This is a genomic window from Geomonas azotofigens, from assembly GCF_018919395.1.
GTDB classification, from domain to species: domain Bacteria; phylum Desulfobacterota; class Desulfuromonadia; order Geobacterales; family Geobacteraceae; genus Geomonas; species Geomonas azotofigens.
On record NZ_JAHLME010000001.1, the window covers coordinates 1,033,643 to 1,146,319 of the forward strand.

General features: G+C 62.2%; 109 protein-coding genes, 1 tRNA gene and 1 riboswitch (2 of these 111 only partly in view). Of the genes, 44 read left to right on the forward strand and 66 right to left on the reverse strand.

Going from position 1 to position 112,677, the window contains the following annotated elements; all coding sequences use genetic code 11:
• A protein-coding gene (gene mobF / locus KOL99_RS04445) for a MobF family relaxase (RefSeq protein WP_216509260.1) crosses the window boundary here: on the reverse strand, positions 1-847 show its start. The gene continues 2,072 nt to the left of window position 1, outside the view; 847 of the gene's 2,919 nt are visible here — the first part of the coding sequence; it begins with the start codon at positions 845-847; the stop codon falls past the left edge of the window.
• A gap of 174 nt (positions 848-1,021) precedes the next feature.
• Between mobF and KOL99_RS04450 the strand changes: the two genes are divergently transcribed.
• The 6 genes from KOL99_RS04450 (at position 1,022) to KOL99_RS04475 (ending at position 7,106) form a co-directional block, all read left to right on the forward strand.
• Positions 1,022-1,180 (forward strand): hypothetical protein, encoded by a 159-nt coding sequence (locus KOL99_RS04450; RefSeq protein ID WP_216509261.1) that lies wholly within the window; start codon positions 1,022-1,024, stop codon positions 1,178-1,180.
• A 379-nt stretch (positions 1,181-1,559) separates the two neighbouring features.
• Complete coding sequence (locus KOL99_RS04455; RefSeq protein ID WP_216509262.1) at positions 1,560-2,399, forward strand: DUF4393 domain-containing protein; 840 nt, start codon at positions 1,560-1,562, stop codon at positions 2,397-2,399.
• A gap of 169 nt (positions 2,400-2,568) precedes the next feature.
• Positions 2,569-3,318, forward strand: a complete 750-nt coding sequence (locus tag KOL99_RS04460; RefSeq protein ID WP_216509263.1) for a hypothetical protein — start codon at positions 2,569-2,571, stop codon at positions 3,316-3,318.
• A gap of 227 nt (positions 3,319-3,545) precedes the next feature.
• Positions 3,546-4,889 carry a Fic family protein gene (locus tag KOL99_RS04465; RefSeq protein ID WP_216509264.1) on the forward strand — a complete coding sequence of 448 codons (1,344 nt, stop codon included), beginning with the start codon at positions 3,546-3,548 and terminating at the stop codon, positions 4,887-4,889.
• A gap of 123 nt (positions 4,890-5,012) precedes the next feature.
• Positions 5,013-5,699 carry a hypothetical protein gene (locus KOL99_RS04470; protein ID WP_216509265.1) on the forward strand — a complete coding sequence of 229 codons (687 nt, stop codon included), beginning with the start codon at positions 5,013-5,015 and terminating at the stop codon, positions 5,697-5,699.
• 219 nt (positions 5,700-5,918) lie between these two features.
• Positions 5,919-7,106 (forward strand): DUF6932 family protein, encoded by a 1,188-nt coding sequence (locus tag KOL99_RS04475; protein ID WP_216509266.1) that lies wholly within the window; start codon positions 5,919-5,921, stop codon positions 7,104-7,106.
• Between the two features lie 83 nt (positions 7,107-7,189).
• Here KOL99_RS04475 and KOL99_RS04480 read toward each other — a convergent pair whose 3' ends face one another.
• From KOL99_RS04480 to KOL99_RS04495, 4 genes are all read right to left on the reverse strand, one after another.
• Positions 7,190-8,452: a tyrosine-type recombinase/integrase gene (locus KOL99_RS04480; protein ID WP_216509267.1), complete on the reverse strand. Its 1,263-nt coding sequence runs from the start codon at positions 8,450-8,452 to the stop codon at positions 7,190-7,192.
• A 193-nt stretch (positions 8,453-8,645) separates the two neighbouring features.
• Positions 8,646-11,423 (reverse strand): GPMC system transcriptional regulator, encoded by a 2,778-nt coding sequence (locus tag KOL99_RS04485; protein WP_216509268.1) that lies wholly within the window; start codon positions 11,421-11,423, stop codon positions 8,646-8,648.
• Between the two features lie 173 nt (positions 11,424-11,596).
• Positions 11,597-13,441 carry a TIGR04442 family protein gene (locus KOL99_RS04490; RefSeq protein ID WP_216509269.1) on the reverse strand — a complete coding sequence of 615 codons (1,845 nt, stop codon included), beginning with the start codon at positions 13,439-13,441 and terminating at the stop codon, positions 11,597-11,599.
• Positions 13,442-13,478: 37 nt separating this feature from the next.
• On the reverse strand, positions 13,479-14,234 hold the full coding sequence (locus tag KOL99_RS04495; RefSeq protein WP_216509270.1) for a GPMC system MBL fold metallohydrolase: 756 nt from the start codon (positions 14,232-14,234) through the stop codon (positions 13,479-13,481).
• Between the two features lie 157 nt (positions 14,235-14,391).
• On the opposite strand from KOL99_RS04495, the gene KOL99_RS04500 reads away from it, so the two are divergent.
• The 6 genes from KOL99_RS04500 (at position 14,392) to KOL99_RS04525 (ending at position 20,163) form a co-directional block, all read left to right on the forward strand.
• Complete coding sequence (locus tag KOL99_RS04500; RefSeq protein WP_236025762.1) at positions 14,392-15,408, forward strand: GPMC system family 4 glycosyltransferase; 1,017 nt, start codon at positions 14,392-14,394, stop codon at positions 15,406-15,408.
• 374 nt (positions 15,409-15,782) lie between these two features.
• The gene (locus tag KOL99_RS04505) at positions 15,783-17,288 is read left to right on the forward strand and encodes a methylmalonyl-CoA carboxytransferase subunit 5S (protein WP_216509272.1); all 1,506 of its coding nucleotides are present in this window, start codon (positions 15,783-15,785) and stop codon (positions 17,286-17,288) included.
• A 28-nt stretch (positions 17,289-17,316) separates the two neighbouring features.
• Positions 17,317-18,861, forward strand: a complete 1,545-nt coding sequence (locus KOL99_RS04510; RefSeq protein WP_216509273.1) for an acyl-CoA carboxylase subunit beta — start codon at positions 17,317-17,319, stop codon at positions 18,859-18,861.
• A gap of 10 nt (positions 18,862-18,871) precedes the next feature.
• Positions 18,872-19,072: a hypothetical protein gene (locus KOL99_RS04515; RefSeq protein WP_216509406.1), complete on the forward strand. Its 201-nt coding sequence runs from the start codon at positions 18,872-18,874 to the stop codon at positions 19,070-19,072.
• A 98-nt stretch (positions 19,073-19,170) separates the two neighbouring features.
• A complete protein-coding gene (locus tag KOL99_RS04520; RefSeq protein WP_216509274.1) occupies positions 19,171-19,578 on the forward strand; it encodes a biotin/lipoyl-containing protein in 408 nt (135 codons plus the stop codon).
• Positions 19,579-19,698: 120 nt separating this feature from the next.
• A complete protein-coding gene (locus KOL99_RS04525; protein WP_216509275.1) occupies positions 19,699-20,163 on the forward strand; it encodes a CHRD domain-containing protein in 465 nt (154 codons plus the stop codon).
• 116 nt (positions 20,164-20,279) lie between these two features.
• Here the strand turns inward: KOL99_RS04525 and rmuC are convergent, their stop codons facing one another.
• The 5 genes from rmuC to recC form a co-directional block, all read right to left on the reverse strand.
• Complete coding sequence (rmuC, locus tag KOL99_RS04530; RefSeq protein WP_216509276.1) at positions 20,280-21,602, reverse strand: DNA recombination protein RmuC; 1,323 nt, start codon at positions 21,600-21,602, stop codon at positions 20,280-20,282.
• Between the two features lie 2 nt (positions 21,603-21,604).
• On the reverse strand, positions 21,605-22,402 hold the full coding sequence (locus tag KOL99_RS04535; RefSeq protein WP_216509277.1) for an alpha/beta fold hydrolase: 798 nt from the start codon (positions 22,400-22,402) through the stop codon (positions 21,605-21,607).
• Between the two features lie 74 nt (positions 22,403-22,476).
• Positions 22,477-24,276, reverse strand: a complete 1,800-nt coding sequence (gene recD / locus KOL99_RS04540; RefSeq protein WP_216509278.1) for an exodeoxyribonuclease V subunit alpha — start codon at positions 24,274-24,276, stop codon at positions 22,477-22,479.
• 94 nt (positions 24,277-24,370) lie between these two features.
• Positions 24,371-27,733: an exodeoxyribonuclease V subunit beta gene (gene recB, locus KOL99_RS04545; RefSeq protein WP_216509279.1), complete on the reverse strand. Its 3,363-nt coding sequence runs from the start codon at positions 27,731-27,733 to the stop codon at positions 24,371-24,373.
• Positions 27,734-27,863: 130 nt separating this feature from the next.
• Entirely contained in the window at positions 27,864-31,091 is a 3,228-nt protein-coding gene (recC, locus tag KOL99_RS04550; RefSeq protein WP_216509280.1) for an exodeoxyribonuclease V subunit gamma, read from the reverse strand.
• 293 nt (positions 31,092-31,384) lie between these two features.
• Here recC and KOL99_RS04555 point away from each other — a divergent pair, with 293 nt between their 5' ends.
• The 3 genes from KOL99_RS04555 (at position 31,385) to KOL99_RS04565 (ending at position 34,834) form a co-directional block, all read left to right on the forward strand.
• Complete coding sequence (locus KOL99_RS04555) at positions 31,385-32,317, forward strand: polysaccharide deacetylase family protein (RefSeq protein ID WP_216509281.1); 933 nt, start codon at positions 31,385-31,387, stop codon at positions 32,315-32,317.
• 62 nt (positions 32,318-32,379) lie between these two features.
• Positions 32,380-33,417 carry an endonuclease/exonuclease/phosphatase family protein gene (locus KOL99_RS04560; RefSeq protein ID WP_216509282.1) on the forward strand — a complete coding sequence of 346 codons (1,038 nt, stop codon included), beginning with the start codon at positions 32,380-32,382 and terminating at the stop codon, positions 33,415-33,417.
• A gap of 214 nt (positions 33,418-33,631) precedes the next feature.
• A complete protein-coding gene (locus tag KOL99_RS04565) occupies positions 33,632-34,834 on the forward strand; it encodes an acetate kinase (RefSeq protein WP_216509283.1) in 1,203 nt (400 codons plus the stop codon).
• Between the two features lie 148 nt (positions 34,835-34,982).
• Here KOL99_RS04565 and metX read toward each other — a convergent pair whose 3' ends face one another.
• From metX to KOL99_RS04590, 5 genes are all read right to left on the reverse strand, one after another.
• The gene (gene metX, locus KOL99_RS04570; RefSeq protein ID WP_216509284.1) at positions 34,983-36,086 is read right to left on the reverse strand and encodes a homoserine O-acetyltransferase MetX; all 1,104 of its coding nucleotides are present in this window, start codon (positions 36,084-36,086) and stop codon (positions 34,983-34,985) included.
• A gap of 99 nt (positions 36,087-36,185) precedes the next feature.
• Positions 36,186-36,284, reverse strand: a riboswitch (SAM riboswitch).
• An 86-nt stretch (positions 36,285-36,370) separates the two neighbouring features.
• Entirely contained in the window at positions 36,371-36,541 is a 171-nt protein-coding gene (locus KOL99_RS04575; protein ID WP_216509285.1) for a hypothetical protein, read from the reverse strand.
• The gene (locus KOL99_RS04580) at positions 36,538-37,401 is read right to left on the reverse strand and encodes an NAD(P)-dependent oxidoreductase (protein ID WP_216509286.1); all 864 of its coding nucleotides are present in this window, start codon (positions 37,399-37,401) and stop codon (positions 36,538-36,540) included. Before KOL99_RS04580 ends, KOL99_RS04575 begins: the two co-directional genes overlap by 4 nt.
• A gap of 42 nt (positions 37,402-37,443) precedes the next feature.
• On the reverse strand, positions 37,444-39,162 hold the full coding sequence (gene pabB / locus KOL99_RS04585; RefSeq protein WP_216509287.1) for an aminodeoxychorismate synthase component I: 1,719 nt from the start codon (positions 39,160-39,162) through the stop codon (positions 37,444-37,446).
• Positions 39,159-40,016, reverse strand: a complete 858-nt coding sequence (locus KOL99_RS04590) for a TIGR02757 family protein (protein ID WP_216509288.1) — start codon at positions 40,014-40,016, stop codon at positions 39,159-39,161. Before KOL99_RS04590 ends, pabB begins: the two co-directional genes overlap by 4 nt.
• A 112-nt stretch (positions 40,017-40,128) precedes the next feature.
• Between KOL99_RS04590 and KOL99_RS04595 the strand changes: the two genes are divergently transcribed.
• Positions 40,129-40,500 carry a pyridoxamine 5'-phosphate oxidase family protein gene (locus tag KOL99_RS04595; RefSeq protein ID WP_216509289.1) on the forward strand — a complete coding sequence of 124 codons (372 nt, stop codon included), beginning with the start codon at positions 40,129-40,131 and terminating at the stop codon, positions 40,498-40,500.
• Position 40,501: 1 nt separating this feature from the next.
• Here the strand turns inward: KOL99_RS04595 and dtd are convergent, their stop codons facing one another.
• The 5 genes from dtd to dapF are packed head-to-tail and all read right to left on the reverse strand — an operon-like array spanning position 40,502 to position 43,627.
• Positions 40,502-40,951 carry a D-aminoacyl-tRNA deacylase gene (gene dtd, locus KOL99_RS04600; protein WP_216509290.1) on the reverse strand — a complete coding sequence of 150 codons (450 nt, stop codon included), beginning with the start codon at positions 40,949-40,951 and terminating at the stop codon, positions 40,502-40,504.
• Positions 40,948-41,466: an O-acetyl-ADP-ribose deacetylase gene (locus tag KOL99_RS04605; RefSeq protein ID WP_216509291.1), complete on the reverse strand. Its 519-nt coding sequence runs from the start codon at positions 41,464-41,466 to the stop codon at positions 40,948-40,950. Before KOL99_RS04605 ends, dtd begins: the two co-directional genes overlap by 4 nt.
• 24 nt (positions 41,467-41,490) lie before the next feature.
• Positions 41,491-42,342, reverse strand: coding sequence for a deoxyribonuclease IV (locus KOL99_RS04610; RefSeq protein WP_216509292.1), 852 nt, complete (start codon positions 42,340-42,342; stop codon positions 41,491-41,493).
• A complete protein-coding gene (locus KOL99_RS04615; protein WP_216509293.1) occupies positions 42,342-42,779 on the reverse strand; it encodes an HIT family protein in 438 nt (145 codons plus the stop codon). The genes KOL99_RS04610 and KOL99_RS04615 overlap by 1 nt, the downstream gene beginning before the upstream one ends.
• Before the next feature lie 11 nt (positions 42,780-42,790).
• On the reverse strand, positions 42,791-43,627 hold the full coding sequence (dapF, locus tag KOL99_RS04620) for a diaminopimelate epimerase (protein ID WP_216509294.1): 837 nt from the start codon (positions 43,625-43,627) through the stop codon (positions 42,791-42,793).
• Between the two features lie 134 nt (positions 43,628-43,761).
• Between dapF and KOL99_RS04625 the strand changes: the two genes are divergently transcribed.
• From KOL99_RS04625 to larE, 3 genes are all read left to right on the forward strand, one after another.
• A complete protein-coding gene (locus KOL99_RS04625) occupies positions 43,762-43,971 on the forward strand; it encodes a hypothetical protein (RefSeq protein ID WP_216509295.1) in 210 nt (69 codons plus the stop codon).
• A 112-nt stretch (positions 43,972-44,083) separates the two neighbouring features.
• On the forward strand, positions 44,084-44,542 hold the full coding sequence (locus tag KOL99_RS04630) for an RrF2 family transcriptional regulator (RefSeq protein ID WP_216509296.1): 459 nt from the start codon (positions 44,084-44,086) through the stop codon (positions 44,540-44,542).
• A gap of 96 nt (positions 44,543-44,638) precedes the next feature.
• A complete protein-coding gene (gene larE, locus KOL99_RS04635) occupies positions 44,639-45,445 on the forward strand; it encodes an ATP-dependent sacrificial sulfur transferase LarE (RefSeq protein WP_216509297.1) in 807 nt (268 codons plus the stop codon).
• A 4-nt stretch (positions 45,446-45,449) separates the two neighbouring features.
• Here larE and KOL99_RS04640 read toward each other — a convergent pair whose 3' ends face one another.
• Positions 45,450-45,872 (reverse strand): Hsp20/alpha crystallin family protein, encoded by a 423-nt coding sequence (locus KOL99_RS04640; RefSeq protein WP_216509298.1) that lies wholly within the window; start codon positions 45,870-45,872, stop codon positions 45,450-45,452.
• A gap of 103 nt (positions 45,873-45,975) precedes the next feature.
• Positions 45,976-46,149, reverse strand: coding sequence for a hypothetical protein (locus tag KOL99_RS04645; protein ID WP_183345018.1), 174 nt, complete (start codon positions 46,147-46,149; stop codon positions 45,976-45,978).
• A gap of 184 nt (positions 46,150-46,333) precedes the next feature.
• Between KOL99_RS04645 and KOL99_RS04650 the strand changes: the two genes are divergently transcribed.
• Genes KOL99_RS04650 through KOL99_RS04660 form a run of 3 tightly spaced genes read left to right on the forward strand, consistent with a single transcriptional unit; the run spans position 46,334 to position 50,224 of the window.
• The gene (locus KOL99_RS04650) at positions 46,334-46,507 is read left to right on the forward strand and encodes a DUF4177 domain-containing protein (protein WP_183345020.1); all 174 of its coding nucleotides are present in this window, start codon (positions 46,334-46,336) and stop codon (positions 46,505-46,507) included.
• Complete coding sequence (polA, locus tag KOL99_RS04655; protein ID WP_216509299.1) at positions 46,508-49,186, forward strand: DNA polymerase I; 2,679 nt, start codon at positions 46,508-46,510, stop codon at positions 49,184-49,186.
• A 48-nt stretch (positions 49,187-49,234) separates the two neighbouring features.
• The gene (locus KOL99_RS04660; RefSeq protein ID WP_216509300.1) at positions 49,235-50,224 is read left to right on the forward strand and encodes a PilZ-like domain-containing protein; all 990 of its coding nucleotides are present in this window, start codon (positions 49,235-49,237) and stop codon (positions 50,222-50,224) included.
• Here the strand turns inward: KOL99_RS04660 and KOL99_RS04665 are convergent.
• Positions 50,208-51,059 carry an HDOD domain-containing protein gene (locus KOL99_RS04665; RefSeq protein WP_216509301.1) on the reverse strand — a complete coding sequence of 284 codons (852 nt, stop codon included), beginning with the start codon at positions 51,057-51,059 and terminating at the stop codon, positions 50,208-50,210. The genes KOL99_RS04660 and KOL99_RS04665 overlap by 17 nt on opposite strands.
• Position 51,060: 1 nt before the next feature.
• A complete protein-coding gene (locus tag KOL99_RS04670; protein WP_216509302.1) occupies positions 51,061-52,977 on the reverse strand; it encodes a GspE/PulE family protein in 1,917 nt (638 codons plus the stop codon).
• A gap of 245 nt (positions 52,978-53,222) precedes the next feature.
• Between KOL99_RS04670 and KOL99_RS04675 the strand changes: the two genes are divergently transcribed.
• The 3 genes from KOL99_RS04675 (at position 53,223) to KOL99_RS04685 (ending at position 55,538) form a co-directional block, all read left to right on the forward strand.
• Positions 53,223-53,945 carry a Smr/MutS family protein gene (locus tag KOL99_RS04675; protein WP_216509303.1) on the forward strand — a complete coding sequence of 241 codons (723 nt, stop codon included), beginning with the start codon at positions 53,223-53,225 and terminating at the stop codon, positions 53,943-53,945.
• Between the two features lie 201 nt (positions 53,946-54,146).
• Positions 54,147-55,049, forward strand: a complete 903-nt coding sequence (locus tag KOL99_RS04680; protein WP_216509304.1) for an ROK family protein — start codon at positions 54,147-54,149, stop codon at positions 55,047-55,049.
• A 90-nt stretch (positions 55,050-55,139) separates the two neighbouring features.
• Positions 55,140-55,538, forward strand: a complete 399-nt coding sequence (locus KOL99_RS04685; protein ID WP_216509305.1) for an FKBP-type peptidyl-prolyl cis-trans isomerase — start codon at positions 55,140-55,142, stop codon at positions 55,536-55,538.
• 130 nt (positions 55,539-55,668) lie between these two features.
• On the opposite strand, the gene KOL99_RS04690 is transcribed toward KOL99_RS04685, so the two are convergent.
• Positions 55,669-56,826, reverse strand: coding sequence for a DUF2235 domain-containing protein (locus tag KOL99_RS04690; RefSeq protein WP_216509306.1), 1,158 nt, complete (start codon positions 56,824-56,826; stop codon positions 55,669-55,671).
• 40 nt (positions 56,827-56,866) lie between these two features.
• Positions 56,867-57,163 carry an MTH1187 family thiamine-binding protein gene (locus tag KOL99_RS04695; RefSeq protein ID WP_216509307.1) on the reverse strand — a complete coding sequence of 99 codons (297 nt, stop codon included), beginning with the start codon at positions 57,161-57,163 and terminating at the stop codon, positions 56,867-56,869.
• A 209-nt stretch (positions 57,164-57,372) separates the two neighbouring features.
• On the opposite strand from KOL99_RS04695, the gene KOL99_RS04700 reads away from it, so the two are divergent.
• The 4 genes from KOL99_RS04700 (at position 57,373) to KOL99_RS04715 (ending at position 60,306) form a co-directional block, all read left to right on the forward strand.
• On the forward strand, positions 57,373-58,314 hold the full coding sequence (locus KOL99_RS04700; protein WP_216509308.1) for an NAD(P)H-binding protein: 942 nt from the start codon (positions 57,373-57,375) through the stop codon (positions 58,312-58,314).
• Positions 58,315-58,436: 122 nt separating this feature from the next.
• Complete coding sequence (locus tag KOL99_RS04705; protein ID WP_216509309.1) at positions 58,437-58,829, forward strand: response regulator; 393 nt, start codon at positions 58,437-58,439, stop codon at positions 58,827-58,829.
• Between the two features lie 19 nt (positions 58,830-58,848).
• Complete coding sequence (locus tag KOL99_RS04710; protein WP_216509310.1) at positions 58,849-59,568, forward strand: PilZ domain-containing protein; 720 nt, start codon at positions 58,849-58,851, stop codon at positions 59,566-59,568.
• Positions 59,569-59,595: 27 nt separating this feature from the next.
• Positions 59,596-60,306 carry a cytidylate kinase-like family protein gene (locus KOL99_RS04715; protein ID WP_216509311.1) on the forward strand — a complete coding sequence of 237 codons (711 nt, stop codon included), beginning with the start codon at positions 59,596-59,598 and terminating at the stop codon, positions 60,304-60,306.
• Positions 60,307-60,445: 139 nt separating this feature from the next.
• Here the strand turns inward: KOL99_RS04715 and KOL99_RS04720 are convergent, their stop codons facing one another.
• From KOL99_RS04720 to KOL99_RS04820, 21 genes are all read right to left on the reverse strand, one after another.
• Positions 60,446-60,850, reverse strand: coding sequence for a pyridoxamine 5'-phosphate oxidase family protein (locus tag KOL99_RS04720; RefSeq protein WP_216509312.1), 405 nt, complete (start codon positions 60,848-60,850; stop codon positions 60,446-60,448).
• A gap of 85 nt (positions 60,851-60,935) precedes the next feature.
• On the reverse strand, positions 60,936-61,361 hold the full coding sequence (locus tag KOL99_RS04725) for a MarR family winged helix-turn-helix transcriptional regulator (protein ID WP_216509313.1): 426 nt from the start codon (positions 61,359-61,361) through the stop codon (positions 60,936-60,938).
• A gap of 99 nt (positions 61,362-61,460) precedes the next feature.
• The gene (locus KOL99_RS04730; protein WP_216509314.1) at positions 61,461-63,518 is read right to left on the reverse strand and encodes a PocR ligand-binding domain-containing protein; all 2,058 of its coding nucleotides are present in this window, start codon (positions 63,516-63,518) and stop codon (positions 61,461-61,463) included.
• 161 nt (positions 63,519-63,679) lie between these two features.
• Positions 63,680-64,279, reverse strand: coding sequence for a response regulator (locus KOL99_RS04735; RefSeq protein ID WP_216509315.1), 600 nt, complete (start codon positions 64,277-64,279; stop codon positions 63,680-63,682).
• 29 nt (positions 64,280-64,308) lie between these two features.
• A complete protein-coding gene (locus KOL99_RS04740; protein ID WP_328759662.1) occupies positions 64,309-66,144 on the reverse strand; it encodes a PAS domain-containing hybrid sensor histidine kinase/response regulator in 1,836 nt (611 codons plus the stop codon).
• Between the two features lie 268 nt (positions 66,145-66,412).
• A complete protein-coding gene (gene modA, locus KOL99_RS04745; protein WP_216509317.1) occupies positions 66,413-67,153 on the reverse strand; it encodes a molybdate ABC transporter substrate-binding protein in 741 nt (246 codons plus the stop codon).
• A 515-nt stretch (positions 67,154-67,668) separates the two neighbouring features.
• Positions 67,669-68,088, reverse strand: a complete 420-nt coding sequence (locus tag KOL99_RS04750; RefSeq protein ID WP_216509318.1) for a c-type cytochrome — start codon at positions 68,086-68,088, stop codon at positions 67,669-67,671.
• Positions 68,089-68,093: 5 nt separating this feature from the next.
• Positions 68,094-68,624 carry a HyaD/HybD family hydrogenase maturation endopeptidase gene (locus KOL99_RS04755; protein ID WP_328759663.1) on the reverse strand — a complete coding sequence of 177 codons (531 nt, stop codon included), beginning with the start codon at positions 68,622-68,624 and terminating at the stop codon, positions 68,094-68,096.
• A 4-nt stretch (positions 68,625-68,628) separates the two neighbouring features.
• Positions 68,629-69,294: a Ni/Fe-hydrogenase, b-type cytochrome subunit gene (cybH, locus tag KOL99_RS04760; RefSeq protein WP_216509319.1), complete on the reverse strand. Its 666-nt coding sequence runs from the start codon at positions 69,292-69,294 to the stop codon at positions 68,629-68,631.
• A 12-nt stretch (positions 69,295-69,306) separates the two neighbouring features.
• The gene (locus tag KOL99_RS04765) at positions 69,307-71,004 is read right to left on the reverse strand and encodes a nickel-dependent hydrogenase large subunit (RefSeq protein WP_216509320.1); all 1,698 of its coding nucleotides are present in this window, start codon (positions 71,002-71,004) and stop codon (positions 69,307-69,309) included.
• Position 71,005: 1 nt separating this feature from the next.
• The gene (locus KOL99_RS04770) at positions 71,006-72,145 is read right to left on the reverse strand and encodes a hydrogenase small subunit (protein ID WP_216509321.1); all 1,140 of its coding nucleotides are present in this window, start codon (positions 72,143-72,145) and stop codon (positions 71,006-71,008) included.
• Positions 72,146-72,414: 269 nt separating this feature from the next.
• The gene (locus tag KOL99_RS04775; protein ID WP_216509322.1) at positions 72,415-73,050 is read right to left on the reverse strand and encodes a response regulator; all 636 of its coding nucleotides are present in this window, start codon (positions 73,048-73,050) and stop codon (positions 72,415-72,417) included.
• Between the two features lies 1 nt (position 73,051).
• A complete protein-coding gene (locus KOL99_RS04780; RefSeq protein WP_216509323.1) occupies positions 73,052-74,758 on the reverse strand; it encodes a sensor histidine kinase in 1,707 nt (568 codons plus the stop codon).
• A gap of 363 nt (positions 74,759-75,121) precedes the next feature.
• The gene (locus KOL99_RS04785; RefSeq protein WP_216509324.1) at positions 75,122-75,664 is read right to left on the reverse strand and encodes a C-GCAxxG-C-C family protein; all 543 of its coding nucleotides are present in this window, start codon (positions 75,662-75,664) and stop codon (positions 75,122-75,124) included.
• 120 nt (positions 75,665-75,784) lie between these two features.
• Entirely contained in the window at positions 75,785-76,915 is a 1,131-nt protein-coding gene (locus tag KOL99_RS04790; protein ID WP_216509325.1) for an ABC transporter permease, read from the reverse strand.
• A gap of 9 nt (positions 76,916-76,924) precedes the next feature.
• Positions 76,925-78,061 carry an ABC transporter permease gene (locus KOL99_RS04795; RefSeq protein WP_216509326.1) on the reverse strand — a complete coding sequence of 379 codons (1,137 nt, stop codon included), beginning with the start codon at positions 78,059-78,061 and terminating at the stop codon, positions 76,925-76,927.
• A complete protein-coding gene (locus tag KOL99_RS04800; protein WP_236025764.1) occupies positions 78,058-79,074 on the reverse strand; it encodes an ABC transporter ATP-binding protein in 1,017 nt (338 codons plus the stop codon). The genes KOL99_RS04795 and KOL99_RS04800 overlap by 4 nt, the downstream gene beginning before the upstream one ends.
• Positions 79,071-80,084, reverse strand: coding sequence for an ABC transporter ATP-binding protein (locus KOL99_RS04805; protein WP_236025765.1), 1,014 nt, complete (start codon positions 80,082-80,084; stop codon positions 79,071-79,073). The genes KOL99_RS04800 and KOL99_RS04805 overlap by 4 nt, the downstream gene beginning before the upstream one ends.
• A gap of 1 nt (position 80,085) precedes the next feature.
• A complete protein-coding gene (locus KOL99_RS04810) occupies positions 80,086-81,084 on the reverse strand; it encodes an HlyD family secretion protein (protein ID WP_216509327.1) in 999 nt (332 codons plus the stop codon).
• 19 nt (positions 81,085-81,103) lie between these two features.
• On the reverse strand, positions 81,104-82,441 hold the full coding sequence (locus tag KOL99_RS04815; RefSeq protein WP_216509328.1) for a TolC family protein: 1,338 nt from the start codon (positions 82,439-82,441) through the stop codon (positions 81,104-81,106).
• Positions 82,442-82,464: 23 nt separating this feature from the next.
• Positions 82,465-83,103: a TetR/AcrR family transcriptional regulator gene (locus KOL99_RS04820; RefSeq protein ID WP_216509329.1), complete on the reverse strand. Its 639-nt coding sequence runs from the start codon at positions 83,101-83,103 to the stop codon at positions 82,465-82,467.
• A 146-nt stretch (positions 83,104-83,249) separates the two neighbouring features.
• Here KOL99_RS04820 and KOL99_RS04825 point away from each other — a divergent pair, with 146 nt between their 5' ends.
• Positions 83,250-83,405: a hypothetical protein gene (locus KOL99_RS04825; RefSeq protein WP_216509330.1), complete on the forward strand. Its 156-nt coding sequence runs from the start codon at positions 83,250-83,252 to the stop codon at positions 83,403-83,405.
• A 75-nt stretch (positions 83,406-83,480) separates the two neighbouring features.
• On the opposite strand, the gene KOL99_RS04830 is transcribed toward KOL99_RS04825, so the two are convergent.
• The 4 genes from KOL99_RS04830 to KOL99_RS04845 all read right to left on the reverse strand — a co-directional run bounded on the left by KOL99_RS04830 (position 83,481) and on the right by KOL99_RS04845 (position 85,694).
• Positions 83,481-83,693: a hypothetical protein gene (locus KOL99_RS04830; protein ID WP_216509331.1), complete on the reverse strand. Its 213-nt coding sequence runs from the start codon at positions 83,691-83,693 to the stop codon at positions 83,481-83,483.
• A gap of 118 nt (positions 83,694-83,811) precedes the next feature.
• Positions 83,812-84,615, reverse strand: coding sequence for an amino acid kinase family protein (locus tag KOL99_RS04835; RefSeq protein ID WP_216509332.1), 804 nt, complete (start codon positions 84,613-84,615; stop codon positions 83,812-83,814).
• A 64-nt stretch (positions 84,616-84,679) separates the two neighbouring features.
• Positions 84,680-85,423: a hypothetical protein gene (locus tag KOL99_RS04840; RefSeq protein ID WP_216509333.1), complete on the reverse strand. Its 744-nt coding sequence runs from the start codon at positions 85,421-85,423 to the stop codon at positions 84,680-84,682.
• A gap of 195 nt (positions 85,424-85,618) precedes the next feature.
• Positions 85,619-85,694 (reverse strand) — tRNA-Asn (locus KOL99_RS04845).
• 282 nt (positions 85,695-85,976) lie between these two features.
• Between KOL99_RS04845 and KOL99_RS04850 the strand changes: the two genes are divergently transcribed.
• The 4 genes from KOL99_RS04850 (at position 85,977) to KOL99_RS04865 (ending at position 90,207) form a co-directional block, all read left to right on the forward strand.
• On the forward strand, positions 85,977-86,606 hold the full coding sequence (locus tag KOL99_RS04850) for a cation transporter (protein WP_216509334.1): 630 nt from the start codon (positions 85,977-85,979) through the stop codon (positions 86,604-86,606).
• Between the two features lie 176 nt (positions 86,607-86,782).
• Positions 86,783-87,211, forward strand: a complete 429-nt coding sequence (mscL, locus tag KOL99_RS04855; protein WP_216509335.1) for a large conductance mechanosensitive channel protein MscL — start codon at positions 86,783-86,785, stop codon at positions 87,209-87,211.
• Positions 87,212-87,240: 29 nt separating this feature from the next.
• The gene (locus KOL99_RS04860; protein ID WP_216509336.1) at positions 87,241-88,527 is read left to right on the forward strand and encodes an OmpA family protein; all 1,287 of its coding nucleotides are present in this window, start codon (positions 87,241-87,243) and stop codon (positions 88,525-88,527) included.
• Positions 88,528-88,824: 297 nt separating this feature from the next.
• Positions 88,825-90,207, forward strand: a complete 1,383-nt coding sequence (locus KOL99_RS04865; protein ID WP_216509337.1) for an OmpA family protein — start codon at positions 88,825-88,827, stop codon at positions 90,205-90,207.
• Positions 90,208-90,343: 136 nt separating this feature from the next.
• Here the strand turns inward: KOL99_RS04865 and KOL99_RS04870 are convergent, their stop codons facing one another.
• The 6 genes from KOL99_RS04870 to KOL99_RS04895 form a co-directional block, all read right to left on the reverse strand.
• Positions 90,344-90,997, reverse strand: a complete 654-nt coding sequence (locus tag KOL99_RS04870; protein WP_216509338.1) for a hypothetical protein — start codon at positions 90,995-90,997, stop codon at positions 90,344-90,346.
• A gap of 89 nt (positions 90,998-91,086) precedes the next feature.
• Positions 91,087-91,668 carry a putative metallopeptidase gene (locus KOL99_RS04875; RefSeq protein WP_216509339.1) on the reverse strand — a complete coding sequence of 194 codons (582 nt, stop codon included), beginning with the start codon at positions 91,666-91,668 and terminating at the stop codon, positions 91,087-91,089.
• Positions 91,668-91,964, reverse strand: a complete 297-nt coding sequence (locus KOL99_RS04880; RefSeq protein WP_216509340.1) for a cytochrome C — start codon at positions 91,962-91,964, stop codon at positions 91,668-91,670. Before KOL99_RS04880 ends, KOL99_RS04875 begins: the two co-directional genes overlap by 1 nt.
• A gap of 222 nt (positions 91,965-92,186) precedes the next feature.
• On the reverse strand, positions 92,187-92,963 hold the full coding sequence (locus tag KOL99_RS04885) for an acyl-CoA dehydratase activase (protein ID WP_216509341.1): 777 nt from the start codon (positions 92,961-92,963) through the stop codon (positions 92,187-92,189).
• Positions 92,964-93,103: 140 nt separating this feature from the next.
• Positions 93,104-94,087, reverse strand: a complete 984-nt coding sequence (locus tag KOL99_RS04890; protein ID WP_216509342.1) for a 2-hydroxyacyl-CoA dehydratase family protein — start codon at positions 94,085-94,087, stop codon at positions 93,104-93,106.
• A gap of 5 nt (positions 94,088-94,092) precedes the next feature.
• Positions 94,093-94,431 carry a hypothetical protein gene (locus tag KOL99_RS04895; RefSeq protein WP_216509343.1) on the reverse strand — a complete coding sequence of 113 codons (339 nt, stop codon included), beginning with the start codon at positions 94,429-94,431 and terminating at the stop codon, positions 94,093-94,095.
• 149 nt (positions 94,432-94,580) lie between these two features.
• Between KOL99_RS04895 and gcvT the strand changes: the two genes are divergently transcribed.
• The 6 genes from gcvT to lipA all read left to right on the forward strand — a co-directional run bounded on the left by gcvT (position 94,581) and on the right by lipA (position 100,838).
• The gene (gene gcvT / locus KOL99_RS04900; protein WP_216509344.1) at positions 94,581-95,672 is read left to right on the forward strand and encodes a glycine cleavage system aminomethyltransferase GcvT; all 1,092 of its coding nucleotides are present in this window, start codon (positions 94,581-94,583) and stop codon (positions 95,670-95,672) included.
• 108 nt (positions 95,673-95,780) lie between these two features.
• Positions 95,781-96,152 carry a glycine cleavage system protein GcvH gene (gene gcvH / locus KOL99_RS04905; RefSeq protein WP_216509345.1) on the forward strand — a complete coding sequence of 124 codons (372 nt, stop codon included), beginning with the start codon at positions 95,781-95,783 and terminating at the stop codon, positions 96,150-96,152.
• 1 nt (position 96,153) lies between these two features.
• Positions 96,154-97,491, forward strand: coding sequence for an aminomethyl-transferring glycine dehydrogenase subunit GcvPA (gcvPA, locus tag KOL99_RS04910; protein ID WP_216509346.1), 1,338 nt, complete (start codon positions 96,154-96,156; stop codon positions 97,489-97,491).
• Positions 97,482-98,921, forward strand: coding sequence for an aminomethyl-transferring glycine dehydrogenase subunit GcvPB (gcvPB, locus tag KOL99_RS04915; RefSeq protein WP_216509347.1), 1,440 nt, complete (start codon positions 97,482-97,484; stop codon positions 98,919-98,921). Before gcvPA ends, gcvPB begins: the two co-directional genes overlap by 10 nt.
• A 229-nt stretch (positions 98,922-99,150) precedes the next feature.
• Entirely contained in the window at positions 99,151-99,951 is an 801-nt protein-coding gene (locus KOL99_RS04920; RefSeq protein WP_216509348.1) for a lipoate--protein ligase family protein, read from the forward strand.
• A 26-nt stretch (positions 99,952-99,977) separates the two neighbouring features.
• Positions 99,978-100,838 (forward strand): lipoyl synthase, encoded by an 861-nt coding sequence (gene lipA, locus KOL99_RS04925; protein ID WP_216509349.1) that lies wholly within the window; start codon positions 99,978-99,980, stop codon positions 100,836-100,838.
• Between the two features lie 130 nt (positions 100,839-100,968).
• Here lipA and KOL99_RS04930 read toward each other — a convergent pair whose 3' ends face one another.
• The 6 genes from KOL99_RS04930 to KOL99_RS04955 form a co-directional block, all read right to left on the reverse strand.
• Positions 100,969-101,490, reverse strand: coding sequence for a flavodoxin (locus tag KOL99_RS04930; RefSeq protein ID WP_216509350.1), 522 nt, complete (start codon positions 101,488-101,490; stop codon positions 100,969-100,971).
• A 31-nt stretch (positions 101,491-101,521) separates the two neighbouring features.
• Positions 101,522-103,324, reverse strand: coding sequence for an aldehyde ferredoxin oxidoreductase family protein (locus KOL99_RS04935; protein ID WP_216509351.1), 1,803 nt, complete (start codon positions 103,322-103,324; stop codon positions 101,522-101,524).
• A complete protein-coding gene (locus KOL99_RS04940) occupies positions 103,321-104,040 on the reverse strand; it encodes a 4Fe-4S dicluster domain-containing protein (RefSeq protein WP_216509352.1) in 720 nt (239 codons plus the stop codon). Before KOL99_RS04940 ends, KOL99_RS04935 begins: the two co-directional genes overlap by 4 nt.
• Before the next feature lie 76 nt (positions 104,041-104,116).
• Positions 104,117-105,121 carry an MBL fold metallo-hydrolase gene (locus tag KOL99_RS04945; RefSeq protein ID WP_236025766.1) on the reverse strand — a complete coding sequence of 335 codons (1,005 nt, stop codon included), beginning with the start codon at positions 105,119-105,121 and terminating at the stop codon, positions 104,117-104,119.
• 187 nt (positions 105,122-105,308) lie between these two features.
• Entirely contained in the window at positions 105,309-106,367 is a 1,059-nt protein-coding gene (locus KOL99_RS04950) for an NAD(P)-dependent alcohol dehydrogenase (protein WP_216509354.1), read from the reverse strand.
• A gap of 22 nt (positions 106,368-106,389) precedes the next feature.
• Positions 106,390-107,400 carry an aldo/keto reductase gene (locus KOL99_RS04955; protein ID WP_216509355.1) on the reverse strand — a complete coding sequence of 337 codons (1,011 nt, stop codon included), beginning with the start codon at positions 107,398-107,400 and terminating at the stop codon, positions 106,390-106,392.
• Between the two features lie 309 nt (positions 107,401-107,709).
• Here KOL99_RS04955 and KOL99_RS04960 point away from each other — a divergent pair, with 309 nt between their 5' ends.
• Positions 107,710-108,627, forward strand: a complete 918-nt coding sequence (locus KOL99_RS04960) for an AraC family transcriptional regulator (protein ID WP_216509356.1) — start codon at positions 107,710-107,712, stop codon at positions 108,625-108,627.
• A 375-nt stretch (positions 108,628-109,002) separates the two neighbouring features.
• Here the strand turns inward: KOL99_RS04960 and KOL99_RS04965 are convergent, their stop codons facing one another.
• The 3 genes from KOL99_RS04965 to trxA all read right to left on the reverse strand — a co-directional run bounded on the left by KOL99_RS04965 (position 109,003) and on the right by trxA (position 110,314).
• The gene (locus KOL99_RS04965) at positions 109,003-109,242 is read right to left on the reverse strand and encodes a hypothetical protein (RefSeq protein ID WP_216509357.1); all 240 of its coding nucleotides are present in this window, start codon (positions 109,240-109,242) and stop codon (positions 109,003-109,005) included.
• A gap of 216 nt (positions 109,243-109,458) precedes the next feature.
• A complete protein-coding gene (locus KOL99_RS04970) occupies positions 109,459-109,983 on the reverse strand; it encodes a TlpA family protein disulfide reductase (RefSeq protein ID WP_216509358.1) in 525 nt (174 codons plus the stop codon).
• A gap of 1 nt (position 109,984) precedes the next feature.
• On the reverse strand, positions 109,985-110,314 hold the full coding sequence (gene trxA / locus KOL99_RS04975) for a thioredoxin (RefSeq protein ID WP_199396653.1): 330 nt from the start codon (positions 110,312-110,314) through the stop codon (positions 109,985-109,987).
• Between the two features lie 226 nt (positions 110,315-110,540).
• On the opposite strand from trxA, the gene KOL99_RS04980 reads away from it, so the two are divergent.
• The 3 genes in view from KOL99_RS04980 to hemA are tightly spaced (at most 32 nt apart) and all read left to right on the forward strand, a layout consistent with a single transcriptional unit that may run on beyond the window.
• A complete protein-coding gene (locus KOL99_RS04980; protein WP_216509359.1) occupies positions 110,541-111,215 on the forward strand; it encodes a precorrin-2 dehydrogenase/sirohydrochlorin ferrochelatase family protein in 675 nt (224 codons plus the stop codon).
• Positions 111,212-112,027: a c-type cytochrome biogenesis protein CcsB gene (gene ccsB / locus KOL99_RS04985; protein ID WP_216509360.1), complete on the forward strand. Its 816-nt coding sequence runs from the start codon at positions 111,212-111,214 to the stop codon at positions 112,025-112,027. Before KOL99_RS04980 ends, ccsB begins: the two co-directional genes overlap by 4 nt.
• Positions 112,028-112,059: 32 nt before the next feature.
• On the forward strand, positions 112,060-112,677 hold the 5' end (the start) of the coding sequence (gene hemA, locus KOL99_RS04990) for a glutamyl-tRNA reductase (protein WP_216509361.1). 684 nt of this gene lie beyond the right edge of the window; 618 of the gene's 1,302 nt are visible here — the first part of the coding sequence; its start codon is at positions 112,060-112,062; its stop codon lies beyond the right edge, outside the window.

The following is a 112,677-nucleotide window of genomic DNA, read 5'->3' on the forward strand; positions in this document are numbered from 1 at the left end:
TCACCTCCTCTTTGGTGATGCTGCGCTTCGGGTCCCGGCTCTCCAGCGCCGCCATCTCGTAGAGCCGGGCGTGGGGCACCTCGGTGAATCTCCCCTCGGCCATCCAGCGCTCCACCTGCTCCTCGATGGCCTGCCGGCGGGAGGAGAAGTGCTCGACGAGGCCTGGGGCGATCCCCTTCAGCTCGATGAACATCTGCGCGCGGTCCCGGACCTCCACCTCAAAGCCACGCTGGCAAAGCTCGCGGGCGAGTTCCTGCCGGTACAAGAGCCCCAGGGACTTCTGGTCCCGGAAGATGGCCCGGGGCTCGTTGGCCCTGAAGATCCCGTCCCCGGTGTGCGCCGCGTTCACAACGAAGACGTGGGAGTGCAGCTGCGGGTCCACGTTGCGGGAAGTGGCGTGGTCGAACTTGGCCGCCACCATGCCGCCGCACATGATCCCCTCGGGGGTGCGGTAATGGCAGTAATGCTCCTCCAGGTGCGAGAGGACCGAGAGCACCGCCGCGTCGTGCGCCTCCCTGACCTGGTCCACCCCTGCGGCATAGGCGATGGAGACCGACTTGGGTGCGGAGAAGGTGCAGTCGTTGCCGGCCCGGTGCGTCTCGATAAGCAAACCGCTCTCCCGGTCCCGGCTCAGCTTGGGGGCGACAATGCGGTTCCCCTGCAAATCCTCCCCACGGCACAGGGCCCGGAACTCCTCCTCCCCGACCGGGCCGTCGAGCCCCAGTGCCTTCGCCCCCCGCCCATACCAGTGGCTCGCCCCCTCAGTCTCGGTGCCCCGCAGGTAGTAGTCCTCCCGGGAGAAATACCCGCCGGCCTGCCCTGCAGCCATCCCTGGTGATACCGACATCATCGCCAGACCTCCCGCCCCCGCTCCAAAAGCTGGTAGAGTTTACTCCAAAGACCTATACGGCATTGGCGCATTCTAACAAAAAACGAAGACATTCCAATAGGCACCGCAGGAACTGATTCTTATTGTTATTCATTAACCTTGCATGCTATGCTGCGCCCGCCAGGGGGAGGTATGAAATCGCGCCTGAATCTCAAGCCCGGGCAGAGAGGAACCAAGCATCTGGTGGAAAAGTACGGCGCGGCGCTGCTCTACGTCCGGTATCGTTACGACGAGAAGCGCGGCGTCAGGCTGAAGACGGTGGAGATCGTCGTGGAAAAATACAACCAATAATCGCATTTAACTACACATTGTAGCGGCGTGAGGACGTACTAGATATTTGATATTAGCTGGTCGTTTTAAGGCATTGGGGTCCTAATATCAAATGTCAAGTACGTCCCTTGGCAGTTCACGTCGTGTTTTATCCCTCAGGTGACCTACCAGCTTAGCCGCCCTCTACCGTGGCAGAGGGCAGGACGCCCTAGCCCGTGATGTGGAAGAGGCCTTTAAAAAGGTCCCCCCTGCCAGCTCTCTCCAACTGATATTTGCATTTGGGGACCTAACCTATCGTCACGTAAGGAGCGGGGCAGCAAGAAACGCCACAAGTACAAGTAGCAAAGTTGTATAGAGAAACCTATTGAATGAAAAATGACTTGTTGAAGTGGAGGACAATGTGAGTGATGATAAAAGCCTACTTTTGGGTGTTGTTAAAGATCTTGGAGTAACAGCTGTTGTCCCAGAAATATACAAAGATGCAGTAAAGCCAGCCGCTAAACAAATCGGCAAGGGCCTTGAGACGGTCGCCAAAACTATTAATATAGCCCTAGCGCCGCTGTCCGGTCTTGTTTGGGGGTACGATAAAATAAGGGAACATCTCGAGGCTTCATTAGCTGAAAAATTATATAATAAACAAGAATCGGAAATCATTTCCCCAGCGCCGAACATAGCAGGTCCACTGTTAGAGTCTCTTCGATACACTGGTTATGATGAAGATCTTCGCGAATTGTTCACAAATCTTCTTGCGTCTTCAATGGATATAGACAAATTGAGGTACGCTCATCCAGCGTTTGTCGATATAATAAAACAGCTTACCGCCGACGAAGCCAAAATCCTAAAATATATTTCCGATTTAAGCAGTTATCCAATTATTCATGAAATAAACAATGATATTACTGACGGAATAGCAGATAGGTTTGAAATAGAAAGGTACTTCACTGGACTTTGTAAGCAAATAAATATCACTGACAATAAAATGGCAAATGGATATAAAGATAATTTGGAAAGACTTAGGCTTATTAAGCACGACTTTCAAGAAATAACACGACTAGAGATAAAATCAGATGGCAACGCTTTAGCTGCCAACAGCTTCGTTAATCTCCCTGCTGAAGAGTGGGATGAATATGAGTCGATTTACGAGGACAAGTCTAGAGAACAAATCTTGAGAAAGATAAAAATGGAATCCTTGTGGGTCACTGATCTTGGCCATTTATTCATTGCAGCGTGTGTATGGTGATTAGGTGACTACAATGTTGCAGGAAGGCACCTACGGCTCTTGTGCCAGGCATCAGGAAGGCAATAGGACCAGGCATTGATACATTGATAACTGAAAAGAAGTTCAAATCAGCCGGTTAGACGCCGCCCAAGGCGGGTCAACCGGCCATGCCGTTGGCTGAAGGAAACTTATGAACATTTATTTTAGATATATTGTTGGGATGATATTAGGTTTCTTGTTTGCGTTGCTTATTATTCCAGTACACGCCAATTATGACATTTCTCTCACGGAATTTATAAAAATTGCTATATCTGCTTTTAGCGGTATAGCGTTGGCTGTTGCCGTTCTTACGTACCTCCACAATGTGACTAAGTTCAATCTGGAAAACCATGACAAGAAATCTGATAAATATTTGAATGAGGCGGTAGGAGCATTAGAACGCGCTTTTTTAATATTTACCGATGCAAATACTAACACCTCGCCTCCAAGACCAGACAGACTTAACTGGTTAACAACAGCTAGAATAATAGAGTCGTATAAGTCATTGAAACAAAAGGTTACATCGCTGGAACACAATGTGGTATTGAAAGAGCACGAGGAATATTGGCGACATAAGTTTTATACGGCACTCGGTAGTGATGAAATGCTAGCACCCGGGTATTTTGCCAAACCCAAAGAAAAACAATGCTTCGATACAGACTTCGAAAATCTAGATTTAACGTCATTGGCTGTAGTTTACAATTTCGCTGAGTGGAAGCATAATTATCAAGATCCTCTTGACTCGGTAGACGCGGCGAAAATGCTCGCTTATGGCACGATCCTTGGTCGACATCATGGTTTGATGGCTTATGTGAAACAGTTCAAGAAAATGTCCGAAGAAATTCATAATCATAAAATAAATGATAAAGTGGTTGACGGCAATATTGTTAAGAAATCATAAAGTTTCTGGTGGCTGGTGAAGTGATAAGACCGAAACGGACGCGGCAACCAGCACGTAGAGCCAACCCCAGATCACGGAAGTGGAGAGGAGCGGACAAAAGCCGGATTTGCTCCCGTACTCGCCCTGGAGGGACTGGTATTCAAAATTCAAAGTAGATTAAGTAGTTTACAACCTAGGTAACCATAACTAAGCCGACCATTGAGCTTCCCAAAAAGGAGTAATTTAATATGTTGAAACTTCAAGGCACACCGTATCTCTTAGATGCAATGTCAGAAAAAGAAATCCTGCGTAAGATTAAAGAATTGGAAGATAGGGTAAGACTACTTAGGGAAAGAGGAACTCTCACAGAACAAACAATTAGGCATTACTACGGCCAAAAACGATTTGAGCAAGTTGCCGAATCGAATGCAATAGAAGGCAGTACACTTTCGGCTGGTGAAACTGAACTTGCGGTCCTTAAAGGAATCACTATTACAGGACACGATCCAGCGTATATACGGGATGCAAAGGCTTTAGATGCAGCCTTACAGAGACTAGCTGTAATGGCTAAGGAAAATAAACAACCCACTGATATAGAACAACTTCATGAGCTACATGGTTTAATACTTGGGGGCCGTCCGGGCGGCGGGATGTTTCGACGTGAACCAGTAACAATTAAAGGGTCTGATCATACACCACCAAGAACATGGCGCGAAGTTATGGATCAAATGGAAGCGTGGGAAAAATGGTCAAAGAACCATTATGCCTTGCCTGCACCGGTGCGTGCAATAATCTTACACGCCTGGATGGCACATATCCACCCATTTATTGACGGAAACGGTCGCAGCGCACGGGCCATTACAAACTTGGAATTGATACGGGCAGGCTACCCACCAATCATAATAAAGAAAAAGGAAAGAGATCGTTATATTCAATCACTATCAGAATCCGATTCGGCAGGTGACATAAGGTCATTCTTTGAGCTTATGATTGAGCGGATTGAAGGAGCTTTAACTGGCCTTGAGATTTCAGCAAGTCAAAAGGAAGGTTACAATGCCCTTCAACAAAAAATTAGACGTACTCAGGAACAGCAGCTTAAGATATGGGAAACTAGTATTCAATTACTTGTGAGCACTCTTGAACACTTTATCCATGAAGCCATAGGAACGATTGGCGGCTCAGTGTCGATTAAAACCTTTGAGTCTCCATTAGATCTTGATGATTACATCAGTCTTTGCGAAGGTAAAGCGGCCCCTAAGTCTTGGGCATTCATAACTACGATTAAAGTTCCCGGGCTTAGGAATCAGGTGCGCCTTGCATATGTTGGCTTTAGGAGCCAGGCAATGCAAGTCAAATTAGGAAATGAGGGTGGACCGTCACTTTACTGGTCAAAGGAAAACCCAGACGGGTATCCGAAATGGATTTCTGCTGAAAACAGCGCACCCTTTGCGGGTGAAATCACGACCAAGCTAGGGGTTGGTGATGAATGGTATGCACGTAAAACAGATGGTTCGATTATGAAGATTAATACTACTGGACTAGCAAAATCCATAGCAACTTCCCTTGTTGATATGGCTGCAGATAACCAATAAGGGAGGTCTTCCAACCAGCGGCACGACCGGCCGAAGGCCGGTCAGCCTTATGGCGTTGGACGCGAAAATGTACAGGCACTACCTAACTCGTAAAGCTTGTGCAACGAGGAGATGACGCAAATTATGAATGAAGGTCATAAAAAGACCAATAATGATAGCTTTAAGCCTGACAGTATTGAGTGGTGGCGTTTGGGTGTGGATGTGCTTAAGTGGATAGTTTCAGGATCCGTCTTAATAATTGGATTCTTTATGATTCGCCCGCATGAGCAAGAACGACTTGACAAGGCGCTACAGCTTGAGGTTTATAAAGCTTATCTTTCTGCTTCTGATACAACAAATATTGAACTTTGGCAGCGAAAGCTGAATCTGATGAAAGCGTTCACTGCTGAAAATGATCATAAAATAAACAGGTTCATAGATAAAGAACAAGCACGGATAGATGATATTAATAAGTCAAAAGATGCCCTTGCCAGTGTCAAAGATGAATATGACAAAGTTAAATCTGAAAGAGATAAACTTGAGGCAACGGGTTATATGGATAAGAGAAGATTATCAAAAGCAAATCGTACTATTGATGAACTGGATTCTAAGTTGAAAGCATTAGATGCTCAGAAGAAAACTTATACGGAAAAATTGACGTCATACGGCGTAGTTAACGCGATTGTTACTTTACCAAGTGCAGGATTAAAAGTGGGAGCCGATTCTCTATCGGGCCCGAGTACTAACACCGGTAAACAACAAAATACTGATACTCATAATGGCAGTGTCCCGTTGACTGGCGAAGGCAGTCACACCGGTGTCGGCCCCTAGAATCAACACGTACGCAGGTAACACGGTATCCTGGTGGCGGATACGGAAACCTCTAAACGAAAAAAGCCTCGGAGCTGATTGCTTCCAGAGCGAACGCATGTCCCAACTAAAACTCGTAGAGTCGGACTCCGCTGTAGCAAGAGCTGGTAACAGATTGGGAGAGTTGATTCGCCCGCCGCTCGGTGAAGGCGTTGGTCATTGAAATACTATGGAGAATCTATGAAAAAGAAGCTACCAGATTTCAACACTGAAGGTGTTCTCCCCGCTGGAATACATCTTTGTTCGGGAGAAGAATTTATCGAGCGCTTTTGTAAAGCTTCAACAGAAAGACAGAGTTTTTTAAAACCTGTAGCTGACATACTTGATTATTCAAAGATGAGAAACGCTAGATATCTTTTTATCGGAGGGTCATTTGTCAGCAATAAGGAAAAGCCAAATGATCTGGACGTTGTAATAGTATTTTCAAAAAGTGAGTTCATTCCGCAACGGTCTGAGCGTCTTGCAATTGAAGGGCGCAAGCTCGATGTGATGTTTTGTGCACTAGATGACAGAAAAATTGCAGATGCTTTCGTTTATCTTCTTGCAAATGGACGGTACGGCAGAAACAGTGGTCTTGTCCAAGTTGATTTGTATGATCAAAATGATGAATGGCAAATCAGACATGAGCCTGATGAAGAAACTTATGAAATAGTAAAAAGGGTTTATGTAAACAGATCATACATTGATCTAAATGAGCCAGAAGGTATTTTAGTTACAATTCATGGTTTAATGTCAAATGGTATGTGGAATTCCGAGATTGCACCAATTGCAAGCAGCCAAGGGTGGACTTTTGCTCCATTTACCTACGGATTTACATCGCCAGACATTTTGCTAAATGGAAGTAAACGCAAAGAAGTAGTCGATTCATTCAGAGACTGGATCTATGAAATTAAAGAAAAATATGAAGGGGAAATATCAGTTATAGCTCATTCATTTGGAACCTACATCTTAGGCGCATACATGGATGGCTTTGAAATCCCGCCCGTGGAGTTCAATTCCGTAATATTAACTGGTTCCATATTGAATAGAGACTACGATTGGGACTCTGCTAGAGCAATAAAGGTATGCAGAGTATTGAATGAAGTAGCTCCAAATGATGAATGGGTTACGTGGATGCCAAATAAGAACTGGCTTGGTAAAGATAAATTATTTGGTACTTCCGGAGTAGATGGATTTACTCAGGAGATCGATATTTTAACCGAAAGCAACAACAAAATATTTGCACATAACAATGTTATTAAGAAAGATGTTATCACTCAGAAGTGGATGCCTTTTCTTAGCGCCAACAAGTATGCATATTGCTCAGAGTATGAACTACGCAATCGAAAAGCATTTGCCCTGTATGATAAGAAGGGCAAATGGTTTTAACCCTCAGCGTGAAGTTTGGAAGGGCTCGACCCAACAGGCCCTGAGACGCGGACAGCTGACGCCGCCGGTCAAAGCCATGCCCGTTAGTGGAGCTGAAGTACCTTAGCCGCCCCCTCCTTCATGAGTCTCTCAAGTTCGCTGGCAATGCTCTGCAAGGGCCTGCGCAGATCCTCAACGTCCGTCGCGTCGTAATGCCGGCCGGATATCGAGCTGTCCACGTGGTTGGTGAGCCGGTCGGCGTCCTCGAAGATCTTTAGCCGTCGCGCCGTGGTTATGAAGGTCCGGCGCAGGCCGTGCACGGTGATATTCAGCCCGGTGTTGAGCTTAAGAGCTGCAGCCATGAGCCTGACGTGCCCGGTCTTGTTGGTGCTGTAGCGAACCGTCTTTACCGCTGGAAATACCCAAGGGCATCCCTCCTCCCTCTGTGCCAGCCTCCGTTCCAGGATCTCCAGTGATTGCCGGCAGAGCGGGGCATACAAAGGCCTGCGGTTCTTGGTGTCGGGGATGGTCAGGGTCAGTCGGTCCAGGTTGACGTACTCCCAGCGCAGGGTGGCCGCCTCCTGGCTCCTGAGGCCATGGTACAGGCAGAACAGGTAGCAGTCCCGGATGTTCTCGTTGAACTTCTGGCTCCCCTGGTAGAAGATGGCGAACTCCTTCCCCTCCAGTCGCTCGGTCCTCGCCTGGATCTTCTTCATGTGCTTGCCGAACCGCAGCACGGCCAGCGGATTGGTGGCGACGACACCCGGGTATTTCACCCGTGCATAATTGATGATCGCCGCAAGCATGACGAATGCGTTTCTGGCGCCGTAGGGGCCATGGCCGATTTCCGCTTGCCGGTAACGGTCGATGACCACCTCCGGTGTCAGTTTCCCGATCTCCGCGAGGGGGAGGGAGAGCCAGGTTTCGAAGTGGCGGGTGACGATGTTGGTGTACCCCCTGACGGTGGACGTTTTGTAGGTTTTCCCTTCCGCAGTCTTCTTCTCCAGAAAGTACGCCTCCAGCATCTGCGCCAGGGTGACGTCAGCCCCGTGCATCCTGGTCTGCCCCCGCTTGATCTCGAGGCGCAGGCCGGGGACGAACCCCTTGTCGCGGTCGTCATACCCCTGGATCTCCTTGCGCGCCTGCTCCAGGGTGATCTCTCCGAACCGCCCCAGCGTCTTGCGCACGCTGCGGTATCCGGTCTTCGAGGCTGCATCGCGGATGTCCACCTTCACGAAGAAGGTCTTGGACGAGTTGCCGACCCTCAACCCCAGGCCGCGCGTCTCGGTGTCGAAGTAATCCACCCGCTCTCCGGGAGGGGCTGCCAGCTTGTCCAGCGTCAACTTGGTAAACTTGATCTTCGGCATGGCATCACCATTAAAATATTTTTATCGTACCCATGTCCTGAAAAAGGGGGGCTGGGTACGATATGGGTACGAAGAGCAGTAAAAAACCCGCTCAATCTGGCTTACAGATTAGCGGGCCTTTATGGCGATGTCAATGCGTAAATAATTGTTTTTTATTGATAAATATCCTTGTTTAGCACTCCTTCAAAAGCGGTCAAATCTTCACGGTTTTGTAAAGGAAGTTCTTGAACCTGAAGAACCGCTTCCTCTCTTCCTCGTCCTCCTGGGGGGAGCCGGTGACGGCTTTCAGGTGCCGGGCGACTTCGGGCATGCTCTTGCCGGCAACACTCCGGCTCCTCTCCACCACCAACCGCACAACGTCTTTTGAGATCCTGCTCTGTGAGTACGGCTCATACACGCACTCCCAGAAATCCTTCCCAGACTCGATGTCGCTCAGGATGTCGCTGGCGACTTCCTCGGCCAGCAATTCAAACGCCGGCACAACCTGTTCGCGGGAACCGTCGCGGATGGCTTTCCTGATATCGTCTCCGGTTACCATCTTGCCGGTCCTGAAGAACAGGGCACGCAGCAAAATACTCCTCAACTCGCGGATGTTCCCCTTGTAGTTGTGGCCCACCAGCGCTTCCTTGGCGTCCTTGGACAGGCTTGGCTCGTCGTCGCGCCCGGCCTCCTCGGTGCTCCTGTAGGTCCGATACAGTTTGCCCAGGAAGTGGATGGAGAGGTCGGGGATGTCCTCACGCCGCTCGTTCAAGGAGGGGACAACCACGGAGAGCTCGGTAAGACGGTGGTACAGGTCCTCGCGGAAGTTGCCGAGGGCGATTTCCTTTCTCAGGTCCTTGTTGGTGGCGGCCACGAGCAACACGCGGCTGATCCTCTCGCGGTTCTCGCCCAAGCGGACGAAGCCGCCGTTGTCCAGGAAGCGCAGCAACTGCACCTGGGTCTTCGGGTCGGCGTCGCCGATCTCGTCCAGGAAGACGATGCCGCCGGAGGCCTCCTCCAGGATCCCTTTCCTGTCGCTGTAGGCGCCGGTGAAGGCGCCCTTGATGTGCCCGAAGAGTTCGGAGTAGGTGAGATCACCGCTGTAGGCGGCGATGTTGGTCTTCTTGACGGGAAGCTCGCCGTCCGGGTTGATCTGCTGACGGTAGAGCTCGTTCAGCTTGTTGTACAGGTTGTTGAAGAAGAATTCCTTCCCCGCACCGGTCGGGCCGAGCACCAGAATGGAGGGGAGCCCGATGGTGGCTTCCTGCAACACGTGCCGGCTCCAGAGGGCGATCCGGTTGGAAAGGGGCTGCGACACCGTATTGATGAAGGCGACGATCTCCTGGGCCTTGCGGCTGTTGCCGATGATGTTGCCCAATCGATACGAGGAAACCTTGGGGTCCTTGTAGGCGATGTCGCTTTGCAGCTTGTTCACCTCGGACTGCAGCCGTTCGATGCGCTGGATATCGGAGATGTGCCGCGAGGTGAGGCGGTCGATGATCTGCAGGATGCGCTTGTGCTCTTCGGTGAAATACCCTTCCTGCAGCGAATTAAGGCAGATGACGGCGATGACCTCGTCGTCGCTGATGACCGGGACTGCCATCTCGCTTTTGATCAATTCGTTCATGGGGCGGTGGAAGCCTTCGTGCTGCGTGGTGTCGGCGACCTGGCCGATGATTCTGGGCTCCTTGGTCCAGGCGACGTAGCCGGTGAGACTGCGCTCTGCCGGCGGAAGGTCGGCGCCGCCGATTCTGAAAGGGGGGATTTTCTTCTTCAGCCATTCCTTGTTTTTGGCGCCGACGATGGTTCCTTCCTCGTTCTCGACGACCAGGTACTTCTCCCCCTCACGTTCCTGCACGATGGCGATGCTGCCGGTATCGGCGCCGATCAGTTCGGTCGCCTTGGAGAGCACCTTGGTCAGGAAGGGGTGCAGCCCCTCGTTGCGTTCCTGCAGCAGGTCTGAGATCTCGGAGAGTACCTTGATTTCCAGGTGTTCCCCGCCGACTTCGTTGATGACCCGCTCCACCATCTCGGCGTGCGTCTGCAGCAGCCCCTCTTCGAACTCGGAAAAGCTGGCGAGTTGGCGCGTGAAGTAGTTGATCAGGCAGATAAGCCGCCGCGTACCGGGCTCGATGCGCGGCACCATGTACAGGGTCCTAAGCCCCATCTCCTCGGTGAGTGCCCGGCGCTGGATGGTCTGGTCCTGCAGGTCGGCGATGAAGAGCGGTTTGAGGAGCTGGTCATCGGTCACTACCCCGGCCTCGTTGACGTAGCGCGACACCAGCGAGGTGCCGTGCTTGAGGTCGATGCTGCCGACGTTGTCGTAGCGGGCCTTGAGATCCGCATCCTCGGCATGGCTCGCCAGCACTTCCATGCCGCCGCGCGCGGGCACCAGCACCGACGCGAGGGTTAGCCCGTCGATCAGGTTGACCGCCGAGCGCACCATGAAACCGGCGGCCTCCCTTCTCTTGTAGACCTCGACCCGGCGCGCCAGCAGCAGCTGCTGGTGGTACTTCCGGGCATGGTCCACCCGCTCGCCGGCCCTGGCCAAAAACGGCACCAGCAGCTCTATCCGGTCCCGGGAAAGGAGTTCGCCATCCACGCAGACAACGCCGATCGACTTGCCGTCGTTGGTGATGGGGAGCATGGTGGTGCCGTCGATCATGAAGCGCCGGGAGAAATCCTGGTCCAGCGGAAGCCCGCTCTCGGCGGGGAGCAGGAACTGGGAGGGCATCTGCGTGACGAAGGTATTGGAAACGCCGGCCTCGGCGGAGATGATGGGAAAGGTTTCCTGGCGGATTTCAGCGGTGAAGTTGCCGCAGGCGAAGGCGCAGGAGAGAGCACCACGTGTCAGGTCCTCGAGGTAGATACGCACCCGTTCCTGGTTGGAGACCAACCGCGCCCCTTCGCCGACCAGGTGCAGCATCTCGTCAAGGTTCTCCTTCCCGAAGGAGGCGATGCGGTCGCCTAGCGACTTAAGTTGTTGTTCCATAACGGGTACAGCTCCTCTGAGTACTAAATTTACACACTTGAGCACAGTAGTTGAAATGACGGCGGGTGTCAAGGGGGAGCTGGGAGCGATGAGAGGGGGAGAGCGATGAGAGCGGGGCGGAAGCTGGGGGGGCGTGTAGGGGCGAATAATCATTCGCCCCCCGGTCTTTGCCCTTAGTTGAACCCTTTCCTGATCTGGTACAGCTCCTCGAGGTTCAGGCCGTTCAACTCGAAGAATTCGCGCTCCAGTTCCTCGACGTAGAAGCGATCCAGGCCGGAGTTCTCCAGGAAGTCCTCACGCAGCGAGGAGTTCTTCTCGAGGATGATCTGCGGCAGCAGGTTGTGGATGTAGACCGCCTCCTTCTTGATGGTGAGGATGGCCTCGTGGAACAGGCGGTCCGGGATCTCGCCGTCAATGAGCTTCTTGTTGAGGAACTCCTCGGTGAGTTCCTTCTTGAGCGCGTCCTGGTCGGCCTTGGTCGCGTACTTCGAGTAGAAGTTGCGGATGCGGTCCTTGACGTGTTCGAGCAGGGTGAGGTGCAGGCGTTCGTCGCTGTCGATGCGCACCAACTGTTCCAGAAGAGCGGTGGTGGTGAGCCGGTTCTCCTCGATGAGCTTCAGTCCGGAGGCCAGGTGGCTCACCTTCTTCCTGCCGTAGATCCCCAGGTACTTGTCATCGAAGATGCCGGAGAGGAAGAGCTTGGTGAACAGGTCGGGGGCCAGCATGTCGAAGGCGTGCTTGTTGCCCAGGAGGCTTCGGATCATCTCTTCTGAGATCCGCACGTTCTCCATGAAGGCAAGCTGGTTGATGGCCGAGGAGGTGGCGTCGTAGCGGTCGAAGTAGGTGATGATGTACGAGTACCCTTCGAGGATCGAGATGTCGGCGCCGTCGCGGATCTTCTCGTCGCAGGCCTTGCTGGCGTCGAGCAGCATCTCCTCGAAGGCGTGGTCGCGGTTCTCGGCGGCCTGCTTCTTGGCGAAGAGCAGCTTCAGCATGTCCTCCGGCTCGATGGTGCTCTCGATGTGCCGCTCGGAGAGGAACATCCCCTCCAGGATCTGCCTGGTCTCGGAGATGTAGTTGCTCTCCTCGAGGTCGACCAGTTTCTTGTCCTTCTTGAGCATCTCGTCCAGCGTGTAGAAGAGCGCGCCGGGGATCTTGTTGCGCACCGACAGCGTCTTCAGGCGGGTCAGGCGCGCGTTCTCCAGCTTGTTGATCTCCCCCTTGCGGTTGCAGGCGATCAGGATGTTCTTGTACTCGTCGACGATGCGCCGGTTGTCCGGGTGCTTGTACATCACGTCGATCCGGATGCGCTCCTGCTGGTAACGGTCTATGCCGTAGCGCTCGGCGAGCACGGCCAGGGACTGAAACTCGGCGTCGGTGATCTTCTTGTTGTTGAAGTAGAGCGACTTGAAGGCCTCGCTGTACTCGCGGTGCCGGACGTTGATGAGCTTGAACAGGAAGAGGTGGGCGTTGGGGTCGTCGATGATCTCCAGGATCTCGTGGATGATCTGGTTGTCCTGCTCCTCCCCGACCGCGCCCGACCGCTTGAGCGCCTTGCCCAGCACCCGGAGGATGCGCTCCTGCTGCTCGTGCATGGGGCCGGAGAAGTCGGTGCCGGTCAGGGCGAAGAAGTAGTTGAAGATGGCGTTGCCGTCGAAGAAGATTTTGTCGTAGCTGACATACCCTTCGGTACGGTCGCTGAACCGTAGCGTGCCGCTTTTGTGATCGTAGTGGGTGCCGTAGATGATGAGGCGGTTGGAGACCTCTTCCTTGGCGAGGTCGGCGATGGGCTGATCGACGCCGAACATGTACTCGCAGAAGGAACCGCCGTTGCCCCGGTGGCTGATGCCGTTCTTGCCGATGATGAATTCGTTGCCGGGAGAGAAGAAACGGATCTCGTCGGGGTCGGAGGGATCGGTGTTGAAGAAGTACCGGTTGTACGCCTCGCTGCCCGCCGTGATGGCGTAGAACTCGATCTGGTCGTTCGCATAGCCGTGCAGCCGAATGTCTCTGAACATCAGTTCCGTCCGTTTCTCAGGGTCATTTGGTCCGTCTTCAAAGCTCGACCGTCATGCCGTCGTAGGCGAATTCGACGCCCTGGGGGAGTCGCTCTCCGTCGCGGTGATGGACCTCATGGGTGAGGTGGGTCAGCACGGTGCGGCGGGGTTTCAGGATTTCCGACATCTTGAGCGCACCCTCTATGTTGAAATGATTGGGGTGCGGGGAAAAACGCAGACCATCGATGATCATCAGGTCGAGTCCCTGTAACAGGGCCAGCGACCGTTCCGGTATCTCGCTGCAGTCGGTGAGGTAGGCAGCGTTGTCGAACCGGTAGCCGGTGGACAGGAAGGAACCGTGCCTGATCGGCACCGGCGTCACGCGGCAGCCGAACAGGTCGAAGGGGTCCTCCACGGGGACAGCCTCCAGAAGCGGCCAGTATCCCTCGGAGTGGAGCCCCTCGAAGATGTACGAGAAGTTGCTGCGAACCTGGTCAATGGTTTCCTGGCTGGCGTAACACGGGATCACTCTCCGGTGGATGAAGTGAAAGCCGCGCAAGTCATCGATGCCATGGATATGGTCGGCGTGGGTGTGGGTGAGCAGAACGGCATCGATCTGCGGAATCCCTTCCCGCAGCGCCTGCATCCTCAAGTCGGTCGAGGTATCGACGAGGATGCGTTGGCCGCGGGCTTCGACCAGGATGGAGGCACGTGTTCTCTTGTCGCGCGGGTCTGAGGAACCGCAGACCTGGCAGTGGCAGCCGACCATGGGGACCCCGGTCGAAGTGCCAGAGCCGAGGATGGTAATTTTCATGTGTCGTACCTCGGAATGCGGGTAAAGTACCATGATCCTTTAAGTGAGGCAAGGGGTTTATCCCTTGCCTAGTGCGGGTTTTGCGGCTATTATCTGAACCTGCTGCGGTCTGTGGTTTCTAATGATGGCCGTCGTAAAAACTTTACCAGAGGTTCCCATGCGTGTCGGCATCATCGCCCCCAACTACTATCCCGCGGAAACCGGCAATGCCGTCACGGTAAGGCGTATCGAGGGGCAGCTCAGGCTTTTGGGCTGCGAGGTGCGGGTGTTTCCGGTGGGGCCGCTGGCCGGCGAGCGTCTGCAGGCTGAGGTAGAGGACTTCGCGCCGCAGTTGCTGCATGCCTTTCACGCCTATCATGGCGGCAGGGTGGTGCACGCGTTGTCCAAGTCGCTTGGCATCCCCTACCTGATCACCTTGACCGGAACCGACATCTACCAGGCGCTCTGCGACCAGCGTGGCCTGGAGATGCACGGTGCCCTGCGCAGCGCCGCGCGGCTGGTCGCCTTTCACGCCTGCGTCAAAAAGCGCCTTGGGGAGCACCTCCCGAGCCTCGAAGAGCGGACCGTCCTGATTCACCAGGGTGTGGAACTCCCGGTCGAGTACGCGGCCGCGGGTGTAGAGGTGCGGGAGGAATTCGTTTTCCTGCTTCCCGCCGGTCTGCGCCCGGTAAAGAACGTGATGTTCCCGCTACCCCCGTTGGCCGAGCTGCATGCCCGTTACCCGCAGGTGCGGCTGGAGTTGGCTGGTCCGGTGCTTGAGCCCCCCTATGCCGCCGAGGTCATGGAGGCGCTGGAGCAGTATCCTTTCGCCCGCTATCTCGGGGTGGTGGCACATGACGCCATGGGAGAGCTGTACCGGCGGGTCGATGTCGTCTTGAACACCTCTCTCACCGAGGGGGGGATGGCCAACACCGTCCTCGAGGCCCTTGCCTATGCCAAGCCGGTTCTCGTCTCCGACATCGAGGGGAACCGTTCCATCATCAAAGACGGCGTCACCGGGTTGGTGTACCACAGTGCTGCCGATTTCTGCGCTAAGGCCGAGCACCTGGTCACCGACGCGCACCTGCGTGACCGGTTAGGGAAGAACGGCAGGTGTCTGGTGGGTGACAGCTGCTGTCCCGAGAAAGAAGCCGGCGCCTACCTCGCCCTCTACCGAGACATCCTCGCCGCCTAGCCCGTTGCAGGCTGCGCCGTGGGAGCCGCGCGTGCCCGGCGGCAAGTGTCGGTCCCGCCGCCGGTTCCCGAAGGGGGGCGGGCAAAGCCGGTTTTTGTCCCTCCAGCGATCCCCGTCCACCAAGTCCACCGGGTCCACTTCTTCGTCCATGTCGTCCACCTGCCGCCGCCCCTCGGCCACTGCCCCTGCCAACTCCGCCGTCCCCCTGCCAACTCCGCCGCCCCCCTGCCAACTCCGCCGCCCCCCTGCCAACTCCGCCGTCCCCCTGCCAGCCGCCAGCCGTCCCCCCAACCGCCTCCCTTAAAATCGGCATTAGCTATTGCCAATGAGTTTCCTTCCCGTACACTATCCCTTCGTGACAAGGGGGGGGAGACATGAACCGCATCATCGACATCACCGAACTGGCTTTGCGCGATGCCCACCAGAGCCTGATAGCCACCCGCCTGGGCATCGACGACATGATCCCTGCCTGCGAGGACCTCGACAGCGCGGGCTTCTGGTCCCTGGAGTGCTGGGGTGGCGCCACCTACGACGCCTGCATCAGGTTCCTGAACGAGGACCCGTGGGTGCGGCTGCGCACCTTCAAGTCGCTCATGCCCAAGACCCCGCTGCAGATGCTGCTGCGCGGCCAGAACCTGCTCGGCTACCGGCACTACCAGGACGAGGTGGTGGATCGCTTCGTCCAGAAGAGCGCCGAGAACGGCATCGACGTCTTCCGCCTCTTCGACGCTCTCAATGACCTGCGCAACCTGGAGCGCTCGGTCAAGGCCGTGAAGAAGGCAGGCAAGCATGCCCAAGGGGCCATTTCCTACACCGTGAGCCCGATCCACACCACCCAGGCATACCTGGACCAGGCCAAACGCCTGGTGGAGATGGGGTGCGATTCGATCTGCATCAAGGACATGGCGGCGCTTATCAAGCCGCAGGCGGCCTACGAGCTTGTGCGCGGCATTAAAGAGCATTGCGGTGAGCAGACGCGCGTGCAGTTGCACGTCCACGCCACCACCGGCGTTACCATGGTGAGCCTGATGAAGGCGGTGGAAGCGGGGGTGGACTGCGTCGACACGGCGGTCAGTTCCATGTCGCTGGGACCGGGACACAACCCGACCGAGAGCTTCGTGGAGATGCTGGAGCATACCGGCAATGCCACCAGGATCGATCTCGGTCGCATGCTGCGCGTGAAAGAACATTTCTCCAAGATCCTGCCGCGCTACCGCGAATTCCTCTCCACCGTGACTGGCGTCGAGACCGAGATATTCAGGAGCCAGATCCCGGGGGGCATGCTCTCCAACATGGAAAGCCAGCTGAAGCAGCAGGGGGCGGCCGACCGGATGCACGAGGTGCTGGACGAGATCCCGGTGGTGCGCAAGGATACCGGCTACGTGCCGCTGGTGACCCCCACCAGCCAGATCGTCGGCACCCAGGCGGTGCTGAACACGCTGATGGGGCGCTACAAGGTGCTGACCGGCGAGTTCGCCGACCTGATGCTCGGCTACTACGGAGCGGCGCCCGGTGAGCTGAACCCGGAGGTGGTGGAGATGGCCCGTCGCCACGCGAAGAAGGAGCCGATCAATGTCCGCCCCGCTGATCTGCTCGAGCCGGAATGGGACAAGCTGCGGGCGGCGGCGCTGCCCTTGGAGGGGTGTGACGGCAGCGACGAGGACGTGCTCACTTATGCCCTCTTCCCGCAGGTGGCGCCCAAGTTCTTCGCCAGCAGGCACGAGGGGCCGCGAAACGTCGGCAAGGACCCCGCCACCGGCGCGTCCGAAACCAGCATTCCGGAGGGGCACCCCGGTAAGATCACCGGTCCGGTAACCTACACGGTCACCCTGAGCGGGCAGCAGCACAAGGTTACCGTGGCACCGTACGGCCAGGAATAGACGCCGCACCCGCCAAAGGAGCGTGCTCATGTCGATAGAGGAAAAGGTCAAGGAACTGAATGAGAGGAAAGAGAGGCTGAAGCTGGGGGGAGGGCGTGCGAAGATCGATCAGCAGCACGCCCAGCAGAGCCTCACCGCGCGGGAGCGCATCGAGACGCTGCTCGACAAGGACAGCTTTCAAGAGGTGGGCCTCTTCGCCAGGCACCGCTGCACCAACTTCGGCATGGCGGGCAAGGAATTCCCGGCGGAAGGCGTCGTGACGGGCGCGGGCACAGTGGGCGGTCGGCTGGTGCACTTGGCCAGCCAGGATTTCACCGTGGCAGGCGGCTCGGCGGGGGAGGTTCACAGCGACAAGATCGTACAGTCCATGCAATCCGCCTTAAAGACCGGCACCCCCTTCGTCTTCATGAACGATTCCGGCGGCGCGCGCATCCAGGAAGGGATCGACTCCCTGGCCGGCTACGGCAAGATCTTCTACCACAACGTGATGCTCTCCGGCGTGGTGCCCCAGATCTCGCTTATCTGCGGCCCCTGCGCCGGTGGTGCCGCCTACAGCCCGGCGCTCACCGATTTCATCATTCAGACCGCCGGTGCGCGCATGTTCATTACCGGCCCCTCGGTCATCAAGGAAGCGACCGGCGAGGAGATCACCGCCGAGGCGCTTGGCGGGCCTCTGTCCCAGATGAACTACGCCGGCGTCGCCCACTTCGTGGCCGAAAACGACCTGGTGGCGCTGCGCATCTGCAAGCGGCTGCTTTCCTTCCTGCCATCCAACAACCTCGAAGACCCGCCGCAGCTGCAAGCCGACGACATCGTGGTGCCGGACAAGACGTTGAACACACTGGTTCCGACGGACCCGAAGAAGGGGTACGACGTGCGCCAGGTCATCACCCGCCTGGTGGACGGAGGTGACTTCCTGGAGGTCCAGCCGCTGTTCGCGCCCAACATCGTGGTCGGCTTTGCCCGCATCCTGGGGCGGAGCGTGGGCATGGTGGCCAACCAGCCGAGCGTGCTGGCCGGCGCCCTCGACATCAACGCCTCCGACAAGGGAGCCCGCTTCGTCCGCTTCTGCAATGCGTTCAACATCCCGCTGATCACGCTGGTCGACGTCCCGGGGTTCCTGCCGGGCGTGCAGCAGGAGCAGGGAGGCATCATCCGCCACGGCGCCAAGATGCTGTTCGCGTACTCGGCGGCAACGGTACCCAAGGTTACCGTGATCATGCGCAAGGCCTACGGCGGCGCCTTCCTGGCCATGTGCGGCAAGGAACTGGAAACCGACCGCGTCTTCGCCTGGCCCACCGCCGAAATTGCCGTGATGGGGCCCAAGGGGGCGGTCAACGTCATCTTCAGAAACGAGATCGCGCAGGCTGAGGACGCGAAGAAGAGGCGGCAGGAATTAATCGAGTCTTACCAGAGCACCTTCGCCACGCCCTACGCGGCGGCGGGGAGGAGGGACGTAGATGACATCATCGAGCCCGCCGAGACCAGGCGCCACCTGGCCATGACGCTCGACATCCTGCACACTAAGCGCGAGTTCCGGCCCATGAAGAAGCACGGGCTGATTCCGCTGTAAGGAGGGGGCCGTGGAAGAACGCGCAGAGACCCACGAGGAGATAACGCCTGAGCTTCTGATGGTGATGTCGGCCTCCATTGCCGCCTACCTAGGTCGGACGGTCCGCATCCGCAGGGCGAGGTTCGTCGACCCGATGCAGGTTAACGCGTGGGGGCAGTCGAGCCGCGTGGTGCTGCAGGCATCGCATAACATCAACGTAAGGCATTCGTGATCCCTCCCAAGCGCTTCCCCCCTCCCAGCCTCCCCCCTCCGGGGGGAGGGGCGGGAGCCGGATGTTTACAGCGAACCGAAGGTGACAAGGAGACGACCGTGCAGCTGATCATGACTATTGACGGGAAGAAGTACCGGGTGGATGTGGAAGTCGAGGAGGGCGAAGAGGTGCGGTTGGCCGAGTCATTCCCGACCACTACCGTGCAGGCTACCCCGGCGCCGATGGCAGGCATGCCGATGGCCGCCCCCACACCGGTCACCGGCGCCCCGCAGGGAGGCGTGGCCGCCGGGTCGGACAAGATCTGCCGCAGCCCGATAGCGGGCGTGGTCTTCAAGGTGGTGGCGCAGGTTGGCCAGCACCTTGAGGTGAATGATCTCCTCGTGGTCCTTGAGGCCATGAAGATGGAGACCAACATCACTGCGCACATGTCCGGCAAGGTCGAGAAGATCCTGGTATCCGTCGGCGAAGCCGTCCAGCCCGGGCAGGCCATCGCGGAGTTCGCGTGATCGGGCGGCCATTAGACGTTTAGCACCCGTCGAACCAGGAAAATTAATTGTATAGAGTTTTTCGAATATAAGCGGTACAATCGCCCTTAGGTTGTACCAAGGCTTTAAAGGAGGCAAGCGATGAGAAAGATTAGGCTGTTACTGCTGGTGTTGGTAGCCGCGTTCTTTGCTGTCTCGACCGGCTACGCCGCGGAGCACAGCTTCAAGGCGAAAATGACCCCGAAAGAGGAGGTCGGCAAGATTGACGCCAAGTCTTCGGGCAAGGCTGAATTCAAGCTCAGCAAGGACGGCAAGGAGCTGATGTACAAAGTCCACGTCAAAAACATCGTGGACGCCAGTGCGGCTCACATCCATGTCGGCAAAAAAGGCGAGAACGGCCCGCCGATCGTGGGACTCTTCAGCGGTGGCAAGAAAGGGAAATTCTCGGGCGTGCTTTCCGAGGGTAAAGTCGGTGCCAATGACCTGATGGGCGACTACAAAGGGAAATTCGACGAACTGGTCAAACTGCTCAGGTCCGGCGACACCTACGTGAACGTTCACACCGACAAGTACCCGGACGGCGAGATCCGCGGTCAGATCAAATAACACAGCGGCTATTCCGGCTGCATCATAAAGCCCGCTCGGCAGCGGCCCTTTGGACCATCTGCCGACGGGCTGTTTTTCTGCGCGATTTTCCCACCTCACCTTGCGGGAGGGGGTGCCTAAGCCTCGTCGATCAGGACCACTTCACCCGGTTCTATATCGGGGCCGGCGGGCAGCTCTACTCCCAATATCCCCTTGGCTTCGTGCTCGGGCAACTCCTCGATCCCCTGCATCTTGCGCTGAATGCGGCGCGTCCTGGTCGCGGCGGTGTCGATGCTGGAGGAGGCCTCGTCCAGCTTCTTCCTGGTCTTTTCCAGCAGCGTCCCGAAGGTCATGAACTCGGTCTTGATGGCACCCAACAGGCGCCAGACGTCGCTGCTGCGTTTCTCGATGGCGAGCGTCTTGAAGCCGAGACTGAGCGACGAGAGCAAGGCGGCGATGGTGGTGGGGCCGGCGACGATGACCTTGTGCTCGCGCAGGATGGCGTCGAAAAGGCCCGGCCGGCTCAACACCTGCGCGTAGCTCGCCTCGTTGGCGAGGAACATGACGGCGAAGTCGGTGGTCTCGGGAGGGGCCAGGTACTTGTCGCAGATGAGCTTTGCCATCCCCTGCACCGTCTTGTCGAATTGCTTGGTCGCCTCGGCGACCGCCACCTGGTTCCCCTGCTCCTGGGCTTCCACCAGGCGCAGGAAGTCCTCCTGCGGGAACTTGGCGTCGATGGGGAGCCAGAGCGGCTTTTCGTCCCGCCCCGGTAGCCTGACCGCGAACTCGACCCGGGCATCGCTCCCGGGCTTGGTGGCCACGTTGGCGCCGTACTGGTCCGGGGTGAGGATCTGCTCCAAAAGGTTGTGCAACTGCACCTCGCCGAGGGTGCCGCGGGTCTTGATGTTGGAGAGGACCTTTTTGAGATCGCCCACGCCGGAGGCCAGCGACTGCATCTCGCCCAGCCCCTTGTGCACCTGTTCCAACTGCCCGCTCACCTGCTTGAACGACTCGCCCAGGCGCTTTTCCAGGGTTTCGTGCAGCTTCTCGTCCACCGTGGCCCGCATCTGCTCGAGCTTCTTGGAGTTATCCTCCTGCAGCCACTTGAGCCGCACTTCCACCGTCTCGCGCAGCTTGTCCAGGCGCTGTTCGTTGCTGGCGGTGAGATTGGCGAGCTGCTGGGTGAACCCCTCCATCTGCCCTTTCTGCAGCGACGCGATATCCACCATCCTCTTTTGCACCGCTTCACCGAAGTTGCGCAGGTTCCCCCCCAACTCCTCGCGGTTACGGCGCAACTCGTCCTGCAGGGTCCGCTCCAGCCGTTCCAGCCCCTTCTCCAGCTGATCGAAGCGCGCTTCCGAGGAGGAATGCCGCTTTAGGCTCAGGTAGCACAAAAGCGTCACCACCAGCGTGGCGGCCAAAAGCAGCAGGGTAATCAATTGCAGGACGTCCGCGTTCATGGTTACTCCGGCAGTGAGTTCAGGAACTCGATCATGGTCTGGTTGAAGATCTCGGGCTGTTCCATGTTCAACATGTGTCCGGCCTTGTCGATAATCCTGCTTTTGCAGCCGGCCAGGCCGTCGATGAGCACGTGGGCAACCTCCAGGGGGGCGGCGCGGTCTTCGGCTCCGGCCAGAACCAGCGAGGGGAGCTGGAAAGATTTGAGGTCCGCCACGTAATCTTTCCGGTCCCTCATCGCCAAAAGTCCCCCCGCGAGCCCCTGGGGGGCGGCGCTGCGCATCCAGGAGGTGACCAGGGCGATCAACGCGGGATTATGCTCAGCCGTTTCGGTGGCAAAAAGGAGTTCCGCGAAGATCTTGATGACGGGGTTCGCGCCCAGCCGCTCGGCCTCGGCGGCCATGGCGCTCCTGCGCGCGCGTCCCGCCTCGTCATCCGCGTTGGCGCGGGTGGCGATGAAACAGGCGGCGCGGACCCGGTCCGGGTAGCGCTCCATGAGGTTCAACAGGACGTAGCCGCCCATGGACATGCCGCCCACCACCGCTTTCTCGATCTTTACGGCGTCGAGGAGGGCGATCATGTCGTCGGCGAAGCGGTCCATGTTGTAGCCGGAGGCCGGAGCGTCGCTGGCGCCGAAGCCGCGCAGGTCGGGAGCGATGACGCGGTAACCGGCCTCGGCTATCGGCTTCAACTGCGGTTGCCACATCTGCCGGTTCAGCGGAAAACCGTGGATGAGCAGGACGGCAGGGCCGGTGCCCATGTCGTCGTAGGCAAGATTTATATCGTCAACAGTGATGTTCATGGTTGCTCCTTGTAGGTTCGGTCCTCTGTTCGAGGAGGTGGACGGGCGAATGATTATTCGCCCCTACAGTTCTACTATTCAGTTCCCCACAGTCTTTCGCGCAGGCCGGATCTTCTGGTTACGCGGCGGTCGACTGCGGTGATAAAGAGGGATGGATCGGCAAGCAGCTCCACTGATTTCTTCGCCCTCGTTATCGCCGTGTAGATAAGTTCCCGCGTCAGCACCGGCGTGTCGCGGTCAGGGAGGACCAGGAGCACTTTCTCGAACTCGGATCCCTGGCTCTTGTGCACGGTCATGGCGAAAGCGCATTCGTACTCGGGGAGCCGCAGCGGCAACACCTTCCTCATGCCGCCGGAACCGGAAGGGAAGAAGGCGCGCAGTTCACCGCCGTTCTCGGCGTCCGGCAGGATCAGCCCCACATCGCCGTTGAAGAGCCCCAGGTTGTAGTCGTTCCTGGTGATCATGACGGGCTCGCCGGCGTAGCAGCGGCCATGGGGGTGGATCAGCCCGGCCTGTGCCAGCCGCTGCCGCACCAGCAGGTTGAGGGCCTCGACGCCGTACGGGCCGCTGCGCATGGCGCACAGGATACGGAACCGGCTGAACTCTGCAAAGGCTTCTTCCGGTGTTTCGGTGCGCAGGTAGGCGCCATAGCCGTCGGTGATACGTTTGGCGAGTGTTTCGGCCAGGCCGGCGGCAGGCGGCAGGGAGGCCAGGGAGACGTCGGTCAGGGCAGGATCAAGGCAGGCGGCCAGGGCTCCTTGGGCGTCTCCCGCGTTGACCAGGATGGCGACTTTGCCGATGCCTCCCGAGGACGAGAAGCGGTAACTCTTGCGCAGCAGAACGACCGCGTCGCCGAGCGGCCCGATGCCGGGCTGGACCTCGACGTCATCGCCGGCCACGTCGGCGGCAAGCGCGGCGAAATCAGCGGAGAAGCCATGTGTCCCGCCGGTGTCGCACATGTCGCCCAGGACGGCCCCGGCTTCGACGGAGGCAAGCTGGTCCCGGTCGCCGAGGAGGATGAGGCGGGTATCCCGGCGCAGCGCGCAGACGAGCTTCGCCATGAGCGGCAGGGAGACCATCGAGGCCTCGTCCACGATGATGACATCGTAGGGGAGCGGGTTGTCGCTGTTGTGCCGGAAGCCGCTGGAACCCTTCAGGTAACCGAGCAGCCGGTGCAGGGTGAACACCTCTTCCGGGATCAGCCCGCGGACCTTGGCTTCGGCTTTGTCGAGCCCCCCGGAGATCGACTCCTTGAGGCGTGCTGCCGCTTTCCCCGTGGGGGCGGCGAGGGCGATGCGGAGGGCGCTGCCGGCGCCGGTCGTTTCAGCCTGTTCCAGCAGCAGCGAAAGCACCTTGACCACGGTGGTGGTCTTGCCGGTTCCGGGGCCGCCGGAGATGACGCAGAAACGCCTGGTGACGGCGGCGAGGGCGGCGACGCGCTGCCAGTCGGCCTCCCCCGGCGTGGGCGGGAACAGGCGCTCGAGCCCCTGCCGCAGCTGCTCGCGGTCAAACGGCGCCGGCTCGCCCCGGTTCAGGATCGCCTCGGCCAGTTCGTTCTCGTAACGCCAGTAGCGCTGCAGGTAGAGGCGGCCGGTGGGGTCCAGGATGAGCGGCTTGAACTCGCCGGGGGCGCCGACTGCGGGCGAGGCTTTCAACCGGTCGCACCAGGTCGAAGCGGATTCGAGGCGGAACCCCGCGGCACGCCCATCCTCTATCGCGGTGTCGAGATCGAGGCAGACGTCGCCCGCGGTGACGCCACGGCTCAAGAGCGCGGCGGCCGCCTCGACGTGCTGGTCGCGGCTCCCCGCCAGGCGGCAGATGAAGGCGGCGAACTGCCGGTCTATGTCGTTGAGCTGAATCCCTTCGGGAGTCATGGCACCACCTAAAAGCAGTTAGCAGGGATAAAAGGGATACTAGGGATAAAACCACAAACGGAATGGTTCTATCCCCTTCATCCCGGTTTATTGCTCAGTACAACTCGAGACTCAACTGGGCCTCTACTGCATCTTTCTTGGACTTCTTGCCCGCTCCACCCCGCGTGGGCTTATGTGGCTGATCCGTGTTCTGGGAGGAGCGTACCGATTCCGGCAGCAGCACACCGGCCAGTTCGGCGATGAACGGCTTGGGCGGTCGGTCGGCGAAGACGCCGTTGCCGGTGCCGTCGATGCCGCGCAGGAACAGGTAGAAGACTCCGCCGAAGTGACGGTCGTAATCGTAATTCTCGATGCGCAGCCTCAGGAAGTTGTCGAGGGCCACGGTGTACAAGAGGTACTGCAGCGGGTAGAAGCTCGCCTCCATCTCCCGTTTCAGCGCGACCTGTCCGTACTCCCCGGCGCTGTTGCCGAGGTGGTTGGACTTCCAGTCGACGATGTAGTAACGGCCATCGCGCTCGAACACGAGGTCGATGAATCCCAGCAGCATCCCCCGCACCGGCGCGAAGGAGAGGCGGCTGAACAGTTCCGCCACGTCCACCGGGAACGCGGCCGCCGCGCCATGTTGCACCATGAAGCGCATGACGGCCTCCTTGAGGCCATCGGAGGTGACCTGGGCCAGCGGGAAGAAAAATTCAAGCTCGGTCAGGCGCCGTTCCAGGGGCACCTGCGCCAGGCTGATCCCCCGTTCTCCCAGCGGCGCCCTCAATACGTTCAGCACCATGTCGCGCACGGCCCCGCTCCATTCGGCGGCGAAACCATGCTTGTCCAACTGGTCCTCGACCAGGGCCGGCAGTTGGTGCTCGGCCTGGGTGAAGTCGAGGTCCTCGAAGATCTTGTGCAGGAAGATGCCGGCTTTGGCCCCCTTGGGGAAGGCGAAGATGCCGGTCGGCTCGGCGTCACGCACCGGGGTTTCCTTGGCCGGAGCGGTTTCATCGCGGTCGGGGAGTTCGGCGGTGTGATGCTGGCGGCTGGAAAGGGAGGTGAAACTCGCCACGCGCCAGTCACGGGCGATGGTCCCGGTGAACTGCAGCGGCGCCAGCGCCGGCACGTCCTCCGCGCCGGCCCGGAAGCCCAGAAGGTCGGCGGCGGGCATCTCCATTTCCTCGATGCTCCCCGCGGAAGCGGCCGACAACTCGGCCAGGCGCTCCCTGATCTTCTCGTCGGAAAGCGTCACCTGCCCCTTCACCGTTTCCTGCTCCGGGTGCAACAGGTAGTGCAGCGAGCTGTCTCCCGCATCCTTGAAGGCGCCCCAGACGACATAGGTGCGGTGCTTGCCGCGGGTGAGCGCGACGTAAAGGAGTCTCAGGCTCTCGGCCAGGGCCTCCTGCGCGGCTTTCGCCTTGCTTCGCTCGATCTCCTCGGAGCCGATGTCGAGCACGACCTTGCCGGTACCGTCGTGGAAGAGAGCACCTTCGTCCTTGCCCCCGACTTCGGCCCAGCAAAACGGGAGGAAGACGATGGGATACTCGAGCCCCTTGCTCTTGTGGATGGTCACCAACTGGACCGCGGCCTCGTCGGTCTCCAGGCGGACCTCGTACTCCTCTTTCTTTTGTTCCTCGGTGATGCGGCAGGAAAGCCAGGTCACCACCCCTTCCATCCCCAGCCGTTCCTTGACCTGGGCCTGGTGGATGACCTCGATGGCGTGCAGCACGTTGGTGAGGCGCCGCTCCCCCATAGGCCCGGAGAGCAGCCGCTGCCGCACCTTGCGCCGCTCCAGGAACTGCAGGGCCATCGCCATGCAGGAGGCCGAGTTCCAGGTGTCATGGTAGCCCCGGAATTCCTCCAGGATCTCCTCCCACTTGTCCTCGTCGTGGACCAGCTGCGCCAGCTCGGAGCCGGTGACGCCGACCAGGTCCGTGGCGAGCGCACCACGCAACAGCGCCTCGTGCCCGGGCTGGGCCACCGCGGAGAGGAGCCGCAGCAGTTCGGCCGCTTCGTCGGTCTCGAACAGGTTCCCCGCGCTGCAGAGGACGCTCGGGATCCCCCTGCGGCTCAACGCCTGCTGCATCAGCCTCGCCTGCCGGTTGGCGCGCACCAGGACCGCCACGTCGCGCGGCCGTACCGGCCGCGGCACCCAGCGCTCGTCATCCCCCTCCTGTCTCCGTTCCTCGATGGTTAAGTTCCCCGCCGCGCCGTCACGCAGGATGCGGGCGATCTCGGATGCCACCGTTTCCGGGAGGACGTCCCACGCCTCGCCCTTGTTGATCGGCTTGCCGGCTTCCTTGCGCGGCGCGAACCAGAACTTGAGCGGCGCCTTCCGTCCACCCCTCTCGGTCAGGACGCTCCGCTCCTTCGGCGCCGGATCGACCTCGTTGAAGCCGATTTTCTCGTGCAGGAAGGGGAGCTCGCGCGAGGTGAAGAGCTTGTTCACCGCCTTGATGAGCCCCGGTTCGGAGCGGAAGTTCTGCAGCAGGGTGTGCTGCTTTTCAGTGGCGTCGGCCGCTTCGAGGTAGGCGAAGATGTCGGCGCCGCGGAAGCTGTAGATGGCCTGCTTCGGGTCCCCGATCAGGAAGAAAGGCGCATCGTGCCCCACCGGGTAGACGGCGTCGAAGATGGCGAACTGGACCGGGTCGGTGTCCTGGAACTCGTCGATCAGGGCCGCCTGGAAGCGCTCCCGGATCAGCCGCGGCAGCGGCGAGCCGGGGCGGGTCAGGGCGGCGTGGAGGTCGCCCAGGAGGTCGTCGAAACAGCGCACGTTCTTGAGCCGCTTTCGCTTGGGGAGCTCCGCGCGCAGGTAGTCGAAGAAGTTCCGCTTGAGCGCCAGCAGCCAGTCGGCGTCATCTTGGGTCTCGGCCGGAGCATCGGGGATCACGGTGGCGTAGGGATCGCCGCAGACCCTCTTCGCCAGCTTGAGCAGCGACTCCGGGGAGATCTTGGCCTGGTCCGCCGCGGCGATCCGCTGGACCGGCTCGCCGTAGCAGTTGATGCGCCAGTAGTCCTGGGCGATCTCCTTGAGGATCTTCTCCTGGTCAGTCAAAAGCTCGGTGTCACAAAGGGAACCGCTTTCGAAGGGGTTGTCCTGCAACATCCTCTGGCAGAAACCGTGGATGGTGAAGATGGCGGCCTCGTCGAAACTGCGCACCGCGCCCCCGAGCAGACGCCGCGCCTTGTTGTGGTCGGCGCTCCGCTCCAGGAGACCTGCGGTCAGGAAGTCGTCGCTTGTGCCGGTCTCGAAGGCGGTTTCCGCGTCCTTAAGTTTCTGCCGGATGCGCTCCTTGAGCTCCTTGGTGGCTGCCTCGGTGAAGGTCACCACCAGGATGCGCGACACGTCGAGCTCCTCCTCGAGCACCAGGCGCAGGTATACCCCGGCGATGGTGAAGGTCTTGCCGGTACCGGCACTGGCCTCGATCAGGTTGCGCCCGCCAAGCGGGGTATGTAGGAGGTCAAATCTGTCCATTTCCAATCCTCCCTCTCCCTCCGGGAGAGGGTCGGGGTGAGGGCGTTACGTGTACTCTTTCCCTTCGTGGCGTCGCCCTCACCCGGCCTCCGGCCACCCTCACCCGTGGGGAGAGGGATGGGGAGACGCCTTACTTCTTCTTGCCGCTCTTTCCGCTCTTGACCTGGTTGTCGAGGATGGGATCCCATACTTCCCGTGCCAGGGCCTGGAACTCCTCGTCCACCGGCGGGGACTCACCGAAGCAGCGGCGGCAGTACTCGTCCTGGCCGTCCCCCTTCTTGTACTCGCTGCCGTGCCAGGCCGCCGTGGCCGCGCCGAGGGCCTTGGCGGCGTTCTTTGGTTCGCGGGCGTTTTTGACGTACTCGAACGAGGTGTCCGGGAAGAACTTGAGCGGGCTGCTCATCCCTTTCTGGTAGAGCTCGAGGAGCCGGTTCAGGTGTGTTTCGCTCGCGTCGATGGCGGCGAGGTTGACGGTGCTCTTCGCTGCGACGAAGGTGCTCAGCAGCGGGTACCCCTCGACCTGCGCGCAGTTGAGCGCCAGGTGCTCGACCCAGAGCCGCAGCTGGTCCTTCGGCTTGAGGTCGGTGTAGCGGTAGCGCACCATCCGGTCGCTCCTCAGGTTCTCCAGCCGCCCGATGATGCGCCCGGCAGGAAGCTTTAGGTCGATGTCCAAAGGGGTGAGGGGAGCGCCGGTGCAGACTTCGCTCACCTTGCCGGCGAATTCCGCCGCCGGTTCGCCCAGCTTCTGGTACAGCGCGGCGCCGCAGACCCCGGGGGGGAGGTCGCCGCGGGCACAGGCGACGGCGAAGGGAAGTTCCAGTTCCTCGCCGCGCAGCACCGCCGCCACGATCTCCTGCTCCAACTGGTACTTCTCAAGCGAATCGAGCGCGAACGGTTCCACCTCTTCCAGCGGGTCGTCCCCCTCCACGATCCGGACGCCGAGCCGGCGCCGCAACAGCTCCTTGGCCGGGTTGCACAGGAAGTCGATCAGCGCCTTCAGGGTGACGGTCGACGCCTCCTCCCACGGCGGCAGGGGCGCGGCCAGGAACGGGGCGGGAGTTTTAGAGGGGTGCAACTTGGCGGCGGCGCCGGCGCAGTTTTGCGCCGAGTAGCTGAAGTGGCCGTTGTCGCCGGTAAAGTACCTGGGGCTGAACGGCTGCAGCGGGTGGCGCCGCGCCGCGCCGGCAGGTTTCTCGTCGGAGGTCACGAAGCACCTGGCCAGATAGTCCTGCAGTTCGCTGACCAGCACGCAGGGGGGAAGCTCCGCGTTGTCCTTGATGCTCTGTCCCACGTAGCTTATGTGCAGCCGCTTGCGGGCGGAAAGAAGCGCCTCCAGGAACAGGTAGCGGTCCTCGTCGCGCGGCGAGCGGTCTCCGGCGCGGCGTTCCCTGGTCATCAGGTCGAAACCCTGGGCCGGGTTGTTGCGCGGGAACTGCCCCTCGTCCATGCCGATCAGGGCTACCACCGGGAACGGGATGCTGCGCATCGGGAGCATGGCGCAGAAGGTGACGCCGCCGGTCAGAAAGCCGAGGCCGCGCTCGGAGCTGCCGAGTTGCTGCTCCACCCAGTAGCGCACCACCTCGATACCGATTTCCTCTTCGAAACCTGCCGCGCCGCCGCACTCACCGAGTTTCTTCACGATCTCGATCAGGGAGAGGAACTCGCGCTCCCCCTCCTGGTCCGGGAGGATGAAGTCGTCCAGGATGCGGCGCAGGACCGGCATCCATTCGGCAACCCGCTTGGGGCGGGAGAGAGCCTGCGTCTCGGCGAACAGCTTTTCGCAGAAGGAGAGGAAGCGCCCCAGCACCAGCGCCACGCCCCCCTCCATGTCGTCGAAAGGAAGGATGCCGTTGTAGAAGGAGCGACCGTCGCCGTTCATGGCGTAGCCGAGGAGCAGCCGGTCCAGCCCCGCCGACCAGGAATTCTCGTGGAAGGGGGGGACGCCGTGTTCGGCACGCTGCGCCGCGTCGATGCCCCACCGGATATTGGCCCCCCTGAGCCAGTCGCGCACCGTCTCCAGGTCGTCCTCGCTCAAGCCGAAGCGGCGCGCCACCGGCGCCGATTCCAGGATATCCAGCACGGTGGCCACGCCGTAACGCCCGCCGCACAGCCCGAGGATCGACAAAAGCGCCTGGGCCGCCTCACCCTCGTTTTTGAGGCTTCGGTCCGCGATGGAGTAGGGGATACGTTCGGCGCCGGACTCGGGGTTACCGAAGACGGCAAAGATGTAGGGGGCGTAGCTTTCGATGTCCGGGGTCATTACCAGCACGTCGCGCGGCGTCAGGGTCGGGTCCGCGTCGAAGATCGAGAGCAGCGTGTCGTAGAGCACTTCAACTTCCCGCATGGGGGAGTGGCAGGAGTGCACCTGGAGCGAGAGGTCGGCGGCCGAAAGCCGGCGCACCCCGGCGTCGGCGCCGCGCAGTTCCACGATGTCGGCCTGGATCTCGTGCAATAGCGAGCCCTGCGGCAGTTCGGCGAAGCTGTCCAGCCTCTCGTGCTCGCCGCAGCCGTCGATGATGGCATCGAAGAAATCGCGCCCGAGTTTTCCCCACGAGGCAAGCAGGGGATTTCCGGTCTCGTACCACTGCTCCGCCCCCTCTCCCTGCTTCTCCAGCCGGGCCAGTTCGCGCTCCGACACGATCTCGCCCCAGTACTGGCGGCAGGGGTTCAGCAGGAACAGGTTCACCTCGGCGTGCTGGGCGAGGCGGGCGAGGACTTCGAGGTGGAAAGGGGGAAGCGACGGGATGCCGATAACGGAGATGCGTCGCCGCTCGGGGAGGCGGCCGCCGTCCAGCGCCTTGCGGAAGTCGTGCAGCAGGCGGGCGCGGTGCTTTTGCGTGACAGCAGCCGTAAGGGAGCGCCAGAGCTGCGCCTGCCAGTGCTCTTCCTTGCCGTGCTCCCACTCAAGGAGCTTTTCCGGACGGTAGACGGTGTAGCGGTCGAAGGTGTCCGCGACGCGCTGGGCGAGCTGCATTCTTTTCAACCCGTCGGGGTCGTCGCAGAGGTATCCCGCGATCTCCTCGAAGCCCGGCTGCCCTGTTGCCTCCCGCAGCAAGCCAAGGATGCGCCAGGTCAAGACCTCGGGAGAGAACAGGGGCGCCTCCTCGGGTGCATCGGGCAGCACCTTGGCGAAGACCCGCTCCACGAACCGGTTCGGAAAGAGGAATTCCCCGTTGGCCCAGACGCCGATCCTCGCCGCAAGCTCCATGGAGAGCCAGCGCTGCATCCCCTTGCTCTGCACCACGATCAGTTCCTTGTCGAACGGGGTGCAGGGCGCGCGGCGCGGCGCGCGAACCACCTTCTCCAGGCGGTCCACCAGGTGCTCCATGAGGTTGCTGGTGTGGATGTGCAGCGGCATCGGTCCTCGTAATGGGGGGGCGTGCGGGGATTTCCGGGGGGGAGGGGAGACCCTGCCGCGCGGATGGGAAAACATATCATATCCTCCCGCGGCTGTCTCGGTGAAAAGAAGGACTTAAGGAGCCGCGAGAGGCCGCCCTCGCCCCCCTCCCGAACGCTTGCATTGCGCGTCGCTTTGGATATATTTTGTCTTTGTGTTTCCTAATTAGACTACGCTTTTGTCCGGTTATCCCCCTTCACCGATAACGCACTGGCCCCGCCACGGAGGCCTGTGCAGCATGCAAAGGAGAGGTCATGAAGCCCTTCATCGAAGAGGCCCTGGCACGCATCTATTACCAGGTGAAGCCTTGGATGTCACGTCGGTTCCAGATCATGCTGCGCAGCGCGGTGGCGAAGTACAAGCGCTATATCTTTCATAATGTCTGGCCCATCGACCCGGAAGCAGGTGCGACGCCTCCGGGTTTTCCGGGCTGGCCGGAGGGGAGACGGTTTTCGGTGGTGCTGACGCACGATGTCGATACGGCGCGCGGCGTGGCGCGGTGCGAGCAGCTCATGGCCCTGGAGCAGGAACTGGGCTTTCGCTCCTCCTTCAACTTCGTGGCTCACGACTACCACCTCCCCCCCGCCTTGCGTATAAACCTCGTCAACCACGGTTTCGAGGTGGGGGTGCACGGCCTGGAGCATAACAGGAAGCTCTACGAGTCGCCTGAGACCTTCGAACAGCATGCCTTGAAGATCAACAACTATCTGAAGGAGTGGGGGGCCGTCGGCTTTCGCTCCCCGTGCGTCTATCACAACTTCGAGTGGCTGCACCGGTTGGATATCCTTTACGAGGCGTCGGCTTTTGATACCGATCCGTTCGAGCCGCAGTCCGACGGGCTGAAAACGATCTTCCCGGTGCACCAGACCAAGGTCCCGGGAAGGGAATACGTCGTGCTCCCCTACACGCTCCCCCAGGATTTCACCGTGTTCATCCTGTTCCGGGAAAAGGACATCAGCATCTGGAAGGAGAAGCTGCGCTGGATCGCCGACCACGGCGGCATGGCCCTGCTGATCACCCATCCTGACTACATGAGTTTCGATGGCGATGTCGGCTACGACGAGTACCCTCACCACCTGTACCGGGACCTGCTGGACCATATCAGGACGGAGTACGAAGGGCAGTACTGGCACCAACTGCCTCATGAGGTCGCCTGTTTCTGGAACAAGAGCGTGTGCAGGTCTTGAAGTGAGGTAAGCGTGCGGCGCCAGCGGGGCGGCAGCCTGCCGGCGCCAAGGGAGGCAGGCGGATGAGTATGTTCAACTGGCTCCTCTCACTGAACGCGGCCTACGTCCTGCTGCTGGCCGCCATCACCATTCTCAACTGGGCCGGCCCGGACCGCTTCTGGATCGGCGCCTTGAATTTCTACCTTCCCCAACTCATCTGGGCGGTTCCGGGCCTGGTGCTGGCCCTCGCCGCCTGTCGCAGCGCAAAATTCCTGGTGTGGGTGCCACTTTTGGGCGTGTTGTGGGTCCTGGGGCCGATCATGGACTGGCACTGGCCCCTGCACAACGCTTGGGCGGGGTCACCCCGGACGTTGCGGGTGATGACCTGGAACGTCAAGTACGGCAAACGCGACCTGATGCCGCTCATCGAAGAGCTGGAGCGAAGCCGCCCCGACATCGTCCTCTTCCAGGACGCGGTGGATGTGGGGGACGGGCCGCTGGCGGACTACCTGGCCGGGTGGCAGATGCACAACGAGGGGCAGTATCTCGTTGCCAGCAGGTTTCCCATCTCCAACGTCGAAGTGCATGACCTTCCCTACCACGAGAGAAAGGGCGAATCCTTCCTGCGTTGCCGGGTGCAGGTCGGTTCCCGCGACATCTCCCTTTACAACGTCCACTTCAAGACCCCCAGGAGAGGGCTGAACGCCTTCCGCAAGGCGCGCCGGGGCGCCGGGTACATCCCGAGGGCCATCGACCGTTTCGAGGCCAACGTGGATACGCGTCTTAGGCAGGCCCAGGCGGTGTCCCAGTACCTGGCGCAGGAAAAGGGGGAGGTAGTCGTCGCCGGCGATTTCAACTCGCCGGACCACTCACTGGTCTGCGACAGCCTGAGGAGAGCCGGGCTCATCGACGCCTTCGCCCAGGCGGGGAGGGGGTACGGGTACACCTACGGCCATTTCCTGCTCAGGAACAGGGTGCCCTGGCTGAGGGCGTCCTGGATGCGCATCGACCACATCATGACGACCCCCGGGATCAAGGCCCAGCGCTGCTGGGTGGGGACCCGCAGGGCGTCGGATCACCGTCCCGTCATAGCCGACTTCATCCTCAGTGATTCCCGTTAGTTTCCTTTTGTCATACCCGTTACTGTTTGCACTTTTCAACAGATAGTGCTAGTTATGGACGTTCCGTCAATGCGAGACCGTGAAGACCGCGGCAACCCCCCGATGACTACTCTCCACACGTATCGTAGCTGACATCCCGGTACCACTCCCGGAGACACGCAAATAGCAGCGGGCACGGCTGAGCTTTCTCCTGCCCGGATCGGAGTTTAGCAGCATGCTGATTCTCACCCTGAACTGCCGTAGGTTCTCGGCGCAGTACCAACTCTACAACTGGGGCGACCAGGCTCTCATGGCCACCGGCATGGTGGAAAGGATCGTGGTAGGGGATTCCTTCCTGACCCACCGTGTTCCCGGGGCGGATCCCAAGCACCTGGAAGGGGAGTGCGCGGACCACAAGGACGCGCTGCGGCTGATTCTCGACACCCTGGTCGGCGAAGGGTTGGTCTCAGATGTCGGCGCCATCAAGGCGATCGGGCATCGCGTGGTGCACGGGGGAGAGCGCTTCACCAAATCGGTGCTGATCGACGAGGACGTGGTCGAGGCGATCAGGGAGGTGGCGACCCTGGCACCGCTGCACAACACCCCCAACCTCGCCGGCATCCGTGCCGCGCAGGAACTCCTCCCGGAGCTTCCCCAGGTCGCCATCTTCGATACCGCCTTCCACCAGACCATGCCCGAGCCCGCCTACATGTACCCGCTCCCCTATGAGTGGTACCAAAAGCACGGCGTCAGGCGTTACGGCTTCCACGGCCAGTCCCACCTGCATGCGGCCAGGCGAGGAGCCGAGTTGGCCGGAGTGCCACTGGAGAGTGCCAACATGGTCACCATCCACACCGGCAACGGCGTCTCGCTCTGCGCGGTAAGAAACGGGGTGTCGGTAGATACCAGCATGGGGCTCACTCCGCTGGAAGGTGTCATGATGGGGACCCGCTGCGGGGACATTGACCCCGGCATCATCCCGTTCATGTCCAACGAGGCAGGGGTGTCCCCGACGGAGCTTGACCTGTTCCTGAACCAGAAGAGCGGTCTCGCCGGAATCGTGGGGCGCCGGGTCAGCCGACGGACCGTGGTGGACGAGGCGGTCGTGGGTGACGCCCGCTGCCAGCTCGCGCTCGACATGGAGGCGTACCGGCTGAGGAAGTACCTCGGCGCCTACATCGCGGTCACCGGCAGGCCCGACGCCATCGTGTTCACCTACGGCGAGGGGTGGGAGGACTGGCCGGTGCGCGGCATGGCGCTCCAGGAGATGACCCCGTTCGGCATCGAGGTGGATCTGAAACGGGACGAGGAGGCGCTCAAGGGAGGCAAGGAGATGCTGATCAGCGCGGACGGCTCGCCGGTCAAGGTGTTCGTGATCCCAAGCGGCGAGGATATGGTGCTCAACGAGGACGTCGCCGCCATCATGGGGTGGCAGTAGCGGCGAGCTTCGGAAAGGAAAACAACGAAGGGGGGATGATTTCAATCATCCCCCCTTTTTCTTTTGCGGCTCGCCCGCCCGCCGATGCCCGACCGGCGTCGATGGCGAGTTTGGCAAAGGTGCCATCAGGGCGAATAATCGTTCGCCCCTACCGGCTGATGCCGTCCAGGAAGGTCTGCACCATCGGGGTGAAGGTCTGGTGCTCCAGCAGGAAGGCATCGTGGCCGTAGGCCGAGGTGATCAGGTGGTACTCCACCGGCTTGCCCAGCTTCTCGAGCGAGGCAACCATCTCCTCGGTCTGCGCCGGCGGGTAGAGCCAGTCGGAGGTGAAGGCGAAGAACTGGATCGGCGCCTTCACCGGTTCGAAGGCCTCCTCCAGCGACTCGCAGCCGGCGGCGACGTCATAGAGGTCGAGGGCCTTGGCCAGGTACAGGAAGGAGTTGGCGTCGAAGCGGTCCACGAAGTTGTAGCCGTTGTAGTTCAGGTAGCGCTCCACCTCGAACTGGCCGAAGAAGTCGAACTGGCCGTCGCGGGCCGAGAAGCGGCGGCCGAACTTGGCGGTCATGGACTCGTCGGAGAGGAAGGTGATGTGGCCGATGCCGCGGGCCAGCGCCAGCCCGTCCTTGGGGTTTTTGCGGTACTCCCCCTTCTTCCAGGTGGGATCGTTGAAGATGGCCCAGCGCGCCACCGCGTTCAGCGAGATTGCCTGCGCCGACGGGCGTGGCGTGGTGGCCAGCACCACCGCCGACGCGACCCGGTCCGGGTACTGCGTCGCCCACTCCAGGGCCTGCATCCCCCCCATGCTGCCGCCCAGAACGCAGAAGAGCTTCTCGATGCCGAGCCGGTCCATGAGCAGCGCCTGGGCCTTGACCATGTCCCGCACCGTGATCACCGGGAACGCCAGGTTGTAGCGTTTTCCGGTCTTGGGGTTGAGGGAGGTCGGCCCGGTGGAGCCGAAGCAGGAGCCGATCACGTTGGAGCAGATGACGAAGTAGCGGTCGGTGTCCAAAAGGCAGCCGGGTCCAACGATTTCGTCCCACCAGCCCGCCCGTTTCTCGTCCTCGCTGTGGCGGCCGGCCAGGTGCGCGCTGCCGGTCCAGGCGTGGGTGACCAGGATGGCGTTGGAGCGATCCTCGTTGAGGGTGCCGTAGGTCTCGTAGGCGATGTCGATCGGCCCGAGGATGCGGCCGCTCTCAAGGCGCAGTTCGGTGTCGAAGGTGGCGATCTGTTCAGTCACAATGCCGTAGGACATGTCTCTCTCGTACTTTCGGGTGCCGTCGGGCGGCACGAAAAAAGCCCCGTCTCGGTGTGAGAAGGGGCTTTTCGGGTGTGACAATAACTAAAAGCGCCTTTCTCATCTTCGCCTTTCGGCAGGATTTAGCACCTGTCGCCCAATGGGCCGGTTGCTGTGGCTTCGCAGGGCCTTTCCCTCCACCACTCTAGATAAGCAGGTCTTTCTATTCAATTTTCGCTGCAGGATAAGGGAGCCGTCCTTATTTGTCAACGGCAAACTGTGTCCCAGGTTCACCACCCCCGCTACAGATCATTGCGGTATTTGACCAGGAGGTAGAGGCAGATGGCTCCGGCCACGAACATCCCGAGGTCGCGCAGCCAGGGGACCGGCTTGTCCAGGGTGGACTGCAGCAACGGGTCGAGGAGCGCCGTGGTCAAAAGTGTCACACCCGCGAAAGAGAGCAGCTTTTTCATGAGTTGATGGCCTTCAGGACGGCGCAGAAGTCCCGGTCGGCGAGTCCCATCCCCTTCGCCCTCTTGAAGCTCTCATTGGCGGCTGCGGCGGACGCCAGGGGCTGGTTCAGCGAGTCGCCCAGGGCGACGGCCAGGCGCATGTCCTTCTGCATGTGCTTGAGCGGGAAGGCCGGGTCGAAGAGCCCCTGCGTCATCTGGGCTCCCTTCAGCTTGAACATCGGGTTGGCCAGGGCCCCGGAGTCGAGCACGTCCAGGAGGTCGGAGCTCGCGAGCCCCGCCTTCTCGGCGAGGGCGAGCCCTTCGCAGAAGATGGTCATCATCCCCCCCATGACCATGTTGACGATCAACTTCATCTCGGCGCCCCGTCCCACCTCGCCCAGGAACAGGCTCTTCTTCCCCATCTTCTCGAAGAGCGGCATGGTCTTGTCGAAGAGGCCGTGGTCGCCGGCGGCCAGGATGATCAGGGTGCCGTCCTCGGCCGGTTTCTTGCTCCCGGACACCGGCGCCTCCAGGAATCTCCCCCCCTTGGCGGTGACCGCCGCGGCGATTTCCCGGGCGGTGGTGGCGTCGACGGTGGACATGTCCACGTAGCCGCGCCCCGCGCCGATCCCTTCCAGCGCGCCCTGCGGTCCGAAGCAGACGTCACGGGCCGCGGCCGGGTCGGCCAGCATGGCGATGGTGATGGCGCAGGAGGAGGTGACCTCCGCCGGCGTCGCCGCGACGGATGCCCCGAGTGCCGCGAACTCCTCGCACTTTGCCTGGGAGCGGTTCCAGACCTTGACCTTGAAGCCCGCCTTGATGAGATTCCTGGCCATGGCGCTCCCCATGATGCCCAAGCCTAAAAAGCCGTAAGTTTCCATGTCTATCCTCCTTCTACAGGTATGTAGCCACTATTGATAATCTCACGGAACCAGCCTCACCTGCCGCGACCCGCGCACCGAGTTTACCAGAAAAACCGCCTCGGCCCGTTCCAGGTCGGCCCTTTTCAGGACCTTCTCCTCGATCGCCCCTTGGGCCAGCAACTCCTCGCGCAGGGTGCCGGGGAGGAGCCCGCTGCCCAGCGCCGGGGTGCATTTCCTGCCGTGGATGACGGCCACCACGTTGCTGTAAGCCCCTTCGGTCACGTCGCCCCGCTCGTTCTCGAAGATCACCTCGTCCAGGTCCGGCCGGGCGGCGAGCTCCTGGTGAAAGAGGTCGCGGCGGCTGGTCTTGTGGTAGAGAAAACAATCGGCGGAATTGACACGCTGTCGTGCGAAGGCGGCCTTCGCTTCCGGCGCCGCCTCGGGTAGCGGCGCCGCTTCACAGCTGAGGCGTCCGTCCTTGAAGAGCAGCAGGCGCACCTTGTAGCGTACCGAGGGGGAAAGTCCCGCAGCGGTTTCTTCCAAGGCTCGCAGCGCCGCGCCGTCGGCCAGGGGGAAGGCGAAGTAGCCGGCCGAGCGCTCCAGCCGCTCCAGGTGCCGCTGCAGCAGGAAGTAGCCCCGCTCGTCGTGCAGCAGCGACTCGATCAGGTGGAAGTCCGGCCGTCGTTGCCGGATGAAGGCACCCTTGTCAAGGCACTCCTGGTATTCCGTCTCGGTCTTTGAGTCATAGGTGATGCCGCTGCCGATGCCGAGCTCGCCCCGTCCGCTCTCGCAGTCGAGGACGGCGGTGCGGATGGCTACGCTGAAGAGAGCCTCCCCGCCGGGGGAGAAGTAGCCGAGGCAGCCGGTGTACAGGCCGCGCGGTGCCGTCTCGAGCTGGGCGATGATCTCCATGCTCCGCCTCTTGGGGGCGCCGGTCACTGACCCACAGGGGAACAGCGCCTGGAACAGTTCCAGGGGGGTCACTCCCGCACGGACCCGCGACGCGATGGTCGAGGTCATCTGGTGCACGGTGGGATGGCTCTCCACGTCGAAAAGCGACTCCACCCGGACCGAGCCGGTTTCAGAGACCATCCCCATGTCGTTGCGCAGCAGGTCGACGATCATCAGGTTCTCGGCCACGTCCTTCGGGCTTTGCCGGAGTTCCTCCTTGCGGGCCAGGTCTTCCGTGTGCCAGCGGCCGCGCGGGGCCGTTCCCTTCATGGGGCGGGTGACCAGTGTGCCGCCGGAGAGGGAGAAGAAAAGTTCCGGCGAGGCCGAGAGCACGCGCCACCTGCCGCACTCGAGGTAGCAGTTATAGGGAGTGGGCTGGTTGCGACAGAGCTCGCTGAAGAAGGAGCGGGGGCAGCCGGCGAAGGAGAAGCTCTGCCGCAGGGTGTAGTTTACCTGGTAGCTGTCCCCGGCGGCGATCAGGTCCCGGATCGCCTGCACCGACTCGCGGTAGGTCTCCCATCCCGGCGCCGTGTCCCAGCCGGAACAACGAAAGGGTGCATCGTGCCGCGGAAACCCCTCGGCCCCGCGCTCGGTGAAGAGGCCGAACCACAGTAGCGGCATCGGGTGCGCCGGAGGCGTGGTCAGGGCGTCGTTGAGGGCGCCGGCGGCCTCGTAGCAGACAAAGCCGGCGGCGTGCAGCCCCGCGGCGAGGTGCCGCTGCAGCTCCTCGAACGCGGGCTGCACCTCCTCCGGGGTGACGGCGACGATCTCGCCGACCTTGCCGGTGAAGGCGAAGCCATGCAGGTATGCCGGGAAGGGGTGCGTCAAGCCGGTCCTGCCGAGCAGATGTCGCCGATGGGGCAGGCGGCGCACTTCAGGCGGTCCTTGCCGTCGCACCCTTCCGAGATCCCCAGGTGGCAGATGGCGAAGTCGAACTTGACCGGGTCGGCGGGATCGAGCTCGCGCAGGGCGCGGGTGATCTCGCAGGCCATGCGCCAGTCCCCCTGTTTCCGACTGGTGAAGCCGAGGAAGCGGCAGATGCGCTGGATGTGGGCGTCGACCGGGATGACCAGTTGCGCCGGGGAGATGCCCCGCCAGATGCCGAGGTCGATGCCGTCGGCCGGGCGCACCATCCACCTGAGATACATGCAGAGCCGCTTGCAGGCGCTCCCCGAGGCGGGGGAGGGGAAGAAGAAGGGGAAGTAGGAATCCGCCGGGACGCCGCCGGGGCCGAACACGGGGGAGAGATCCAGGTTCTTCACCGCGTCGGAAAAGCCGGAGAGGGTCCCGGTCAGGTCCTGGTCCGCCGGGCTGTGAAAGCGCAGCAGCCACTTCTCGATGGAGCCCGCCTCCTCGATCATGATGCGGCAGGCGAAGAGGAGGGCGCAGAGGTCGCGGGCGTCGTTGAAGCGGTGCTTGAAGCCGGCGAAGACGCGGCTCCCTTGCCGCGGGTCGAAGCGCTCCACGAAGCGGCGCGGCGACGGTCCCATGGCATCGAAGATCACTGCCAGGTTCTTCTTGATGATCTTCACGTTGCCGTAGGCGAACGACGATGCCACCAGCCCGGCAACCTCCTGGTCCAGAGGGGCGCGGTAGCGGTGGCAAAACGAGAGCGGGTCGTTGGCCAGGTGGGCCTGGGAGCGGTTCTGGTACAGTGCTTCGAGAATGGTTTTCAGCTCCACGTGCGCTTCCTTCGCTGCGGCCGCGCCGTTTGGGCGCGGTAGACAATCGGTTCGAGCCTGCTAGATTATCATAGTTGCTTCATCAGCTTAAAGAGAAAAGGGGGCGGAACACATGAAGCTTGCGGAACTGTTTCCGGAAGGGGGGCGCGGCATTTTGGGCACCGCCGACGCGAACGGCGTGGTGAATCTCGCCGTCTTCGCCATACCGCACGTGGTCGATGACCAGACGCTGGCCTGGGGATTCGGCGACGGGCGCAGCATCGCCAACTTGCGGCAAAACCCGCACGCCAGCTACCTGTACCTGGCGCCGTCGCGGGGGTATTCCGGCTGGAGGCTGACCCTCACCATGGTCGAGGAAAAGGGGGAGGGGGAACTTCTGGGTGAGATCAAGGAGCGGACCGCGCTGGTGGCGAGCCCGCAGGCGAGCGCGGCGGTTTCCCGCGTGGTTTTTTTCAAGGTCGACGAGGTCCGGCCACTCATGTGAATCAGCGGTTGGGCGGGGTCTCCAGGACGAAGGTCACCGGCCCGTCGTTCACCAGCGACACCTCCATGTCGGCCTGGAAGATCCCGCTTTGCACCGGCACGCCGAGCTCCCAAACCTGACCCATGAAGTAGCTGTACAGCTTGTTGGCCTCCTCGGGAGGGGCGGCCGTGTCGAACGAGGGGCGCCTCCCCTTGGAGCAGTTGCCGGCCAGGGTGAACTGGGAGACCGCCAGGATCTCCCCCTTGATGTCGGGCAGCGCCAGGTTCATCTTCCCCTGGTCGTCACAGAAGATCCTCAGGTTGACGATCTTATCCGCCATCCAGTCCGCCTGCTTGCAGGTGTCGCCAATCTCCACGCCCAGCAGCACCAGGATGCCCGGGCCGATCTCCCCGACCACCTTTCCCGCCACCGTGACGCTCGCCTGCTTGACCCGCTGGATTACCGCCTTCACGCCCAAACCTCCTGCATCGTTTCCCGATAGATATCCGCGTCCTCGGCGGAGAATGCCGTAAAAATGATCTTCTGCAATTCCGGGTAGCTTGCCAGTGCCGCCTTGGCCTCTTCCAGCGCGATGCGGCAGGCTGGACGCTTGGGGTAGCCGTAGACGCCGGTACTGATCGCGGGGAAGGCAATGCTCGCGAGCCCGCTTTCGTGCGCCAGCCGAAAGCAGGTGCGGTAGCAGGAGCGAAGCAGTTCGGCTTCGCCGCGACCGCCGCCGTGCCAGACCGGCCCCACGGTGTGGATCACGTGCCGGGCCGGGAGCCGGTACCCCCTGGTGATCTTGGCCTCTCCGGTGGGGCATCCCCCCAGCGTGCGGCACTCGGCGAGGAGCTCGGGACCTGCCGCCCGGTGGATGGCGCCGTCCACCCCGCCCCCGCCCAAAAGCGGGCTGTTGGCGGCGTTGACGATGGCGTCCACCGCCACCTTGGTGATGTCTCCCTGTACGATCTCAACCTTGTCGCGCATGCCGCACCTCCCGCCGGGGCCGGATCAGCTTTCGATCAGGCTCCGCAACAGTTTCAGGTTCACCGCGTCCATCTCGTCCTGGTCACCTTTCGGGGTTTCGATCACCTTGGGGACCAGGGCGAAGTGCGGGTCGTTCAAGATGAAGCGAAACGGCTCCAGTCCGAGCGTCCCGGCGCCGATGTGATCGTGTCGGTCCACCTTGCAGCCGAGCCCCTTCTTGGAATCGTTCAGGTGGAAGGCGAGCAGCTTGTCGATGCCGATGAGGGCGTCGAATTCATCGAAGGTCTTGCGGTAGCCGTCCCGGTCGGCGATGGGGTAGCCGGAGGCGAAGGCGTGGCAGGTGTCGAAGCAGACACCGAAACGGCCGGAATCGGCGCAGCCGGTCATGATCGCCTTCAGGTGCTCGAACCGGTAGCCGAGGTTACTCCCCTGGCCCGCGGTGTTCTCCAGGAGCACCTTGCCGGTGAACTGCGGCACCTCGGCCAGGAGCTGGTCGAAGGCCTCGCAGACGCGCCGGATGCCGATCTCCTCGCCGTCGCCGTTGTGCGAGCCGGGGTGCATCACCACCTTGTCGATGCCGAGCTTGGCGCAGCGCTCCAGCTCCTCCCGGAAGGCGATCAGGCTCTTGTCCTTCACGTCGCCGGGGGCAGCGGCCAGGTTGATCAGGTAGATGTCGTGGCTCATGACGCTCTTCATGCCGCTGGCCGCGAACTTGTCCCGGAACAGCTGCGCGTCGGCGTCGGAAATCGCCTTGCCGCGCCACTGGTTCGAGTTCTGGGTGAAGACCTGGATCACCCCGCAGCCGGAGGCGACCCCGCGGTCGACGGCGTTGTGGATACCACCCGAGATGGAGACGTGAGCCCCTAAAAGATCCATTAGCCCCTCCCCTTGACGCCCAGTTTTCCGAGGTGGGTTCTGATCAGTTCGACCCGGGCCCGGTACTCCTCGCTTTTCAGAATCAGTTCCTGGTGCGGCTCGCTCCAGTGCGGGCGCGGCCAAAGCGGGTCGGACGAACGGCGCGGCACCACGTGCCAGTGCATGTGCGGCGCCATGTTGCCGAGCAGTTCGTAGTTGATCTTGTCCGGGCCGAATGCGTTGTAGAGCGCTTCGGCGACGGCGCTGACCTCGGCCATCACCCCGTTTCGCACCGTTGCGGAGAGGTGGAACAGTTCGGTGACGTGGTCCCTGGTATAGACGAAGCAGTAGCCGGCGAAGAACTGGTCACGGTTCAGTGAAACCAGCGTGTGTTCCAGCTCGATGACCCGCTGGTCCGCATCGTCTTCCCACTTGGTGCAGATGGGGCATGAGTTCATAAAAATCCCTTTTAGATTTCGATCTCGCCGTTGAAGACTTCCACCGCCGGACCGGTCATGTAGATGTTGCCGTCCTCGCTCCATTCCATTTCGAGGTCGCCGCCGGTCAGGTGGTTCAGGATCTTCTTTTCGGTCAGGCCGTTCAACACGCAGGCCGCGGTGACCGCGCTGGAGCCGGTGCCGCAGGCGAGCGTTTCTCCGGCGCCGCGTTCCCAGGTGCGCTGGCGCACTTCGGTGCGCGAGATCACCTGCACGAACTCCACGTTGGTGCGGCGCGGGAACAGCTCGTGGTTCTCGATCAGCGGCCCGTACTTGGCCACCTCGAAGTTGTCGACGTCGTCGACGAAGATGACGCAATGGGGATTGCCCATCGAGGCGCAGGTGATGTTGAAGGTGGAGTGCAGGATATTGAGCGGCTCGCTGATCACCTTCTCGTCGGGGTTGCCGACCATCGGGATCTCCTTCCGGGTGAGCCGGGGCGGTCCCATGTTGACGCGCACCTTCTCCACCTTGCCGTCGGCGCCGGGGAAAAGCTGCAGGGTCAGGATCCCGGCCCCGGTCTCGGCGGTGATCTCCTTCTTGGCCACGATGCCGTGGTCGTAGGCGTACTTGGCGACGCAGCGGATGCCGTTGCCGCACATCTCGCTCTCGGAGCCGTCCGAGTTGAACATGCGCATCCTGACGTCGGCCACCTCGCTGGGCATGATCAGGATCAACCCGTCGGAACCGATGCCGAAGTTGCGGTCGGAAACCTTGACGGCCACGGCGGCGGGGTCCTGCACGGTTGCTTCGAAACAGTTGACGTAGACGTAGTCGTTGCCGGCACCCTGCATCTTTGTGAATTTCATAGAGAAAGACCCCCAAGGAAAGTATCTACTGTAAATAACAAAAAGCGCCTGCGGCAACAAGCTAAAACCGGAGTTGCTTGACCGGGACGTATACTTTTCAGTAGTATCATGAGAAAAAGAGGGGGGGAGGTTTAATGGAAATCAAGAACAAGCTTTGGATGAACGGCAACTTGGAGTGGTACGCCTATATCGACGACGCCGAGGTGTTTCTGGGAAGCCGTGAGGTTCCGATGCCGCTGGAAGAAGGGGACAAGTGGACCAACATGTACGGCGACGTTTTTCAGGTGGTCGACGGCTCCATCACCCTCGTGGAGCGGGTCGAGCCGCCGCAGCGTTACTGGTGATATGCCGCATGTCCGTGGTGGTAAATGCGGACATGCAATTCTTTATATTCTTGACATGAAAAATGTGGTATTGTATCCTCGCTTAACTATTAAACAGCGGGAGATACAGACCATGAGACTTTCGACCAAGAGCCGTTACGGCTTGAGGGCTCTTTTCGACATCGCCTACAACGCCGGGTCCCAGCCGGCGCAGATCCAGGATATCTCGCGGCGTCAGGACATCTCGCCCCGGTACCTCGAGCAGATCTTCCAGGGGCTGAAAAAGCACGGCATCCTGAAGAGCAAGCGCGGGCCGCAGGGTGGCTACTGCCTGGCCAAGAGCCCGGAGGAGATCACGGTGCGTGCCGTCATCGAGGCGACCGAGGGTGATACCCTGATCGTCGATTGCGCCGGCAGGAGAAAGGGCGAGTGCGGTTTCGACGGGAGCTGCGTGACCCAGACCGTCTGGGAGGAATCCAACTCCAGGCTCAACGAGTTCTTCGAGTCGATCACCCTGAAGACCCTGTGCGAACGTGGCGAGGCGCTGGGCATCAAGCGGGAGCAGGACCACCGCTTCATGTACTTCATCTAGTCGGCAGGCAGCTCCGATAAAAAACGACTGCAGCCGCGGCGGCACCAACGGCTGTTCCGTGCATGGTGTCCCCCGGGCGCGGTCCCGCGAGGCCCCATGGCATCACCCCAGCAAAAATACACCAGACTGCAAGAGATCCTGCGCGAGATGGGAACCGTCCTGGTTGCCTTCTCGGGCGGGGTCGATTCCACTTTCCTGCTCAAGGCGGCCATCGACACCCTGGGAACCGGGCATGTCCTGGCCGTCACCGCCACCTCCCCCACCTACCCCGAAAGCGAGCTGAACGAGGCGCAGCGCCTGGCCGCCTCCCTCGGCGCCACGCAGCTCCTGGTCGAGTCCAACGAGCTGGAGATCCCCGGTTTCAGCCACAACCCCAAGGACCGCTGCTACCACTGCAAGAGCGAGCTGTTCCGGATCTGCGGTGACAAGGCGCGCGAGCTCGGCTTCGCCTTTGTCGCGGACGGCAGTAACACCGACGACCTCGGGGACTACCGCCCCGGACGCATCGCCGCCTGTGAACTGAAAGTCCGCTCGCCGCTGCTCGAGGCGGACCTCTCCAAGGCCGACATCCGGGAACTGTCGCGCGGGCTCGGGCTGCCCACCTGGGACAAGCAGGCCTACGCCTGCCTGGCAAGCCGGTTCCCTTACGGCACCGAGATCACCGAGCGGAGGCTGAACCAGGTGGAGCGTTGCGAGGAGTTTCTGAAGGGGGAGGGGTTCCGGGTGTACCGGGTGCGCTTCCACCAGGAGAGCGCACGCATCGAGCTCTCCGAGGCGGAGCTTGGGCGGATGCTGGAGCCTAAGCTGCGGCAGCGCACCGTCGATTTCTTCCGGCAGGCCGGCTTCACGTACGTGTCGCTCGACCTGCAGGGGTACCGTACCGGCAGCATGAACGAGGGGTGACCCCTCAGCTGATCTCGACCGTGATGGTCTTGGGGATGACGATGGTGAGGACGCCGCAGTCGCAGCTCGCGTTGAAGCCGGCCGCGTCGAACTCGGGGGGGACGGCGAAGCTCCTCTGGAAGGGGCCGAAGTAGCGTTCGATGCGGTGGAAGTTCTCCTTCCTGATCTCCTCGCTGTGCTTTCTTTCCCCCCTGATGGTGAGGGTGTGGTCCTCGGCCCTGATCTCGATGTCGGAGAGGTCCAGGTCGGGGAGCTCCACCTTGATGGTAACGGCCGCATTGCTCTCGTAGACGTCAGCCGGCGGGTGCCAGACCCCCTCCCTGATCTCCTCGCCGATTTCGCGGGTCCAGGCCAGGTCCAGCAGCCGGTTCATCTTGTCCTGCATGCTCCTGAGTTCGCTGAGCGGGTTGTACCTGACGATCGCCATCTTCTCCCTCCGCTGGTGCGCCACCCGGCGCGTATGGTAGGCAAAATTTAAGGGGAGGGAGCCGTTTCCTCAAGCCCCCTCCCCGTTGTTTCCTTCTTCTGGTTTAAATCCGCTTACCCTTGGGTACGGTGTGCTTCAATTTTTTGGAGCCGTCGTAGAGGTGTTGTTTGACCAACTCCCTTTGTGCCTTCAAGTCCTTTTTCTCGTAGTCCATTGCCAGGTTGATTTCCATCCGCTGTGCCAATTCGTCGATGGTTTTTTCTTCGTCTCGTGCCATGCTGGCTCCCCTTTTACCTGGTTGTTAACGCCGATGCCTAACTGCCTGAACTTGCTGCACCCCCTTTTTTTATTTTCGTGAATCATAGCAGTTTGGATCTTTTTTGCAACAGAACATTTCGCCTTGAAGCATAAGGGGTTATCGGATAATATGGCCGGGAAAATCCCAGTCGTGAGGAGTATTTATGCTGCAGTACAAGGTGGTCGAGCTAAGCCACGTATCCGAGGACACCATCGAGGAGGCGCTCAACGAATGGACCCGGAAGGGATGGAAATTCGACGCCATGCAGTTCGCCATGCGTGACGCCAGCAAGCGCCCGGCCATGGCCTTCGTGGTCTTCACCAAAGAGGAGAACTAGGTGGCGGCCGAGAGAGAAACACTGTACCTGCTGGACGGCTCTTCCTACATCTACCGGGCCTATTTCGCCATACGCCACCTGAGCTCCCCCAACGGCTTCCCCACCAACGCGCTCTACGGTTTCACCCAGATGCTCCTGAAGGTCATGAAGGACCGGGCCCCGGCGCACGTGGCCGTGATCTTCGACGCGGGCAAGATCACCTTCAGAAACGAGCTGTTTCCGGCCTACAAGGCGACGAGAAGCGCCATGCCCGAGGACCTGGCCCAGCAGATCGAGCCGATCAAGCAGATGGTGCGCGCCTTCAACATTCCCGCCCTGGAGCTCCCCGGCTGGGAGGCGGACGACATCATCGGGACTATCGCCAAGAAGGCGGAAGCTGCGGGGCTCGACTGCGTCGTGGTTACCGGCGACAAGGACCTGATGCAGATCGTCACCGAGCACGTGACCCTTCTGGACACCATGAAGGACAAGAGCTTCGGCATCCCGGACGTGATCGAGAAGTTCGGCGTGGAGCCCGCGCGGGTGGTCGACGTGCTGGCGCTTTGGGGCGACACCTCCGACAACATACCCGGCGTACCGGGCGTCGGTGAGGTGACGGCGAAGAAGCTCCTGCAGGAGTTCGGCACGCTGGACGAACTGCTCGCCCGCGCCAGCGAGGTGAAGGGAAAGACCGGCGAGCGGCTGGTCGAGTTCGCCGACCAGGCCCGCCTGTGCCGCACCCTGGCCACCATCGACTGCGATGTCCCCATCGAGTACAACATCGACGACTTCGCGGTCACCCCGCCGGACAACCGCCGGCTGGCCGCACTGTTCCGCGAGTACGGTTTCGCCACGCTCCTGAAGGACCTCACCAGTTCGCCCACGCTTTCCTGCGACCGTTACGCCCTGGTGCTGACCGAGGCCGAGCTGCGCGAGCTGGTGGCGAAGCTGGAAAAGGCGCCCGCCTTCGCCATCGACCTGGAGACCACCAGCTTGAATCCGTACGAGGCTGCCGTGGTCGGCTACGCGGTGAGCTGCCATTCGCACGAGGCCTACTACATACCGGTCGGGCACCGCTACCTGGGCGCCCCGGAACAGCTCCCCGAGAAGCTGGTGCTGGAACTTTTGGGACCGCTTCTGGCCGACCCCTCGCGCAAGAAGATCGGCCAGAATCTCAAGTACGACTACCAGGTGCTGCGGCTGGCCGGCGTGGAGTTCGCCGGCATCTGGTGCGACACCATGCTGGCCGCCTATCTGGTCAACCCGTCGCGCAACAGCCAGGGGCTGGACGCCCTGGCGCTGGAGTACCTGGACCACCGCATGATCTCCTACGGCGAGGTGGCTGGCACCGGCAAGTGCGAGGTGAACTTCTCCGAGGTGGACCTGGACCGCGCCGGCCCCTACTCCTGCGAGGACGCCGACGCCACCTTCCTGCTGCACGAGATCCTGCTCCCCAAGGTGCGCGAGCAGGGGATGGAGAAGCTTCTCTTCGACATCGAGATGCCGCTGCTGGAGATCCTGGCGGACATGGAGCTGTGCGGCGTCAAGCTGGACCTTGACCTCATGAGGGAGCTTTCCGCCGGCTTCGGCAAACAGCTCATCGAGCTGGAGGCGAAGATCCACGACCACTGCGGCGGCCCCTTCAACATCAACTCCCCCAAGCAGTTGGGCGAGATGCTCTTCGAGCGCATGGGGCTCGCCGTCGGCAAGAAGACCAAGGGAAAGACCGGCTGGTCCACCAACGTGGAGGAGCTGGAGCGGCTGGCCGAGCAGCACGAGGTGGCGCGCCTGCTTTTGCAGTACCGCAGCATCTCCAAGCTGAAGTCGACCTACACCGACGCGCTCCCGAAGCTCGTGGACCCAAGGACCGGCCGCGTGCACACCTCCTACAACCAGGCGGTCACCAACACCGGCAGGCTCTCCTCGTCCGATCCCAACCTGCAGAACATCCCGGTGCGCGGGGTGGAGGGGCGTGACATCCGGCGCGCCTTCGTGGCCGAGCCGGGGAGCCTGATCCTTTCCGCCGACTATTCGCAGATCGAACTGCGGGTGCTGGCGCACCTCTCCGGGGACCGGGTGCTCAGCGAGGCCTTCGCCTCCGGCGAGGACGTGCACCGCCGCACCGCCGCCGAGGTGTTCGGCATGTTCCCTGAACTGGTCACCCCCGAGATGCGGCGCCAGGCAAAGGTGATCAACTTCGGCATTATCTACGGCCAGGGGGCCTTTTCGCTCGCCAAGGAGCTGGGGGTCACCGCCAAGCAGGCCAAGGCCTTCATCGACAGCTACTTCGAGCGCCACGCCGGGGCCAGGAGCTTTCTGGACAGCTGCATCTCCGAAGCCGAGACCTGCGGCTTCGTCACCACCATCCTGGGGCGCAGGCTGCAGATCCCGGAGATCGCCAGCAAAAACGGCAATATCCGCGCCTTCGCCCAGCGAAACGCCACCAACTACCCGATCCAGGGTTCGGCCGCCGACATCATCAAGGCGGCCATGATCAGGGTCTGCCGCCGCATGCGCGACGAGCGGGTGGCCAGCCGCCTGATCATGCAGGTGCACGACGAACTGGTGTTCGAGGTTCCGGAAAACGAGCGGGAGCTGATGGAGGAACTGGTGCGCAGCGAGATGGAGGGGGCGCTCCCCCTCTCGGTGCCGCTCAAGGTCGACCTCAACTTCGGCCTGAACTGGGCGGAGGCGCACTAAGGTTTTCGGCACGTGACCCGAAGAGGTGCTTGAGGGGACGGAGGCGTTATGGCTGAGGAGCTGGAACAATACACGCGATACTTCCAGGAAGGGAGCCGCGTGCGGGTCGGGATACCGCTGGAGGGTGGGGGCTGGTTTCCGGAGTGGGGGGTGGTGGCCACGCTGGACGACGACCTGCTGCTGGTCGATCTTTCCCGTGACCAGCTCCCCGAGGAGACCCTGCTCGAGACCGGCCAGACCCTGAACGTGGGGCTCCCCGAGCAGGAGCAGGCGCTCACCTGCCGCGCGGTACTGGTCCGGGTCGACGGCGCCGAGCACCGCCTGGCGCTGCGGCTCATCGAGGGGGTCTACCCCTTCGAGCCCAGGGAGTACTACCGCCAGGACGTCTACCTTCCGCTCGACTACCGGCTCCCCCTGTCACAGATCGAGGCGGACGTGCGGCTGCGCTGGCTGGAGCGGCGCCGGGAGATCGAGTTCGCGGCGCAGACCCCGGAGCCGGGAGAACCGGAGGACCTCGAGGACAGCCGGGAGGAGATCCGGGCCAGGCTGGAAAAGCGCAAGGAAACCACGCCGGTGGCCGCCAACATCTCCGGTGGCGGGCTGCGCATCAACATCAACCAGAAGCTGATCGTGGGGCAGTTGATCGAGTTGAGCATCTACGTCCCCAACTCGAAGCAGCTGATCGAGATCGTGGGGGAGGTGGTCGAGGTGCGGGATCTTCCCGACCAGGCGCGCTTCAGCACCGCGGTGCGCTACCGCATGATCGACGAGGCCGACCGCGACCGCTTGATCGGCTACATTTCCGCGCAGCAACTGCTGCAACTCTCGCAGCAAACCCCGAGGGTGCTGCCTACCCCGGAACCGGGGCTGTCGACCTTCGCCTGGCGCCTGCAGATCGCCCTGGCATTCATCCTCCTGGTCGCCTTCGTCGGCTGCCAGGTGAAGGCGATCCGCATGGCCAAGCAACGTGGTGAAAAGTGGGAGGTGCAGCGTATCTTCGACGAGGGGTTCGTGGAATTCCTCAAGAGGCAGCGGTAACCATCTCCATCGCGTCCTCGATCATGATCTCCAGCTCGGCGAGCATGATCTCCTTTATCCCCATGCTTTGCGCCTCGAAGGTTGCCGCCAGCATCAGGTTCGGCTCCGGCGCCCCCCCAAGCCCCAGTTTCCGGCAGGCGTGATCCACCAGCCGCACCAGGCTCAGCAGCACGTTGTTGGTGTCGGTGAGCTCGGTGTGGTGGTCGCGCACGATGGTGCAGTACATCTCCGGCAGGTTCCACTTCTGCATCAGCTGGTACCCCGATTCCGTGTGCATCGCCGCGATGATCTCCGAGGTCAGTTCGCGCGAGACCCCCTTGCGCTCCTCGTCCGCGCTGAGAATTCCCTCCAGCACCTTGAGGACCAGGAGGCTGCCGATGTCGTGCAGCAGCCCGGCGATGAATCCCTCCTGCGCGAGCTGCTTGTAGCCGCTTTTCTCGCACAACCAGCGGGTGCCGATGGCGCAGCCGATGGCGTGCTTCCAAAGGACCTGCGAGTGGCTCTTCAGTTCCGGGTGGGTGAAGCTGTTGTAGTTGTTCTGCTGCGAGGCGAGCATGGCCACGCTGGCGATTTCCCGCGCCCCCAGGCGCACCACCGCGTCGGTGATGGTGGTGACCTTGGCGAGCCCGCTGAAGAAGGCGGAGTTGGCGAGCCTCAGTATCTGGCTGGTCAGCGCCTGGTCCTTGATGATCAGCGCCACCACCTGGTCGATGGTGAAATCCTTGCCGGAAAGGATCCCCTGCAGCTTGACGGCGATCGGGTGGAACACGGGGAGGTTCAGGGTCTCCGATTCCAGCTGTTCCTTGACGACCTCGACGAAGGGCTTGCTCTGCATGTCATTCCCCCAGAAGACGCCGGATCTCGGCGATCGGGCGCGGCTTGCCGATCCGGGGCAGGAGCCGGACCGTGTCGTGCAACGAGACCTCGCCCCGCGCCGCCTTGCACAGCCCGGACTCGAGCAGGGTCACCATGCCGGTGGTTTCGGTCGAGATCTTCCTGATCTCGTAGGAAGTCTTCTTGCTCAGGATGGCGTCCTTCACCAATTCGTTCAGGATCAGCATCTCGAAGACGCCGACCCGGCCACGGTAACCGCTGTAGCGGCACTTGCCGCAGCCGCGTCCGGTCTTGAACTCGGCGCCCCGCAAGTCGACGTTGCTGTAGCCGATCCTCCTCAGCTCGGTCGGGTTGGGGAGGTAGGGCTCGGCGCATTCCGGGCAGATCTGGCGCAACAGGCGCTGCGCCAGCACGCAGACCACGGTGGAGGCGATCAGGAACGCCTCGATGTCCATGTTCATCAGGCGCAACAGCCCGCCGACGCTGTCCTCGGTGTGGAAGGTGGTGAGCACCTTGTGCCCGGTGAGCGCCGCCTGGATCGCCGTCTCGGCCGAGAAGGAGTCGCGCATCTCGCCAAGGACGATGATGTCGGGGTCCTGGCGCACGATGTGGCGCAGGGTCTCGTCGAAGGTCACGCCGATCTTCTGGTTGATGGAGCACTGGGCGATCCCCTCTATCACGTACTCGACCGGTTCCTCCGCGGTGACGATGCTGGTGGAGAGCTCGTTCAGGTGCTGCACGCAGCTGTACAGGGTTGACGTCTTGCCGCTGCCGGTGGGGCCGGTGACGATGAGGACGCCGCTGGGGGTGTCGAGCGCGTCGTCGATAAAGCGCTCCAGCATGCGCGCGGGCATGCCGATCTCTTTCAGGTCCAGCAGTTCCCCCTTCATGCTCAAAAGGCGCAGCACGATCTTTTCGCCGTGGATGGTGATGTAGAAGGAGACCCGCATGTCGAGGGTGGCACCGGTCTTCGGGCTCTCGTAGCAGATCCTGCCGTCCTGGTGCCTTCTCCTCTCGGCGATGTCCGCCTCGGCCATGACCTTGATCCTGCTGCTGACCGGCAGCGCCAGTTCCTTGGCGAGGTCCTTGTAGAGCACCAGCATGCCGTCCCGGCGGAAGCGGACCCGGAGCACGCTGCGCATCGGCTCGATGTGGATGTCGCTCGCCCCCTCCTTGAGCGCCTCCTCGAAGATGGAGTTGACGATGCCGGTGACCGTGTGCTCGTCGGTCGCGGTGCCGTCACCCTGGATCATCCCCCTTTTCAGCAGGGTGAACGCGTCGCGGATCGCCTTCATGGTGCAGATGGCGTAGACGGTGTTCCCCTGGCCGAAGAGCTTCTCGGCGGTCCTGCGTCCCTCCTGGTTGAGCGGGTCCGCTATCGCCACCAGGATCTGCCCGTTCTCCTCCCGCACCGGCACGAAGTTGTGCTGCGCCAGCCAGTGTTGCGGGACCTTGGCCAAAAGGGACCGGTCGATGTCGGCAGCCTGGAGATCGATGAAGGGGTAGCCCAACTGGAAGGCGAGCACCTCGGCCAGCGTGTACTCCTCGATGAAGCGCTGCTCCACGAGGATCTCGCCAAGCATCTTGCCGTTGTCGCCGTCGCGCTGGATGCCGAGCGCGGCCTGCAGTTCCGCCGGTTTCAGGTAGCCGAGCTCCACCAGCAGGGCGCCCAGCTTCACCGAGACGATGTTGGTGCGCAGGGTCTCCCGCAGCTGGTCGCGGCTGAAGAATCCCAGCTCGAGCAGCACGGCGATCAGCGTCCGAGGCGTCGCCAGCTTGCTCTTCACCCGCTGGGCGTAGGCGAGCTGGTTCTCGGCCAGGTATCCGGACCTGACCAGCAGCGACGCTATTTCCAGGCCGGAGTCGTCCATCCCGTCCTTGCGGATCGATTGGTTCGGGTAGTTGCCGTAGCTTTCCATGCACCTTCCCCCGCGTGAGCGCCAGCCGAGCAGTACCTGCCCCAACCGACACTCTTCGTTGACATGCGCCCCAAAACCTTGGTAGTATACCATGCCGATTGGAGCAGGCTAATTTATCTCCTCTCTCGAAAAGAGACTGATTCCCACTCAATATCCGCAAAAACAGCAGCTTGTGCTAGCGAGCATCTGTCACTCCGCAGGAACGGGCCGCAGGCAGAGCAGAAGCAAAGGAAAGGGCCCGCCCCATGAAAAAGAAGGACAAAGAGAAACAGCAGCCCAAGCAGAAAGAGTTCAGCGCTTCCCCATTCAAGGCGCTCAAAGGCGCCCCCCTCGAACTGCAAGGCGCACCGGTATCACCCCCCGCGAAGAAGAAGGAAGAGACGCCGGGCAAGACCGTACCGGAGCTTTCCGACGAGATGTTGTTCTTCGAGGCGGTGGCCGGGGTCAAACGGATCTCCGGGACCACCCCGCCGGCGCAGGTGAAGGCTCAGCAGACGGCGAAGGCCCGGCGCGACGAGGAGGACCAGGAGGTTTTCCTGAGGGCGCTCGATGCCCTGCGGCTGGACGTCCGTTTTTCCGACCAGGTCCAGGACGAGGAGGACGCTCCGCGCCCGGCGGCGGTGAACCGGCTGCGCCAGGTGCGCCGCGGCGGCATCAGGATCGACTTGCAGCTCGACCTGCACGGGCTGACCCGCGACGAGGCGCTGGAAAACCTGGAGCGTTTCGTGAGAGGCGCCTACAACCGCGGTCAGAAGGGGGTGCTGATCATCACCGGCAAGGGGAACAACTCCCCCGGCGAACCGGTGCTCAAGATCGCCGTGGCCAACTGGCTCAGGGAGCACGGCAAGGGGATGATCGCCGAGTTCGTGCAGGCTCCCAGCGACATGGGCGGCAGCGGCGCTTTCGTCGTCTTCTTCAAGGAGAAAAAGGCGGAGGCGGATGCGGTAGAGGAAGGGACTAGGGGCTAGGGGCTAGGGGCTGAGGCTGAGGCTGAGGCTGAGGCTGAGGCTGAGGCTGGAGGCTGGTATCGGCTTCCGCCAGAGACGCCCAATCCCCTCTCCCTCTGGAAGAGGGTCAGGGTGAGGGGATTCCCCGAGCGAGGGTGAATCACCTGGATGATGAATTGACGGCCCCCGCACGCGGGGGCTTGTCCGTTTCAGGAGCGGCGCATGACGACAGCGGGCATTTTTCGAATCGGCATCGATCTCGGCGGCACCAAGACGGAGGGGGTGCTCCTCGATCCGACCGACCTGGTCCTGATGCGGGAGCGGCGTGCAACGCCGCTGGCCGAGGGGTACCAGGCCATCCTGGAGTCGGTGGCGCAACTGGTGCGTGACCTGGCGGCGCGGGTCCCGGCAGAGGCGAGCTACAGCGTCGGCGTGGGCATTCCGGGCTCGGTGGATGCCGTCACCGGGCTGGTGCGTAACGCCAACTCGGTCTGCCTGATCGGCCGTCCCTTCCAGATCGACCTGGAGCGGCTCCTGGGGAGAAGGGTCGGGGTGCGCAACGACGCGGACTGCTTCACCCTGGCCGAGTGCCGCAAGGGGGCGGGCGTCGGGCGGCAGGTGGTGTTCGGGGTGATCATGGGAACCGGGTGCGGCGGCGGTATCTGCATAGACGGCGTCGTGCGCGAGGGGCCGCACCGCATCAGCGGCGAGTGGGGGCATGTCTCCATCGACCCCGCCGGGGCGCCCTGCTACTGCGGCAACCGCGGCTGCATCGAGACCAAGATCAGCGGGTCGGGCGTCGAGGCCGCTTTCCTGGCGCGTAACGGCGTGAGCCTCACCATGGAGGAGATAGTGGTCGCGGCCCGGCGCGGCGAGGCGCGCGCCCTGCTCGCGTTCGACACCTTCCTCGACAATTTCGGCCGCAGCCTGGGGGGGCTCATCTCGGTGCTCGATCCCGATGCGGTGGTTTTGGGGGGAGGTCTTTCCAACATCGAGGAGCTGTACCACGCCGGCGTCGAGCGGGTGCGGCACTACGCCTTCCACAACGATCTGCGCACGCCGATCCTCAAGAACGAGCTGGGCGATTCCGCCGGCGTCTTCGGGGCGGCCTGGATCGGGATGTAGACTTCCCCGTTGTGGTTAATTTGAAATAATTAATGTCTTTGCTACTATAGTCTGGTTTCTGGCCCAACCCCCAAACAAAGGCGGTGCCCCATGGAAACCGAACCCGGCAAAAGGATCAACATCAGGTACAAGTGCAGGCTCGATGACGGCAGGGTCTACCTGGTCGGCGAGCACAACACCTTCGAGTTCGTGGTGGGAACGGGGCGCGTTCCTCCAACCCTCGAGCAGGGGCTCATGGGGATGGCCCAGGGGGATCATCGGGTGATACGCGTGCCGGGCGCAGAGGCGAACCTCTTCCCCTTTCCCCTGGGCTCCCACTTTGCCTTCTCGACCGGCCGGGCCCCGGGCGTCGCCTACGATTTCGGCCCCGGTGCGGGAGGGGACGTCTCCCTTTCCCTCCCCGGCAGGACCCGTGATTACCGGGAGCCCCTTCCCGCCGGGCAGGACGTCTTCTTCGAGGTAGAGATGCTCGCCGTCGAGGAGCGGTAAACGCGGCGCCCTTCTGCGTGCGTTCCACCATCACCGATTTTCTGCCGCAACCGGCAAAGCAAACAGAACGCCCGCCCCTCAAGGGGGCGGGCGTTCTGTTCAGACCGGCCCTGCGGCGGCACGCCGTTCATCAGGGTGACGCCGGCAGTTCGAACTTTATCGTGACATACCCCTTGTTCCTGGGGGCGTATCCCTTCATCTGGCGGCAGATCTCGTGGCAATATTCGTTGCCGAACTCCGTCGCCCCCATCATCCGGTAATGCCGGTCTTTCAACATCCGGTACACGCCGCCAAGGAACTGGTTAAAGGAGTCTGTCGGGCGCGCCTGTTGGATCTTTTCTTCATCCACCTGCTGCATCGTCGTGAGGGTCAGCCCGCTTCCGTTCAGCAGGCTCTTCTTCTGCATCCATGACAGCGCCGCATCGGCAAGGGGATGCTCCGGCACCTCGTACCCCCCGCCGACATCGGCGTGCGCACCCGCAAACCATACCTGCTCCATGACCTGGTTCACCTTCTGCTTGGGATTCCAGATTGTCACATCGTAATTCTCCCTGTGCTCGTCTATGGCGATGGCGTGAAAGGCGTTCTCGACGATGGCGCTCAGCTCCTGGTCGTGAAACTTGTACTGTTCGGCGTTGAAGGCGTCGAACAGTTTGAACGGGATACCCAGGGCGCCGACGGTGTCCCAGACCCCGAGCAGCTTGATCTTCACATCCTTGTGCGCGTACTGCTCCCTGAACTTGACGGCGAAGTCGGTATCGGCGCTGCCGTCGCGGTTGCGGTAAAGCTGGTAGGCGTCCATGATGTGCGGGATGTCGTCGGGTTGCATCCTACTGAACTCGGCGACGCTCGGGCGGGGCCAGGAGGGGTACTTGTCCTCGGCGCCGGCCGGCGTCTCGAGAATCCGGTTCCGGTCCAACAGGCCCGAGTTCCTGATCAATCCCACCGTGCTCCTGGCCGTGTAGGCGCCGCGGCTGAAGCCGTAGACGTAGATCTCGTCGCCGGGGCCGTAGTTGTCGATCAGGAACTTGTACCCCTCCCGGATGTTCAGCGAGAGTCCGTAGCCGAAGGCGCCGCCGCGGATGTGTTCGTACCACTTGGTGCCGACCCCCGAGTCGTACCATTTCAGGGTGCCGGCCGTGAGGTCGCCACCGGAGTAGTGCCGGGCGTCGGCGCCGGCGATGGAGGCGAAGAGCCTCTCCACGTTGGTGTTGGTGTCCTTACCGTCGCTGCGTTCGTCCGGCTTGTTCCAGGTCCCATCAAAGCACACCACGAGTTTCTTCGACATAGGCGAACCTCCTGAAAGAACGGCGTTGGTGTCTCCCTCTTTACATCTTCTCTTGCACGCTCCTGATCTTGTCCTCCATGCTCTGCTCGCGATCGGTACGGGTGCCGAGCTTGACGGTGGTGGTGATGCGCGGGGCGCCCATGGCGTGCACGGTCTCGTGGCAGCGCTTGATGGCGGCGAAGACGTCGTCCCATTCCCCTTCGATGTTGGTCCCGTAGGAATGCAGCGCGATCTTCAGGCCGGCGTCGTTTAGCACCTTCTCGCACGCCGCGATGTAGCTGGAGAGGGAGACACCGACACCGAGCGGGACGATGCACAGATCAACCATGACTTTCATGACTATGCTCCTTCAAGGCGGGTAGTTGAGGCCCGCGGGTGAGCACGGGTCCGAGTAGCAATGATAATAGATGGGGGAAAGTTTTAAAGCGGCAATCTCGTTGGAAGCACCGGCTTGACCCCAGTTTCACACGGTGTTGACTTTGACTGTCCAGGCCCTAAACTGATTCAATTCCCAACGGTCACATAACTGTAACAGCGGAGAAAAACGTGGATCAGAGTGAGAAGGCAAAAGCGAAGGTACTGATCACCGGAGCCACCGGCTTCATCGGCAGGAGGCTCGTCGATGCCCTGGTGGCGGAAGGGATCCCGGTGCGCTGCCTGGTGCGCAAGTCCGAAGTCCCCTTCCCGCCGCAGGTGGAGGTCGCCCAAGGAGACCTTTTGCAGCGCAACTCGCTGATCGCCCCGCTGCGCGGCATCGAGACCGCCTACTACCTCGTGCACGCCATGGCCGGGGAGCGCGCCGGCTTCGAGCGGCGCGATCGGCAGGCGGCGGAGAACTTCGTGGCGGCGGCGGAGATGCAGGGGGTGAAGCGGGTCATCTACCTGGGGGGGCTGGGACAGGAGGGGGATCAACTCTCCGAGCACCTGGCGAGTCGCCTCGAGGTCGCCCGGATCCTGCAAAGCGGGGCCTTTCAGACCACGTACCTCCGGGCTGCCGTCATCATCGGCGCCGGGGGCGCCTCCTTCGAGATGATCCGTTACCTCGTGGAGCGGCTTCCGGTCATGATCACGCCGCGCTGGGTCTCCACCCGCTGCCAGTTCATCGCGGTCCAGGACGTCATCGCCTACCTGGTCGGCTGCCTGAAGGACGAGCGCACCGCGGGGCGGACCTACGACATCGGCGGGCCGGAACTCCTCTCCTACCGCGAGATGATGGAGCGCTTCGCTGAGGTGGAACAGAAGTACATCAAGATCATCCCCGTCCCCTTCCTCACCCCGAAGCTCTCCTCCTACTGGGTCTGGCTCATCACGCCGGTGAAGCCCTCCATCTCCATGCCGCTCATCGAGGGGCTGGGTAACGAGGTCATCTGCCACGACCAGGAGATCCGGAACATTCTCCCCATTCCCCTGACCGGTTTCGAGGAGGCGGTGCGCATGGCGCTCGAGGAGGAGGCGCGCAACAGCCAAAGCGCTCCTGTAAAGGAATGATTTGAGGTTGCGTTCAAGACTAATTAAATATCGCCGATAAGGGTGGCAGAACGGGTAACCGGCGACGGACCGGTCGGGATATCAGCTGCCGCACCACCGGGTGAGGCCGCCAGGGGAGCGATATGAAGTGCCTGATCATTGAAGATAACGAATTTTTGCGCGAAGCTCTCATGATGTTTCTGCGGGGTGTGGCGGAGAGCGAGACGGCGGGCGACGGCCGGGAAGGGGTGGACCGTTTCACCGCCGCGCTGCGGCAGGGGCATCCCTTCGACCTGGTGCTGCTGGACATCGTCATGCCCGAGATGGACGGGATGCAGGCCTTGAGGTTGATGCGGCAGGCGGAAAAGGAAGAGGGGAGTCCGGGACGCAAGAGCGTGATCATCATGACCACCTCCCTGAATTCCCCCGCCAACATGGAAGAGGCGATGTGGGACGGTGATTGTACCGATTACCTGGTGAAGCCGGTGGCCCGTGCCGACCTGATGGCCATGTTGCACCGTCACGGCCTGCTCTGAAGCGGGGAAGGGACCGACCATGGAACCAAATTTCTACCGGGCCACGGTGCAAAACTCCCTCGAGCAGGACTCCGCGGAGATCCTCTCGGGCTTCAGGGAGATCATCAAAAGCGGCTCGGGGACCAGGGTGAAGCTGCTGAACTACTACAAGGGGCTGCCGATCAGCTATCCGGCCACCCTCGTGGAGGTCAGCGGCCAGGTCCTGGAGCTGGATGTGCATCCGCAGCAGGCGGTCGCCCTGGAACTGTCCGGGCGGACCTGCATCAAGTGCGGCACCTTCAGCCACACCCTGCTGGCCGACGTCAAGGACGCGGACGTGCGCCGCATGATGGCCTCGCTGCAAAACTTCAGCTACGTGGACCTGATGGCGGAACAGCGCGCCTCGCTGCGGCTCGAACTGGATCCGGCCTGCGAGGCCGAGATAAACGCGTCCGGGCGCAAGGTGGCGGCCATGGCGCTGGATGTCTCCCTCGGGGGATTCTCGGCGCTCAGTTCGCAGCCGAGCCAACTGGTGCAGGGGGATGAGGTGCTGCTCAGGGTGATGATGCCCAACCTGCTGCACAACACGGTGACCCCGCTGGAGGTGCCGGCGACCGTGGTGGATGTAGCCTGCCGCGACGACGGCGATCTCTGCCGTTTTTCCATAAGCTCTGATGCGCAAGCCGAGGGTATTCTTTCCCGCTTCATCTTCCAGCGCCAGGTGGACCTGATCCGGGAGCTGAAGGAGATGAGCACCTAAAGGGACGCAAGTAAAGAGGAGAAAGAGATGCCCGACAACCTGTTCATACCGTCGGTGGACCTGAGGATCGGGAGCCTGGAGGAATATAACCGCAGGCAGAAGGAGAAGGCGGCCTCACGGCACGCCAAGCCCAAGGCTCGCCCCTGCATCACCATATCGCGGGAGTACGGCTGCACCGGCTACCCGACTGCGGAACTGCTGCGCGACATCCTGATGCAAAGAACCGGCGAGGAGTGGGTCATGATCGACCGCGCCATCATCGAGGAAGTCGCCAAGCGCCACAACCTGTCCCAGGAGATCCTGCGCACGCTGGGCGAGAACAATCGGCTCCTCTCCGAGATCCTGGCCACCTTCTCGTCCCGCTGGAAGAGCAACTACGACTACTTCCTGCCGCTGTCGCAGCACGTGGTCGCCCTCGCGGAGCAGGGGAACGTCCTGATCCTCGACCTGGGTGGCGCCATCGTGGCGAGGCACCTGGAGCATTCCTACCATTTCCGCATCTTCGGTTCGGAGCGGTTCAAGATCACCACGCTCGCCCGCCGACTCAACATCGAAGAGGAGGAGGCCGAGAAGCTCATGCACCGGCAGCAAAAGGTGCGCGACCGGTTCACCAGCGATTTCCTGAACCAAAACGGCCACGATCCCGCCCTCTACGACATCCTCTTCAACAACGACCGCTGCTCTTCCGATCGCATCGCCCACGCCATCGCCGATTTCGTGCTGGGGAAGTCGGCCTGAAGGGGGAGCGGCGTCGCCGCGCTGAGCCACATCAAACCGGCCGGGTCACCGGCAGAATTTCCCTTGCGAAAAAAAGTTAGAGAAGGGAGGAGGTGGCGTCCCCCCTCGCGAGGAGAGGGGACGCTTTGGGAGGAAGCGGCTACAGGACGACCGTCTCCGGGGGATTGCCGCTGAAGTCGGCTATGGTGGCGACGGCCTGCTCCAGGTGAAAGACCTCGAAGGCCGGGTTGTCCGGCGTCTGGTAGATCGACCGTACCAGCGGGCTCACCTCCTGCACCTTCGCCTTGACGGCGAGGTCGGCGTCGAATACGGCCTTGCCGCTCAGGCGCATCCAGGAAAACTGCGGGCCGCTGGCGCAGAATTCCACGAAGGGACTCCGCTCCAGCTCCCGGAACACCGGCTTTTGATTGCCGGTGCAGAAGTAGAGCCTCCCCTCCTCCTCGAACATGAACTGGAAAGGTCGTACCTTGGGCTTGCCGTCCACCCCCACCGTGGCCAGGTATTGCACCTGGCTCTGTTTCAGAAACTCAACGACTCTCCTCATGCGCTGCTCCTTTTCGCTTCGTTATTTCGCACCCCTCGCGAGCGGTGGATAAAGGTTGGATATCAAACCTTTTCGGTAAAAAAACTCACGGCAGGTTGGCGCGGATCTTCTTCAGCAGGCGCACCAGTTCCCTTTGTTCCGCCTCGTCGACGCCGCGCCAGATCCGGTCGATCAGGTTGCGCGAGACCTCCTCGAACACCGGCTGCAGCGCCTGTCCCCGCTGCGAGAGCTTGACGTACACCGTCCTTTGGTCGAGGGTGCTGCTCACCTTGTCCACGTAGCCGTTGGCGACCAGTTTCCCCACCAACGCGGTCACCGTCGACTTGTCGCGGCGCACCGCCTTGGCCAGGTCCTTCATGTTCACCTGCTCGTTGTTGAAGAGGTGGAACAGGATGGCGCCGTGCGAAGGGGCGAGCCCGTCGATCCCCAGGCGCTTGAGCTCCTGGAGCAGGTAGCGGTTGATCCCTGCCCGGGTGTCGCTGATGATGGCGGCGATGTTGCGAGTATCCATGGGATGGGAATTTAGTTTGATGGCCAACTAAAGTCAATAAAAAAAACCGGCAGGTTCAGACAGCGTCCCGCCGGCTGGGAAATTCCAGGGGGAACGGGATCAGTCGTCGGAGAGGAAGGTGTCCTCGATCTTGACGGAAAGGGTGCTGATGTCGAACGGTTTCTGGATGAAGTGCATCCCCTCCTCGACCACGCCGCTTCTCGCCACGAGGTCGGCCGTGTAGCCGGACATGAACAGCACCTTCACTTCGGGGAACAGGGACTTGATCTCGCGCACCATCTCGTTGCCGCTCATGCCGGGCATGATGACGTCGGTGAGCACCAGGTCGATCTTGTTGTCGCGGTCGGTGCAGATGTTGATGCCGTCCCGGGGAGTGTCGGCAACTATGACGCAGTACCCAAGCTCCTCCAGGTATGACCTGGTCACCATGCGCACCATGTCGTTGTCTTCGACCAGGAGCACCGTCCCGGTCCCGATCCGGACATCGGTGCATCTGCGCTGCGCTTCCGCCGCCGCGGCCGAGCTGCTGCGGGGAAGGTAGATCTTGAACGAGGTGCCGTGTCCGATTTCGGAATAGACGTTGATGAAGCCGCCGTTTTGCCGAACGATGCCGTACACGGTGGCGAGCCCCAGCCCGGTTCCCTTGCCCAGTCCCTTGGTGGTGTAGAAGGGCTCGAAGATGTGCTCCAGCACCTCCTCTCCCATCCCCACCCCCGTGTCGCTCACGACCAACTGTACGTAGTCGCCGGGGACCGCGTCGCGCAGGTACTGGCAGCTTTTCTGGCTCAGGTGCACGTTTTCGGTGTGGATGGAGAGGACACCGCCATCGGGCATGGCGTCGCGGGCGTTGACCGCGAGGTTGACCAGCACCTGGTCGACCTGGGACGGGTCCATCTTGACCGCCCACAGGTCGGGGCCGGGGTGACAGACCAGGGTGACGCTCTCCTCGATCAGCCGCAACAGCGTTTTCTGCGCCTCGGCGATGAGCTGGTTCAGGTACACCGGCCTGGGGTCGATGATCTCCTTGCGCGAGAAGGCGAGTAACTGGCGGGTGATCTGGCTGGAGCGTTGCGCAGCGGTGGCGATCTGCTCGAGCGGCTGCCATAGCGGGTGTCCCGGGGCTATCTTCATCTGGGCGAGCTGCGCCTGCCCCATGATGACGGTGAGCATGTTGTTGAAGTCATGCGCCACCCCTCCCGCGAGCCTCCCCACCGATTCCATTTTCAGGGCCTGGCGCAGTTGCTCTTCGGTGTACTTGCGCTCGGTGATGTCACGCACGGTGGCGATGACGCCGACGATCTCCCCCCCGGCGTTTTGCAGGGGCGCCAGGGTGTCGGAATGCCAGATGGAGCGCCCCGAATCCGGCAGCTGCAACTCCACCTCGCCGGATTCGGCGCCATTGCCGGCGAGAACCCGCCGCAGCCGCTCCACCACCCCCGCCTGGGCGAGCATCGGAAAGACCTCGTGGGGCTGCTTGCCGATGACCTGGTCCGCGCTATAGCCCGACATCTCCTCCATGTACCGGTTCCAGACCTGGAAGCGCAGCCCGCGGTCGTAGACGATGATCCCTTCCTGGGCGGAGGCGATGATCTGCTGCACGCGCTCCTCGCTCTCGCGCAGGCATTCCTGGACCTCGAGGCTTCGTAACTGGGTCAGTCCCTGGATGGCCAGCAGCTCGGTGAGGTTGGCGATGAAAGAAAGGTTCTGGTCCAGCTTTTCCTGGCTGATGACAGGTACGCGATCCATGGCCAGCAGGTAGGACGCCTCCCCGAAACCGTACCTCGCAGCCTGGAGCCGGAAACGGTGACGATCGGGAGGGTGCAGGAAGAGTTGCCCGGTGAAGATGTTGGCGAGGTGCTCACCCTCTATCACCAGGGGGGTGGCGGTGTCGGTGAGCCCCAAGGGGCAGGTGATCTGGACGTGGCGCTGCTGGTCCTGCAGGCCGCTGGTGATTTTCCGGTCGCTTTCGATGCAGAACTTTTCCGTGGTGGGATTGACGCGGTGGAACCTGGTACAGATGTCCTGCCAGCCCGAGCCGGTCAGGATCTTCCCCTCCAGGTCGATGATGGCCGACGGGATCCCGGATACCTCGTAGAGGCTGTCGAGGATCACCTGCAGCTTCGGAATGTCGAGAAGTTGGGCGATTGAATATTTCATGCAGTCTTGAGTACCGGCAAAGTCAGTGATGTCGATCGTCCAGCCTGGCTGAATGCTTATCAGGATATGTTAATAGAGTATTCCGTGGAACTGTCAATGAGGGAAATGGAAGGCGCGAGGGGGAAACTTCGTAAGGATGCCGCGACAAAGAGAAGTTTCATCTACTTGAGAAACTCCTCCATGGCGACCGCGGCGCAGTCGGGGCAATAACTGTGGCTGAACACCGCCTCCGAGTGCTCCGAGATATAGGACTCCAGCTGGTACCAGTAGCCCAGGTCATCCCGGATCTTCTTGCAGGTCATGCAGATCGGGAGCAGCCCCGACAACTCCTTCACCCTCGACAGTGCGGCCTGCAGTTCCTGGTTCTGACGTCGCAGCGCCTCTTTCTGGGCCAGCAGTTCCAGGTGCACCGCCACGCGCCGGGACAGGACCGCCGGCTTCACCGGCTTGGTGATGAAGTCCACCGCGCCCATCTCGAAGCCCCGGGTCTCGTCGACCTCCTCGTTCAACGCGGAGATGAAGATGACCGGGATGTCGTACAGGCGCGGGTCCCGCTTCAGCAGGCGGCACAGTTCGTAGCCGTCCATTTCCGGCATCATGATGTCGAGCAGGATCAGGTCCGGGCTCGCGGATTCGAGCAGTCGCAGCGCCTCTGTGCCGCTGTTGGCGCCGATGACTTCGTACTCCGCGCGAAGAACCTTGTAAAGAATGATGAGATTCTCTACCGTGTCGTCTACGATGAGGATGGTTTTTTTTGCCACCTGGCCCTCAAGGTGACCAAGAGGCCCGCTTACAGACTCTGGTCAATCTGGATGTTCAGCTCCTCGCAGAGCCTTCGCACTGTCTGCAATGCGCCGATGCAATCGAACTGTTTGATTTGGTGGTTCAGCAGAGACATCAGGGGAAGTTCGGGGACCGCATGGGCGAGGTCGTTCACCTTGTCCAGCACCCCCATGTTCCTCTGCTGTAACAGGGGAACCACGGAGCTAAGTATGTCGGCAACTTTGGCTATGTCAACAGAGTGTGCCGCCGGGGGCGGGGTGCCGGACGGGGCTTCCCCGTGAGGTGAGGGCAACCGCAGGCAGCGCTTCAGCTCCTGAAGCAATGTCGCGATCTCCACCGGCTTGGGGACGTAGCCGTCGTAGCCCAGTTTGAGAAACGTCTCCTGCTGGTTCTTCAAGGCGTGGGCGGTGAGGGCGATGACGGCGGTCCGATTGCCGGAACCGTGCTCCGACTCCCTGATGCGGCGCATCGCTTCGTTGCCGTCCATGGTCGGCATCTCCACGTCCATGAGGATGACGTCGAAACGTCTCTCTCGCCATTTGCGCAGCACCTCCTCGCCGTCGGCGGCCGTCTCCATCTTGTGCCCGAAACGCTCGAGGAGCCGGGACATGATGTTGCGGTTGGTCTCCTGGTCGTCGGCCAGCAGGATGTGCAGCTTCTTCCCCTCCCACCGGGGCCTGGTCTCGCTTCTGGCGGGAGCCCCCGGCGGCTCGTCGGAGCGCCGAAACGGGATCACCATGTGGAAGCTGCTCCCGGCGTTCTTGCGGCTTTCGGCCCAGAGCCTTCCCCCCATGAGGTCGACGAGCTTGCTGCTGATGGAAAGCCCGAGCCCGGTGCCGCCGTATTTGCGCGTCGTGGAACTGTCTTCCTGTCCGAATGGGGAGAAGATGTGCTCGATGGCGTCGGCCGTGATGCCGATGCCGCTGTCGCTGACGCAGATCTCGAGCTCGGCCACATCTCCCAGGTCCTTCTTCACGGAGACGGAGACGGTGACACCCCCCTCGTTGGTGAACTTGATGGCGTTGCCCACGATGTTGAAAAGGACCTGTTTCAGCCTCAACTGGTCCCCCACCAAGGTGTCGGGGACCTGGTCGGCGACTTCGGCATGCAGGAAGAGCCCCTTTCCCAGGACCGCGGTCATCTGCGCCTTGATGACGTCGTTGATGCTGCGCCTGATGCTGAAGCTGTGCTGTTCCAGGTCTATCTTGCCGGCCTCGACCTTGGACAGGTCGAGGATGTCGTTGATGATGGCCAGGAGCCCCTCAGAGGAGCCCAGGATGCCGTCCACGTATTCCTTCTGCTCCGGGGTGAGGTCGGTGAAGGCGAGCAACTGGGACATCCCCATGATGCTGTTCATGGGGGTGCGGATCTCGTGGCTCATGTTGGCGAGGAAGTCGCTCTTGGCGCGGTTGGCGGCCTCGGCGCTCTCACGGGCCAGCACCAGTTCCATCTCCGCCATTTTCCGGTCGGTGATGTCGAAGCAGTAGCCGATGTAGCCGGCGAAGCCGCCGTCCACCGCCTGCATGGGGCGGCCGATGTCCAGGATCCAGCGGAACTCCCCGTCGTGACGGCGCAGACGGTATTCCATCTCGAAGCTTTCCCGCTTTTCGAAGGCCCCAAGCCAGATGTCGACACAGCGCTGCAGGTCCTCCTGGTGGACCCCCTCGGCCCAGCCGTTGCCGTATTCCTGTTCCATGGAGCGTCCGGTGAAGGAGAGCCAGGTGTCGTTGAACCAGTCGCACTCAGCACTGGTGTTGGCGCGCCATATCAGTACCGGTGCCTGGGCCAGTATTGTCAGGTAATGGTCCGCCAGCATCCGCTCCCTGGGGGCATTTTGTTCCACGGGAGCGGATGCGCCTGTGGCTGAGAGCGGGGAGGTGCTCGAGCGATTACTGTCCTTGCTTGGCATTCTGGCCCTCTCCTGATTGCGGCTCGGGTCATGATGAGTCATTAACGGTCGCTGACATTATTATCAGATAATTTGGATCTCTCAAAATGATTTTTTGCGGGAGGGCTGTCCCGTAGATACTTCCACAAAAAAAGGTGTTTATAGTCCCCAAGGGGGCACGTGCGAAGAAGAAAAATGTTATTTGTTCAATTAAAAATTTACCTCAGAGGGTGAATCCGTACTTCTTTAACACGGACACCGCTTCAGGCTGTTTGAGATAGTGGAAAAAAGCGGCGGCCTCACCCTTGCCAGCGGCGGACGAGGTGAGCGCCATGGGATAGACGATGCGCGGATGGAGCTGCCGCGGCACGGTGAAGAGGATGCGCGCCCGTTTCCCCAGCAGCGCGTCGCTGCGGTACACGAAGGCTCCCTCCACCTCGCCGCGCTCCGCGTACATCATGCTCTCCCTGACGTCCTTGGCGAAGACGAGTTTCCCGTTCAGCTGTTGCTCGAGGCCCGCTTTCCTGATGGCCTCCATCGCGTACTCGCCGGCAGGCACGCTTTGGGGGCTCCCGAGGGCGATCCTGCCCAGGGCGGTGAGGTCGTGCATGCCGGTGACCTTCTTGTCGGTGCTGCCGGCGAAGACCAGGGTGTTGCAGGCCAGCGTGTCGACCGAGGCCACCAGCTTCCTCTGGTGCAGGTACGCCATCCATTGCTCGTTGGCGGAGATGAAGAGGTCGGCCGGTGCGCCGCTCTCTATCTGCTTGGCGAGGGTGCCGGAGGCGCCGTAGTTCCTGACGATCCTGGCGCCGGGGTGCTTGCGGGTGAAGTTGTCGGCGAGCTCATTGATGGCCTCCTTGAGGCTCACGGCGGCCGAGATGGTGATTTCGCCGGCGCGAGCCGGTGCGGAGAGCAACAGCACAACGAAGAGGGACGCTGCTGCCCGGATAACGGTTTTGGTCATGGCGGGCTCCTTCGGAATGAGATGGGCGGCGGAAACGTGCGCCGTCGTTGCCGTGATTACATGACGCGTGCCAGATCCGGCTGCAGCGGTGGAGTCTCGGTAACACGGTGCATCGACGAAGTCCGGGGAGAACGTGGAGCCGGGTCACCCCCTCCCTTGACGGGTGAGGGATGGGGGGTGGGTGAAGCGGCAACCAGCGGGAATGATGGCATCTTACCCACCCCCTTGCCACTCCCGCAAGGGGAGGGGAGCAAACGGCGCACCCCTGCCATCGCAATCTTCGATCGACAATGGAGAAGAGGGCTGAATAAGGCGAATGAGGCGGATGAAGCGGGAGGAGTGCCGGGAAAAGGGGCAACTGCCACGGGATGCGGCACCATTTCTTCCCTCCGGGGGGAGGGGGCTGAGGCCGTCGGGGACATGGGGGCGATCGCCTTTTGGGAGAGGGACGTGGAGGTAGCCTCTGCCTTCAGGTCATTCCGCTTTGGGCGGCGGTGGGGTACGCCGGCGGGGGCTCAGCGGTAGGTGGCGAGGATGTAGTCGGCGATGAGGCGGGCGTCGGCGTCGGGGATGGTGCCCTCGTCGAAGCGGGTCATCCCCGGGCCGGGGTTGCGCATCCTTGCGACGATGCCGGCGGGCGTGGTGACACCGTTGTCGGCCAGCACGCCGCCGTGCAGGGTCTTCTTCGGGTTGATGACGTTGCCGCCGTTGGGGTGGCAGGGGGCGCAGCGCTCCTTGAAGAGCTGGGCGCCGCGCGGCGTCGCCACGGGGGGCGGGGCGGCAGGCGGGGTGTCGGAGCAGCCGCAAAGGAGCGCGGCGAGCACGAAGCTTAGGCGAAGGGGCGCGAAGGCGCGGCGGCCGAGAAACGGCCCCCCTCCCGGCCTCCCCCCACCGGGGGAAGGAGCCGGGAGAGAAGCGGTGGATCGAGAGAACATCGTCGCTAGTCCCGGCAGACGTTGACGGCGCGGGAGACGGGGCGGCACTGGACGCCGAAGGCGGAAAGCTCCTTCAGCACCGCCCCCTTCATGGTCTCCACCTGCAGCGACACCTCGTGGGTGAGCTCGGTCCCCATCTCGATGCTCCCCGGCTGCACGCCGATCAGCACCATCTTGCCGGGGGCATGCCCCATGAGCCTGGCCACCGAGAGGAGGTCCTTGAGCCCCATCTGGTGCGGGGAGACCTTGGTCTCGAGGGCGATGGGGAGCTCCTCGCCGGCAAGCCGCACGCAGGTCCCCGGCTCCTTCCCCGTTTCCACGGCGTCCACCATGATCAGGTGGCTCCTCCCCTCCAGCACCGGGAGGAGGTCGAGGCCCAGGGTGCCGCCGTCGACGATCTCGACATCCTTGGGGAAGCGGTACTCCCGCTGCAGTTGCTGCACCACGCGGATGCCGACGCCGTCGTCGCCCATGACCACGTTTCCTACGCCGAGCACCAGCACCTTCGGTGCGTTCTTTATCGAGTTAGCGGCCACGTGTTCAGTCTCCTTTTTTTACGGTGAACTTGTAACCGCTGAACATGCTGGAGATTTCGCCGCCATGCTCCTTGATGTCCATCAGCCAAGCGCTGTAGATGTGATTGATGACGAAGCCGAAGATGAGCCACATGCCCAGGTGGTGGGCAAGGCGCATCCCCTGCAGGGTGAAGTGAGAGTACATGAAACCAAGCGACTTGAACATGATGCCGCCCGGCGCGTGGGTGGCGTACATGGCGAAGCCGGTGAGGATCATGCCGAGGTAGACCAGGAACAGAAAGAAATAGGCCGTGGTCGCCAGCGGGTTGTGCCCCACCGTCTCGGGCACCTGGTGCGTCTGCAGCGTGTAGTAGCGTACCATGTGCCGCAGCTTTTCCCTCCCCTTGGCGCTGAACATGGGGAAGAAGGCGCGCCAGCTGGCGTGCTCGTTGCCGATGAAGGCCCAGACCACGCGCGAGGCGACGCTCACGGTGAAGGTGTAGGCCGCCACGAAATGGATCAGGCGGATCCAGCCCATGGCGTAGTCGCTGGCGCTGGCCCCGAGTGTCACCGGGTGCCCGATCAGGAAACCGGTACCGGACAGGACCACGATGGCGAGCACGTTGATCCAGTGGAACCAGCGCAGCGGCAGTTCCCAGACGTACTGCTTGAACTTGCAACGATCCGACATGGCCCACCTCCTCTAGGATGCCTTCACCCTGACCATCTCCCTGCCGGTGGCGTCGAGGACGTGCACGGCGCAGGCCAGGCAGGGGTCGAAGGAGTGGATGGTGCGCAGGATCTCCAGCGGCTTTTCCGGGTCCGCGACCGGCGTCCCCAAGAGGGCCGCCTCGTAGGGGCCGGGCTGCCCCTTGCCGTCGCGCGGCGAGGCGTTCCAGGTCGAGGGGACCACCGCCTGGTAGTTCAATATCTTCTGGTCCTTGATCTTGATCCAGTGCCCCAGCCCCCCGCGCGGCGCCTCGTGCCAGCCGTAGCCGTGCGCCTCGGCGGGCCAGGTCGCGGGGTCCCACATCTCGTTGGAGTGGATCCTCAGGTCACCCTTGGCGATGTTGCCGATCAGCTCGTCCAGCCACTTCGGGGCCTGCTGCGCGATCACCAGGCAGTCGATGCCGCGGGCGCCGGTCCTGCCCAGGGTGGAAAAGAGCGCCTCCGGGCCGACGCCCAGTTTCTTCAGCACCAGGTCCACCGCCGCCTTGGTTTCCTTGTGGCCGGAGACGTAGGCGACCAGGACGCGGGAGAGCGGCCCCACCTCCATCGCTTTCTCCTCGTAGCGCGGCGCCTTGACCCAGGAGTACTTCTTGTCCGTGTCGAGGTACTGGTAGGGGGGCTTCGGGCCGGTGTAGTTCGGCTCGCTCGCCCCTTCCCACGGGTGCAGCCCCTTCCCGTCGCCGCCGGCATCCTGGTACCAGGAATGCTCCACGTGCTCGGTGATCTTTTTCTGGTCCAGCGGCACCACCTTGGAGATGTCCCGGTTCAGTATGGCGCCGCCGGGGAGCCACGGGTTGCCCGAGGCGTCGGGGAACTCGGGGTAGCACATGTAGTTGCCGACCCCGGCGCCGATCCCGGCCCACTCCTTGTAGAAGGAGGCGACGGCGAGGAGGTCCGGGATGTAGACCTTCTCCACGAATTCCTGGGCCTTGTGCAAAAGGCGCTTAATCTCGATCAGCTTGTCGGCGTTCAGGGCGTTCTGCGAGTCCGGGTCGATGGGGATCGACATCCCCCCCACCAGGAAGGTCTGCGGGTGCGGGTTCTTGCTCCCGAGGATCGCGTGGATCTTGATAATGTCCTTTTGCCACTCCAGGGCCTCCAGGTAGTGGGCCGTCGCCATCAGGTTCGCCTCCGGCGGCAGCTTGTAGGCCGGGTGCCCCCAGTAGGCGTTGGCGAAGGGGCCGAGGCGTCCGGAGGCGACGAAGGCCTTCACCTTGTCCTGCACCGCCTTGAAGTAGGTGGGGGAGTTGTTGGGCCATTCCGAGATGGAGGCGGCGAGCTGCGCGGTCTTGACCGGGTCGGCCTTCAGCCCGGAGGTGATGTCCACCCAGTCCAGGGCGTGCAGGTGGTAGAAGTGGATCACGTGGTCCTGGGTGTTCTGGATGGCGATGATGATGTTGCGGATCAGCTGCGCGTTGGGGGGGACCGGGATCTTGAGCGCGTCCTCGACGGCGCGGATGGAGGCGATCGAGTGCACCGTGGTGCAGACGCCGCAGAAGCGCTGGGTCCAGTACCAGGCGTCGCGCGGGTCGCGCCCCTTGAGGATCGTCTCTATGCCGCGGAACATGGTGCCGGAAACCCAGGCGTTGCTGATCTTGCCGCCGGAGACTTCCGCCTCGACGCGCAGGTGCCCTTCGATCCTGGTGATCGGGTCGACAACGATCTTGGTCATCTTAGTCCTCCTTGGTGTCCTCGCCAGGTTCCTTGTCCTTTCTCATGGCGGAAAGCGCTCCGTGCACGACGAAGGCGCCCGCCGCACCGGCCGCGAGGCCGAGGCCGATGGCGTCGGCGGTGTGCTCGATGCCGAAGCCCGGCACGTTGGGGAGCCTCCGGTACATGGGGGACATGACGTCCCAGAACTGAGGTTCGGCGCAGCCGACGCAGGGATGACCCGAGCCGATGGGCCAGGCGGTCTTCTCGTTGTAACGCTGGGTGGGGCAGTTGTGGAAGGTGGCGGGCCCCTTGCACCCCATCTTGTAGAGGCAGTACCCCTTGCGGTGCCCCTCGTCCCCCCACTTCTCCACGTACTGTCCGGCGTCGAAGTGCGGGCGCCGCTCGCAGTTGTCGTGGATGCGCTTGCCGTAGGCGAAGAGCGGCCGGCCGTGGCCGTCGAGGGCGGGGATCTTGTTAAAGACCAAGTAGTGCACGATGGTGGCGGTCAGGTTGTCGGCGTTGCAGGGGCAGCCGGGGAGGTTGATCACCGTGGCGCCCGGGACCGCCTCCTTGACCCCCACCGCGCCGGTCGGGTTGGGGGCGGCGGCGGGGATGCCGCCGTACGAGGCGCAGTTGCCGATGGCGATGGTGGCCGCGGCGCCGCCGCAGACCTGGCGGGCGCGCTCCAGGTTCGACTTGCCCCCGACGCAGCCGTAGACCCCGCCGTCTTTCATCGGGATGGACCCCTCGATGACCGCGAAGTACTTCCCCTTGTAGTCGGTGATGGTCTTGTCGAGCGCCGCCTCGGCCTGGTGCCCGGCGGCGGCCATGATGGTCTCGTGGTAGTCGACCGAGAGGATGTCGAGGACGATCTCCCCGACGGTGGGGTTGGCCGAGCGCAGCAGCGCCTCGCTGTCGCCGGTACAGCCCTGGAATTCCAGCCAGACTAAGGGCGGCCGTTTCACCTCGTCCAGCGCCTGGGCCACGGACGGGGCGAAGGAGGGTGGCAGCGCCAGGGCCGCCGTGACGGTTGAGCAGAACTTGAGGAAGTCGCGTCGGGAGACGCCGCGCTCCTTCAGTATCTGGCTGATGGAAAGATCCTCATTGCGCAGGGCATCTCCCCGTGTGTCGTTACACGGCTCTGTTCTCGTCGTGCTCATCCCGGCCTCCCTTTGCTGACAGCGAAACGGTGGACTCTTTGGCGCGTGAACCAGAACTGACAGTATATGTTATTTTAGTAGAAAGATGTTTTATTGCAAGAGGGGAAAGTGAACCAGGTGAGAAAAAAATTCACAAAAATTTAGGGTTTTGACAGTAAAACGAGAATTGTGCGGATGTGGCGGTCGATAGTTGTCAGCTCGTGGATGTTACGCTGGTCCCCTCTCCCGGGGGGAGAGGGGATGTGGATGCATGGGGCAGGCTCTGAAGGCTAGGCCAATCCCTTTTCCTGGGCATAGCGCAGCAGCGCCACTCTGCCGTCGACGTTGATCTTCTGGTAGATGTTGTGCAGGTGGACCTTGACGGTACCCTCGCTGATGCAGAGCTTGTCGGCGATCTCCTTGTTGCGCAGCCCGCCGGCCGCCATGCGCACCAGTTCGATCTCGCGCTGGGTGAGCAGGCCGGCTACCTCGCGCCCCCCTGCCTCGCGCTTCAGGAGCTTCTCCAGGGCCTGCTTGGCGGAACGGCGCTCCAGCCACTGCTCGCCGGCGTGGACCTTGCGGATGCACTGCACCAGGAACTGCGGCGCCATCTCCTTCAGGACCACCCCCTGGATGCCGAGCATGACCGCGTCGACCATGACCTCGTCCTCGAGGGCCGCGGTGAGCAGGATCAGCCGCGCGCCGAGCTTTTCCTCGTTCACCCTGCGGGCCACCTCGATGCCGGTCAGCCCGGGCATGCGGATGTCGAGCACCGCGACATCGGGGCGGTGCCGGCGGATCTCCTCGAGCGCGTCGGGGCCGTTGCTGCAACTGGCCAGTACCTCGAAGTCCTCCTCGAAGCTGAAGAGGCCGGTCAGCCCGTTGAGGATGAGGGGGTGGTCGTCGGCGATGACCAGTCGTATCATGTTAGCCTCCTAGTTCCGTGAGCGGCAGGGTGATGTCGATGCGGGCGCCGCACTCGCTGGAATCGATGACGAGCTTTCCGTTGAGCGCGTCGATGCGCTCCCTGAGCGTCACCGGGCCGCGTTTCAGGTCGCTCAGCTGGTCCTGGTCGTAGCGCCCCAGGAAACCGAAGCCGCGCCCGTCATCGATCACGGCGATGTGCGCCCACTGCGAGTCGAAGCGGATCTCCGCGCGCAGCGTCGTGGCCTCCGCGTGACGCACCGCGTTGATCAGCGCCTCGTGCACCACGAAATAGATCTCGCGCTCGGTGCCGCGCTGCAACCGGGGCGTGGCGGGGTGGCAGGTGACCGAGCAGGCGACCTCCCACTGCCGCTTGATCCGGCCGGCCAGCTCTTCCAGCCGCTTGGTCAGGCCGAACTCCTCGGTCTTGCGCCGGGAGAAGAGGGGCTTCATATCGTTGATCTGCATCCTCAGGTCCCGCTGCTCCGAGGCGAGCAGCTGCTGGACCTGTCCGATGCTCTCCCGGGCGGCGGCCGGGTCACTGTCGATCAGGCGGTTCACCGTCGCCAGCTGCAGCCCAGCCCCGGCCAGCGACTGGAGCAGTCCGTCGTGCAGGTCGTGGGCGAGCCGCAGGCGCTCGTCGGCCGCCGCCCCCTGCTGCAGCTGTTTCAGGAGCAGGGCGTGGTCGAGCCGGGCGGCGATCTCGTGGGCGACGATCCCACCCAGAACCAGGTCGTCAGGGGTGGGGTGTCCACGGTCCAGGGCGACCAGGTAGCCCGAGATCTTCTCACCGTCCAGGGGAGAGACGCACGCGGAGCAGATGTTGAAGGCTTTCACGAGCTCCGGGTGCAGCGCGGCGCAGTGGCGCTGCTGCAGCCCGCCCACGGTGTTGCAGACCACCAGCGCGCGGCCGGAGCCGGCATCGCGAGTGAAGAAGCTCGCCCGTTCCAGCCCTTCGGCCACGATGTCGCCAAAGACACCGGGCTCCTTCCATTCGTAGCGGCACCCCTCGGGGGTCCAGCAAAGCACGTGCAGCCAGGGCTCCTCTTCCTCCTCCCACAGGAGCACCACCCGCGGCACCCTCAGTATGGCGGCGGCGTGGCCGAGCATCCCCTGGCCGTCCGCTCCCGGCTCCTCGGGGAGGGTTTCCCTGGGCCACTGGGACAGCATGGCGAGGATCTCCCGCATCGACTCCTCGTAGGCCCCGAGGTAACCCAGCAGGCCGGCCACGACGGCGAGGTAGGCGATGCGGATGATGAAGCGGTTCAGCTCGAAATTCTGGTCCAGGAGCAGGTTGGCCGGGTAGCAGGCGAGCAGGACGGTGATGGACATCGCCGCCACGGCGGTCCAGAGCGTGCCACGCCATTGCCAGCGGAAGGTGGCGCAGACCAGGATGAAGATGAAGTAGACGAAGAACGGGCTGTTGGGGCCCGTGGTGAGGAACATGAGGCAGGCGAAAACGAGGAGGTCGATGCTGTGGGTGACCAGGTTCAGCGGGCCCCAGCCGAACCCCTTGCGCCAGATCAGTGCCCCGATCAGCAGCGAATAGATCACGTAGCCGCAGAGGATGCCGTAGGTGGTCCCGGCGTAGCGGGACGGCTCGGAAGGGTCGAGCCAGACCGCGAACAGGAAGAACGCCGACAGGATGACGCGCCCGGTGGCGATCAGGTATTCAGCCCGGGTTTTCGAGTGAAATCTCAGCTGCGTCATCGTCATCGTGCTCCTGCGGTCGAAGGGCGGCGTCCGAAGCGGATGTCGGCAAGCGTCCTACGCGTTGTAGGACTGATTTTGGAGCGGCATTTTATACACCGGTTACATGTTACGTCAACGGTTTAGATGCGTTTTGGCGGATTAAAGGTGGGCAATGGCGGCGGAGCTGTCAAACGGCGGATCATCGACCACGATTTGGCGGGCCAAGACCTCGCCCGAAGTGGAGCAGCGACGACCGGCGTAGGAAGAGGTTCCCGTTCCCCTTCTCCCTGCTGGAGAGGGGCGGGGCGAGGGCGCGGACGTGGCAACGCGGGATGGGGAGAGCAGGGCCGCGCCGGTTACGGCACCGGCGCGGCGGCCACGCTAGATCATCTTCTCGAGGATCTCTCCGGCGCTCTTCACCAAGTTGGGGCAGCGGGTCTTGAAGAGCCCTTTGCTGTCGGCCTCTTTCATCCCCTCTTTGGTGGCCATGTTGACGCCGAGCAGCTGTGAGCACCCAAGTTCGCCGTGGCGCGCCTTGAACTCCCTGTTGAACGCCTCGACCTTCGGGAAGACCTTCCGTTCCTTGGGGCCGTAGGCGAGCCCCAGCACCATGTAGGCCGCGGTGACGGCGCCGCATTCATGGCCGGTGGTCAGGCCCCCGGCGAAGCCGGTAGCGAGGTTGCGCGCAGCCTCGGGGGAGACCCCGTAGGCGGGGGCGTAGTTCTCCAGGATGGCCTGGGAGCAGTTCTTCGATTTCAGGAAATGCTTCCTGGCGGCATCCGGGCGCGCCGCCGCGGATTTCGCGTCGACGGCCGCCCCGGCCTCTCCGGACAGTCCCCCCGCTGCCAGGCAGACGCCCAGACAGAGCGAGCCCTTCAACATGTCGCGCCTGCTGATCAGTTCCTTGTGCTCATCGTTGTTCATGGAAAACCTCCGCAACTTTGGTGGCCGGGCGGGCCGCAGCTCGAGGGGCGTCGCCGCAGAGGATGCTTATATCACAGTATTTGAATTATAGAAAGTGTTAAGGGGAGGGAGCCGGCTCCGTTACTCCAGCGACTTGCGGAAGCGGAGCACGCTCACGGTGAGCATGACGATGGCGATGAGCGCCATGGCCGCCATCTGGGGCCAGAGTACCTCGAAACCGACCCCTTTCAGGTAGACGCTTCTCAGCACCACCTCCTGGTAACGGAGCGGGTTCAGGTAGGTGAGCCGTTGCAGCAACAGCGGCATGCTGGAGATGGGGGAGCCGAAGCCGGAGAAGATGACGGCGGGCATGATGAAGAAGAAGCTGGTCACCATGGCCTGCTGCTGCGTCGCCGAGACGGTGGAGATGAAGAGGCCGACGCCGAGCATGCACAGGATGAAGCAGACGGTACCGGCGGCGAGCACCAGGAAGCTTCCGGTGAGCGGCACCCGGAACCAGAGCGTCCCGGCCAGGCTGATCAGGGCGGTGTCCAAAAGCCCGATCAGGAAGAAGGGGATGGTCTTGCCCAGGATGAACTCGGTGCGCCGTATCGGCGTCACCATGATCTGCTCCAGGGTGCCGATCTCGCGCTCGCGCACCACGGCGAAGGCGGTCAGGGTCACCACGATCACGAGGACCAGGTTGCCGATCACGCCCGGCACGAAGAACCACTGGCTGGTCAGGTCGGGGTTGTACCAGGGGCGGCGCTCGACCACGATCTCGGGGAGGGAGGCGGCCAGGGCCGGTGCCTGGCGCTGCAAGGCCGCCATGCGGACGTCGCGGGCGAAGCCCTGCGCCACCTGGTTCACGTAGCCCAAGCCGACCAGGGCCGTGTTGGAGTTGCTGGCGTCGACGATCACCTGCAGGTGGGCGGTCTCACCCTTGTGCAACTGCCGGGAGAAGCCCGAGTTGATCTGGAGCGCCATGGTCGCCTCGCTGCGGTCGATGAGGTCGGCGACCTCGCGCCGGTCGGCGATGCGGCGCACCTCGAAGTAGCGGCTGGCCTGGAACCGGGAGACGAGGTCGCGGCTCGCCTGGCTGTTGTCGTAGTCGACGATGGCCACCGGCACGTGCTTGATCTCCAGCGTGGCGGCATAGCCGAAGACCAGCGTCTGGATGATGGGCGGCCCGAACAAAAGGGCCCTGGCCCTCTTGTCGCGGATGACGTGCAGGAACTCCTTGATCAGCATCTGGCGCAGGCGGCCCAGCATGTTTCCCCCTCAGGTGAGCTTCTTGCGGAAAACCCGCGTTGCCGCCAGTCCGAGCACGGTGGCGAAGATGGCCAGTCCGGCCAGGTCCTGCCAGATGGTGAGCACCGGCGATCCCTTCAAAAAGACGTTGCGCAGGATGGCCATGTAGTAGCGGGCGGGCACCGCGTGGGTGATGCCCCGCACCACGGCCGGCATCTGGTCGATCGGGTACATGAATCCGGACAGGAGAAAGGCCGGCAGGAAGGTGGCGATCAGCGAGACCTGGCTCGCGGCGAGTTGCGTCTTGGCCACCACCGAGAAGAAGTACCCAAGTGACAGCACCACGACCAGGAACAGGAGGGTGCTCAGCAAGAAGACCCAGATGTGTCCCCGGAACGGGACGCCGAACCACCACACCGCCATGACCGCACACAGGCTCGTGTCGGCGAGCCCGATCACCACGTAGGGGGCGAGCTTGCCCAGCATGATCTCCAGCGGCGTCACCGGGGTCGAGATGAGCTGTTCCATGGTGCCGCGCTCCCACTCCCGGGCCACGGTGAGCGAGGTGAGGAAGGTCCCCACCACCGCCATGACCATGGCCACGACGCCGGGGACGATGGTGACCATGCTCTCCAGGTTCTCGTTGAACCAGGTCCGCGCGTCGACGCTCAGGGGAAGCCGGACCTCCCCCTGGCCGCGCCCCCGCAGCCATTCCAGCTGGAGCTGCTGGGAATGCGCCTGCGCCACCGCCTCGGTGTAGCTCATCCCCACACTGGCGCTGTTGCTGTCGGTGCCGTCGAAGATGGCCTGCACGCTCACCTTCTGCCCGGAACGGAGCTTTTTCGAGAAGTCGGGGGGGACCACGATGCCGATCTGGCACGAGCCGGCGTCGATGGCCCGCACCAGCTCCGGGTAGCTCGACACCGTCTTGACCACGTCGAAATAGACCGAGGCCTGGAAGCGCTTGAGGAAGTCCTGGCTTTGCTGGCTCTTCTCCTGGTCGTAGACGTAGACCGGGATGTGCTTCATGTCGAAGCTCACGCCGTAGCCGAAGGCGAACATCATCACGATGGGCATGGCGATGACGATGCCGATGCTGCGGGCGTCGCGCCGGATCTGGATCATTTCCTTGCGCGCCATGGCGCAGAGCCGGTTCCAGTTGATCATTGCCCCTTCTCCTTGCCGCCGTCGCCTGCCGGTGCCGCTTTGCCGCTTTGCGCCGGGGTGTCGCCTTTATCCCCTTCATCCCTGTTCAGGCTGGTAAGCGACACGAACACGTCCTCCAGGGTGGGGCGGATGCGCTCGATGCGGGTGACCGCGATGCCGCGCGCGGCGAGGAACTCCTTCACCTCGGGGATGGCGCGCTCGGCGGAGCCGACCACGAGGTGCAGCGCGTTGCCGAAGATGGCGGCGTCGGTCACTCCCGGCGCTTGCTGCAGCTCTTCCAGGGCCTTGCCCACCTGGTCGCATTCGACCAGCAGGAGATCCCCGGCCATGCTCTTTTCCTTGAGCTCTAAGGGGGAGCCGGAGGCGACGATGCGGCCCCGGTCGATCAGCACCAGGCGGTTGCAGTACTCGGCCTCGTCCATGTAGTGGGTGGTGACAAAGACGGTCACCCCGTCGACGGCCATGCGGTGGATCAGCTCCCAGAAGAGCCGGCGCGAGATGGGATCGACGCCCGAGGTCGGCTCGTCCAAAAAGACGATGGGGGGGCGGTGCAGGACGGCGCAGCCAAGGGCGAGACGCTGCTTCCACCCGGCAGGGAGGGTCCCGGTCAGGAGCTGCTCCCGCCCGGTGAGTCCCGCCATGTCGATGGCCCAGCCGATGCGCTCCTTCAGTTCGGCCGTGGCGACGCTGTACATCCCGGCGAAAAAGCGCAGGTTCTCGATCACCTTCAGGTCGTTGTACAGGGAGAACTTCTGCGACATGTAGCCGATGTTCTGCCGTACCCGCTCCGGTTCGTGCGCGACGTCCAGGCCGGCCACCATGGCCTGCCCCGAGGTGGGGCGCAACAGGCCGCAGAGCATCCTGATGGTGGTGGACTTGCCGGCGCCGTTGGGGCCAAGGAAGCCGAAGATCTCGCCGGGACTCGCCTCCAGGGAGATGTTGTCCACCGCCACGAAATCGCCGAAGCGCTTCACCAGGTCCCGCACCACGACTGTCGGGGGCGCGCCGTTCATCGTTCGTCCCCCCGATCGCGCCGTTGGCCCGGACCCGGGTCGGCAAGATCACCGTGGTTTGCCTGGTCGCCCTGGTTTGCCTGATCGCCCTGTACCGCTTCGACGAAGAGGTCCTCGATGGACGGGGCGACCTGCTCGATGGTGTCGCAGGGGAGACCGGCGGCGGCGATACGGCTGCGCAGTTCCGGGATCATGCGCTGCGGGTCGCGGACCACCAGGTGCAGGCCGTCTCCGACGATCATCACGGTGGATATCCCTTCGACCCCGGCCAGGAGGTCCCGGACCGGGCGCGGGTCGGCGCAGACGATGGAGAGGACGGCGCCGGGAAGCGATGCCTTGAGGTTGGCGGGGGTGTCGCAAAAGAGCATGCGCCCTTCGTGCAAAAGGGCCACGCGGTGGCAGCGTTCGGCCTCGTCCAGGTACGCCGTGGTGGTGAGGATGGTCACCCCCTGGTCCAAAAGGGTGTAGAGGATGCGCCAGAAGTCGCGCCGGGAGACCGGGTCGACCCCGTTGGTCGGCTCGTCCAGGAGGATGACCTTAGGGGTGTGGATCAGCGCGCAGACGAGCCCCAGTTTCTGCTTCATCCCGCCGGAGAGCTTGCCGGCCAGCCGCGAGCGGAACTCGGCCATCCCGGCGGCCTTCAATAGTTCCGCCGAGCGCTCCTCCCGCTCCCGGCGCGGCACGCCGAAGAGGTCCGCGTAGAAGCGGATGTTCTCGTCCACGGTCAGCTCCTCGTAGAGCCCGAAACGCTGCGGCATGTAGCTGATGTGGTGCTTGGCCCGCTCGGCGTCGCGGGCAAGATCGAAGCCGGCGACCGTCGCGCTCCCCTGGTCCGGCGCCATGACGCCGGCGAGCATGCGCATGGTGGTGGTCTTGCCGGCGCCGTCGGGGCCGACCAGGCCGAAGATCTCGCCGCGCCGGACGGCGAAGGTCAGCCCGTCCACGGCGCGGACGCCGGGAAAGGACTTGGTGAGCCCATTGAGCTCTATGGTGTTCTCGGGGGCGCTCATGTCACCGGGCCGGCGCCACGGCGAGGGTCGCGTCCGCCGGCATCCCCGGCTTCAGCTCGTGCCCCGGGTTCTCCAGCTCGATCTTGATGCGGTACACCAGGGTCACCCGCTCCTTGTGGGTCTCCACCGACTTCGGGGTGAACTCGGCCTGGGACGAGATGAAGGAGACCCGCCCCCGGTAGCTCTTGCCCGGGTAGGTGTCGGTCCTCACTGTGGCGACCTGCCCCAGCTTGACCCGGCCGAGGTCGGTCTCGCTCAGGTAGCCGCGCATCCAGAGATGGTCCAGGTCGGCGATGGTGGCCACCGGTGTCCCGGCCGTCAACACCTCACCCAACTCCGCCTGCCGTACCAGCACCACCCCGGTGATGGGGGCCTGGAGGGTCGTATAGGAAAGCTTGATCCTGGAGAGTTTCAGCGCCTGGCGCGCCGAGCGGACCGCGGCGCGGTTGATGTCCACCTGCTCCTTGCGCACCCCCTCGAGCACCTGGTCGTAGTTCTGTTTCGCCCGCTCCAGGGTCGCCTGGCTTCGCTTCAACGCGGCCGCCGCCGTGTCGCGCACCTGCGCCGAGACCTCGTCCTTCTCGTAGAGGGACTGGTAGCGCTGCAGGTCGTGCCTTTTCAGCTCGTAGTCCGCCTGGGCGTCCAAGACCGACTGCTGCGCCGCCTTTTTCTCCTGGGGACGGCTGCCGGCCGTGGCGAGGCCCAACTCGGCCTCGCGCGTCCCCACGCTCGCCTCGTCGATCTGCACCTGCTGCCGGTAGTCGCTCTGGTCCAGCCTGGCCAGGACGTCTCCCGCCTTGACCAGCTGCCCTTCCTCGACGGGAAGTTCCGCGAGCCGTCCGGGCACCTTGAAGCCGACCACGCTCTCGTGCGCCTCGATGTTGCCCGAGAGGGTGATGGAGGTGGCGTCGGCGTCGCTTTTGGCCCGGTGGGTGAAGAAGTATCCGGCGCCGACCACCACGGCGACCAGCAGGAGGATGGGGATCAGTTTTCTTTTCATGGCGTGCATCACCTCGCAGTTATTCGATGCCCAGGAACAGCCGGTACACCTTCTCGGTATCGCCCAACGCGCGGGCGAGCGCTATCTTCGCCTCGGCATGCTGCGCCAGCGCGTTCAGTTCGTTGTCGCGGGCCCGTGCCAGCGCGTCCTGGGCCGTGACCACCTCGATGTTGTTGGCAATCCCGTTTCTGAAGCGATCGCCAGCGTACTGCAGTTCACGCTCGGCGAGCTGTGCCCCTTCCCGCGCGGTGGCCACCTGGTCGTTCGCGGAGGTGAGGTTCAAAAGGGCCGCGCGGATGTCCTGCTCCACCCCGAGCTTCAGGTCCGCGAGCTGCCGGGAGTTGCGGTCCAGCCTGCTCTCCAGCTCCAGGCGCTCACCCTTGCGGTCGTAGTCGAAGAGGTTCAGCACCATGTTGACCTGGAGCATCCCGGTCGGGTCGAGCCGGCTCATCTCCTGGCCGCTGGTGCCGTAGTTGCCGCTCACCACGATCTTGGGGAGGTAGCGCGAGCGGGAGGCCTTGGCCTGCTCCTCCAGGGCGGCACGCTGGGCAAAGAGCGAGCGGTAATCCGGGCGGCTTTCCAGCGCGGCCTGGATCGCCTGCTCGATCCGCGGGGACTCCAGGGGCTTGAATGAGAGGTTGTCGGTCAGGGTGATGGGGGTGCCGAGATCGACGCCGACGCTGCGCGCCAGGGCGAGCAGGGCGAGCTGTGCGTTGTTCCTGGTCACCAGGAGGTTCTGGCGGTCGTTGGCGAGCTGCACCTGGGCGCGCAGCACGTCGAGGCCGTCCGCCACCCCCGCCTCGCGCTGGTCGCGCGCCAGCTTCTCAAGCACCTCCGAGGTCTGCACCCGGCTTAGCGCGGTCGTCACCCGGGCCTCGGCGTAGGCCGCATCCAGGTACCGCACCGTGACCAGCCGGATCACCTCGCCCCGCGCGTCCGTGTAGTCGGCGAGCCGCGCCTTCTTCTCCTGTTCGGCCGCCTTGATGGCGTGGTAGCTCTGCAGGTCGAGGATGCTCTGTTCGCCGTAGATGCGGAAGTCGTAGCTGGTGAATGGTCCGACCACGGCGGGGGAGTTGGGGAGGCTGATCCCCTGGGCGCGCAGGTTCCGGGTCTGCCAGGCGAAGGGGGTCTCGATGCGCAGGTGCGGGAGGTAGCCGGCGAGCCTGCGCTCCCGCGTCCCTTCCGCCTCGTCCACCCTCGATTTGGCCAGCACCGCGTTGAGGTTCGTCTCGAGCCCCCGGGTGATGGCCTGGTCCAGCGACAGCGCCAGGGGGGGGGAGTCCTGGGCCGACGCCTCGCTCGCCGCCAGTCCGACCAGCAGCAAAACAGTCAGCAGTTTCAAACTCTTTGCGATCATGACGTATCCTTTGTCGCCTGTTGCTACTTGGAGCGGGCCCCGTCTACGAACACCTGGATGCTCTTCTTCAAATTCTCTTCCAGTGGATCGACCGGGTTAAGAGACCAGGTGATCATGGTGCCGAATATGATGCGCTGAAAGGACTGGGCGATGCTGAAGGCATCCAGGTCGCTGCGGATTTCCCCCGACTGCTGGCGCCGCGCCATGACCGTCGAGAGTTGCTGGATGTTCCCTTCCATGGCCTCGGCCATGCGCCTTCGAACCGTCTCGCTGCCGAAAACCGCGGTCATCAGGCTCTGGATCAGCCCCGGGCTCTTTTCCTGCTCCATGGTCAGCGTCAGCGCCAGTTGCAGCAAAAGCGGGGCGAGCGACCGGTCCGATTCCCGGTTCGCCGCCACGAAGTCGGCGACCCGCTCCATTTGCAGTTCCCGGTACTCCAGAAGGACGCTTTCCTTGTTCTCGAAATAGTTGAAGAAGGTTCCCTTGCCCACGTCCGCGGCGGCGGTGATCGCCTCTATGGTGGTGGCGTTGAACCCCCGTTGCGCGAAAAGGTCGAGCGCGGCCCGGAAGATCCGTTCCCGGGTTTCCTCGCTCCGCTTGGCCCTGCGGCCGGATTGGCGGCCGGACGGCTGGTTCTCCTTCTCCGTTTTGGCGGCAGGCATGGCATCCTCCTTTATGACCGTTGGTCATATTTGACTTTAAGTCACCTTGTGCGCGATGTCAAGCATCTGATATCTCGATCGGGCTGTGGAACTGGAGTGGTCGAGAAATGAAGCTGGCAGATGGTGCCACGTGAAGGAGGATGGTCATGAAAAAGATATGGATGTCTCTCGGGTTACTGCTCCTGACCACGGTGCTGTCAGGGTGTTGCCCGTGCTGGTGGCACGACCGGGACGACGGAAACTACCGTCATGACGGCAGGCACTATGACGACCGCGGCGGGTACGGCGATCGCAGGTACTAAAAAAATCGAGATCATCAAAAGCGAAGGGGGCTGTCCTGAGACAACCCCCTTCCTGCGTCTGCTTTGTTGAACCGTTCAGTCTTCCTCTTCGCCCTGGTGCTTCGGCCCGCGCGGCAACTCGAGCAGTTCCGCTCCCAGTGCCTCAGCGATGAACTTCAATTCGCACATGCGCATGTGCTGGCCGTACACCTTGAGATCGAGGTCCGCCACCGCCACCAGCACGTGCCGCGGCTGGTGGGCCCCATCCTGCATCTTCGTCCTGTGCCGATAAAAGATCTTTCCCGCCATGAAAGGGTGCCTCCTTTCCCTTCGTTCCTCCCCAAGGAGGGGGTACGCCTTCATTATACAGGTTCATCATGTGTACGACCAGTCGAAGGATCACATTAATTCGGAGTCGGTGGCGCGCTCACACCCGGATCAAGGTGCCGATCTTCTCCTTGCGGATCGCCATCCCAACGGTGCCGCGCTTGTGGCCGTTGACGATGCGAATCTCCTTCACGTTGGCCATGTCGCGCAAGAGATAGAGCATCTTGCGCTCCAGGACCATGTCCTCCATGTCGAGCTTGATGAGATCTTCCACCGTGATCTCCTCGATCAGTTCCGCCTTCGGGTTGACGCGGGGGTCTTCGGTGAAGAGGCCGTCCACGTTTTTGACCAGGATGCAACTCTTCGCGCCCAGCACCTCCGCCATGAGCAGCGCGCCGGTATCGGTTCGGTGCGGAGGGATCAGCCCGGTCTCCGGCGGGTGCTCGTAAAGGCCGTAGGGAGGCGTGCCGTGGATCACCGGCAGCAGCTTCAGGTGCAGCATGGTGGGGAGATCGAGGAGGTCGCCGGTCTTCACCCGGCTGCCGCCCCACTTCGACAGGAGCAGGGTCACGATCTCCGCGTTCTGCTCGCTGATCTTGCCCGCCAGTTCGGCGAGAACGCCGGTCGGCATGCCGAGGTCGATCCCGATGTCGAGGATGTGGCGCACCCGCACGCCACCGCCGGTGACCACCATGATCTGGTTCTCCCGGGACAGCTCGCCGATCTCCTCCAAAAGCGGCAGGACCACTTCGCGGCCGTAGTCGATGATGCCGTGTCCGCCGATCTTGACCACGTTCAGATCGGGGACGAGCCGCAGCGTCGCAGAGCCGGCGCCGCGCTTGAGGCCCTTGCGGACCAGGGTTTCCCCCTTGAGGTGCGATTCAATTTCGTGCCGAAAATTCATGAATAGACCTCCTCGTGATGGAGCCTGCCAGTGAATAACATGTCGGTCGCCGTACCCGGACCGGTCAATAGTCCCGCAACATCCTTCGGGGCAGCGTCTCCCAAAGGGCGACGCCGGAAGGGTGCTCCGCAGGACGTACCAGCAGCACCGAGCCCCCGTCGCGCATCACCGTCTTCGGCTTCTCGGCGATGGAGACCAGGTCGGCAAGGTCAATGCTCTTCCCGTCGGGGCGGCGCACGGAATCGACGTCGGGCTGTTCCAGGAGTTCGCGCACGCTCAGCACCTGCCCGGGGCGGACAGCGGCGAGGCTCCCCCGCATGCGCCCGTCGTTTCCCCAGAGCCTCAAGCCGACGCCGGCAAGGGCGCCGATCACGCCGTGGCCGGTGCCGCCATGCTCGGAGAGATGCACGCCGAGCCTTTGGGCGAGTTTCAGGGCCTCCTCCTTCCGGATCACCTCCTGCTTCGCCCGCCGGCCGAAGCCGACCAGTTCCGCCGGCGAGTCGAGGCCGTCGGTGACGGCGAGACACAGTCCGGGATCGGAGCCCTCGGCGCATTCGCGCTCCAGGAACTCGCTGGCGAAGGGGATGACCCGTTCCAGGCACTCTGCCGGCATCTCGATCGGGAAGCACATGGCGCTGTTGTGCGAGGTGTAGGGAATGTCGGGATGTACCAGCAGCTGGTGCCGTGTGATGAAGCCGGGCGTACCCCAGGCGTTCGCCTCGACGGCTGCGGCAATCAGCGCGGCGAGTTCTCCGGTGCCTCTGCTGACAGAATTGTCCGTGTCGTCGATGGCAATCAGTACTTTCATGGCCGTCACACTCTCAGGAGAAGGTGTTTGCAAGGACATTACTATAACAATAAATTTGCAGTGTTCACTGTTGCGCGATGAGTTTGCGACACAGTGACACGTCGTGGCCGTTTCGACCGGGGGGGCGGGTGGCGAGGAGTCAGGCGGGTGGAACGAAAAAAGGGTCGCAGCTTGCGCTGTGACCCTGGAATATTTTGGCTCCCGAGGTAGGACTCGAACCTACGACACACGGATTAACAGTCCGCTGATCTACCGACTGATCTACTCGGGAATACTGGTTTCTTCGCCCTGTGCCGCGAAGAGATTACGTGTATAGCATAGCGGTTTTTGGCTGTCAATAATATTTCTGCAGCGTCTCTCACAGAAATTGCCATTTTTTCCATGGCAATATTCCCCTCTTTTCAGAGTGTCGCAGAATCGATTACTTGCATTTGGGGGCATTTCTCGCTGTCGATACGTCAGACCGGCGGATGCCCGCATCGTTGACTTTCCACCAGCCCGCGGGATATATTCAATTCTTCCGATATTTCCAGTAACAGTGCAGAGGACCCCAATGAACCAGCCGCTTGAAAAGTTGTACCGTACCGCGCTCCTCCTGGCGCTGATCACCATCCTCTACAACATCCTCGAAGGGGTGGTCTCCGCCTGGTTCGGCTTCGAGGACGAGTCCCTGGCGCTCTTCGGTTTCGGCCTGGACTCTTTCGTCGAGGTGGTTTCAGGTGCCGGTATCTGGCACATGGTGCGGCGCCAGCGCGACAACCCCGACCAGGCGCCCGACCAGTTCGAGCGCAGCGCGCTCAGGATCACCGGCGGCGGCTTTTACCTGCTCGCGGCAGGCCTCCTGCTCACCTCTCTCTACGACGCCTTTCACCGGCACGCGCCCACCACCACCTTCTGGGGCATGGTGGTCTCCCTGGTCTCCATACTCTCGATGTGGCTGTTGATCCAGCAGAAGGTGAAGGTGGGGAAGGCCCTGGGCTCCCAGGCGATCCTCGCCGATGCCGCCTGCACCCGCGTCTGCCTCTACCTTTCCGTCATCCTGCTCGTTTCCAGCGCCGGCTATTATCTCACCGGCATCGGCTGGCTCGACTCCGCCGGAGCGCTCGGCATCGCCTGGTTCAGCTTCAAGGAGGGGAGGGAGGCCTTCGACAAGGCCAGCGGCATGCCCTGCTCCTGCAGTTGAAGCTCTTCTGGTTAGCCGGCGGCTAACCCTGTTCTCCCCCCCTCATTCCTGACCCTCTCGCCTCTTTTGCTGTAGGAAAAAGGATGTCGCTTCCTTGCGCACGGCAGTGGCGGGTGGTAGTGTTTCTAATGTGTACTGCTGAAACATGATCTTAATTGGAAGGAGGGAACGCTGAAATGCTTGAGGAATTCAAGAAGTTCGCCGTCAAGGGGAACGTGATCGATCTCGCCGTCGCCGTTGTGCTCGGGGCCGCCTTCGGCAAGATCGTCACCTCTTTCGTCGCAGACATCCTCACCCCGCCCATCGGGAGGTTGCTGGGCAACATCGATTTCGCCTCCCTCTTCTTCAACCTCTCGACCACGCCGGTCCGCTCCGTCGCCGAGGCCAAGGCGGCCGGTGTCCCGGTGATCGCCTACGGGCTTTTCCTGAACACCATCTTCGATTTCGTGATCATCGCCTTCGCCCTCTTTCTCGTGGTGCGCCAGATCAACAGGCTGGTGCCGGCGCCTCCCCCCCCGGTCACCACCAAGGAATGCCCGCGCTGCTGCACCATGATACCCGTCAAGGCGACCCGCTGCCCCAACTGCACATCCGAGCAGGAGTGAATCCTGAAATTCCACAGGAGGTAATCTAGATGAACAAAAAAGTGCTGTTTCTTCTCGCTCCGGCCTTGCTGCTGGGCGTCCACACCGCCGCCCGGGCCGAGGTGAAAGCGGAGAGCTTCTCCCTGTCCCCCTACATCGGGGGGTACACCTTCATCGGCAAGGACCGTCTGGAGACCATGCCGGTGTACGGTCTGCGCGCCGGCTACAACCTCAGCAGGCATTTCGGGCTGGAGGCGGTGTTCGATTACGTCAACACGGAAGGGAAGAAAAACAGCGGCATCGGGGATGGTGTGGACGTGTACAACTACCATCTCGACGCCCTTTTTCACTTGATGCCGGAATCCCAGTTGGTGCCGTATCTCGCGATGGGCTTTGGCGGGCAGTCGAGGAAATATCCTAACGGGACCGACACCGATCATTCCGCCTTCAACTACGGCCTGGGCGTCAAGTACTTCCTGAAGGACGCCCTCGCGCTGAGGGGCGATGTGCGGCACCTGATGCCGATGGGCGACGGCGAGCGGGTGCACAACCTCGAGTACACCGTGGGGATGGACTTCATCTTCGGCGGCGTCAAGGAGGCGGCCGCCCCGGCTCCCAAGCCGGAACCGGTCCCCGCACCCGTAGTAGTGCCTCCGCCCCCGGCGGCCCCGACCGACCAGCTCACCATCACACCTGCCTCGGTCATCCAGGGAGGGATGGTGACCCTGACCTGGACTTCCAGCAACGCTACCTCCTGCGTTATCGAGCCGAGCGTCGGTCCGGTGCCGGTTTCCGGCTCCATGACGGTCACTCCCGCGCAAAGCGCCGATTACACCCTCGTTTGCAACGGCGCCGGCGGGACCGCGAAGAGCCTGGCCAAGGTCGACGTGATGGCTCCGCCGCCCCCACCTGTTCCCGCGCCGGCACCTGTCGTGGCCCCGGTTCCGCCTCCGCCGCCGGTTGTGGTCCCGGTTCCCGAACCGGCCAAGCTGTGCAAGCCCGCGGTGATCAACATCAAGTTCGACACCAACAAGTCGGACATCAAGCCGCAGTACCACGATGAGCTCCAGGCCGTGGGCGCCTTCCTCAAGGAATTCCCCCAGGCAAAAGGAACCATCGAAGGGCACACCGACAACGTCGGCAACAAGGCCGCCAACATGAAGCTGTCCCAGCGTCGCGCCGAGAGCGTGCGCGACTACCTGATCAAGAACTTCGGCGTCGCCCCCGACCGTATCAAGGCGGTCGGCTACGGTCCCACCAAACCGGTTGCCAGCAACAAGACCGCTGCCGGGAAACAGCAAAACCGCCGCATCGAGTCCAACTTCAGCTGCGAGTAGAACCAAAACCCGGCTCGTGACAAAAAAGGCGCTCCCGTCTGGCAGGGAGCGCCTTTTATAATTCCCTCCTGTCTGTTTGATGACATCAGTTTCTTGCGCCCCGGTAAATGAGTGGTAGCCTTAGCGATGTGCTTTTTCCCGGCTGCCTCAATACCAAGGTGGCGCGAGCCATTGCTCGCGGGAAATGAGCACTCTGTCCCGCCTCACCTTCAGTCGCAACAGTATGACCGCGTCGCCGCCCGGGCGCTCTCCCAATGCGTTATCACAGTGAAGCCTAAACAACATAGGAGGTGTCAGATGAAAAAGTACCTGCTGTTGCTTGTTCTGGTTCCCGCATTGATGTTCACGCTGCTCACGCAGGCCCACGCCGAGATCAAGGCACAAAGCTTCTCCCTGTCACCCTTTGTCGGCGGCTACACCTTCATCGGCAAAGAACACCTGGAGACCGCACCTGTCTTTGGCTTGCGCGGCGGTTACAACTTCACCAAGCACTTCGGTCTCGAGGCGGTGTTCGATTACGTTCCCACCGAAGGGAAGAGGCACAGCAACATAGGTGACCTCGACGCGTACAACTACCACCTCGACATGCTCTACCACTTCATGCCGGACAGCCAACTGGTCCCCTACGTCGCGGCCGGCTTTGGCGGGCAGTCCCGTGAAGCGTCCGGTCCCTTCGAGACCAGCCGCCCCGCCTTCAACTACGGGGCGGGCGTGAAGTATTTCCTCACCGACGCGATGGCTCTCAGGGGCGACCTGCGGCATCTCATCCTCAGGGAGGATGGCGAGTCGTTCCACAACCTGGAGTACACCGTCGGGGTTGATTTCATGTTCGGCGGCGTCAAGGAGGCCCCCGCGGCGGTCGCCAAGCAGGAGCCCCCCCCGCAGCCTGCCCCCGCCGAGGAGCCGCCGCTGGAACCGGTCCCCGCTGCCGAGCCGACGCCTGGTCACTACAAGTACTGCGTCACCCTGCACGGCGAGTTCGACATCGACAGGGCCGCCATCCGCCAGGAGGACAAGGAGCAGATCGGTCCGGTGTGTGAGTTCATGAAGCAGTATCCGACCACCACCGCCATCATCGAGGGGCACACCGACAACGTGGGCGCTCCCGAGTACAACCTCGACCTCTCCAAGCGCCGCGCCCAGGCGGTCGTCGACTACATGGTCACCAACTGCGGCATCGACCGCCCCCGCCTCGAGGCACGCGGCTTCGGCCTGTCGCGCCCCGTGGCCTCCAATGCCACCGACGAGGGGCGCCAGGCCAACCGCCGCATCGAGGCCATCATCGACTGTGCCTTCGACGTGAAGGAGGTGAAGCCTCCCGAGCGCCTGTGCATGGCCCTGGTGGTCGAATTCGACACCGGCAAGTTCGACATCAAGCCGCAGTACAAGGATGAAATGGCGAAAGTCGCCGATTACATGAAGAAGTACCCGACCACCACGGCCATCATCGAAGGGCACACCGACAACGTCGGCGGCTACGAGTACAACATGAAGCTGTCGCGTGAGCGCGCCGAGAGCGCGGTGCGTTACCTGGTCGACAACTTCGGCATCGAGAAGAGCCGCCTCACCGCCAAGGGGTACGGCTACACCAGGCGCGTCGCCTACAACAGCACCGCCGAGGGGCGGGCCAAGAACCGCAGGATCAACGCCATCATCGACTGCGTGGTGACCCCAAAATAGATAAAGGCAAAGATTGAGAGTGAGAACGCCTGCGGCTGCCAGTCAGTGGCCGCGCAACTAAAGCAAAAAGGGGAGGCCATATGGCTTCCCCTTTTTTTGCTGCTCTGTCTCGACTCAAGTGTCAGTCTTTACCCGTTCACCCGATCTCCTTGGCGATGAAGCGCTGCACGCCGCGCAGCATCTCGTCCACGTCGGCGGTGCGGTATCGCTCCCCCTGTCCGGACAGGAAGTCCGCCTTCATGTAGCACCAGTCCTTGACCCGCTGGTAGGTTCCCACCTGGTACACCTTCGCCTGGTAGAGCGCCTCGTTCATCTCGTCGGTGCTTCCGGTCGCGATTCCCTTGTTGCCGCAGATCAGCATGAGCGCCTGCTCCAGCAAGACAGAAGCCAGGATGCAGGCTGTGTGGTTGTCGCCGCGCTTCAAAAACTCGGAGGTCCTGCCGCCCAGGTATTGGAGCACCGCGTGGTCCAGGAACAGGCGGATCTCGGTGAGACCTCCCGCTTCGTATTCCTCGCGGGCGGACTGCACGATGGCCCGGCAGTTGTCGAAGCTTTCCTTGTAGGTGATGTTGATGATCTTGGCGTAGATGGATTGGAAGTTGCGGTAGTAGGCGCTCTCCTCGCCGAAGATCTGCTGCAGAAGGCTCAGCGCCGAGTTGGCCCAGTCCTGGAACAGCTTTGAGTCGACGGTGGCGGCGATGTCGTTGATCAGCTGCGAAGAACTCACCTTCTTCGCCTTCTCGGCGAGCTCATCGAACTTGCGGGTGACGGTGTAGTCCAGTTTCAGCATGATATCTTACCCCCTTTGGGGTCTGCGGGTCTGTAAGCGCCTGCGAAGTTATAGTTTTTCCAGTGAAAAGTCAACATTCGCCTTGAGGCTCAGGCCGGGGTGATGCTGATGCGGGGCGCCTGCAGGCGGCGGGCCACGATGGCGCTGTGCCGCGAGCGCAGCGACGCCAGGTTCCCCTCCAGGAAGTCGAGCGCAGATCGGTCCGGGATCGCCTCCAGGTAACGGTCCACCAGTTGTCCCATCAACAGGTTATAGGCCTTGGTGGAGGAGCCGTGGGCGTAGTTGCGGCCGGGAAAGCGGCGGATGTCGCCGTCGCAGGCAGGGGAGATGTGGTACAGCTCGTGGAATATGGTGATCAGCTTCTCGCGGAAGGAGAGTTCCAGGAAGCGGGGGACCAGGAAGTAGATGACGTAGAGCATCTCCTCGCCGCGGTGGGTGATGCTGGGCATGGTGCAGAGGACGCTGCGCCGTCCGCGCCGGGTCTTGACCGATCTCTCGCCGCCGGCGAAGCGCAGCGGGTGGATCTTGGCGAGGCTGCCGCCGCGGCTGGCCCTGCCGGTCGAGACGCAGACCAGCAGCTTTTCGGGGATGATGTGGTGCAGTTCCGGGGAGCGGAGGGTGATGTCGTAGATCAGCCGCTCCAGCTCCCCGGTCAGGTTCAATGTGGACATTACACTCCGGCGAGTTTGAGCTTGTGGCAGAATAGGCAGCGCATCGGCCCGTCCTTGGGTTTCACGGGGTGCTTGGCGGGGAAGGGGACGCCGCCCGGCTCGGTGTTGTGGCAGGTGGGGCAGCCCTTGTCGGCCTCCATCTTGCTGCCGGTCTTCTTGAACAGCTCGTAGGACGGCTTGTGGGTGTCGTCCAGCGGGACGCGCTTGGTCTTTTCCTCGCCGGAAATGACGTAGAAGATGATGAAAACGGCCGCGATGATGCCGATGAAGATCCAGTCTTTCTTGCCGATACGCATGTGCCCTCCGGATATCAAATCTAAGCGGCGAGGTTAAACGGGCCGCAGGGAAAATTCAAGCGAAATTGTTTCAAGAGCTTTTAACGCAAAGACGCCAAGGCGCGAAGACGCAAAGGGAAAAACAGGTTGGTCTTTACCTAGAAAGATTTTTCCTGGTTTCTTAGCGTCTCTGCGGCTTTGCGTTAAATCGATGTTTAGGTTTGTCTCTATGCACGTTGTGTTTCAAGGGTTCGAGGCGCAGCCGATGGCGCCGTTGTGCTGCGGGTGCTCCGGTATCACGATCTCCATGCCGCACTGGGCCCGCAACAGCTCCACCATGGCGCCGTTCAGCGCGACGCCGCCGGTGATCACCAGGGTGTCCGAGGGGAAACGCTTCAGCATCGGCATCACCCGCTTCACCAGGGTGAGGTTGACGCCGGCGCAGAGCCTGGAAACCGGATAGCCCCGAAGGATCTGCCCGATCAGTTCGCTCTCGCCGAAGATGCCGCAGGTGGCATCCAGCGCCACCGGCTCCTCGGAATGCGACGAAAGTTCTTCCAGGCTCACCTCGAGGACCGCCGCCATGTTCTCCAGGTAGCGCCCGCTGGAGGCGGCGCACTTGTCGTTCATGACGAAGTCGGTCAGCCTTCCCGCCACCACCTGGGCCACCTTGGTGTCCTGTCCTCCCATGTCCAGAAGAGTGAAGTTGGCGAACCCGGTCTGGGTGCGCGCGCCGGCGACGTGGGCCTTGATCTCCGAGATCACGCGCGCCCCGTGCAGGTTGATGCTGTTACGGCCGTAGCCGGTGACCGTGATCTGCGCCTCGGCCAGTTCCTCGGCGCTGAAGATGCCGCTCCCGAGGAGATCGAGCGACAACTCGTCGTTCACGATGCTGCCGTACTTCTTGTAGAAGGCAATGGTGTCCAGGTCCGCCAGCTTGACGATCTGGTCGCCGCGCATCAGTGCGAACTTGGCCTTCCTGCTCCCGAGGTCGATTCCTATTTTCAACGTGTCTGACACCTGAATCTCTTCTCCTGTCAATGCCGACCGCTCCGAAGCATTTTACAGATACGAACGGTGCGGTTTTATCTTGTGCCCTGCTTGCCAATCGCAGCGGCCATTGTATATTTTGTCACGGGTTTGGCACAGCCAAGGGACTTTCAGTTACGCTCATCGAGCAATTCCAGAAACCCTTCCAGCCTGATCTTCGTCCTGGCATCGACAGCACCCGGTTTGTCACCTTCGAGCGTGAGAATCGGGAGCTTGATGCTCTTTCTGAGTACCATATCCTCGATCTGCCTAAAGCAGAAGGATTGCACGTAGTGGATCACCCCGTCCACCTTGCGTTTCTCCAGTTCACGGCTGATATCGCCGAGCCGGTGGAAGATGTCGTAGGGGTAGCTGTAAGCGCGGTACTGCTCCACGAGGTCCTGGATGCCGTAAGGCATGGAGAACTGCCGCTGGGTCTCGTTGAAGACGACGCGGGCGCCCACCTCCTCCACGAAATCGTAAAGGCCGGAGACGATCGGCGGGACCCCGAGGTAGGCCAGCCTCATCCGCTCCTTGCGCTCGGGCCTGCGCGCCGCCTGCGCCAGGAAGGCGTCCACCTCGGCCTCGAAGGCGTCGAGGTCGCCGTTCATGTCCGAGGTGCAGACCTGGAAGTAGTGGTTCTCCTCGCCGGTGACCCGGTTCTCCTGCCAGGTCAGCCGGTCGATCTCGTGCACCTTCGCCCTGATCCGGTCCAGGCGTCTCTTCGCCTCGTTCACCTCGGTCCAGCCGACGCCGAAAACGGACATGAGCTTCTCGATCTCCGCCTTGAGCGGCGCGGCTTCACGGCTTGCCGGGTAGGCGAACGGATAGACCCGCACCCCGTCCAGCGACAGGACCTCCATGAGAGCCTTGGTGTAGCTGCAGTCCCCTTCGGTGACGGCGATCATCTCCTTGACGCCGCTGGCGACCACGGCGCCGTAGATACCCTTGATCCAGGCGCAGACGTTGCGGGGGAAGCCGGTGAGCTCGGCCTCTTCTATCAGTGAGGTCTTTTCGGGATGGGTGATGAAGACGTTGTTGAGATCGATGGGAACCACGCCCGCCGCGACCAGTACTTCCAGCGGGATGGTGGTGGTAAAGCCTACTCTGCGCAAAAGTTCTACTCCGTCTTGATGAAATACAGATAGATGAGGAACGCACCGATGGCGAGACCGCCGAAGGCGAAGGGAAGGGTCGTGGAGAGGTTCAGCGAATCGCCTTCCGCCGGCATGGTGTAGCGGATCAGGAGCAGCAGCGAGATGGTGGTGAAAAGCACCGCCAGCACGAACTTCGACCGCACGATCACGGCGTAGAAAGCGACAATCAGGAAGGCGCAGACGATCCAGGGGTTGGAGAGTGCGCTCTTCACGGTCAGGCGCTGGGCGAAGTCTATCAGGTGGGCCGTCTCGAACGGCGAAAGCTTTTCCGCAGTCTTTTGTAACAGCTCAGAGTTATCCATGAGTTCTCCTAACAACGGCTAGATTATATTCATATCGGTGAATTTAGCAAGAAGTTAAAGAGATAGGGTGTTTGAGAGATATTATAACGATCTGTTCACGTTCTTTTGTTTAACGGGTGCTAACGATTGTCCAGCGAAAGGAGTCAGGTATGGAAGAGCTCAAGGCGACCCCGCTGCGTGCGGACCACGAGAATCTCAAGGCGCTGATGGCGCCCTTCGGCGGGTGGCTCATGCCGATCCAGTACTCCGGCATCATCGCCGAGCACAAGTGGTGCCGCGAGAAGGCCGCCCTCTTCGATATCTGTCACATGGGGGAGTTCCTCTGCAAAGGCGACGTGGTCGCCAACGGGCTGGAAAATGTCTTCACCTTCTCGGTCAAATCCATTCCCGTCGGGCGCTCGCGCTACGGATTTCTCCTGAACGACGCCGGCGGCGTCATTGACGATCTGATCGTGTTCCGGTTGGCCGAAGACGAAGTGATGATCGTGGTCAACGCCGCCACCACCGACAACGATTTCGCAGTGATCCGCTCTCGGCTCAAGGATCCCGCCGCCCTGACCGACATCTCCGCCCGCACCGGCAAGGTCGACCTGCAGGGGCCGCTCTCCCGCGAGATCATGGTGCGGCATTTCGGGGCGGCGATCCAGGACATCCCCTTCTTCAAGTTTATTAAGACCAGCATCCTCGGCAGTGACGCCATCGTCAGCCGCACCGGCTACACCGGGGAGTTGGGGTACGAGATTTTTCTCCCCGCGGACAAGGTTGCGGAGTTCTGGCGCCTGCTGCTCGAGGACCCGCGCGTGGCGCCGGCCGGACTGGGCGCCCGCGATCTGCTGCGCCTGGAGATGGGGTATTCCCTCTACGGCAACGACTTGGACGAGCAGATTACGCCACTTACCGCCGGGCTCTCCACCTTCGTCAACATGAACAAGGAGTTCGTGGGCAAGGCTGCCCTGGAGCGGGAGATGGAGCAGGGCTCGTTCAGGATGAAGGTCGCCTTCAAGGTCGATTCGCGGCGCGCGCCGCGTCACCATTACCAGATCCTGCAAGAGGGGGATGAGGTGGGCGTGGTGACCAGCGGCGCCTTCTCCCCCATGCTCGCCTGCGGCATCGGCCTGGGGTTGGTCAAGCCCGAGGCGGCGGCGCTCGGCACCCGGCTCACCATCAAACAGGACCGGGTCGAGATGGAGGCGCAGGTGGTGGAGCTTCCCTTCTACACCGGCGGGTCGCTCAGAAGCTGAAATCATTAACAGGGATAAAAGGGATACAGGGGATAAAGACATGTCCCTGGCAGTTATCCCCTTTATCCCTGTTCGCATTGTTTTTCCAACTTAACGGAGGTCGGGATCATGGCAAAGTTCTACACCAAGGAGCACGAGTGGGTCGAAATGGCGGGGGCGCAGGCGACGGTGGGGATCAGCGAGCACGCGGCCCACGAACTTGGGGACATCACCTATGTCGAGCTCCCCAAGATCGGCAAGAGCGTCAAACAGTTCGACGCCCTGGCGGCCATCGAGTCGGTCAAGGCCGCCAGCGACATCTATGCGCCGGTCTCGGGGAAAGTGGCCGAGGTGAACCAGGCGCTGGATGACGCGCCGGAACTGGTGAACCAGGGGGCCGAGTCGCAGGGATGGATCTGCAAGCTCGAAGGGGTGAACGAGGCCGAACTGGGCGCGCTCATGGACGCCGCCGCCTACGACGAGTACCTGAAAGGACTGTGACATGGGATACTGCCCGAACACGCCGGACGACATCCGGGACATGCTGGCGGCGATCGGCGCGGCCAGCGTGGAGGAGCTCTTCGCCCCCATTCCCGCTGAACTGCGCGCCAAGTCTTTCGAGCTTCCGCCCGGCATGTCCGAGCTGGAGCTCATGCGGCTCATGAGGGAGAAGGCGGCCTCCTGCGGCGCCGATATCACCCCCTTCATCGGCGGCGGTATCTATGACCACTTCATCCCCGCCGCCGTGGATCACCTCGCCTCCCGCGCCGAGTTCTACACCGCCTACACGCCATACCAGCCCGAATGCGCTCAGGGGACGCTGCAGGCGCTCTACGAGTACCAGACCACCATCTGCCGCCTGACCGGCATGGAAGCCTCCAACGCCTCGCTCTACGACGGCGGCACCGCGGTCGCCGAGGCGGCGCTCATGTCGCTGCGCATCACCGACCGGCACAAGGTGATCGTCGACGCGTCCGTGAACCCGCTGCACCGGGAGATCGTCACCGGCTACCTGCACGGCCTCTCCGCGCAAGCGGTGCAGGTGGCGCCCGACGGCTGCGCCTCCGACCTTGCCGGTCTCATGGCCGCCATCGACGACGAGACCGCCGCGGTCATCGTGCAGAGCCCGAACTTCTTCGGCTCGGTCCAGGACTTCCGGGAGCTGGCGCAGAAGGCGCACGACCACGAGGCGCTTCTGATCGTCTCCTGTTACCCGATAGCCCTGGGCCTCGTCGCGAGCCCCGGCGAGATGGGGGCGGACATCGCGGTGGGGGAGGGGCAGAGCCTCGGCAACCACCTCTCCTTCGGCGGCCCCTACTTCGGCTTCATCGCCACAAGGAAGCGCTTCATCAGGAACCTCCCCGGGCGCATCGTCGGCGAGACCGTCGACCACCAGGGACGGCGCGGCTTCGTGCTCACCCTGCAGGCGCGCGAGCAGCACATCAAGCGGCACAAGGCGACCTCCAACATCTGCAGCAACCAGAGCCTGTGCGCCCTGCGCGGCCTTATCTTCTGCGCCTCGCTCGGGAAGAAGGGATTCGAGGACCTGGCCCAGCTGAACTACGACAAGGCGCAGTACGCTAAGTCCGTGCTCGGCGCGGTGCGCGGGATCGACCTGCTCAACAGCGGCGCCACCTTCAACGAGTTCACCTTGGCCCTTCCCAAGGACGGCGCCGAAGTGGTACAACGGCTGCTCGACAAGGGAGTGGCGGCGGGAGTGCCGCTGGGGCAGTACTATCCCGGCATGGAGCGGGCGCTGGTGGTGACCGTGACCGAAAAGCGGACCAAGGACGAGATCGACCGTCTGGCGCTGCTGCTTGAGGAGGTGTTATGGAGCTGATCTTCGAGAAATCCGTCTCCGGACGCACCGGCGTCAGGGTCCCCTTGAGCGACGTACCCAAGGCCGCGTCCCTCCCCGACGCGGTGAGGCGCCGTGAGCCGGTGCGCCTGCCCGAGGTGGGCGAACTGGACCTGGTGCGGCATTACACCAACCTCTCCCGCAGGAACTTCTCGGTGGATACCAATTTCTATCCGCTTGGTTCCTGCACCATGAAGTACAACACCAAGGTTACCGAGAATGCTGGCGGGCTCTTCGCCTCCTGCCACCCGATGCTGGCGCTGCTTCCCGGCGGGGACCAGCTGGTGCAGGGGCCGCTGGCCATCGTCTATGAGCTGGAACGGCAGCTGGCGGAGATCACCGGCATGGAAGAGGTGACCACCCAGCCCTTGGCCGGCGCCCACGGCGAGATGACCGGCATCATGGTGATCGCCGCCTACCACAAGGCGCGTGGCGATGCGAAGCGGAAGTACGTCATCGTCCCGGACTCCTCGCACGGCACCAACCCGGCCAGCGCCGCCATGGCCGGCTACGAGATCGTCACCGTCCCGACCGCCCCCTACGGTGATATGGACCTCGACCTGTTCCGGCAGGCGATGAACGACGAGGTGGCGGCGGTGATGCTGACCTGCCCCAACACCCTGGGGCTGTTCAACCCGCACATCGCCGAGATCTGCGCCATCGCCCACGAGGGGGGCGCGCTCACCTACTACGACGGCGCCAACCTGAACGCCATTCTTGGCAAGGTGCGCCCCGGCGACGTCGGCTTCGACGTCATCCACGTCAACCTGCACAAGACCTTCGGGACGCCGCACGGCGGAGGCGGCCCCGGCAGCGGCCCCATCGGCGTGAGGGGGGATCTCGTTCGCTTCCTCCCCACCCCGCGCGTGGTGCGCAGAGAGGACGGCAGCTATGCCGTGGAGGATCACCCCGAGGGCATCGGCCGGGTTTCCGACTTCTTCGGCAACTTCGCCATAATGGCGCGCGCCTACGCCTACATCATGCTCCTGGGGCGCGAAGGGCTGATCGAGGTGAGCGAGCAGGCGGTGTTGAACGCCAACTACATGATGGCGCGGTTGAAGGAGGAGTACGAGCTTCCCTTCGACCAGACCTGCATGCACGAGTGCGTGTTTTCCGCGAGCCGCCAGGTGGAAAACGGGGTGCACGCCATAGACGTCGCCAAGTACCTCATCGACCGGGGCTTCCACCCGCCGACCGTGTACTTCCCGCTCAACGTCAAGGAGGCCATCATGATCGAGCCGACCGAGACCGAGAGCAAGCAGACCATGGATGCCTTCATCGAGGTGATGCTGGAAGCGGCCAGGATGGCCAGGGAGAATCCGGGGCGGTTGCACGAGGCGCCGGTGACCACCCCGGTGGGGCGCCTCGACGAGACCCGCGCCGCCAGAATGCAGCAGGTGTGCTGCGAATAAAAATAGAGGCAAAACCATTGGCCACGGAGAAAATCTGAGAACATCTGAGGAAAGACAAAATCGGAGAAAGGCAAAGAACTTTGCGGGAAGGCTCTGGGAGGCAGGCATCCGTGGCTAAAGGAAAGCAGCGGATGTGCGGGCGAAAGTTTCTGTTTTTTGCTGTACCCAAGTCTTCTGCCTCTCTCAGATTTCCTCAGATTTTCTCCGTGGCTAATGGTTTAGAGGTTTTATGTGTAAGTGGCGTTTGATAGATACCGGGCCCCTGGATGGTCCGGGCAACATGGCCCTCGACGAGGCGCTCCTCAGCTGTTTCCAGAAGGATCCCACGCGGCCGGTCCTGCGCCTGTACGGCTGGAATCCCCCGACGCTCTCGGTGGGCCGCTACCAGGACTCGGCCGCCGCGCTCAACCTCGATCTCTGTCGCGAGGAGGGGGTGCCGGTGGTGCGGCGCATGACCGGAGGCGGCATCATCTACCACGCCGCCGAGGTGACCTACAGCGTGGTCTGCGCGCCTGAACACCTGGGCGACCGGACCGGCGTAAAGGACGGCTTCCGCAAACTGTGCGGCTTTCTGCTCGGCACCTACCAGCACCTCGGACTCGACGCCCGCTTCGCCGTGGACTGCAACCCCGGCGCGGAGCGGCTGGGAGAACGGACCTCCTTCTGTTTCGCCGGCAAAGAGGAATTCGACGTCGTGGTCAACGATCGCAAGATCGGCGGCAACGCCCAGCGCCGCCTCTCCGGCGCCATATTGCAGCACGGCTCGATCCCGCTGGAAAACCGTGTGCGGCAGGGGCTTCGCTACCTCAAAGAACCGGCGCCGGGTGCGGCTCGCTCGGTGAGCCTGGCGGAACTGGGCCACACGCCCGAACCGGGTGAACTGAAACGACTGCTGGTCGAGTCGTTCCAGGAGCGGATGGGCGTCGACCTGGTGCCCGAGCCGCCCACAGACCAGGAGATGGTTACCGCGGGGAAACTTGAGGAACACAAGTACCGCTGCCCGAGTTGGACCTTCGAGGGGCGGAGCTAAAGACTGACTGGGTTATAGGGCGAGAAATGGAAGCAATGCGCAAGCCGGAATGGCTGCAAAAGAAGGTAAACCCGGCGGCACACGCGGAGATGGAAGGGCTCTTGAAAGAGCTCAACCTGAACACCGTGTGCCAGCAGGCCCGCTGCCCCAACATCACCGAATGCTTCCGGCAGCGGCAGGCGACCTTCCTGATCCTCGGGCGCGCCTGCACGCGGCTTTGCTCGTTCTGCTCGGTGTCCAAGGAAGTGCCCCTGCCGCCGGAACAGGGCGAGCCGACGGCGGTGGCCGAGGCTGTCTGCCGCTTGAAGCTCTCCCACGTGGTGATCACGAGTCCCACCCGCGACGATCTCCCCGACGGCGGGGCGGGGCAGTACGCCGAGACGGTTGCCGCCATTCGTAGGGCCTCGCCGGCAACGAAGATCGAATTGCTGATCCCGGATTTTCAGGAGGACCAGGAGGCGCTGAAGACGGTGCTGGCGAGCGCGCCCGACATCCTGGGGCACAATCTGGAAACGGTGCCGAGGCTGTACGCCATCCGCTCCGGCGCAGATTACCAGCGATCTCTGCGGCTGCTGGCCGACGCGCACCGGCTGGAACCGGAGTTGAAGACCAAATCGGGATTGATGCTCGGGCTGGGCGAGGAGGAGGACGAACTCCTCGCGGTATTCACGGACCTGGTTGCGGCGGGGTGCAGCTACCTGAGTCTGGGCCAGTATCTCGCGCCCAGCCGTCAGCACTACCCGGTGCAGCGGTTCGTCGAGCCGGAACGCTTCGACCGGCTGAAGGAGCAGGCGCTTGCCGCCGGCCTCCTCCACGTCGAGAGCGCCCCCTACGTGCGCAGTTCTTACATGGCCGACCGCTACGGTGAGAGGCCTGAGATACTGTAGGGGCAAATAATTATTTGCCCAGCCGCCGGTGCCCCGGCCAGTGCCCATGGCGAGAGAAGTCGAGGTGCAGAATGCGGTAAAAGGCGGGCGAATGATTATTCGCCCCTACAGGTTTTATCCAGCCAAGCCGTCATGCCGCCTCTGCTAGGCCGAGCTTGCGCAGCCATTCAGAAAGTTTCTGCCCGGCCCGGTTGACCTCGCCGCCGCGAATGGCGAGTCCTTCCAGAACCGTGGCGCCGGGGCAGAGATTCCTGATGTCCTGTGCGCTCTGCCCTAAGCCGGTTCCTTCATGGGTTATGAACGGCACGATCGCCTTGTCGCTGAAGTCGTGTCCAGCCAGGTATGTCATGACCGGCGGCGCCACCGTGTTCCACCAGTTGGGGGAACCGACGAACACGACGTCGTAGTCGGCGACGTCGTGACCTTTTGTCTTCAAACCCGGCCGGTACCCCGCCCGCAGCTCGCGCTTCGCCTGGTCAACGACGGTGTTGTAGTCTTCAGGATATGGTTGGACCGGCGTCAATTCGAGCAGGTCGCCCCCCACCCTTTGCTGGATCTGCCGGGCACATTCCCGGGTGTTCCCGGAATGCGAGAAGTAGACCGTCAGTACCTTCCACGCCCCGCTGCTTGCCTTAGTGCTTTCATTGCTCATCTAAAACATCCTTATTTCGGTTTCTCGTCTTTCAGACGAACTCCAATCCCAGTTCCTTCAGTTTGGCTTCGCCCGGTTTGGTCGTGGTAGGATCCCAGCCGCGGTCCTGGTAGTACGTGGTCAGCATGTCCTGGAACTTTTTCCGATCCAGCACGGCACCTTTCTTGGCGCCGATGGTGAAGGCGTCCTCGAAGAACCGGTCCGGCAGCTTGTCGTCGCCGCGGCGGAACCCCTCGCGATAGTTGAACATTTTCTCCAGGTTGAAGATTCTCTCCCCCGCCTTTTCGAACTCGGCCTTGTCGTACTCGTGACCGGTGATCGCGCTCAGCAGTTCGAGCATGGGCTCTTCCAGTGCCGGCTCGAAGGTCGGGAAAAAGCACATGCCGGTGGAGTCGAGCATGGCGCGCCTGTTCTGCATGGCGATGTCGTCGCCGCTCATGTGGCAGGCCCCCCGGGACGCGGTGACGTAGGAAAGTGCCCTGGGCTGGTTCCCCTGGATGTTGTGCGCCGCCAGTTCCAGCCCCTTCACGTGGATGGCGAACTTCTCGCTCCCCTGTCCGATGTGGCGGGACAGGTTGGCCACACCCTGGGCGGCGAGGGCGCCCACGCCCTCCTTGGCGGCGATCTTTTCGATCATGGCCAGGGTCGCGTCCACGCTCCCCCACGTGAGGTCAATGCCGTCCAGAAACTTCCGGTCGATCATCCCCTTTTCGTAGGCCTCCATCAAAAAGCCGATCACGTTGCCGGTGGAGATCTGGTCCAGGCCGAGGTCGTCGATGTTGTAGATCGCCCTCAAGAGACCGGGCATGTCGGAAATCATCAGGTTGGAGCCGAGCATGACGCCGGTTTCGTACTCGGGGCCGTCATGCACCACGCCGCCGTACTTCCCCTTGGTGACGCCGCTCTTCTTGCACGCGAGCGGACAGCAGTAGCAGGCGAAGTCCCGCACCCACACGTCGCGCCGCGCCGCGTCGCCGCCGATCTTGTCCGCCTCGGTGAAGGTCCCCTCGCGGTAGTTGCGCACCGATTCGGTCCCGGCGTTGCTGTTGCCGACGATGGCCCTGGCCGTCCCCTGTTCGGCCCACGATTTGGCGTAGGTCGTCCCGTAGAGCGCGCGCCTGGCCTTTTCCAGCGCGGCCAGGAACCGTTCGTGGTCGGCGACGCCCGGCTGGCCGGAACCCTTGACGGCGATGGCCTTCAGATTTTTGGAGCCCATGACGCAGCCGGACCCGCCGCGCCCGGCGGCCCTCCCGGCGGTGTGGATGATGCTGGAGTAGGGGACCAGGTTTTCTCCGGCGGGGCCGATGTACACCGTCTTGTAGTTGCGGTCGCCGAGCTCTTCCAGAAAGGCCTTGTCGAAGGCGTCGGTCCGCATCCCCTTGAACTTCCGGGCATCCCGAATGGTCACCTTGTCGTTGTCGATGACGATGTAGGAAAGCTCCCTGGCCTTGCCGGTGACCACCAGCCCGTCGTATCCCGCGAACCTGATCTCCGGCCCGAAGAAGCCCCCCATGTTGGAGTAGGTGACGGTGGAGGCATGGCGGTGATCGGATTTTAGCGGCGCCGTGATGGGGGACTTGGTGACCACGCAGGTCCGCGACGACGAGGGGACCGGGAGCCCGGAGAACGGTCCGGGTATGAACATGAGCGGATTCTCCGGGGAGAGAGCGTCGACGCCCGGCTTTTTCAGGCGGTCCCAGAGCAGCTTCATGCCCAGCCCCTGTCCCCCCACGAACTTGTCGAGGTCCTCGGGAGGGACGGCTACCGTCCTGGACTTACCCGAGGTCAGATCTATTTCAAGGATCCTGCCGTGGTATCCCGGTTTGCCGCTCATTTCACACCTCCCAACGTTGCCGTCCCGTACCAGTTCCTGGCCAATTCAGCCGCTATCTTTTCCGGGCCGAGGCCGTAGAATTTCCGGTCGCGCCGCACCTCGACGTAGGAGAGCGCTCCGAAGGGGCAACGCTTGGCGCACTGCGGATCGCCCCCGCACAGGGTGCACATCCGCTCCGGTTTTCCCGTCTCCGGGTTGGGGCGAATGACACCGGTGCGTTGCGCGGCGCAGGCCTTGGCGCAACTGCCGCAGCCGATACATCGGTTGGCGTCGTTGTGCATGGTGTGCGTCACGTCGTCGCGATAGAAGGCGCGCCGCCCGGTTTTGGCGTCGGGCTCAACGGGGCACGCTTTGGCGCAAGGGGTGTCGGCGCACATGGCGCAGACGTTGGGGACGTCCACGTCGGGGTTGAAGTTGTGGACCTTGATGTTGGCGAAGTAGGGGTTGCCGAGTCCCGGCAGGGCCTTCCCCGCGACGGCTGCGGGTCTATTGCGCGACGAGCACGCCGCCTCGCAGGTTCTGCATCCCGTGCACTTGTTGTAATCCACCACGACCATCTTCAAGGTCGGTTCGCCCGACAGCGCCCACGCCGCCGAGTGAATCCCGAACTGCCCGAACAGCACCAGCGCGCCGCCCCCAACCCCGACTCCCTTCAGGAACTCCCGGCGGGTGAAGGTGGTTTGGTGCTGCCGCGTTTGCTCGTTATCCCTCGTCATATCAGCCTCCTTGAATGGAAAAGCTTTCCTAGCTGCCGCATTGCACGCTCTTTGAGTCTCTCAGCTTTTCTCCTGCCTAGCGCTGAACGCTACGGCCGGCAAGCTGGCCAAGGGTTCTACCTGCCGTGACCAGCGCGGGGGGCGCGTCGACCGATGCCCACCATGGCCTGTCTTGCGCGGCTGCTGATGGGCAGACCGGTTCCCCCATGGCCGGCATGGCCACCTCGACGTTTCGCGCCTTCGCCAGCGCCAGCATCCTGTCGAACGGTTCGCGCCAGGCGTGCATGGAAAGGTCGAAGGTCCCGTTGTGAATGGGCAGCATCCTCTTCCCCTTCAGGTCGACGTGCGCCTGGATGGTTTCTTCGGGCATCATGTGAACCCCCGCCCAATTCGCGTTGTACGCTCCGGCCTCGAGCAGGGTCAGGTCGAACGGGCCGTACTGCTCGCCGATCCTTTTGAAGCCGTGGAAGTAGCCGGAGTCCCCGCTGAAAAAGATCCGGAAGCCGGGAGCGAGGATGGTCCACGAGTTCTGCAGGGTCTGGTTTTTGCCGAACAGACCGCGGCCGGAGAAGTGCCTGCAGGGTGTTGCCACCACGCGGACCTCGTCCACCTTCGTCGACTGCCACCAGTTCAGCTGCCGTACCTTGGCCGCCGGGACGCCCCAGCCGGTTATGATGTCACCTACGCCGACCGGCACCAGGAAATGCTCCGTCTTGGCGGATAACTTCATTATGGAATCGCGGTCCAGGTGGTCGTAGTGGTCATGGGAGATGATTACCGCCTTGATGGGAGGTAAATCCTCGATGCTGATCGGCGTCTGGTGGAACCGCTGGGGGCCCGCCCACTGTACCGGTGAAGCACGCTCCGAAAACATCGGATCCGTGAGCCAGAAGGAGTCCTGCAGCTTGAGGAGCACCGTGGAGTGCCCGATCCTAAAGGCGGTGTTGTCAGGTGCGGAGAGCAGCTCATCGCAGGTCATCTTGTGGATCGGGATTTTTCCGGTAGGGCGGGTGTCGGTCGGCTTGTTGAAGAAGAAATTCCACATGACCTGGACTGACTTCAGTACTCCTCCGGTCGTCATCACGTCTCCTGCTGATTCTTTCGCGGCCTCCGCTGATCCTTGCCGGGCAACTTCGCCGCCGCTGCGTACTGCCATGATTGTTAAGCCTCCGATGATCACAGCCGCGACCATCTTTCGTTTCAGGTTCATTTTTCTCGTGGTTGGCCGCCGGCCCGCGGCAGTCGTGGGGCCGGCGGCGGTGTTGTTCCTACTCGGATTTCAGCGAGGCCATGTCGATGGAGAAGCGGTACTTAACGTCCGACTTGACCAGTCTTTCGTACGCTTCGTTCACCCTCTGGATCGGGATCACTTCCACGTCGGAGGTGATGTTGTGCTGACCGCAGAAGTCGAGCATCTCCTGGGTCTCGGCGAGGCCGCCGATGAGTGAGCCGGAAACGCTGCGCCGACCGAACAAAAGCGCGAAGGAGGAGAGGGCAAGCGGCTTGTCCGGCGCGCCGACCAGGGTGATGTTCCCCTCCAGCCCCAGCATCTGGATGTAGGCGTTGAGGTCGTGATCCGCGGCGATGGTGTCGAGGATGAAGTTGAACGTGCCGGCGTGCTTCTTCATCTGCTCGGCGTCGGTGGAGATGATCACCTCGTCGGCGCCCAGGCGCAGGGCATCCTCTTTCTTCCCGGGGGAGGTGGTGAAGACCACGACGTGGGCGCCGAACGCCTTGGCGAATTTGACCCCCATGTGGCCGAGGCCCCCGAGGCCGACCACGCCGACCTTTTTCCCCTTGATGTCGCCCCAGCGGTGGATGGGGGAGTAGGTGGTGATCCCGGCGCAGAGCAGCGGCGCGACCCCGGCCAGGTTCAAGTTGGTGGGGACGCGCAGCACGAAGTGCTCGTCGACCACGATGCTGTCCGAGTAGCCGCCATAGGTGACCCCGCCCAGGTGCTTGTCGGGCGAGTTGTAGGTGAAGGTCGCGTTGGTGCAGAACTGCTCCAGGTTCGCCTCGCAACTGGGGCAGCTGTGATCGGAATCGACCAGGCAGCCGACCCCGGCCAGGTCGCCCGGCTTGAACTTGGTGACCGCCGAGCCGACCTTGGTCACCCGCCCCACGATCTCGTGCCCCGGTACGCAGGGATAGATGGTCGGCATCACGCTGTTCCACTCGTCACGCACGGTGTGCAGGTCGGAGTGGCAGATGCCGCAGAAAAGGATTTCGATCTGGACGTCGCGGTCGGTAGGCTCGCGGCGCTGAATGGTGGTCGAAGCCAGCGGGGCGGTCGCGCTGGCGGCGGAATATGCTTTTGCCTTATACATGGTTGCTCCTCCTTGTTCCTGGTTACCTGTTGGTGAGCTTTTCCAGCATCTCGGGGTAACGGTCCCCCTCGACGTGGATCCTGGCGGCGGCGGAGTCTATCTGGCGCAGGTCCTCCGCGCTCAGGTTGATGTCGACGGCGCCGTTGTTCTCGTCCAGCCGCTCCAGTTTCGTTGTTCCCGGGATGGGCACGATCCACGGCTTTTGCGCCAGCAGCCAGGCGAGGGCGATCTGCGCCGGCGTAGCCTTTTTCTGGGCCGCGAGCTCCCCCAGCAGGTCCACCAGGGCCTGGTTTGCCTGCCGCGCCTCGGGTGTGAAGCGGGGGAGGGTGGTGCGGAAGTCGGTGCTGTCGAAGGTGGTGCTGGCGTCGATCTTCCCGGTCAGGAACCCCTTGCCGAGCGGGCTGTAGGCGACCAGACCGATGCCGAGTTCCTCCAGCGTGGGAAGAATCTCCGCCTCGGGGCGGCGCCACCACAGCGAGTATTCGTTCTGCAACGCGGCGACCGGCTGCACGGCGTGGGCGCGACGAATGGTCTGCACCCCCGCTTCGGAGAGGCCGAAGTGCTTTACCTTCCCTTCCTTGATCAGCTGCTTCACCGCGCCCGCCACCTCTTCGATCGGCACGTCGGGATCGACCCTGTGCTGGTAGAAGAGGTCGATGACCTCGATTTTGAGCCGCTTCAGCGAGGCCTCCGCGACTTCGCGGATGTGCTCCGGGCGGCTGTTGAGAGCGGGGAGGCCACCCTTCATCCCCCTGGGGTCCTTGCCCGCGGCGATGTCGAAGCCAAACTTCGTGGCGATCACCACCTGGTCCCTCAGCGGGGCGAGCGCCTCGCCGACCAGTTCCTCGTTGGTGAACGGTCCGTAGACTTCAGCGGTATCGAAAAAGGTAACGCCGCGCTCCACTGCCGTTCGCAGCAGGGCGATCATCTCCTGCTTGTCCTTTGGGGGGCCGTACGAGAAGCTCATGCCCATGCAGCCTAGTCCCAGGGCGGAAACTTCCAGTCCGCTTTTCCCCAGTTTGCGCTTTTGCATTTTGGTCTCCTTTGAGTCATTGTGTAGTTGTCGATGCGGCAGGGACCGATGCTATGACAGTAGACGTACCGGCAAATTCTATCGCATCGTGCTCCATGCTCCAGCGTGGGCATGATCGCGTGACCCATTGCGATGATCAGATACTAGCTCTTAAACAGGAAAGGCGGGTAGACCGATCCTGCCTGATTTTTGCCTGATTCTCCGGATGCTTCGAAAAAAGTTGTAATGCACGCACGGCTTGGCTAGGATGGTTGAAGTCAAAGAGTTGTTAAAACAACCGCTTGTGCTGATGGTTGGAGGTCGATGCACATGGAAGAAGCTATTGAAAGTTTGAGGCGGAGCGTTGCCCGATGGACCGAACATGGCGAGATGTTCACCACGCCGGTGCCCGGGTTGTCACTGTTCAGAAGGGAAGAAGTGACCGAGCCGGGGACCGGCATCTATGAGCCGAGTGTCTGCCTGGTCGCCCAGGGCGCCAAGCGCATCCAGCTCGGCGATGAAACCTTGGTCTACGACGCCAATCACTTCCTGATCACGTCGGTGCATCTCCCCACGGTGGTGCAGATCATCGAGGCCAGCCCGGAGAAGCCGTACCTTGGTCTCAGGCTGATGCTCGACCTGCGTGAGGTCTCCCAACTCATGCTGGACAGTAACCTCCCGCAGCCCCGCACCCAGCAGTCCAGCAGGGGTATGGCGGTCGGGGAGGTCACCCAGCCGCTTATCAGCGCCTTCCAGCGCTTGCTCGACCTGCTTGACGATGAAAAGGATGTGCCCATTCTGGCGCCGATGATCCAGCGCGAGATCATCTACCGGCTGCTCGTTGGCGACCAGGGGGCGCGCCTGAGGCAGATCGCTTCGGCGGGAAGCCAGAGCCAGCAGATCGCCAGGGCGATCGACTGGCTCAAGGGGAACTTCGCCAACCCGTTGCGTATCGACGAGCTTGCGACCAAGGTGAACATGAGTACTTCCACGTTTCACCACCACTTCCGGACCCTGACGGCGATGAGCCCGCTGCAGTACCAGAAGATGCTGCGCCTGAACGAGGCCCGCCGCCTGATGCTGACCGAGCGTCTGGACGCGACCACCGCCGCCTTCAACGTCGGCTACGAGAGCGCCTCGCAGTTCAGCCGGGAGTACAGCCGCCTCTTCGGGACGCCGCCGCTTAGGGACATCAACCACTTGCGCCGCATGGCTACCGGCGACCTGCCAACATCGGTTTCCGCGTGATAGGCGCATCCTGCTAGAGCATCGCCATCCAGCTGAGCCCCCCCCGGGGGGGTAATTTGTTTTGCGTCTGTGGTAACTTGCAACACGCCCGTGGTAATTTGCAACACGCCCGTGGTAACTTGCAACATGCCCGTGGTAACTTGCAACGCGCCCATGGTAACTTGCAACGCGCCCATGGTAACTTGCAACGCGCCCATGGTAACTTGCAACGCGCCCATGGTAATTTGCTATGTGCCCGTAGTAATTTGCAACGCGCCCGTAGTAATTTGCAACCTACCCGTGGTAATTTGCAACGTGCCCGTGCAAACTTGCAACGCGTCCGTGGAAGTTTGAAACGTCTTCCTGAGGTGCGAAGGCCTCCCTAAATTGCGAAGGTCATTGCTGGTCCTCGATGTTCCAGTACCCGGGCTTGGCGCATGTGCTGAGGTCTCCGGGATCCGTCGCAGAAGCAGCCGACTCCCGGGGCTTCACGGCTGCCTCCTTGGTGAGGATCACCATTTCGACCTCCTCACCCACGTGACTCTTGATCACCCCGACATCTTGGCCTTTCTTCAACTCGAGGACTATGTGACCATCGTCGTCCTGCCCAATTATCCCCGTTGCTCTGAGTTTCATGGATAACCTCCTCTGTTGATGTGGTCGGGAAAAAGTACCCACGAATCGTGCCATGTCATTAGAGAAAGTCAATGTGCCGGAAGGGGAGATGTGAGTCACGTATCTGTGGGAGTGAGGCGGGGACAGGAACGAAAAGAGCGGCTGCTTCCCAGCGATTACCGTTGTGGTATCGCAGCGAAGAGCCGCTCTGATTTTTCTACTCGCTGCTGATAGCGCCTATTCGGCGAGCAGCCTCTTGATGGTGTCTTCCATCGCCTTCGCGGTCTGGTCGGAGAAGCCTTGGAACCTCTCGGCTACGACACCTTTCTTGTTGATGACGAAAACGGTGGGGATGGAACGCAAGCCGTACTCGGTCTGCATCTCCTCGCCGGCTATGGCGACCGGGTAACTGATCCTGCGCTCATTGATGAAGTTCTTGACGTCGCGGTCGCTTCCTTCATCGACACTTACTCCCAGCACCTGCAGCCCCTGCTTGCCGTACTTCGCCCTGAGCGAGTTCAGATGGGGGATGGCTTCCTTGCAGGGGATGCACCAGGTGGCGAAGAAGTCCATCACCAGGACGTAACCCTTGTAGTTGTTCAAGGTGATCGGCTGGCCGGAAGTGGTGGTCACCTTGATCGGGGGAGCGGGGTCGCCTTTTTGCAGTATGGCAGCGGCGGGTTGCGTGAAGAGCAGCAGGCCTGCCAGCGCCAGGGGGGTGATCCTCGCCAGGTATTTCTTGAACTGCATCTGCTTTTTCATTTTAGAGAGCCTTATTGATCAGGGCCTCCAGCTGGGCTTTCGGGATGGCGCCGACTACCTGATCAAGCACTTTGCCGTCTTTGATCAGGATGACGGTGGGAATCCCGCGCACGCCGTATTTGCCGGGGGTCGCCGGGTTGTCGTCAACGTTGACTTTGCCTACTTTAACGCGTCCTTCGTACTCGGACGCCACGGTATCGATGAGGGGGGCGATCGCTTTGCAGGGGGCGCACCAGGTGGCCCAGAAGTCTACCAGCACCGGGATGTCGGACTGCAGGACTTCCTTCTCAAAGTTGTCATCGGTAAAGGTATGTACGTTTTCGCTGGCCATTGAACCTTCTCCTTTAATAAAAAAAGTGAGTTCTACTATAAATGAGCCGATAAAAAAAGCAAGGAGTAAATGCCCCTTGGGTGAGAGGTGGTTAAGGTGTCCAAACCCCTCTGACCGTTGACGTATTCAGCATTGACAGGGCTGCGGGATAGGGCCATATTGGGGCGGCCGCCCCGCTATAATTAAAGGTGACACCGATCTGTTGCGGGCGGGCAGGGAGTGCTTCGTGCGTCATTACCCGATAAACCTGAACCTGAAGGGACGCCTCGTGGTGGTGGTCGGTGGAGGCAAGGTGGCCGCCCGCAAAACCGCCCGGCTGCTGGGTGCAGGTGCGCGTGTCACCGTCGTGGCCCCCGTGGTCGAAGAATCCCTTGCCGCACTCGCCGCGCAGGAGCGCATCGTGCACCTGTCTCGCAGCTACCGCCCCGGCGACCTCACCGGGGCGACCCTCGCCTTTGCCGCCACCAGCGACGCCGCAATCAACCGCGAGGTGGCGCGGGCAGCCCGGGAACTGAATATTCTTGTCGACTGTGTCGATCTGCCGGACGACGGTGACTTCGTGACACCCGCCGTTCTCGAACAAGGAGAGCTGCTGATTACGGTCTCGACTGGTGGAGCCAGCCCCACTCTGTCAAAAACGATCGTCGATCGGCTGAGAGCCCAGTTCGGTCCTGAATATGGTGAGGCTGTAGCCCTTTTAAGTGCGGTCCGTGAAAAGCTATTGACTGAAAAGGCTGGGAACGCATACAATGACACGGTTTTTGCCGAGCTTGCCGCGCTGGACCTCCCCGCGCTAATCAAAAACGGGCAGAGAGATGCCATAGACCAGATACTCCTGAAGCTCTCCGCTGCCGGGGCCGCACCGGGCTCGGTAGAGGCAGGAAAAGAGGACCCTTCATGAACGCCTTGCTCTTCAACAGCACCCTGGTCATCTACGCGGTCGTCGCCGCCGTCTACCTGATCTACTTGCTCAAGCCAAAGGAATCCCTGGGTAAAACCGGCCTCTGGCTCACGCTCGCCGGCTTCCTCGTTCATTGCGGTTTCACTCTGAACCGCTTCCTCGAGGCGGGGCACACCCCGATCACCAACCTGCACGAATCGCTCTCCTTCTTCAGCCTCTCCGTGGTGGGGATCTTCCTGCTGCTGGAACGGCGCTACAAGATCAGCATCCTCGGCTCATTCATGATGCCGCTGGCGCTGTTGATCATGATCATCTCGGCCTCCTTCTCCACGGTGATTCCGCCGCTGAACCCGGCTCTCAAGAGCAAGTGGCTCGCGGTCCACACCATCATGGCCTTCCTTGGTTATGCCGCCTTCGCCATTTCCTTCGGCGTCAGCATCATGTACCTGATCCAGTCGCACTTCTTGAAGACGCGCCGGCTGGGTTCCATGTTCCAGAAGCTCCCCTCGCTGGACATCCTGGACGACATCAGCTACCGCTGCCTCACCTTCGGCTTCCCGCTGCTCACCTTCGCCATCATCTCCGGTGCCATCTGGGCCGAGACGGCGTGGGGCACCTACTGGAGCTGGGATCCCAAGGAGACCTGGTCGCTGATCACCTGGTTCATCTACGCCGCGTTGCTGCACGGCAGGCTCACCACCGGCTGGCGCGGCAGAAAGGCGGCCATGCTCTCGATCTTCGGCTTCGTCATCATGCTCTTCACCTTCCTCGGCGTAAACCTGTTGCTGCCGGGGCTGCACAGCTATAAGTAAGAGGGATTACCCCAGAAGGGGCAGGGATTGTTATGAACATTATTGTGGTCGGGCTTTCGCATAAAACTGCCGCAGTTGAAATACGGGAAAAAGTTGCATTCTCCCCCACCCAGATGGAGAAGCCTCTCAACGCCCTCGTGGCGCTCCCCGACATCACCGAGGCCGTGATCGTTTCCACCTGTAACCGCGTGGAGATCTACGCCACCACCCGCGACGTCGCCGGCGGCATGGCGCGCCTGAAGCGCTTCCTTGCCGACTACCACAACTTCCCGTTGGAGACGCTCGAGAAGCACCTGTACGGCTACCACGGCGAGGAGGCCACCCGTCACGTCTTCCGCGTCGCGTCGAGCCTCGATTCGATGGTGGTAGGTGAACCGCAGATCCTCGGGCAGATCAAGACCTCCTACGGCTACGCCGCCGAGTACAAGAGCTCCGGTATCATCCTGAACCGCTTCCTGCACAAGGCCTTCTCCGTCGCCAAGAGGGTGAGGACCGAGACCAAGATTGCCTCCTCCGCTGTCTCCGTGGCCTTTGCCGCGGTGGAACTGGCCAAGAAGATCTTCGGCGAACTCTCCGACAAGACCGTCCTTCTCATCGGTGCCGGCGAGATGTGCGAACTGGCCGCCAAACACTTCATCAACGTCGGCGTG

Bases quoted from the DNA above. Each gene is read 5' to 3' on its own strand.
- KOL99_RS04880 (WP_216509340.1), bottom strand. From the start codon at position 91,964: ATGCGTATCGGCAAGAAAGACTGGATCTTCATCGGCATCATCGCGGCC.
- KOL99_RS04475 (WP_216509266.1), top strand. From the start codon at position 5,919: ATGAAAAAGAAGCTACCAGATTTCAACACTGAAGGTGTTCTCCCCGCT.
- trxA (WP_199396653.1), bottom strand. From the start codon at position 110,314: ATGGCCAGCGAAAACGTACATACCTTTACCGATGACAACTTTGAGAAG.
- KOL99_RS04640 (WP_216509298.1), bottom strand. From the start codon at position 45,872: ATGGCGATCGTCAGGTACAACCCGCTCAGCGAACTCAGGAGCATGCAG.
- KOL99_RS04875 (WP_216509339.1), bottom strand. From the start codon at position 91,668: ATGTCCACATTGAACCTGACCGGGGAGCTGGAGCGGCTGATCTACGAC.
- KOL99_RS04800 (WP_236025764.1), bottom strand. From the start codon at position 79,074: ATGAACGGCGCGCCCCCGACAGTCGTGGTGCGGGACCTGGTGAAGCGC.
- KOL99_RS04950 (WP_216509354.1), bottom strand. From the start codon at position 106,367: ATGTATAAGGCAAAAGCATATTCCGCCGCCAGCGCGACCGCCCCGCTG.
- KOL99_RS04840 (WP_216509333.1), bottom strand. From the start codon at position 85,423: ATGAAAGTACTGATTGCCATCGACGACACGGACAATTCTGTCAGCAGA.
- larE (WP_216509297.1), top strand. From the start codon at position 44,639: ATGGCATCACCCCAGCAAAAATACACCAGACTGCAAGAGATCCTGCGC.
- recB (WP_216509279.1), bottom strand. From the start codon at position 27,733: ATGGACAGATTTGACCTCCTACATACCCCGCTTGGCGGGCGCAACCTG.
- KOL99_RS04490 (WP_216509269.1), bottom strand. From the start codon at position 13,441: ATGTTCAGAGACATTCGGCTGCACGGCTATGCGAACGACCAGATCGAG.
- rmuC (WP_216509276.1), bottom strand. From the start codon at position 21,602: ATGAACGCGGACGTCCTGCAATTGATTACCCTGCTGCTTTTGGCCGCC.
- KOL99_RS04715 (WP_216509311.1), top strand. From the start codon at position 59,596: ATGCCCGACAACCTGTTCATACCGTCGGTGGACCTGAGGATCGGGAGC.
- KOL99_RS04920 (WP_216509348.1), top strand. From the start codon at position 99,151: ATGTGTAAGTGGCGTTTGATAGATACCGGGCCCCTGGATGGTCCGGGC.
- KOL99_RS04580 (WP_216509286.1), bottom strand. From the start codon at position 37,401: ATGGAAACTTACGGCTTTTTAGGCTTGGGCATCATGGGGAGCGCCATG.
- KOL99_RS04695 (WP_216509307.1), bottom strand. From the start codon at position 57,163: ATGAAAGTCATGGTTGATCTGTGCATCGTCCCGCTCGGTGTCGGTGTC.
- KOL99_RS04725 (WP_216509313.1), bottom strand. From the start codon at position 61,361: ATGGATACTCGCAACATCGCCGCCATCATCAGCGACACCCGGGCAGGG.
- metX (WP_216509284.1), bottom strand. From the start codon at position 36,086: ATGTCCTACGGCATTGTGACTGAACAGATCGCCACCTTCGACACCGAA.
- KOL99_RS04780 (WP_216509323.1), bottom strand. From the start codon at position 74,758: ATGACGCAGCTGAGATTTCACTCGAAAACCCGGGCTGAATACCTGATC.
- KOL99_RS04965 (WP_216509357.1), bottom strand. From the start codon at position 109,242: ATGAAACTCAGAGCAACGGGGATAATTGGGCAGGACGACGATGGTCAC.
- KOL99_RS04870 (WP_216509338.1), bottom strand. From the start codon at position 90,997: ATGCTGAAACTGGACTACACCGTCACCCGCAAGTTCGATGAGCTCGCC.
- KOL99_RS04835 (WP_216509332.1), bottom strand. From the start codon at position 84,615: ATGAATTTTCGGCACGAAATTGAATCGCACCTCAAGGGGGAAACCCTG.
- KOL99_RS04495 (WP_216509270.1), bottom strand. From the start codon at position 14,234: ATGAAAATTACCATCCTCGGCTCTGGCACTTCGACCGGGGTCCCCATG.
- KOL99_RS04730 (WP_216509314.1), bottom strand. From the start codon at position 63,518: ATGAAATATTCAATCGCCCAACTTCTCGACATTCCGAAGCTGCAGGTG.
- recC (WP_216509280.1), bottom strand. From the start codon at position 31,091: ATGCCGCTGCACATCCACACCAGCAACCTCATGGAGCACCTGGTGGAC.
- KOL99_RS04865 (WP_216509337.1), top strand. From the start codon at position 88,825: ATGAAAAAGTACCTGCTGTTGCTTGTTCTGGTTCCCGCATTGATGTTC.
- KOL99_RS04810 (WP_216509327.1), bottom strand. From the start codon at position 81,084: ATGAAAAGAAAACTGATCCCCATCCTCCTGCTGGTCGCCGTGGTGGTC.
- KOL99_RS04645 (WP_183345018.1), bottom strand. From the start codon at position 46,149: ATGGCACGAGACGAAGAAAAAACCATCGACGAATTGGCACAGCGGATG.
- KOL99_RS04665 (WP_216509301.1), bottom strand. From the start codon at position 51,059: ATGCAGAGCAAGCCCTTCGTCGAGGTCGTCAAGGAACAGCTGGAATCG.
- gcvPB (WP_216509347.1), top strand. From the start codon at position 97,482: ATGGAGCTGATCTTCGAGAAATCCGTCTCCGGACGCACCGGCGTCAGG.
- ccsB (WP_216509360.1), top strand. From the start codon at position 111,212: ATGAACGCCTTGCTCTTCAACAGCACCCTGGTCATCTACGCGGTCGTC.
- KOL99_RS04525 (WP_216509275.1), top strand. From the start codon at position 19,699: ATGAGAAAGATTAGGCTGTTACTGCTGGTGTTGGTAGCCGCGTTCTTT.
- gcvT (WP_216509344.1), top strand. From the start codon at position 94,581: ATGGAAGAGCTCAAGGCGACCCCGCTGCGTGCGGACCACGAGAATCTC.
- KOL99_RS04615 (WP_216509293.1), bottom strand. From the start codon at position 42,779: ATGAACTCATGCCCCATCTGCACCAAGTGGGAAGACGATGCGGACCAG.
- KOL99_RS04765 (WP_216509320.1), bottom strand. From the start codon at position 71,004: ATGACCAAGATCGTTGTCGACCCGATCACCAGGATCGAAGGGCACCTG.
- modA (WP_216509317.1), bottom strand. From the start codon at position 67,153: ATGACCAAAACCGTTATCCGGGCAGCAGCGTCCCTCTTCGTTGTGCTG.
- KOL99_RS04675 (WP_216509303.1), top strand. From the start codon at position 53,223: ATGAAAAAGAAGGACAAAGAGAAACAGCAGCCCAAGCAGAAAGAGTTC.
- mscL (WP_216509335.1), top strand. From the start codon at position 86,783: ATGCTTGAGGAATTCAAGAAGTTCGCCGTCAAGGGGAACGTGATCGAT.
- KOL99_RS04465 (WP_216509264.1), top strand. From the start codon at position 3,546: ATGTTGAAACTTCAAGGCACACCGTATCTCTTAGATGCAATGTCAGAA.
- KOL99_RS04815 (WP_216509328.1), bottom strand. From the start codon at position 82,441: ATGATCGCAAAGAGTTTGAAACTGCTGACTGTTTTGCTGCTGGTCGGA.
- KOL99_RS04660 (WP_216509300.1), top strand. From the start codon at position 49,235: ATGGCTGAGGAGCTGGAACAATACACGCGATACTTCCAGGAAGGGAGC.
- KOL99_RS04680 (WP_216509304.1), top strand. From the start codon at position 54,147: ATGACGACAGCGGGCATTTTTCGAATCGGCATCGATCTCGGCGGCACC.
- KOL99_RS04535 (WP_216509277.1), bottom strand. From the start codon at position 22,402: ATGAACATCACTGTTGACGATATAAATCTTGCCTACGACGACATGGGC.
- KOL99_RS04560 (WP_216509282.1), top strand. From the start codon at position 32,380: ATGAGTATGTTCAACTGGCTCCTCTCACTGAACGCGGCCTACGTCCTG.
- KOL99_RS04770 (WP_216509321.1), bottom strand. From the start codon at position 72,145: ATGAGCACGACGAGAACAGAGCCGTGTAACGACACACGGGGAGATGCC.
- KOL99_RS04895 (WP_216509343.1), bottom strand. From the start codon at position 94,431: ATGGATAACTCTGAGCTGTTACAAAAGACTGCGGAAAAGCTTTCGCCG.
- KOL99_RS04860 (WP_216509336.1), top strand. From the start codon at position 87,241: ATGAACAAAAAAGTGCTGTTTCTTCTCGCTCCGGCCTTGCTGCTGGGC.
- KOL99_RS04935 (WP_216509351.1), bottom strand. From the start codon at position 103,324: ATGAGCGGCAAACCGGGATACCACGGCAGGATCCTTGAAATAGATCTG.
- KOL99_RS04500 (WP_236025762.1), top strand. From the start codon at position 14,392: ATGCGTGTCGGCATCATCGCCCCCAACTACTATCCCGCGGAAACCGGC.
- KOL99_RS04930 (WP_216509350.1), bottom strand. From the start codon at position 101,490: ATGAGCAATGAAAGCACTAAGGCAAGCAGCGGGGCGTGGAAGGTACTG.
- KOL99_RS04820 (WP_216509329.1), bottom strand. From the start codon at position 83,103: ATGCCTGCCGCCAAAACGGAGAAGGAGAACCAGCCGTCCGGCCGCCAA.
- KOL99_RS04690 (WP_216509306.1), bottom strand. From the start codon at position 56,826: ATGTCGAAGAAACTCGTGGTGTGCTTTGATGGGACCTGGAACAAGCCG.
- KOL99_RS04605 (WP_216509291.1), bottom strand. From the start codon at position 41,466: ATGCGCGACAAGGTTGAGATCGTACAGGGAGACATCACCAAGGTGGCG.
- KOL99_RS04685 (WP_216509305.1), top strand. From the start codon at position 55,140: ATGGAAACCGAACCCGGCAAAAGGATCAACATCAGGTACAAGTGCAGG.
- KOL99_RS04940 (WP_216509352.1), bottom strand. From the start codon at position 104,040: ATGACGAGGGATAACGAGCAAACGCGGCAGCACCAAACCACCTTCACC.
- KOL99_RS04485 (WP_216509268.1), bottom strand. From the start codon at position 11,423: ATGGAACAACAACTTAAGTCGCTAGGCGACCGCATCGCCTCCTTCGGG.
- KOL99_RS04595 (WP_216509289.1), top strand. From the start codon at position 40,129: ATGAAGCTTGCGGAACTGTTTCCGGAAGGGGGGCGCGGCATTTTGGGC.
- KOL99_RS04945 (WP_236025766.1), bottom strand. From the start codon at position 105,121: ATGACGACCGGAGGAGTACTGAAGTCAGTCCAGGTCATGTGGAATTTC.
- KOL99_RS04720 (WP_216509312.1), bottom strand. From the start codon at position 60,850: ATGAGGAGAGTCGTTGAGTTTCTGAAACAGAGCCAGGTGCAATACCTG.
- KOL99_RS04705 (WP_216509309.1), top strand. From the start codon at position 58,437: ATGAAGTGCCTGATCATTGAAGATAACGAATTTTTGCGCGAAGCTCTC.
- dapF (WP_216509294.1), bottom strand. From the start codon at position 43,627: ATGAAATTCACAAAGATGCAGGGTGCCGGCAACGACTACGTCTACGTC.
- KOL99_RS04825 (WP_216509330.1), top strand. From the start codon at position 83,250: ATGAAAAAGATATGGATGTCTCTCGGGTTACTGCTCCTGACCACGGTG.
- KOL99_RS04960 (WP_216509356.1), top strand. From the start codon at position 107,710: ATGGAAGAAGCTATTGAAAGTTTGAGGCGGAGCGTTGCCCGATGGACC.
- KOL99_RS04850 (WP_216509334.1), top strand. From the start codon at position 85,977: ATGAACCAGCCGCTTGAAAAGTTGTACCGTACCGCGCTCCTCCTGGCG.
- KOL99_RS04650 (WP_183345020.1), top strand. From the start codon at position 46,334: ATGCTGCAGTACAAGGTGGTCGAGCTAAGCCACGTATCCGAGGACACC.
- KOL99_RS04505 (WP_216509272.1), top strand. From the start codon at position 15,783: ATGAACCGCATCATCGACATCACCGAACTGGCTTTGCGCGATGCCCAC.
- KOL99_RS04790 (WP_216509325.1), bottom strand. From the start codon at position 76,915: ATGCTGGGCCGCCTGCGCCAGATGCTGATCAAGGAGTTCCTGCACGTC.
- lipA (WP_216509349.1), top strand. From the start codon at position 99,978: ATGGAAGCAATGCGCAAGCCGGAATGGCTGCAAAAGAAGGTAAACCCG.
- KOL99_RS04970 (WP_216509358.1), bottom strand. From the start codon at position 109,983: ATGAAAAAGCAGATGCAGTTCAAGAAATACCTGGCGAGGATCACCCCC.
- gcvPA (WP_216509346.1), top strand. From the start codon at position 96,154: ATGGGATACTGCCCGAACACGCCGGACGACATCCGGGACATGCTGGCG.
- KOL99_RS04830 (WP_216509331.1), bottom strand. From the start codon at position 83,693: ATGGCGGGAAAGATCTTTTATCGGCACAGGACGAAGATGCAGGATGGG.
- KOL99_RS04565 (WP_216509283.1), top strand. From the start codon at position 33,632: ATGCTGATTCTCACCCTGAACTGCCGTAGGTTCTCGGCGCAGTACCAA.
- cybH (WP_216509319.1), bottom strand. From the start codon at position 69,294: ATGTCGGATCGTTGCAAGTTCAAGCAGTACGTCTGGGAACTGCCGCTG.
- KOL99_RS04805 (WP_236025765.1), bottom strand. From the start codon at position 80,084: ATGAGCGCCCCCGAGAACACCATAGAGCTCAATGGGCTCACCAAGTCC.
- gcvH (WP_216509345.1), top strand. From the start codon at position 95,781: ATGGCAAAGTTCTACACCAAGGAGCACGAGTGGGTCGAAATGGCGGGG.
- KOL99_RS04775 (WP_216509322.1), bottom strand. From the start codon at position 73,050: ATGATACGACTGGTCATCGCCGACGACCACCCCCTCATCCTCAACGGG.
- recD (WP_216509278.1), bottom strand. From the start codon at position 24,276: ATGACTCCCGAAGGGATTCAGCTCAACGACATAGACCGGCAGTTCGCC.
- KOL99_RS04555 (WP_216509281.1), top strand. From the start codon at position 31,385: ATGAAGCCCTTCATCGAAGAGGCCCTGGCACGCATCTATTACCAGGTG.
- KOL99_RS04670 (WP_216509302.1), bottom strand. From the start codon at position 52,977: ATGGAAAGCTACGGCAACTACCCGAACCAATCGATCCGCAAGGACGGG.
- KOL99_RS04630 (WP_216509296.1), top strand. From the start codon at position 44,084: ATGAGACTTTCGACCAAGAGCCGTTACGGCTTGAGGGCTCTTTTCGAC.
- KOL99_RS04955 (WP_216509355.1), bottom strand. From the start codon at position 107,400: ATGCAAAAGCGCAAACTGGGGAAAAGCGGACTGGAAGTTTCCGCCCTG.
- KOL99_RS04510 (WP_216509273.1), top strand. From the start codon at position 17,317: ATGTCGATAGAGGAAAAGGTCAAGGAACTGAATGAGAGGAAAGAGAGG.
- KOL99_RS04795 (WP_216509326.1), bottom strand. From the start codon at position 78,061: ATGATCAACTGGAACCGGCTCTGCGCCATGGCGCGCAAGGAAATGATC.
- KOL99_RS04710 (WP_216509310.1), top strand. From the start codon at position 58,849: ATGGAACCAAATTTCTACCGGGCCACGGTGCAAAACTCCCTCGAGCAG.
- KOL99_RS04450 (WP_216509261.1), top strand. From the start codon at position 1,022: ATGAAATCGCGCCTGAATCTCAAGCCCGGGCAGAGAGGAACCAAGCAT.
- KOL99_RS04785 (WP_216509324.1), bottom strand. From the start codon at position 75,664: ATGAACAACGATGAGCACAAGGAACTGATCAGCAGGCGCGACATGTTG.
- KOL99_RS04480 (WP_216509267.1), bottom strand. From the start codon at position 8,452: ATGCCGAAGATCAAGTTTACCAAGTTGACGCTGGACAAGCTGGCAGCC.
- KOL99_RS04575 (WP_216509285.1), bottom strand. From the start codon at position 36,541: ATGAAAAAGCTGCTCTCTTTCGCGGGTGTGACACTTTTGACCACGGCG.
- KOL99_RS04460 (WP_216509263.1), top strand. From the start codon at position 2,569: ATGAACATTTATTTTAGATATATTGTTGGGATGATATTAGGTTTCTTG.
- KOL99_RS04625 (WP_216509295.1), top strand. From the start codon at position 43,762: ATGGAAATCAAGAACAAGCTTTGGATGAACGGCAACTTGGAGTGGTAC.
- KOL99_RS04750 (WP_216509318.1), bottom strand. From the start codon at position 68,088: ATGTTCTCTCGATCCACCGCTTCTCTCCCGGCTCCTTCCCCCGGTGGG.
- KOL99_RS04470 (WP_216509265.1), top strand. From the start codon at position 5,013: ATGAATGAAGGTCATAAAAAGACCAATAATGATAGCTTTAAGCCTGAC.
- KOL99_RS04610 (WP_216509292.1), bottom strand. From the start codon at position 42,342: ATGGATCTTTTAGGGGCTCACGTCTCCATCTCGGGTGGTATCCACAAC.